110 protein-coding genes and 2 tRNA genes (1 of these 112 running past the window's edge) are annotated in these 111176 nt (G+C 74.7%); 47 read left to right on the top strand and 65 right to left on the bottom strand.

What is annotated here, in order from left to right:
- Both ASF47_RS19980 and ASF47_RS19975 read left to right on the top strand, forming a co-directional pair.
- Nucleotides 1-492: the 3' portion of a matrixin family metalloprotease gene (locus tag ASF47_RS19980; RefSeq protein ID WP_156698083.1), read on the top strand. The gene continues 411 nt to the left of window position 1, outside the view; 492 of the gene's 903 nt are visible here — the last part of the coding sequence; its start codon lies beyond the left edge, outside the window; the stop codon is at nt 490-492.
- A gap of 81 nt (nt 493-573) precedes the next feature.
- Nucleotides 574-1863: a phosphodiester glycosidase family protein gene (locus tag ASF47_RS19975; protein ID WP_056865788.1), complete on the top strand. Its 1290-nt coding sequence runs from the start codon at nt 574-576 to the stop codon at nt 1861-1863.
- A gap of 16 nt (nt 1864-1879) precedes the next feature.
- Here the strand turns inward: ASF47_RS19975 and ASF47_RS19970 are convergent, their stop codons facing one another.
- Nucleotides 1880-2332: a hypothetical protein gene (locus ASF47_RS19970; protein ID WP_056865787.1), complete on the bottom strand. Its 453-nt coding sequence runs from the start codon at nt 2330-2332 to the stop codon at nt 1880-1882.
- Between the two features lie 70 nt (nt 2333-2402).
- Here ASF47_RS19970 and ASF47_RS19965 point away from each other — a divergent pair, with 70 nt between their 5' ends.
- Nucleotides 2403-3011, top strand: a complete 609-nt coding sequence (locus tag ASF47_RS19965; RefSeq protein WP_056865786.1) for a mismatch-specific DNA-glycosylase — start codon at nt 2403-2405, stop codon at nt 3009-3011.
- Here the strand turns inward: ASF47_RS19965 and glgC are convergent.
- A complete protein-coding gene (gene glgC, locus ASF47_RS19960; RefSeq protein ID WP_056865785.1) occupies nt 3008-4252 on the bottom strand; it encodes a glucose-1-phosphate adenylyltransferase in 1245 nt (414 codons plus the stop codon). The genes ASF47_RS19965 and glgC overlap by 4 nt on opposite strands.
- A 38-nt stretch (nt 4253-4290) precedes the next feature.
- Nucleotides 4291-4662 carry a DUF427 domain-containing protein gene (locus ASF47_RS19955; protein ID WP_056865784.1) on the bottom strand — a complete coding sequence of 124 codons (372 nt, stop codon included), beginning with the start codon at nt 4660-4662 and terminating at the stop codon, nt 4291-4293.
- Between the two features lie 75 nt (nt 4663-4737).
- On the opposite strand from ASF47_RS19955, the gene glgA reads away from it, so the two are divergent.
- Complete coding sequence (gene glgA, locus ASF47_RS19950) at nt 4738-5940, top strand: glycogen synthase (protein ID WP_056865783.1); 1203 nt, start codon at nt 4738-4740, stop codon at nt 5938-5940.
- A 24-nt stretch (nt 5941-5964) separates the two neighbouring features.
- Here glgA and ASF47_RS19945 read toward each other — a convergent pair whose 3' ends face one another.
- Both ASF47_RS19945 and ASF47_RS21760 read right to left on the bottom strand, forming a co-directional pair.
- Nucleotides 5965-7047: an NADH:flavin oxidoreductase/NADH oxidase gene (locus ASF47_RS19945; RefSeq protein WP_056865782.1), complete on the bottom strand. Its 1083-nt coding sequence runs from the start codon at nt 7045-7047 to the stop codon at nt 5965-5967.
- Between the two features lie 82 nt (nt 7048-7129).
- Entirely contained in the window at nt 7130-7645 is a 516-nt protein-coding gene (locus tag ASF47_RS21760) for a DUF4234 domain-containing protein (RefSeq protein WP_082500555.1), read from the bottom strand.
- A 331-nt stretch (nt 7646-7976) separates the two neighbouring features.
- On the opposite strand from ASF47_RS21760, the gene ASF47_RS19935 reads away from it, so the two are divergent.
- The 7 genes from ASF47_RS19935 (at nt 7977) to ASF47_RS19905 (ending at nt 13750) form a co-directional block, all read left to right on the top strand.
- Nucleotides 7977-9452, top strand: a complete 1476-nt coding sequence (locus ASF47_RS19935; RefSeq protein ID WP_082500553.1) for a DUF1800 domain-containing protein — start codon at nt 7977-7979, stop codon at nt 9450-9452.
- Between the two features lie 11 nt (nt 9453-9463).
- Nucleotides 9464-10765, top strand: a complete 1302-nt coding sequence (locus ASF47_RS19930) for a DUF1501 domain-containing protein (protein WP_056865780.1) — start codon at nt 9464-9466, stop codon at nt 10763-10765.
- Nucleotides 10766-10833: 68 nt separating this feature from the next.
- Entirely contained in the window at nt 10834-11238 is a 405-nt protein-coding gene (locus tag ASF47_RS19925; RefSeq protein ID WP_056865779.1) for a DUF2237 family protein, read from the top strand.
- A 97-nt stretch (nt 11239-11335) separates the two neighbouring features.
- On the top strand, nt 11336-11707 hold the full coding sequence (locus ASF47_RS19920; protein WP_056865778.1) for a WXG100 family type VII secretion target: 372 nt from the start codon (nt 11336-11338) through the stop codon (nt 11705-11707).
- On the top strand, nt 11704-12000 hold the full coding sequence (locus ASF47_RS19915; protein ID WP_056865777.1) for a WXG100 family type VII secretion target: 297 nt from the start codon (nt 11704-11706) through the stop codon (nt 11998-12000). Before ASF47_RS19920 ends, ASF47_RS19915 begins: the two co-directional genes overlap by 4 nt.
- A complete protein-coding gene (locus tag ASF47_RS22165) occupies nt 11997-13424 on the top strand; it encodes an RNase A-like domain-containing protein (RefSeq protein WP_056865776.1) in 1428 nt (475 codons plus the stop codon). The genes ASF47_RS19915 and ASF47_RS22165 overlap by 4 nt, the downstream gene beginning before the upstream one ends.
- Before the next feature lie 11 nt (nt 13425-13435).
- Nucleotides 13436-13750 carry a contact-dependent growth inhibition system immunity protein gene (locus tag ASF47_RS19905; protein ID WP_056865775.1) on the top strand — a complete coding sequence of 105 codons (315 nt, stop codon included), beginning with the start codon at nt 13436-13438 and terminating at the stop codon, nt 13748-13750.
- A gap of 45 nt (nt 13751-13795) precedes the next feature.
- On the opposite strand, the gene ASF47_RS19900 is transcribed toward ASF47_RS19905, so the two are convergent.
- The 5 genes from ASF47_RS19900 to ASF47_RS19880 form a co-directional block, all read right to left on the bottom strand.
- Nucleotides 13796-14602 carry a PT domain-containing protein gene (locus ASF47_RS19900; protein ID WP_056865774.1) on the bottom strand — a complete coding sequence of 269 codons (807 nt, stop codon included), beginning with the start codon at nt 14600-14602 and terminating at the stop codon, nt 13796-13798.
- Nucleotides 14603-14708: 106 nt separating this feature from the next.
- A complete protein-coding gene (locus ASF47_RS19895) occupies nt 14709-15041 on the bottom strand; it encodes a TraR/DksA family transcriptional regulator (RefSeq protein WP_056865773.1) in 333 nt (110 codons plus the stop codon).
- The gene (locus tag ASF47_RS19890; protein ID WP_056865772.1) at nt 15038-15724 is read right to left on the bottom strand and encodes a DUF6629 family protein; all 687 of its coding nucleotides are present in this window, start codon (nt 15722-15724) and stop codon (nt 15038-15040) included. The genes ASF47_RS19895 and ASF47_RS19890 overlap by 4 nt, the downstream gene beginning before the upstream one ends.
- Before the next feature lie 85 nt (nt 15725-15809).
- Complete coding sequence (locus ASF47_RS19885) at nt 15810-16475, bottom strand: SprT-like domain-containing protein (protein ID WP_056865771.1); 666 nt, start codon at nt 16473-16475, stop codon at nt 15810-15812.
- Nucleotides 16476-16603: 128 nt separating this feature from the next.
- Nucleotides 16604-16798, bottom strand: a complete 195-nt coding sequence (locus ASF47_RS19880) for a hypothetical protein (RefSeq protein ID WP_056865770.1) — start codon at nt 16796-16798, stop codon at nt 16604-16606.
- 17 nt (nt 16799-16815) lie between these two features.
- Here ASF47_RS19880 and ASF47_RS19875 point away from each other — a divergent pair, with 17 nt between their 5' ends.
- Nucleotides 16816-17436 (top strand): hypothetical protein, encoded by a 621-nt coding sequence (locus tag ASF47_RS19875; RefSeq protein WP_056865769.1) that lies wholly within the window; start codon nt 16816-16818, stop codon nt 17434-17436.
- Between the two features lie 24 nt (nt 17437-17460).
- On the opposite strand, the gene ASF47_RS19870 is transcribed toward ASF47_RS19875, so the two are convergent.
- The 5 genes from ASF47_RS19870 to ASF47_RS19850 all read right to left on the bottom strand — a co-directional run bounded on the left by ASF47_RS19870 (nt 17461) and on the right by ASF47_RS19850 (nt 22013).
- Nucleotides 17461-17943 (bottom strand): winged helix-turn-helix domain-containing protein, encoded by a 483-nt coding sequence (locus ASF47_RS19870; protein ID WP_056865768.1) that lies wholly within the window; start codon nt 17941-17943, stop codon nt 17461-17463.
- 54 nt (nt 17944-17997) lie between these two features.
- A complete protein-coding gene (locus tag ASF47_RS19865; protein ID WP_056865767.1) occupies nt 17998-18993 on the bottom strand; it encodes an aldo/keto reductase in 996 nt (331 codons plus the stop codon).
- A 62-nt stretch (nt 18994-19055) separates the two neighbouring features.
- Nucleotides 19056-20180: a 23S rRNA (uracil(747)-C(5))-methyltransferase RlmC gene (gene rlmC, locus ASF47_RS19860; protein WP_056865766.1), complete on the bottom strand. Its 1125-nt coding sequence runs from the start codon at nt 20178-20180 to the stop codon at nt 19056-19058.
- 31 nt (nt 20181-20211) lie between these two features.
- Nucleotides 20212-21234, bottom strand: coding sequence for a hypothetical protein (locus ASF47_RS19855; protein WP_156698082.1), 1023 nt, complete (start codon nt 21232-21234; stop codon nt 20212-20214).
- 212 nt (nt 21235-21446) lie between these two features.
- Nucleotides 21447-22013 carry a C40 family peptidase gene (locus tag ASF47_RS19850; RefSeq protein ID WP_056865764.1) on the bottom strand — a complete coding sequence of 189 codons (567 nt, stop codon included), beginning with the start codon at nt 22011-22013 and terminating at the stop codon, nt 21447-21449.
- Between the two features lie 385 nt (nt 22014-22398).
- Between ASF47_RS19850 and ASF47_RS19845 the strand changes: the two genes are divergently transcribed.
- Complete coding sequence (locus ASF47_RS19845; RefSeq protein WP_056865763.1) at nt 22399-22806, top strand: VOC family protein; 408 nt, start codon at nt 22399-22401, stop codon at nt 22804-22806.
- A gap of 85 nt (nt 22807-22891) precedes the next feature.
- On the opposite strand, the gene ASF47_RS19840 is transcribed toward ASF47_RS19845, so the two are convergent.
- From ASF47_RS19840 to ASF47_RS19830, 3 genes are all read right to left on the bottom strand, one after another.
- The gene (locus ASF47_RS19840; RefSeq protein WP_056865762.1) at nt 22892-23524 is read right to left on the bottom strand and encodes a hypothetical protein; all 633 of its coding nucleotides are present in this window, start codon (nt 23522-23524) and stop codon (nt 22892-22894) included.
- A complete protein-coding gene (locus tag ASF47_RS19835; protein WP_056865761.1) occupies nt 23524-24351 on the bottom strand; it encodes a mechanosensitive ion channel in 828 nt (275 codons plus the stop codon). Before ASF47_RS19835 ends, ASF47_RS19840 begins: the two co-directional genes overlap by 1 nt.
- A 110-nt stretch (nt 24352-24461) precedes the next feature.
- On the bottom strand, nt 24462-26123 hold the full coding sequence (locus tag ASF47_RS19830; protein ID WP_082500552.1) for an alkaline phosphatase D family protein: 1662 nt from the start codon (nt 26121-26123) through the stop codon (nt 24462-24464).
- Nucleotides 26124-26328: 205 nt separating this feature from the next.
- Here ASF47_RS19830 and ASF47_RS19825 point away from each other — a divergent pair, with 205 nt between their 5' ends.
- Nucleotides 26329-26991, top strand: coding sequence for a hypothetical protein (locus ASF47_RS19825; RefSeq protein ID WP_200919257.1), 663 nt, complete (start codon nt 26329-26331; stop codon nt 26989-26991).
- A 55-nt stretch (nt 26992-27046) separates the two neighbouring features.
- On the opposite strand, the gene ASF47_RS19820 is transcribed toward ASF47_RS19825, so the two are convergent.
- The 3 genes from ASF47_RS19820 to ASF47_RS19810 form a co-directional block, all read right to left on the bottom strand.
- Nucleotides 27047-28201, bottom strand: a complete 1155-nt coding sequence (locus ASF47_RS19820) for a magnesium and cobalt transport protein CorA (RefSeq protein WP_056865760.1) — start codon at nt 28199-28201, stop codon at nt 27047-27049.
- A 304-nt stretch (nt 28202-28505) separates the two neighbouring features.
- Nucleotides 28506-29882, bottom strand: a complete 1377-nt coding sequence (locus tag ASF47_RS19815) for an NAD-dependent succinate-semialdehyde dehydrogenase (RefSeq protein ID WP_056865759.1) — start codon at nt 29880-29882, stop codon at nt 28506-28508.
- Between the two features lie 132 nt (nt 29883-30014).
- On the bottom strand, nt 30015-31313 hold the full coding sequence (locus tag ASF47_RS19810) for a T3SS (YopN, CesT) and YbjN peptide-binding chaperone 1 (protein ID WP_056865758.1): 1299 nt from the start codon (nt 31311-31313) through the stop codon (nt 30015-30017).
- Nucleotides 31314-31496: 183 nt separating this feature from the next.
- Here ASF47_RS19810 and ASF47_RS19805 point away from each other — a divergent pair, with 183 nt between their 5' ends.
- The gene (locus ASF47_RS19805) at nt 31497-32360 is read left to right on the top strand and encodes a tryptophan 2,3-dioxygenase (RefSeq protein WP_056865757.1); all 864 of its coding nucleotides are present in this window, start codon (nt 31497-31499) and stop codon (nt 32358-32360) included.
- Between the two features lie 200 nt (nt 32361-32560).
- On the opposite strand, the gene ASF47_RS19800 is transcribed toward ASF47_RS19805, so the two are convergent.
- Nucleotides 32561-35464 (bottom strand): vitamin B12-dependent ribonucleotide reductase, encoded by a 2904-nt coding sequence (locus ASF47_RS19800; RefSeq protein ID WP_056865756.1) that lies wholly within the window; start codon nt 35462-35464, stop codon nt 32561-32563.
- A 220-nt stretch (nt 35465-35684) separates the two neighbouring features.
- Nucleotides 35685-36185 carry a transcriptional regulator NrdR gene (nrdR, locus tag ASF47_RS19795; protein ID WP_056865755.1) on the bottom strand — a complete coding sequence of 167 codons (501 nt, stop codon included), beginning with the start codon at nt 36183-36185 and terminating at the stop codon, nt 35685-35687.
- Between the two features lie 436 nt (nt 36186-36621).
- On the opposite strand from nrdR, the gene ASF47_RS19790 reads away from it, so the two are divergent.
- On the top strand, nt 36622-37641 hold the full coding sequence (locus tag ASF47_RS19790; RefSeq protein ID WP_200919256.1) for an alcohol dehydrogenase catalytic domain-containing protein: 1020 nt from the start codon (nt 36622-36624) through the stop codon (nt 37639-37641).
- A gap of 4 nt (nt 37642-37645) precedes the next feature.
- Here the strand turns inward: ASF47_RS19790 and ASF47_RS19785 are convergent, their stop codons facing one another.
- Nucleotides 37646-38149 (bottom strand): mismatch-specific DNA-glycosylase, encoded by a 504-nt coding sequence (locus ASF47_RS19785; protein ID WP_056865753.1) that lies wholly within the window; start codon nt 38147-38149, stop codon nt 37646-37648.
- A 117-nt stretch (nt 38150-38266) separates the two neighbouring features.
- On the opposite strand from ASF47_RS19785, the gene ASF47_RS19780 reads away from it, so the two are divergent.
- On the top strand, nt 38267-38632 hold the full coding sequence (locus tag ASF47_RS19780; RefSeq protein WP_056865752.1) for a hypothetical protein: 366 nt from the start codon (nt 38267-38269) through the stop codon (nt 38630-38632).
- Between the two features lie 137 nt (nt 38633-38769).
- Here the strand turns inward: ASF47_RS19780 and ASF47_RS21520 are convergent, their stop codons facing one another.
- On the bottom strand, nt 38770-39099 hold the full coding sequence (locus ASF47_RS21520) for a LysM peptidoglycan-binding domain-containing protein (RefSeq protein WP_056865751.1): 330 nt from the start codon (nt 39097-39099) through the stop codon (nt 38770-38772).
- A gap of 370 nt (nt 39100-39469) precedes the next feature.
- Between ASF47_RS21520 and lexA the strand changes: the two genes are divergently transcribed.
- From lexA to ASF47_RS19755, 4 genes are all read left to right on the top strand, one after another.
- Nucleotides 39470-40246, top strand: a complete 777-nt coding sequence (gene lexA, locus ASF47_RS19770) for a transcriptional repressor LexA (protein WP_228941141.1) — start codon at nt 39470-39472, stop codon at nt 40244-40246.
- Nucleotides 40247-40332: 86 nt separating this feature from the next.
- Nucleotides 40333-42030, top strand: a complete 1698-nt coding sequence (locus ASF47_RS19765) for an MXAN_6640 family putative metalloprotease (RefSeq protein ID WP_156698079.1) — start codon at nt 40333-40335, stop codon at nt 42028-42030.
- Between the two features lie 83 nt (nt 42031-42113).
- Entirely contained in the window at nt 42114-43904 is a 1791-nt protein-coding gene (locus ASF47_RS19760) for an alkaline phosphatase D family protein (protein ID WP_235558819.1), read from the top strand.
- Nucleotides 43904-45229, top strand: coding sequence for an alkaline phosphatase family protein (locus ASF47_RS19755; RefSeq protein WP_082500549.1), 1326 nt, complete (start codon nt 43904-43906; stop codon nt 45227-45229). Before ASF47_RS19760 ends, ASF47_RS19755 begins: the two co-directional genes overlap by 1 nt.
- A 4-nt stretch (nt 45230-45233) precedes the next feature.
- Here ASF47_RS19755 and ASF47_RS19750 read toward each other — a convergent pair whose 3' ends face one another.
- Nucleotides 45234-47276 carry an ATP-dependent DNA helicase gene (locus ASF47_RS19750; RefSeq protein ID WP_442937594.1) on the bottom strand — a complete coding sequence of 681 codons (2043 nt, stop codon included), beginning with the start codon at nt 47274-47276 and terminating at the stop codon, nt 45234-45236.
- 108 nt (nt 47277-47384) lie between these two features.
- Here ASF47_RS19750 and ASF47_RS19745 point away from each other — a divergent pair, with 108 nt between their 5' ends.
- Nucleotides 47385-48284: an alpha/beta fold hydrolase gene (locus ASF47_RS19745; RefSeq protein WP_056865749.1), complete on the top strand. Its 900-nt coding sequence runs from the start codon at nt 47385-47387 to the stop codon at nt 48282-48284.
- Here the strand turns inward: ASF47_RS19745 and ASF47_RS19740 are convergent.
- Both ASF47_RS19740 and hflX read right to left on the bottom strand, forming a co-directional pair.
- Nucleotides 48259-48987, bottom strand: a complete 729-nt coding sequence (locus tag ASF47_RS19740) for an SGNH/GDSL hydrolase family protein (protein WP_162242301.1) — start codon at nt 48985-48987, stop codon at nt 48259-48261. The genes ASF47_RS19745 and ASF47_RS19740 overlap by 26 nt on opposite strands.
- Before the next feature lie 53 nt (nt 48988-49040).
- Nucleotides 49041-50597, bottom strand: coding sequence for a GTPase HflX (gene hflX, locus ASF47_RS19735; protein ID WP_082500548.1), 1557 nt, complete (start codon nt 50595-50597; stop codon nt 49041-49043).
- A 103-nt stretch (nt 50598-50700) separates the two neighbouring features.
- Between hflX and ASF47_RS19730 the strand changes: the two genes are divergently transcribed.
- Nucleotides 50701-51408 (top strand): nucleoside/nucleotide kinase family protein, encoded by a 708-nt coding sequence (locus ASF47_RS19730; protein ID WP_235558818.1) that lies wholly within the window; start codon nt 50701-50703, stop codon nt 51406-51408.
- 18 nt (nt 51409-51426) lie between these two features.
- On the opposite strand, the gene ASF47_RS19725 is transcribed toward ASF47_RS19730, so the two are convergent.
- The 6 genes from ASF47_RS19725 to miaA all read right to left on the bottom strand — a co-directional run bounded on the left by ASF47_RS19725 (nt 51427) and on the right by miaA (nt 57509).
- Complete coding sequence (locus ASF47_RS19725) at nt 51427-52119, bottom strand: alpha/beta hydrolase (RefSeq protein ID WP_056865747.1); 693 nt, start codon at nt 52117-52119, stop codon at nt 51427-51429.
- Between the two features lie 77 nt (nt 52120-52196).
- Entirely contained in the window at nt 52197-52973 is a 777-nt protein-coding gene (locus ASF47_RS19720) for an SDR family NAD(P)-dependent oxidoreductase (RefSeq protein ID WP_056865811.1), read from the bottom strand.
- An 85-nt stretch (nt 52974-53058) separates the two neighbouring features.
- On the bottom strand, nt 53059-53931 hold the full coding sequence (gene dapF / locus ASF47_RS19715) for a diaminopimelate epimerase (protein ID WP_056865746.1): 873 nt from the start codon (nt 53929-53931) through the stop codon (nt 53059-53061).
- Between the two features lie 16 nt (nt 53932-53947).
- Nucleotides 53948-55870, bottom strand: a complete 1923-nt coding sequence (gene ggt, locus ASF47_RS19710) for a gamma-glutamyltransferase (RefSeq protein WP_082500547.1) — start codon at nt 55868-55870, stop codon at nt 53948-53950.
- Nucleotides 55871-56001: 131 nt separating this feature from the next.
- Nucleotides 56002-56544 (bottom strand): dihydrofolate reductase family protein, encoded by a 543-nt coding sequence (locus ASF47_RS19705; RefSeq protein ID WP_056865745.1) that lies wholly within the window; start codon nt 56542-56544, stop codon nt 56002-56004.
- Nucleotides 56541-57509, bottom strand: a complete 969-nt coding sequence (gene miaA / locus ASF47_RS19700; protein WP_056865744.1) for a tRNA (adenosine(37)-N6)-dimethylallyltransferase MiaA — start codon at nt 57507-57509, stop codon at nt 56541-56543. The genes ASF47_RS19705 and miaA overlap by 4 nt, the downstream gene beginning before the upstream one ends.
- Nucleotides 57510-57600: 91 nt before the next feature.
- Between miaA and ASF47_RS19695 the strand changes: the two genes are divergently transcribed.
- From ASF47_RS19695 to ASF47_RS19685, 4 genes are all read left to right on the top strand, one after another.
- Nucleotides 57601-57879, top strand: coding sequence for an antitoxin (locus ASF47_RS19695; protein ID WP_056865743.1), 279 nt, complete (start codon nt 57601-57603; stop codon nt 57877-57879).
- Complete coding sequence (locus ASF47_RS21395; RefSeq protein WP_156698078.1) at nt 57876-58034, top strand: hypothetical protein; 159 nt, start codon at nt 57876-57878, stop codon at nt 58032-58034. The genes ASF47_RS19695 and ASF47_RS21395 overlap by 4 nt, the downstream gene beginning before the upstream one ends.
- The gene (locus ASF47_RS19690) at nt 58031-58558 is read left to right on the top strand and encodes an NUDIX hydrolase (protein ID WP_082500546.1); all 528 of its coding nucleotides are present in this window, start codon (nt 58031-58033) and stop codon (nt 58556-58558) included. Before ASF47_RS21395 ends, ASF47_RS19690 begins: the two co-directional genes overlap by 4 nt.
- Nucleotides 58559-58629: 71 nt before the next feature.
- Nucleotides 58630-58926, top strand: a complete 297-nt coding sequence (locus ASF47_RS19685) for a hypothetical protein (RefSeq protein ID WP_056865742.1) — start codon at nt 58630-58632, stop codon at nt 58924-58926.
- 196 nt (nt 58927-59122) lie between these two features.
- On the opposite strand, the gene miaB is transcribed toward ASF47_RS19685, so the two are convergent.
- From miaB to ASF47_RS19665, 4 genes are all read right to left on the bottom strand, one after another.
- A complete protein-coding gene (gene miaB, locus ASF47_RS19680; protein ID WP_056865741.1) occupies nt 59123-60685 on the bottom strand; it encodes a tRNA (N6-isopentenyl adenosine(37)-C2)-methylthiotransferase MiaB in 1563 nt (520 codons plus the stop codon).
- A 73-nt stretch (nt 60686-60758) separates the two neighbouring features.
- Nucleotides 60759-61262, bottom strand: coding sequence for a hotdog fold domain-containing protein (locus ASF47_RS19675; protein WP_056865740.1), 504 nt, complete (start codon nt 61260-61262; stop codon nt 60759-60761).
- A 311-nt stretch (nt 61263-61573) separates the two neighbouring features.
- Nucleotides 61574-61972, bottom strand: coding sequence for a VOC family protein (locus ASF47_RS19670; protein WP_056865739.1), 399 nt, complete (start codon nt 61970-61972; stop codon nt 61574-61576).
- Complete coding sequence (locus ASF47_RS19665) at nt 61969-62802, bottom strand: methyltransferase domain-containing protein (protein ID WP_235558817.1); 834 nt, start codon at nt 62800-62802, stop codon at nt 61969-61971. The genes ASF47_RS19670 and ASF47_RS19665 overlap by 4 nt, the downstream gene beginning before the upstream one ends.
- Nucleotides 62803-62878: 76 nt before the next feature.
- Between ASF47_RS19665 and ASF47_RS19660 the strand changes: the two genes are divergently transcribed.
- A complete protein-coding gene (locus ASF47_RS19660) occupies nt 62879-63364 on the top strand; it encodes a MarR family winged helix-turn-helix transcriptional regulator (protein WP_056865738.1) in 486 nt (161 codons plus the stop codon).
- A gap of 32 nt (nt 63365-63396) precedes the next feature.
- Here ASF47_RS19660 and ASF47_RS19655 read toward each other — a convergent pair whose 3' ends face one another.
- The 8 genes from ASF47_RS19655 to rsmI all read right to left on the bottom strand — a co-directional run bounded on the left by ASF47_RS19655 (nt 63397) and on the right by rsmI (nt 72377).
- On the bottom strand, nt 63397-64311 hold the full coding sequence (locus ASF47_RS19655; protein ID WP_056865737.1) for a patatin-like phospholipase family protein: 915 nt from the start codon (nt 64309-64311) through the stop codon (nt 63397-63399).
- A gap of 126 nt (nt 64312-64437) precedes the next feature.
- A complete protein-coding gene (locus ASF47_RS19650) occupies nt 64438-66267 on the bottom strand; it encodes an ABC-F family ATP-binding cassette domain-containing protein (protein ID WP_056865736.1) in 1830 nt (609 codons plus the stop codon).
- A gap of 1 nt (nt 66268) precedes the next feature.
- Nucleotides 66269-67177 (bottom strand): 4-(cytidine 5'-diphospho)-2-C-methyl-D-erythritol kinase, encoded by a 909-nt coding sequence (locus tag ASF47_RS19645; RefSeq protein ID WP_056865735.1) that lies wholly within the window; start codon nt 67175-67177, stop codon nt 66269-66271.
- Complete coding sequence (gene rsmA / locus ASF47_RS19640; protein WP_056865734.1) at nt 67174-68103, bottom strand: 16S rRNA (adenine(1518)-N(6)/adenine(1519)-N(6))-dimethyltransferase RsmA; 930 nt, start codon at nt 68101-68103, stop codon at nt 67174-67176. Before rsmA ends, ASF47_RS19645 begins: the two co-directional genes overlap by 4 nt.
- A 23-nt stretch (nt 68104-68126) precedes the next feature.
- Nucleotides 68127-69314: a resuscitation-promoting factor gene (locus tag ASF47_RS22200; protein ID WP_056865733.1), complete on the bottom strand. Its 1188-nt coding sequence runs from the start codon at nt 69312-69314 to the stop codon at nt 68127-68129.
- Nucleotides 69315-69643: 329 nt separating this feature from the next.
- Nucleotides 69644-70567 (bottom strand): TatD family hydrolase, encoded by a 924-nt coding sequence (locus ASF47_RS19630; RefSeq protein WP_082500544.1) that lies wholly within the window; start codon nt 70565-70567, stop codon nt 69644-69646.
- Nucleotides 70564-71445, bottom strand: coding sequence for an alpha/beta fold hydrolase (locus ASF47_RS19625; protein ID WP_056865732.1), 882 nt, complete (start codon nt 71443-71445; stop codon nt 70564-70566). The genes ASF47_RS19630 and ASF47_RS19625 overlap by 4 nt, the downstream gene beginning before the upstream one ends.
- Entirely contained in the window at nt 71442-72377 is a 936-nt protein-coding gene (gene rsmI, locus ASF47_RS19620; RefSeq protein WP_056865731.1) for a 16S rRNA (cytidine(1402)-2'-O)-methyltransferase, read from the bottom strand. Before rsmI ends, ASF47_RS19625 begins: the two co-directional genes overlap by 4 nt.
- A 94-nt stretch (nt 72378-72471) precedes the next feature.
- On the opposite strand from rsmI, the gene ASF47_RS19615 reads away from it, so the two are divergent.
- The 3 genes from ASF47_RS19615 to ASF47_RS19605 all read left to right on the top strand — a co-directional run bounded on the left by ASF47_RS19615 (nt 72472) and on the right by ASF47_RS19605 (nt 76951).
- The gene (locus ASF47_RS19615; RefSeq protein ID WP_056865730.1) at nt 72472-74190 is read left to right on the top strand and encodes a dolichyl-phosphate-mannose--protein mannosyltransferase; all 1719 of its coding nucleotides are present in this window, start codon (nt 72472-72474) and stop codon (nt 74188-74190) included.
- Between the two features lie 44 nt (nt 74191-74234).
- A complete protein-coding gene (locus ASF47_RS19610; protein WP_056865729.1) occupies nt 74235-74660 on the top strand; it encodes a pyridoxamine 5'-phosphate oxidase family protein in 426 nt (141 codons plus the stop codon).
- A gap of 71 nt (nt 74661-74731) precedes the next feature.
- Nucleotides 74732-76951 (top strand): acyltransferase family protein, encoded by a 2220-nt coding sequence (locus ASF47_RS19605; protein ID WP_056865728.1) that lies wholly within the window; start codon nt 74732-74734, stop codon nt 76949-76951.
- Here ASF47_RS19605 and ASF47_RS19600 read toward each other — a convergent pair.
- Nucleotides 76863-77681: an alpha/beta hydrolase family protein gene (locus ASF47_RS19600; protein ID WP_056865727.1), complete on the bottom strand. Its 819-nt coding sequence runs from the start codon at nt 77679-77681 to the stop codon at nt 76863-76865. The genes ASF47_RS19605 and ASF47_RS19600 overlap by 89 nt on opposite strands.
- A gap of 252 nt (nt 77682-77933) precedes the next feature.
- On the opposite strand from ASF47_RS19600, the gene ASF47_RS19595 reads away from it, so the two are divergent.
- Nucleotides 77934-78938 (top strand): hypothetical protein, encoded by a 1005-nt coding sequence (locus ASF47_RS19595; RefSeq protein WP_156698077.1) that lies wholly within the window; start codon nt 77934-77936, stop codon nt 78936-78938.
- A gap of 31 nt (nt 78939-78969) precedes the next feature.
- On the opposite strand, the gene ASF47_RS19590 is transcribed toward ASF47_RS19595, so the two are convergent.
- Nucleotides 78970-81093 (bottom strand): DEAD/DEAH box helicase, encoded by a 2124-nt coding sequence (locus ASF47_RS19590; RefSeq protein ID WP_056865725.1) that lies wholly within the window; start codon nt 81091-81093, stop codon nt 78970-78972.
- A 386-nt stretch (nt 81094-81479) separates the two neighbouring features.
- On the opposite strand from ASF47_RS19590, the gene ASF47_RS19585 reads away from it, so the two are divergent.
- A complete protein-coding gene (locus ASF47_RS19585) occupies nt 81480-81773 on the top strand; it encodes a YiaA/YiaB family inner membrane protein (protein WP_056865724.1) in 294 nt (97 codons plus the stop codon).
- Between the two features lie 46 nt (nt 81774-81819).
- Here the strand turns inward: ASF47_RS19585 and ASF47_RS19580 are convergent, their stop codons facing one another.
- Both ASF47_RS19580 and ASF47_RS19575 read right to left on the bottom strand, forming a co-directional pair.
- Nucleotides 81820-83196, bottom strand: a complete 1377-nt coding sequence (locus ASF47_RS19580) for an aldehyde dehydrogenase family protein (RefSeq protein WP_056865723.1) — start codon at nt 83194-83196, stop codon at nt 81820-81822.
- A complete protein-coding gene (locus tag ASF47_RS19575; protein ID WP_056865722.1) occupies nt 83196-84155 on the bottom strand; it encodes a TauD/TfdA dioxygenase family protein in 960 nt (319 codons plus the stop codon). Before ASF47_RS19575 ends, ASF47_RS19580 begins: the two co-directional genes overlap by 1 nt.
- A gap of 157 nt (nt 84156-84312) precedes the next feature.
- On the opposite strand from ASF47_RS19575, the gene ASF47_RS21390 reads away from it, so the two are divergent.
- The 3 genes from ASF47_RS21390 to ASF47_RS19565 all read left to right on the top strand — a co-directional run bounded on the left by ASF47_RS21390 (nt 84313) and on the right by ASF47_RS19565 (nt 86520).
- Complete coding sequence (locus ASF47_RS21390) at nt 84313-85254, top strand: universal stress protein (protein ID WP_056865721.1); 942 nt, start codon at nt 84313-84315, stop codon at nt 85252-85254.
- A gap of 260 nt (nt 85255-85514) precedes the next feature.
- On the top strand, nt 85515-85679 hold the full coding sequence (locus ASF47_RS21385; RefSeq protein WP_156698075.1) for a hypothetical protein: 165 nt from the start codon (nt 85515-85517) through the stop codon (nt 85677-85679).
- A gap of 4 nt (nt 85680-85683) precedes the next feature.
- Nucleotides 85684-86520 (top strand): acyl-CoA thioester hydrolase/BAAT C-terminal domain-containing protein, encoded by an 837-nt coding sequence (locus ASF47_RS19565; protein ID WP_082500541.1) that lies wholly within the window; start codon nt 85684-85686, stop codon nt 86518-86520.
- 25 nt (nt 86521-86545) lie between these two features.
- Here ASF47_RS19565 and ASF47_RS19560 read toward each other — a convergent pair.
- The 7 genes from ASF47_RS19560 to ASF47_RS19530 all read right to left on the bottom strand — a co-directional run bounded on the left by ASF47_RS19560 (nt 86546) and on the right by ASF47_RS19530 (nt 92045).
- Nucleotides 86546-86618: transfer RNA gene (locus tag ASF47_RS19560), tRNA-Ala, on the bottom strand.
- Nucleotides 86619-86701: 83 nt separating this feature from the next.
- Nucleotides 86702-87718, bottom strand: coding sequence for a divisome protein SepX/GlpR (gene sepX / locus ASF47_RS19555; RefSeq protein ID WP_056865719.1), 1017 nt, complete (start codon nt 87716-87718; stop codon nt 86702-86704).
- Between the two features lie 78 nt (nt 87719-87796).
- Nucleotides 87797-88402 carry a GNAT family N-acetyltransferase gene (locus ASF47_RS19550; protein WP_227489022.1) on the bottom strand — a complete coding sequence of 202 codons (606 nt, stop codon included), beginning with the start codon at nt 88400-88402 and terminating at the stop codon, nt 87797-87799.
- Entirely contained in the window at nt 88399-88926 is a 528-nt protein-coding gene (locus ASF47_RS19545; protein ID WP_082500540.1) for a MogA/MoaB family molybdenum cofactor biosynthesis protein, read from the bottom strand. Before ASF47_RS19545 ends, ASF47_RS19550 begins: the two co-directional genes overlap by 4 nt.
- Nucleotides 88923-89402, bottom strand: a complete 480-nt coding sequence (gene moaC / locus ASF47_RS19540; RefSeq protein ID WP_056865717.1) for a cyclic pyranopterin monophosphate synthase MoaC — start codon at nt 89400-89402, stop codon at nt 88923-88925. Before moaC ends, ASF47_RS19545 begins: the two co-directional genes overlap by 4 nt.
- Nucleotides 89402-90634, bottom strand: coding sequence for a molybdotransferase-like divisome protein Glp (glp, locus tag ASF47_RS19535; protein WP_056865806.1), 1233 nt, complete (start codon nt 90632-90634; stop codon nt 89402-89404). The genes moaC and glp overlap by 1 nt, the downstream gene beginning before the upstream one ends.
- Nucleotides 90627-92045, bottom strand: a complete 1419-nt coding sequence (locus ASF47_RS19530; RefSeq protein WP_056865716.1) for a UTP--glucose-1-phosphate uridylyltransferase — start codon at nt 92043-92045, stop codon at nt 90627-90629. Before ASF47_RS19530 ends, glp begins: the two co-directional genes overlap by 8 nt.
- A 23-nt stretch (nt 92046-92068) precedes the next feature.
- Here ASF47_RS19530 and ASF47_RS19525 point away from each other — a divergent pair, with 23 nt between their 5' ends.
- Nucleotides 92069-92665 carry a 5-formyltetrahydrofolate cyclo-ligase gene (locus ASF47_RS19525; RefSeq protein WP_056865715.1) on the top strand — a complete coding sequence of 199 codons (597 nt, stop codon included), beginning with the start codon at nt 92069-92071 and terminating at the stop codon, nt 92663-92665.
- 46 nt (nt 92666-92711) lie between these two features.
- Here the strand turns inward: ASF47_RS19525 and ASF47_RS19520 are convergent, their stop codons facing one another.
- Nucleotides 92712-95402: a penicillin acylase family protein gene (locus ASF47_RS19520; RefSeq protein ID WP_082500539.1), complete on the bottom strand. Its 2691-nt coding sequence runs from the start codon at nt 95400-95402 to the stop codon at nt 92712-92714.
- A gap of 96 nt (nt 95403-95498) precedes the next feature.
- Between ASF47_RS19520 and ASF47_RS20860 the strand changes: the two genes are divergently transcribed.
- From ASF47_RS20860 to ASF47_RS19505, 3 genes are all read left to right on the top strand, one after another.
- Entirely contained in the window at nt 95499-95858 is a 360-nt protein-coding gene (locus ASF47_RS20860; protein ID WP_056904911.1) for an FmdB family zinc ribbon protein, read from the top strand.
- A 77-nt stretch (nt 95859-95935) separates the two neighbouring features.
- Nucleotides 95936-96643, top strand: a complete 708-nt coding sequence (locus ASF47_RS19510; protein WP_082500538.1) for an SAF domain-containing protein — start codon at nt 95936-95938, stop codon at nt 96641-96643.
- Nucleotides 96644-96694: 51 nt separating this feature from the next.
- A complete protein-coding gene (locus ASF47_RS19505; RefSeq protein WP_056865712.1) occupies nt 96695-97066 on the top strand; it encodes an MscL family protein in 372 nt (123 codons plus the stop codon).
- Nucleotides 97067-97104: 38 nt separating this feature from the next.
- On the opposite strand, the gene ASF47_RS19500 is transcribed toward ASF47_RS19505, so the two are convergent.
- Together ASF47_RS19500 and ASF47_RS19495 are read right to left on the bottom strand one after the other, a co-directional pair.
- Nucleotides 97105-97299: a hypothetical protein gene (locus tag ASF47_RS19500; protein ID WP_056865804.1), complete on the bottom strand. Its 195-nt coding sequence runs from the start codon at nt 97297-97299 to the stop codon at nt 97105-97107.
- Nucleotides 97299-98528 (bottom strand): LCP family protein, encoded by a 1230-nt coding sequence (locus ASF47_RS19495; protein ID WP_235558816.1) that lies wholly within the window; start codon nt 98526-98528, stop codon nt 97299-97301. Before ASF47_RS19495 ends, ASF47_RS19500 begins: the two co-directional genes overlap by 1 nt.
- Nucleotides 98529-98706: 178 nt before the next feature.
- On the opposite strand from ASF47_RS19495, the gene ASF47_RS19490 reads away from it, so the two are divergent.
- A tRNA-Arg gene (locus tag ASF47_RS19490) sits at nt 98707-98779 on the top strand.
- An 85-nt stretch (nt 98780-98864) separates the two neighbouring features.
- A complete protein-coding gene (locus ASF47_RS19485) occupies nt 98865-99608 on the top strand; it encodes an SDR family NAD(P)-dependent oxidoreductase (RefSeq protein WP_056865711.1) in 744 nt (247 codons plus the stop codon).
- A 27-nt stretch (nt 99609-99635) separates the two neighbouring features.
- Here ASF47_RS19485 and ASF47_RS19480 read toward each other — a convergent pair whose 3' ends face one another.
- Nucleotides 99636-100808, bottom strand: coding sequence for a saccharopine dehydrogenase family protein (locus tag ASF47_RS19480; protein ID WP_056865710.1), 1173 nt, complete (start codon nt 100806-100808; stop codon nt 99636-99638).
- 163 nt (nt 100809-100971) lie between these two features.
- Here ASF47_RS19480 and ASF47_RS19475 point away from each other — a divergent pair, with 163 nt between their 5' ends.
- The 3 genes from ASF47_RS19475 to ASF47_RS19465 are packed head-to-tail and all read left to right on the top strand — an operon-like array spanning nt 100972 to nt 104140.
- Nucleotides 100972-102960, top strand: coding sequence for a beta-propeller domain-containing protein (locus ASF47_RS19475; RefSeq protein WP_162242300.1), 1989 nt, complete (start codon nt 100972-100974; stop codon nt 102958-102960).
- 20 nt (nt 102961-102980) lie between these two features.
- Nucleotides 102981-103250, top strand: a complete 270-nt coding sequence (locus ASF47_RS19470; protein ID WP_056865708.1) for a DUF2277 domain-containing protein — start codon at nt 102981-102983, stop codon at nt 103248-103250.
- Nucleotides 103247-104140 carry an NAD-dependent protein deacetylase gene (locus ASF47_RS19465; RefSeq protein ID WP_082500537.1) on the top strand — a complete coding sequence of 298 codons (894 nt, stop codon included), beginning with the start codon at nt 103247-103249 and terminating at the stop codon, nt 104138-104140. Before ASF47_RS19470 ends, ASF47_RS19465 begins: the two co-directional genes overlap by 4 nt.
- A 36-nt stretch (nt 104141-104176) precedes the next feature.
- Here the strand turns inward: ASF47_RS19465 and ASF47_RS19460 are convergent, their stop codons facing one another.
- A complete protein-coding gene (locus ASF47_RS19460) occupies nt 104177-104560 on the bottom strand; it encodes a hypothetical protein (protein ID WP_156698073.1) in 384 nt (127 codons plus the stop codon).
- 255 nt (nt 104561-104815) lie between these two features.
- Nucleotides 104816-105502 carry a metal-dependent transcriptional regulator gene (locus tag ASF47_RS19455; RefSeq protein WP_056865706.1) on the bottom strand — a complete coding sequence of 229 codons (687 nt, stop codon included), beginning with the start codon at nt 105500-105502 and terminating at the stop codon, nt 104816-104818.
- A 107-nt stretch (nt 105503-105609) separates the two neighbouring features.
- Between ASF47_RS19455 and ASF47_RS19450 the strand changes: the two genes are divergently transcribed.
- Both ASF47_RS19450 and ASF47_RS19445 read left to right on the top strand, forming a co-directional pair.
- Nucleotides 105610-106968 (top strand): cryptochrome/photolyase family protein, encoded by a 1359-nt coding sequence (locus ASF47_RS19450; RefSeq protein WP_235558815.1) that lies wholly within the window; start codon nt 105610-105612, stop codon nt 106966-106968.
- A gap of 68 nt (nt 106969-107036) precedes the next feature.
- Nucleotides 107037-108659, top strand: a complete 1623-nt coding sequence (locus tag ASF47_RS19445; RefSeq protein WP_056865704.1) for a glycoside hydrolase family 13 protein — start codon at nt 107037-107039, stop codon at nt 108657-108659.
- Between the two features lie 96 nt (nt 108660-108755).
- Here the strand turns inward: ASF47_RS19445 and ASF47_RS19440 are convergent, their stop codons facing one another.
- Nucleotides 108756-109208: a MarR family winged helix-turn-helix transcriptional regulator gene (locus ASF47_RS19440; RefSeq protein WP_235558814.1), complete on the bottom strand. Its 453-nt coding sequence runs from the start codon at nt 109206-109208 to the stop codon at nt 108756-108758.
- Nucleotides 109208-110827 (bottom strand): MDR family MFS transporter, encoded by a 1620-nt coding sequence (locus tag ASF47_RS19435; RefSeq protein ID WP_082500562.1) that lies wholly within the window; start codon nt 110825-110827, stop codon nt 109208-109210. Before ASF47_RS19435 ends, ASF47_RS19440 begins: the two co-directional genes overlap by 1 nt.
- Between the last annotated feature and the right edge of the window lie 349 nt (nt 110828-111176).

The raw sequence follows: 111176 nt of genomic DNA, 5'->3' as shown, positions 1-111176 counted from the left end.
GTCAACCCCGCCGGGGCGCCGCAGGACTGGGAGGTGCTGGTCTCGGAGTCGGTGGCCGAGATCGAGGGGGCCACGGGCTTCCGGTTCAGCGACGAGGGAGTGACCGACGACCGCGACTTCGAGCGGCGCGAGAGCCTGCTCGGCCGGCCCGCGCCGGTGCTCATCGGCTGGTCGGACGACGAGGAGGTGCCGCGCCTGGCCGGCGACGTCGCCGGGCTCGGCGGCAGCGCGACCAGCCAGGGCCTGGGCCGGCGCTACTACGTCACCGGCATGGTCGCCCTCGACACCGACGTCTACGACCGCCTCGCCGACGAGCCGGGCGGGCGCGAGCAGATGCGCGCCATCCTGGTGCACGAGCTCGGCCACGTCGTGGGCCTGGGCCACGTCGACGACCCGGAGGAGCTGATGAACGCCGACAACCTGGGGCGCACCACCCTGGGCGAGGGCGACCGCGAGGGTCTGGCCCGCCTGGGCTCGGTGCCCTGCTCCTGAGGCGGCCGGGCCGCGTGGTGCTGGAGGGAACTGTGGTGCATCTGCCCCGCAAGCACCGGTGAGAGGCTTAGCCTTCATGCCGTGCGCGTCTCCCGACCCCTGGCTGCCGCGGCGCTGAGCGGGCTGCTCGCCCTCGGTGCCCCGGCCCTGGCGACCCCCGACGACCCCGCTCCCGCCGGCTCCGCGAGTCCTGACCCGAGCCCTGCCGGGAGCTCGGCTCCGGCGACCCGACCCGGCACCGCCGCCGGCGAGGGCCGCGACCGGCAGACCTCCGACGGCCTGGCGGGTGCCCTCGCGGCGCCCGGCACCGCCGACGACCGTCGTCTCCTCACCCGCAGCGTCGTCTCGGTGCGCCGGGTCGCCCCCGGCGTCGAGCTGCGGGAGTGGAGCCAGACCGACGCCCGCGGCCCGGTCCGCGCGCACCTGCTGGTGGTCGACCCCTCGGTGAGGGGCGTGGGCCTCGACTACGCCAACCCCGGCCGGGTCGCCGCGACCGAGACCGTGCTCGACATGGCCCAGGACCGGCCCGCCGCGGTCGGCGCGGTTAACGGCGACTTCTACGACATCGGCCGCACGGGCGCCCCGCTCGGCGTCGGCCGCTCGAAGGCCGGGGGCGTCATGAACGCCCGCGCCTCGGGGTGGAACTCCGCCTTCTACCTCGGCGCCCACGGCGCGCCCCACATCGGCACGGTCCGCCTGAGGGCCTCGGTCGTCGACCGCCCCGGCATCGACGTCACCAACCTCAACTCGCACGTCGTGGCCCCCGGCGGGGTCGGGATCTACACGCCCCGGTGGGGTCGCTCGCCGGGCTACCAGGTCGTGGAGGGCCAGCAGGAGGACGTGCGACTCGTCGTCGTGCGCGACGGCCGGGTCGTCGCCAACCGCACCCGCCTCCAGCCCGGGGCCAGGATCGACGGCCGGCTGCTCGTCGGGCGCGGCGACGGGGCCCGCTCCCTGCGCGCGCTGCGGGTCGGGACGCCGGTGCGCACCACCTGGTCGCTCGAGGGCGCCCCGCGCATGGTCGTGACCGGCAACAAGTTCCTCGTCGACGACGGGGTGGTGCAGGTCGTCGACGACCGCGAGATGCACCCGCGCACGGCGGTGGGCATCGACTCCGACACCGGCGAGGTGCTCGTGCTCGTGGTCGACGGCCGCTCCGAGCAGAGCCGCGGCCACACCATGGTCGAGCTGGCCGACCTGATGATCGACCTCGGCGCCGACGAGGCGCTCAACCTCGACGGCGGCGGCTCCTCCACCCTCGTGGCCGAGCAGGGCGACGGCGGGCTGGCGGTCGAGAACGAGCCCTCCGACGACGTCCAGCGCTCGGTGGCCAACAGCCTCCTGGTCACCTACGTCGCCCCTCGGGGCTGATCCCGGCCCGGCCGGCTCAGCGGTCGGTCGGCTCCTCGACCAGCACCAGCGCCACCGTCGTCACCGGCGCGAGGCACTCCCGACCGGTCGCGGGGGCGGGGGCGGCGGTGAGCCGGAGCCCCTCACCGGCGCCCTCCACCGCGACGTCCTCGGCCGGCTCGCAGCCCACCGCCACGACGCCGCCGACCAGCTCGCGGCCCTGCGACACGTCGGCGCCCTCGACCGCACGGCGCACCTCGCCCACCAGCGGCCCCCGCAGGTCGGCGACCAGCGCGGCCACGTCGCCCGGCCCGCGCAGGTGGGTCGCCCCCGCACCCGGCCGGCCGCCCGCAGCCGTGGCGCTCAGCAGCGCGACGACCTCGGGCTCCGCGCCCGTGCGGACCGGGTCGGCGGCCGACCCCGAGGTCTGGCCGTCGGCGCAGCCCGACGCGAGCACGAGCACGGTCAGGGTCCCGAGGAGGAGGCGCATGGTGCTCCGACGGTAGCCCGCGGCGCGGGGTTCCCGCGGGCACCCGGCGCCGGCGTGGCAGGCTCGGCGCGTGAGCCCGCGGCAGACCTTCACCCGCGCCGAGCTGGAGGGCTTCCGCGACGCGGAGGTGCCCGACCTGCTCGGCGACGACGCACACCCGGTGCGGCTGCTCGTGGTCGGGATCAACCCCGGCCTGTGGACCGCGGCGACCGGCACGCACTTCGCCCACCCGGGCAACCGGTTCTGGCCCGCGATGCTCCGCGCCGGGGTGATCGAGCACCCCGTCGACCCGGCCGCGGGCCTCACCGACGCCGACCGCGACCGGCTGCGCGAGCGCGGGATCGGGCTGACCAACCTCGCACCCCGTGCGACCGCCAAGGCCTCCGAGCTCGGCGCCGCCGAGCTGCGCGCCGGCGCCGCGCGGCTCGCGGCGCTGGTCGAGCGGGTGCGCCCCCGCGTGGTCGCGGTCGCCGGCGTCACGGCCTACCGCACGGCCTTCGTGCTGCCCCGCGCGCAGCAGGGCCGCCAGCCCGAGCCCCTGGCCGGCGCGGAGCTGTGGATCGTGCCCAACCCCAGCGGGCTCAACGCCCACGAGACCACCGAGACCCTCGCCGTGGCCTACGCCGAGCCGGCGCGGGCCGCGGGGCTGCTCCCCACGACCCCGCCGCCCGCGACCTAGGCCGGGAAGGGCTGGTCCTTGCCGAGCACGGTGAGGCCGTCCTCGACCACGAAGCCCCGGGCCCGGTCGGCCTCGGGGTCGACGCCGACCTGCGCGCCCGGGGGCACCACGACGTTCTTGTCGAGGATGGCGTTGCGCACGACCGCGCCGGCGCCGACCTGCACGCCGTTGAGCAGCACCGAGCCGCTCACCTCGGCGCCGGACTCCACGCGCACCGCGGGCGAGAGCACCGAGCGGCTGACCGCGCCGCCGGTCACCACGGCCCCGGGCGAGAGCACGGCCTCGTCGACCTCGGCCTTGGTGCCGTCGCCGCCCTGCACGATCTTGACCGGGGGCTGCGGGCCGTAGGCGGTGTAGATCGGCCAGTCGAAGTTGTAGAGGTTGAAGACCGGCAGCGGGGAGACGACGTCCATGTGGGCGGCGTAGTAGGACCCGAGCGTGCCGACGTCGCGCCAGTAGCCGCGGTCGCGGTCGGTCGCGCCGGGCACGACGTTGTCGCGGTAGTCGTAGACGCCGGCCTGGGAGCGGCGCACGAAGGCCGGCACGATGTCGCCGCCCATGTCGTGCTTGGAGCCGGGCGTGGTGGCGTCACGGGTGACGGCCTCGACGAGCGCGTCGGCGTCGAAGACGTAGTTGCCCATCGAGGCCAGCACCTCGCCGGGGCTCGAGGGCAGCCCGACCGGGTCGGTGGGCTTCTCGAGGAAGTCGCGGATGCGGCTCGGCTCGTCGGGCACGACGTCGATCACGCCGAACTGGTCGGCCAGCGAGATCGGCTGCCGGATCGCCGCGACGGTGCAGGCCGCGCCGCTCTCGACGTGCTGGGCCACCATCTGGGAGAAGTCCATGCGGTAGACGTGATCGGCCCCGACCACGACCACGATGTCGGGCTTCTCGTCCTTGATCAGGTTGAGCGACTGGTAGATCGCGTCGGCGCTGCCGAGGTACCAGTGCTTGCCCACGCGCTGCTGGGCCGGCACCGGGGTGACGTAGTTGCCGAGCATGGTCGACATGCGCCACGTCTGGGTGACGTGGCGGTCGAGGCTGTGGCTCTTGTACTGCGTCAGCACCACGACCTGGAGGTAGCCGGAGTTGACCACGTTGGACAGGGCGAAGTCGATGAGGCGGTAGATGCCCGCGAAGGGCACCGCCGGCTTGGCCCGGTCGGCGGTGAGCGGCATCAGTCGCTTGCCCTCACCGCCGGCGAGCACGATGGCCAGGACCTTCTTGCGGGAGGCGCTCATGGCGTCACCGTAACGCCCCGGACCCCCGGCTGGGCAGGTCAGCCGACGCGCACGTCCACGACGTCGGGGTAGAAGGCGACGTGACCGGCGATCTCGGCGACCGCGGGGTAGGGCGCGTCGTAGGTCCACACCTTGTTCTCCAGCGTGCGGCCCCCGACCACGAGGCTGTAGTAGCCGGCCTCGCCCTTGTAGGGGCAGTAGGTGGCGTGCTCGGTGCGGGTCAGCACGAGCGGGTCGACGTCGCCGATCGGCACGTACTGCACGGGCGGGTAGCCCGCCTCGGCCAGGCTGAGCGCGGCGTCGGTGCGCGCGACCACGTGACCGTCGACGCTGACGGTAACGGGCTGGCCGGTGGCGGTGACCGAGATCGGGTGGCTGGCGTCGGGGACCTTCACGGGGCGGGTGCTCATGCCCGCCCCAACCCGGCGTCCACGGGCGCTGTTCCCGCGGGGCGTGTCGCCCCCGGGGCGAGTAGGTTCACCTGCGTGCGAGTCGACGTCCTGAGCAAGGAGTACCCCCCGGAGATCTACGGCGGGGCGGGGGTGCACGTCGCCGAGCTGGTGCGCGCGCTGCGCGCGATGCCCGACGGGCCCGACACCCGGGTGCACGCCTTCGGCGCCCCGCGCGAGGAGCCCGGCACCTCGTCGTACGCCGACCTGGGCGAGCTCGCCGGCGCCAACCCGGCCCTGCGCACCCTGGGCGTGGACCTCGCCATCGCGCAGGGGTGCGCCGGCAGCGACCTGGTGCACTCCCACACCTGGTACGCCAACATGGCCGGCCACCTCGCCTCGCTGCTCCACGGCGTGCCGCACGTCGTCTCGGCGCACTCCCTGGAGCCGCTGCGCCCCTGGAAGGCCGAGCAGCTCGGGGGCGGCTACGCCCTGTCGTCGTGGGTGGAGCGCACCTCCTACGAGGCGGCGGCCGCGGTGATCGCGGTGTCGGCCGCGATGCGCGAGGACGTGCTGCGCTCCTACCCCGCCGTCGACCCCGGCCGCGTGCACACCGTGCACAACGGCATCGACACCGACCTGTGGGCCCCCGTGCACGCGCCCGACCGGGTGCGCGCCCAGGGCGTCGACCCCGACCGGCCCTCCGTCGTCTTCGTCGGCCGGATCACCCGGCAGAAGGGGCTGCCGCTCTTCCTGCGCGCGGTGGCGCAGCTGCCGCCCGAGGTGCAGATCGTGCTGTGCGCCGGGGCCCCCGACACCCCGGAGATCCAGGCCGAGGTCGAGACGCTGGTGGCCGGCCTGGCCGCCGAGCGCGACGGCGTCGTGTGGATCCGCGAGATGCTGCCGCGCGCCGACGTGGTCGCCCTGCTCAGCGCCGCCACCGCCTTCGCGTGCCCCTCGATCTACGAGCCGCTGGGCATCGTCAACCTCGAGGCGATGGCCTGCGAGACCGCGGTGGTCGCCACCGCGACCGGTGGCATCCCCGAGGTCGTCGTCGACGGCGCCGGGGCCGGCGCCACCGGCCTGCTGGTGCCCATCGAGCAGGCCACCGACGGCACCGGCACGCCGCTCGACCCCGACCGCTACGTCGCCGACTTCGCCGCGGCGCTCGTCGAGGTCGTCTCCGACCCCGACCGCGCCGCCGCCCTGGGGCGCGCCGGCCGGCAGCGGGCCATCGAGTCCTTCAGCTGGGGCGCCATCGCGGCCCGCACCGTGGACGTCTACCGCTCGGTGCTCTGAGCGGCCGGGCCTCACCAGCCGGCCTCACCAGCCGGCGGACCCCGCGCGGTACTGCACCGGCCAGTCGACGCCCTCCCCCGGCTCGACGCCGAGCTCGTGGGCCGCGCGCAGCGGCCAGTGCGGGTCGCGCAGCAGCTCGCGGGCCAGCAGCACCACGTCGGCGGAGCCCTCGGCGATGACGTCGTTGGCCTGCTTGGGCTCGGTGATCAGGCCCACCGCACCCGAGGCGATGCCGGCCTCGGCGCGGATCCGGGCCGCGAACGGCACCTGGTAGCCCGGCTCCACCGGGATGTCGACGCGCAGGTTGCCGCCCGAGGAGGTGTCGACCAGGTCGACGCCCGCCTCGCGCAGCAGCCCCGCGAGCCGCACCGAGGAGTCGGCGTCCCAGCCGCCCTCGGCCCAGTCGGTCGCGGAGATGCGCACCAGCAGCGGCACCTCCTCGCCGACGGCCGCGCGGACCCGGCGTACGACGTCGAGCAGGAGGCGGGCGCGGTGCTCGAAGGGGCCGCCGTACTCGTCGTCGCGGTGGTTGGAGAGCGGGGAGAGGAACTCGTGGAGCAGGTAGCCGTGGGCGGCGTGGACCTCGACGACGTCGAAGCCGGCCTCGACGGCGCGCACCGCGGCGGCCCCGAAGGCCTCCACGACCTGCTCGATCTCGGCGACCGTCAGCGCGCGGGGGTCGCGCAGGCCCGGGAAGGCCTCGGCCGACGGGCCGACCGGCTCCCAGCCGCCCTCGGCGTCGGAGGCCACCTGGCCCTCGGCCCAGGGGCGGGCCGCGGAGGCCTTGCGCCCGGCGTGGGCGAGCTGGACCGCCGCCGTGGCCCCCTGGCCGTGCACGAAGTCGACGACACGGCGCCAGGCGTCGCGCTGGGCGTCGTCCCAGATGCCGGCGTCCTGCGGGGTGATGCGCCCCTCGGGCACCACGGCCGCGGCCTCGGTCATCACCAGGCCGGCGCCGCCGCGGGCGAAGGAGCCGAGGTGCACCAGGTGCCAGTCGTCGGGCAGGCCGTCGACGGAGGAGTACTGGCACATCGGCGCCACCCAGACCCGGTTGCGCACGGTGACGCCGCGCAGGGTGATCGGGGTGAACAGCTCGGAGGTGGGCACGGGGAGACGCTCCTGGGGTCGGTGACGGGGGTACGTCGGGCCAACCCCGGGAGCGTCCCGGGTGTTCCGTGCGTGGTGCGGGTCAGTCGCGGGTGGCGCCCAGCGACTCCCAGTAGCGGTTCAGGGCGCCGTTGGTCTTCACGAACCACACGATCGGGCCGACGAGGATGAACATGCCGGGGAAGTACCACAGGCCGGTGAGACCGCTGACCGGCGGCTCCTGGCCGCGGCGCTTGTAGAGCCCGCCGACCTCGCTGGCGGTGAGGTAGGGCATCACGAACCCGACGAAGAGGGCCAGGATCAGGGCCACGCCGCCGCCGACGCCCTGGCCGCTGTGCTGCTTCATCTCCTCGTGGGTCTTGAAGTACCAGTAGAGGGAGTAGATGCCGAAGGTCACGATGGCCAGCACGATGCAGACGCCGGTGCCGCGGACCTTGCCGAGGGGCGCGCCGCCCGGGGCGCCGTAGGTCGCGGGCGCGCCGTAGCCGCCGTACGGCGAGGGCGGCTGCGCGCCGTAGGAGGAGGGCGAGCCGGCCGGCGGCGGGGGGCGGTAGCCCTCGGGCGGCGGGGGCGGGGCTGACGGGGTGCTGTCGCTCATGGGGGGATCCTCGTGACCGGGGGCAGGCCCGTGGCGTGGCGCCGCGGGCTGGACGGTCGCAACGTACCCACGTCGCGACGCTCCATGCGCCGTTCGGCGACACCGGTGCCACGAACGGCTCGACCGCACCCCACCCACCTCCTGCGGGTGACCCGACCGGGCCACCCGGGCATGGCCCGTCCGGGCCATGCCGCCCGCCTGACGGCCCCTTCTGGGGCCGATCCCTCCGCCTCGGCGCGTCGCGGCCGAAGATCACCGTGTCGCCCCCCTCGACACCCCCCCTGCAGCACCCCCGCGCCATCACCCGCACCCCCGCCGCACCACCCCACGGATGAGGACCCCCCGCCTCGTGAGTGCCACCTACGCCCCCGGCCGCTACGCCCGCACGCCCGTCCTGGGCGCCGGCGCCCGCCACCTGGTCACCCGCTTCTCCTACGGCGTCACGCCCGAGCTCACCGCCGAGGTCAAGGCCGCCGGCGGCGGCATGGCGTGGTTCCGCGAGCAGCTCGCCACCGCCGACTCCGCCCGCGCCGAGGCCCTCGCCGACTGGTGGCCCGACCTCCACCGCGGACCCGCCGACCTCTGGCAGCGCCAGGTCACCGACGTCCGCGGCACGTGGGAGGTCATGTACGACTACGCGCGCCGGGTGATGGCGCGGCGCATCACCTCGCGCCAGCAGGTGCTCGAGGTGATGACGGAGTTCTGGGAGGGCCACCTCCACGTGCCGGCGATCGGCGACGCGCAGGCGGTGTGGCGCGCGCCGTACGGCGAGATCATGCGGCGCCACGCGCTCGGGCGCTTCGACGAGATGCTGGTCGAGGCGATCACCCACCCCTCGATGCTGATCTTCCTCGACGGCGCGACCTCCACCAAGGCCCACCCCAACGAGAACCTCGGCCGCGAGCTGCTCGAGCTGCACACCGTCGGGGTCGGCAACTACACCGAGGACGACGTCAAGGCCTCCGCGCGCATCCTCACCGGCTACCGCGTCGACCTGTGGCGCACCTGGGCCGCCACCTACCGCCCCGAGGACCACTGGACCGGGCCGGTGCAGGTGGCGGGCTTCAGCCACGACAACGCCGCCGCCGACGGGCGCGAGGTCGTGCGGGCCTACCTCGTGCACCTGGCCCACCACCCCGCCACGGCGCGGCGCATCGCGCGCAAGCTGGCGCTGCGCTTCGTCAGCGACACCCCCAGCGACGCGCTGGTGGAGAGGCTGGCCGCGACCTACCTGGCCAACGACACCGCCATCAAGCCGGTGCTGATGAAGCTGGTCAACAGCCGCGAGTTCCGCACCTCGCGGCGCACCAAGCTGCGCGACCCCGCCGAGGACGTCGTCGCGACCTACCGCGCCCTCGGCCTGCCCCTCGAGCCGCCCAGCGACGGCGAGGCCGCCGCCAACGCGATGATCTGGCAGTCGGAGACCATCGGGCTCAAGCCCTTCGCCTGGCCCCGCCCCGACGGACAGCCGCTCACCAACGCCGCCTGGGACTCCCCGGCCCGCGCCCTGGCCTCGATGGCCATGCACTGGTCGATGTCGGGCGGGTGGTGGCCCGAGCACGGCACGACCTACAAGAAGCCCACCGAGTGGGTGCCGGAGTTCCCGATCGTCTTCCGCGACCTGGTCGACCACATGGCCCGCCGCGTGCACGCCCGACCGTCCTCCGCCTCGCTGCTCCAGGGCGCGTGCACGGCCACCGGCATCGCCCCCGACGCCACCATCACCGCCGACCACGCGCTGATGAAGTGGCACTTCCCGCGCCTGCTCGCTGCTCTGCTCGACCACCCCGACCACTACCTCCGGTGAGCGTGACGACGATGACGACTGCTGCTGCCCGCACCGCCTCCCGCACCGGCGACCCGTGCGGGTGCCCCGACTACGCCGCCGCCACCGCGCTCTCGCGCCGCGGCTTCCTGCGCGGGCTGGGGCTCACGGGCGCGGCGTACGCCGTGGGCTCGGCGATGGTCACCTACGGCGCCGCGCCGGCCATGGCCGCCGGGGTCGCGCCGGCGCCGAACGGCTCGGTGCTGGTCGTGCTGTCGATGCGCGGTGCCGCCGACGGGCTCTCCCTCGTCGTGCCCCACGGCGACCCGGCCTACTACGCCGCGCGCCCCCGCATCGCCGTGCCCGCGGCCAAGCTGCTGGGCAAGGACGCCTTCTTCGGGCTGCACCCCAACCTCGCGCCCCTGCTCCCGATGTGGCAGTCGGGAGAGCTCGCCGCCGTGCACGCCACGGGCATGGCCGTGGCCAACCGGTCGCACTTCGCGGCCATGGAGCTGGTCGAGGACGCCAACCCGGGCTCGAGCGTGCGCAGCGGCTGGCTCAACCGCCTGCTCGGCGGCCTCGACGGCGACTCGCCGCTCCAGGGCGTCAGCATCGGCTCCTCCTCCCCACCGGCCTCGCTCTACGGCGAGCAGCCGATCATGTCGGTGCGCAACATCTCCGACGCCGTCGTCGCCGGCGACGACCAGTGGGACACCGACCAGGCCCGGTTGCGCTCGCTGTCGCAGATGTGGGGCTCCTCCACCGCCCCGATGGCCCGTGGCATGCGCTCGGCGATGGCGGCCGTGGCCGACCTCGGCCCCGTGCGCGCCGAGCCGGAGAACCGCGCGGCCTACCCCGACAGCGACCTGGGCCGGGCGCTGGCCGCCGTCGCCCGCACCATCCGCGGCGACGTCGGCGTCTCCCTGGTCACCGTCGACCAGGGCGAGTGGGACATGCACGCCGACCTCGGCACCCTCGACTGGGGCGCGATGAAGTACAACGCCAACGACCTGGCCACCGCGATCGCCGCCTTCTTCGCCGACCTCGGCTCGATGCGCGAGCGGGTCACCCTGCTGACCATCTCGGAGTTCGGCCGACGGGTCTCGGAGAACTCCAACTACGGCCTCGACCACGGCTGGGGCAACGTCATGTTCCTCGCCGGTGCCGGGGTCAAGGGCGGGCGCTACTACGGCCGCTGGCCCGGTCTGGAGGACTCCCTCGACGCCGACCTCACCGTCACCACCGACTTCCGCTCGGTGCTCTCCGAGGTCGTCCTGTCGCGCACCGACGCCTCCGCCGCCCAGGTCTTCCCCGGCTTCACCCCCGAGCCGGTCGGGGTGATGGTCGGGCGCTGACCGCGCTAGCGAGGGGCGGTCGCCGCGAACACTGTCCGCGGAGCCGCCGGACCTGCCACAGTGGCGCCATGCGACCCGAGGGCACACCGGAGCTCAACGTGCTCGGCGGCGAGCTCGAGCCGTGCGGCACCGAGCCCATGACCGGATTCCACCGCGACGGCACGTGCACCTGCGGCCCGGCCGACGTGGGCCTGCACGCGGTGTGCACGGTGATGACCGAGGAGTTCCTCGCCCACCAGCGCTCGGTCGGCAACGACCTGGCCACCCCGCGCCCCGAGTGGGGCTTCCCGGGGCTGCACCCCGGCGACCGCTGGTGCGTGGTGGCCGTGCGCTGGCTCCAGGCGCTCCACGACGGCGTCGCGGCCCCCGTCGTGCTCGCCGCGACCAGCGAGCGGGCCCTCGAGATCATCCCCCTCGACGCGCTGCGCTCGCAGTCGGTCGACGTGCCGGCCGACCCCGGCGACCTCGTCTGACCCCTCCCGCGGGGTTTTCCACAGATCGGCGACCGGGGCTGTCGCGGCGCTCCCCCTCGGGTCAGGGTGGTCCTACGACGACCTCTCGGGAGATCCGATGCCCCTCGACGCCCCCGCCGGCACCACCGGCCCCGCCGGCACGCTGGCCCTCGACCACGCGGCCACCGACGCCGCGGTCGCCGACCTGCGCGACACCGCCGCCGACCTCGCCCGCTCGCGGGCCCGCCTCGGCCGCGAGGTCGACGTCCTCCTCGACGCCGTGTGGCGCGGCCGGGCCGCCGACTCCTTCGCGGTCGCCTGGGCCGACTGGGCCGGGGCCGCCGACGCGGTCGTCGTGGCCCTCGACGAGACCGCCGACCGGATCGCGCGGCACCACCGCGACGTGACCGACCTCGACGTCGGTGTGGCCGACGGACTCGCAGCGCTGGCGGCCCGGCTCGACGGGAGCGGCGTCGGAGGCCCCCGATGAGCGGCTTCCGGGTCGACCTCGCGGAGCTCCAGCGGGTCGTCGACGCGGCCGGTGCGACCCAGCGCGAGCTCGACGCGGCGCTCGACCGCGTCGCGGCCCGGGTGGCGCGACTCGACGCCACGTGGACGGGCGCCGCCGCCGACGCGCACGACCAGGCGCATGCGCGCTGGGCCGCGGCGTACGAGGAGATGCGGGGGGCGCTCGCCGACCTGCGCACGGCCGCGGGCGTGGCCCACGACCGCTACGAGGCGGCGGTCGCCTCCAACCTCGCGGCCTGGGGGGCCGTGCGGTGAGGATCGACGTCGACGGCGCGGGCTTCCTCACCGCCGAGCACGCCCTGGCCACCGGCAACCGCCGCTGTGCGGAGCACCTCGACGACCTCACCGACGCCCTCGCCGGTCTCGGCGGCATGGCCGGCGACGACGCCACCTCCGCCGACTTCGCAGCGGCCTACGACACAGCATCCGCCGAGGTCGTCGCCGGGCTCGGCGACTGCGTGACGGCGCTGGCGTGCCTGGGTCGGCTCACCGCGACGTCACGCGCCGAGCACGAGCGGGCCGAGGCCGGGGCCGTGCTCCGCGGCGTGGTGGTGCCGGGCGCGGTCGTCGCGCCCGACGGCGAGGTCTCCCCCGCCGGCGGGCCGGGCGACCTGGGCTGGGTCGCGGCGATGCCCTCCCCGCCGCCCACCGCCCTCGGCGGTGACTGGTCGGCCGTCCCCACGGGGCTGGGCTGGGTGATCGACCTGATCCAGGGCTTCGCGTGGCCCAGCGCCGACGTCGGCGAGCTGCGCACCGCGGGCGCCACGTGGGTCGACTGCGCGCGCGCCGTCGCCGACCTGACCTCCGACTGCGGCGCGGCGGTCCGGGGCCTCGAGGGCGAGGTGTCCCCCGAGATCCCGCTCGCCGTCGACGCCTGCCAGGAGGTCTCCGACCAGCTCGCCGCGATCGCCGAGGAGGCCTACGGCCTGGGCCGAGCCTGCGAGCAGTACGCCGACCAGGTCGAGTCCCACCGGGCCGAGGTCGTCGCCCTCGTCGTGCAGCTGCTGGCCGAGACCGTCGTCATCCAGGGCGCCGGCATGCTCCTCAACTCCGTCACCGGCGGAGGCGGCACCGTCGGCGCCACCGCCCTCACCGGCACCCGCGTCGCCGCCATCACCCCCGACATCCTCGCCGTGGCGGCCCGGCTGCGGGCCGCCAACGAGGTGCTCGCCGCCTCCGTGCGCAACGCCTCCGTGCGCGTCACCATCGCCCGCGGCCGGCTGGAGAAGTTCCGCTACGCCCGCTCCGGTGGGCTCTCCGACGAGGCGGGGCAGATCCGGGTCATCGCCCCCAGGCCCTGGGACCGCGGCCCAGGCTGGCTGCGCACGCACGAGGTGCGCGGGTCGCACACGATCGAGCGGCACGTGGGCAAGACTGTCGAGGATCTGCTGGCACGCCTCCGGAGTCAGCCTGGGATCTCTTTTGCCAGTTCGTTCGCAGATGTCCCAGCGGCGGAGCGCGCCATCGCTCAAGCGCTGAGGATGCGGGGCGATGACGTGGCCGACTGGTTGTCCGCCGGCTCGGGCAAACTCACGCTGCACGCCACGCTGGACGACGTCACGGGCGTGACGGTCAGCAGAACTGCACACCACACGACGTCGAATGTCCGGGTGGTACTCGTCCGTGACCACAGGATGGACGACGGATGGCGCGTCCTGACCGCTTTCCCCGATGTCTAGAGGAGATTGCCATGCCACGTACACCCGCCTTCGAGCAGCTCGGTGGGGCCTACTTCCACCAGGACTGGCCCTACGACTTCGAGACGCCGCAGGACGTCGTCGAGGACTTCTTCCGCGACGAACCGGACGCGGGCCCCGAACTGCTGGACCAGGTCGAGCAGCTCCTCGCCGCCGGGCTGACCGACGATGAGCTGGGACAGGCCATGCAACGGGCAGGGTTCTGCCTGGACCCGACCGGTCTGGGGCTGACCAACCGCGTCTGGCTTGAGGACCTGGCCCGTCTGGCGCGAGAGCAGATCGGGCAGGAGCCGACATCTCGTGGCTGATCTCGGCCACCCGAGCACGACTGAGGGGCTCGGCCCCTCGATGACTCAGGAGGTCGGCGTCGGAGTGGGGACGGCGCTGGGGGTCGGGATGGTGGAGGGCACCGTGGTCGGCTCCTCGGTCGGCTCGTCGGTGGGCTCCTCCGTCGGCTCGTCGGTGGCCTCGTCGCTCGGCTCGGCGGTCGGGTCGTCGGTGGGCTCGGCCGTGGGGTCGGCGGTGGGGGTGGAGGCGTCGGACGGGTCGCTGCCCTGGCTGGGGTCCCGGGTGGGCTCGTCGTCGCCGGCGGACGAGCCGCCCGTGAGGCGGGAGATCGTGGTGCCGCCGTCGCGGTCGCTGCCGCCGGTGTAGCTGGAGACCGAGCGTCCCGAGACCACCTCGAAGAGCGACAGCGCCACCATGACGACCAGGAACATGCCGGCGGCCAGGATCGCGATCCGCTTCCACGGCAGGCCGGCGAGCCGGTCGCGCCAGCCGGTGCGCGACTCCAGCACGGCCTCGTCGAGGCCGGCCTTGGCCTCCGCGAGCTTTTCGTCGGCGTGGTCCAGGTGGGCCTCGACGGCCGCGGTGTCGGCGTCGCTGCGCCCGGCGCGGCGTACCTCCGCCTGCGCGATGCCGACCTTCGACAGGGCCGCCTCCTGGGCCTTCGCGGCCGCGGCACGGCTGCGGGCCAGACCCTCGGAGTAGAGGGCGGTGCCCACGGTCGCGGCCACGGAGCCGACCGCGGCGCCGATGAGGGTGCCGGCGGCACCCAGGGTCGAGAGCAGCACCGCGGAGGACACTGCGGCGAGCGCACCGGCGGCGGTCTTCAGCCAGTCGATGTCGAGCTTCTGGGGTGTGGGGGTCTCGTCAGCCATACGTCTCCCAGTATGGAGCCGACGTCGCGACTCCCAACCCCGTGCGCTGTGTCGATCGACACGGGGGCCCGGCGCAGCCCGGGCGCGTCGCGCCGGTGGACCGGGGTCAGGCGCAGGTCACGCAGGTCCGCGCCGTGGGCCGTACGTCGAGCCGCTCGGCCGGGATCTCGCTGCCGCAGCGCTCGCAGCGGCCGTAGTCGCCGGCGGACTCCCGGGCCAGGGCGGCGTCGACCTCGTCGAGGTGGTGGCGCGCCTGCCTGGCCAGCGCGTCGACCTGGGAGCGCTCGAAGGCGATCGTGGCGCCCTCGGGGTCGTGCTCGTCGTCGGCGTTGGTGTCGCGGGAGGCCTCGACCACGCCGCGGTGGTCGCCCTCGAGGTCGCGCAGCCGCGAGGCCACCCGCTCGCGCTCGGCCAGCAGCCGCTCGCGCGGGCCGCTCACCGGGCGGCGTCCGTGCGTGGCTGCAGGCTCTCCCCGTCACCGCGCGGGTCGGCCCCACGCTCGACCCGTGCGAGGTGCACCAGGATCAGCACCGAGGAGACCGCGGCCCAGACGCACCACAGCGAGGCGAAGGCGTCGGCGTAGGCGTAACCGACGACGAGCAGGCCGACGAGGTTGGCCAGGCCGAAGGCCGTGATCCAGCGGTGGCCGGCCAGGACGCAGGCGCCGACCACGGCCACGATGTAGAGGCCGGTGGAGATCTCGGGCTCGCCCAGGCCGACGTAGTAGACGATCGCGTGGTCGCGCACCGTGGTCCGCACCCCGCCCGTCCACAGGTGCCAGGCCATGTAGGCGCCGACGGCTCCCCCGAGCGCCACGAAGGGCGCGACGAGACCGCGCCGGTCGGGCCGGGCGACCAGGAGCACCGCCAGCGGGAGGTAGAGCGGCAGGAAGGGCAGGGCGAAGACGACGTAGGCCAGCGCGGCGCGGTGGGCGGTGGTGTCGGAGACCAGCCCGTCGGCACCGGCCCAGACCAGGGCCTCCACCAGCTGGTGGACCGCGAAGAGCACCGGCAGCGCGGGCAACGGCAGCTCGCGGGGCGCGCGCACCTCGCGCAGGGCCAGGGCGCCGAGGGGCAGGACGACGGCGCCGGCGACGAGGTCGGCCTGGAGGGAGAAGCACACGCGACCAGTGGAGCACCCGGGCCGCGCCGTGGTGCTCACCCGGGGGGAGACCGGCGCGGCGACCGGCGCGGCGAGCGCCGACGGGTCAGACCGACTCGACCCAGGCGAAGGGCACGCGCAGCACCGCCCGGCCGGCGCGCAGGTGGTAGCTCGTGCGGCCGACCTTCACCACGACGCCGACCCGGCCGTGGTGCTCCCCCGCGACCGTGACCCGCACCCGGGAGCCGACCGGCAGCCGGGTGGGTCGACCGCCCGTGCGCAGCAGGGCCAGCTCGGCCTCGTAGTTGGGGTGGTGCACCGCTGGGCGGCCGTGGTGGGTCCAGGTCAGCACGTGGGCGAGGTCGAAGCGGCGTGAGCAGCGCCCGCAGGTCATCACCCGCTCGGGGCGGCGGTGGCGCCCCGAGGTGTGTCCCGCCGCGCAGACGCCGAGCCAGGCCGGCTCGACGCCCGGGGCGTCGGCGGGCACGCAGCGACGCCCCGAGGAGCCCAGCGCGAGGGCGGTGCGGCGCCAGGTCTCGTCGTGACCGTGGCGCGGGCCCACCAGCGCGTGGGCGATCTCGTGGAGGATCGTGTCGCGGACCTCGGCCTCGGAGTGCAGCACCGTCAGCGGGGCGCTGAGCCCGATCACCCGCGGCCCGAAGCGGCACACCCCGGCCCGACGCTTGGCGGAGTCGAGCTCCACGCTCCACCCCGGCGGCCCGTGGCGCTCGAGCAGGTGCTCGGCGAGGGCGAAGGCGTCGCTCAGGTCCATGGCAGGACCGTACGTCGCGACGCCGACCGGCGGGCGGGGCGATCCACAGGACACCGGCGCCCCGGAGGGACCTGCCGGTGCCGGCCGGGCCGGACCACGCGCACCACGGTTTCGCTGGCGAAACAGGCTCAGTCGGCTCGTTCGGCCCCGTCGGCTCGCTCGGCCCCGTCGGCCTGGGCCAGCCGCTCGTGCAGCCGGGCGCGGACCTCGTCGGCGCCGAGGGTCGAGCGGCGCCGCTGGTCGCGCGCGACGACCACCCCGGTGGCCGCGACCCCGGCGAGCCCGGCGACGCCGAGCAGCCTCCACACCTTCGTCGACCTCATCGAGCAGACTCCTCCTCATGTCCTCGCCGTCCGCCCCGCTGTCCCTCGACGAGGCCGTGGACCTCACGCGCACCGGCGACCTGTGGCTCTTCCGCGGGCGCTCCACCGCCGACCACGCTATCCGGGTGCTGACCAACGCGCCGGTCAACCACGTCGGCATGGCGGTCGTGCTCGACGACCTGCCGCCGCTGATGTGGCACGCCGAGCTGGGCAAGGGCCTGCGCGACGTGTGGACCGGGCAGCACCAGCGCGGGGTGCAGCTGCACGACCTGCGCGAGGCGGTGCAGCAGTGGTGCGGGCGCTACGAGCAGCGCGCCTGGCTGCGCCAGCTCGACACCGCGGTGACCCGGGAGATGGAGGACGCCGTGCTGCGCACGGTCGCCCGCCTCGACGGCACGCCGTTCCCCTCGACGGTCGCCCTGGCCGGGCGCTGGGCGCGGGGCCGGATCCGGCGGGCCGCCCCGGCCGAGCTGACCTACTGCGCCGAGGTGGTCGCCGCCACCTACACCGCGATGGGGCTGCTCGACGACGACCGCCCCACGAACTTCTACGACCCCGGCATGTTCTGGTCGGGCGACGAGATGGGGCTGCTGCGCGGCGCGCGGCTCGGCGACGAGATCGCCGTCGCCGAGCCCTGAGCGGCGCCCGGCCGCGCGGCGGGGTCAGTCCAGGGCGTCGGCGGGCAGCTCGGCGCCGCGGTCGGTGAGCATCCACACGCCCGGGCGGGGGGCCACCAGGAAGCCGTCGTCGGCGAGCTCCTTGCGCGCCCACCGCACGGCGGTGCGCCAGCGCACCTCGCCGGTGGGGCCGACCTCGCGGTCGCCCTCGCGCAGCACCTCGGCCATGCGCTCCTCGAGCTCGAGCATCACCAGCTCGGCCTCGCGCTCCCCGCCGACCTCCTGGAGCACCCGGATGATGTAGGGCTTGAAGTCGTCCTGGTGGGTGCGGCGCCGCGGCTTGGCCGGTGCAGCAGTCGGCTTGGAGGAGCCCGGCACCCGCGCGGTGGACCCCGAGGGCGCCGCCGTGCTGCGGCGGCGCACCGGTGTCGCCTGGGGTGGCGCCACGGGCTCGGGGGGACGCTTCGGCATCCCGTGCACACAGGTGCTCAGCGGCAGGTCACACAGCTCGCAGTAGTCCTCGGCCACGCCCCGACCGTACGTCGTGCCCGCCGCTCCCGGCCACACGGGGCCGGGGAGGGATCACCAGCGGTGGTGCACCTGGGCGCGGAAGCGCGCGTCGTAGAGGTCGCGGACGCCCTCGAGCAGGGCGGGGGCCAGCGGCGGCAGCGCGCCGGCGGCGGCGTTGGCCCGGGCCTGCCCGGGGTTGCGGGCGCCGGGGATGACGGTGGTGACGCCGGGCTGCTGCCACACCCAGGCCAGGGCGACCTGGGCGGGCGTGGCGCCCTCGGGGCCGTGCTCGGCGACCAGGGCGGAGAACTCCTGGGCGGCCCGCACGCCGGTGGCGAAGTCGACCCCGGAGAAGGTCTCACCGACGTCGAAGGCGCTGCCGTCACGGTTGTAGGTGCGGTGGTCGTCGGCGGCGAAGGTGGTGGTCTCGTCGTAGGTCCCGCTGAGCAGGCCCGAGGCCAGCGGCACGCGCGCCAGGACACCGACGCCGGCCTCCTCCGCGGCGGGCAGCACGGCATCGAGCGGCTTGAGCCGGAAGGCGTTGAGGATGATCTGCACGCTGGCCACGTGGGGGCGCGCGATCGCGTCGAGGGCCTGGTCGGTGGTCTCGACGCTCAGGCCGTAGGCGGCGATCGCCCCGTCGGCGACGAGGGTGTCGAGGGCCTCGTAGGTGGCGTCGGCGGTCACGGTGGCCGACGGCGGGCAGTGCAGCTGCACCAGGTCGAGCCGGTCGACGCCGAGGTTGCGGCGCGAGCGGTCGACCCAGCCGCGGAAGCGCTCGAGGGTGTAGCTCTCCGGCACCTGCTCGGCGCGGCGGCCCATCTTGGTGGCCACGGTGAGCGCCGCGTCGGGGTGGTCGGCCACGAAGCGGCCGATGACCTGCTCGCTGCGGCCGTCGCCGTAGACGTCGGCGGTGTCGAACAGCGTCACCCCGGCCTCCAGGGAGGTCTCGAGCACGGCGCGGGCGTCGTGCTCGCTCACCTCGCCCCAGTCGGCGCCGAGCTGCCAGGTGCCGAGTCCGACGGTGGAGACGTCACGGCCGGTGCGGCCCAGGGTGCGGTGGTCCATGGCCGCGACTCTAGCCACGCCGGCCCACGCCCCCGACCCGTCAGCGACCCGTCGGTGACCCGTCAGCGGCGCTCAAGCAGCACCATCACCTCGTGGTGGGTGGTCTGGGGGAACATGTCGAACAACCGCGCCCGGCGCGGGGCGAAGGACGGCAGCGCGGCCAGGTCGCGGGCCAGCGAGACGGCGTTGCAGCTGGAGTAGACGACGTGGCCGACCCCGGAGCCCTCCAGCCACGCGCACAGCTCGGGCCCGACGCCGCGCCGTGGCGGGTTGAGCACCACCAGCTCGGGGCCGGCCTCCTGCGCCTGCGCCCACGTCGTGGCGTCGGAGGCCTCGAAGCGCAGGCCCGGCAGCCGGGCGTCCTCGGCGGTGGCGCGGGCGGCGGCGACCGCCTCCTCGCTGACCTCCACCCCGGTGACCAGGCGCCCGGGGGCCGCGACGTGCAGCGCGAAGCCGCCGACCCCGCAGTAGAGGTCCCACACCGAGGCCGGGGCGACCTCCTCGACCCAGTCGCGGCCCTGGCGGTAGAGCGCGGCCGCGACCTCGGTGTTGGTCTGGAAGAAGCCCTGGGGCCGCAGCCGCAGGGTGAGCCCGTTGACCCGCATCGCCAGCGTCTCGCGCGGGCTCAGCGCGATCTCGCGCTCGCCCTCCAGCACGGCCTTGTGCTCGGGCTGCACGTTGGCCGAGACCACCACCAGCTCGGGCAGCGCGGCGTGGAGGGCCGGGAGGTGCTTGCGGATCCGGGTGACCGGCTCGGTGGAACGCAGCACGAAGCGCACCATGAGCTCACCGTCGGGCGAGCGGGTCACGAGCAGGTGCTTGAGCTCGCCGCGCCGCGTCGCGAGGTCGTACGGCGCCACCGCGGCGCGGGTGACGAAGTCGGCCAGGGCGGGCAGGGCGGCGGCCAGGCCGGGCTCGTGCAGGCCGCAGTCGCGCAGGTCGACGCCGGCCCCCGACGGGTCGAGGATCCCCAGCGTCGGGGCCTCGAGCGTGCCGGCGACCACCATCTTGGCCTTGTTGCGGAAGCCCTCCTCGCGACTGCGGTGGGGCTCCAGCCACGTCAGGTCGGGCCACGCGGCCAGCAGCCCGCGGCAGTGACGCTGCTTGGCGGCGACCTGGTCGTCGTAGGCCTGACCCATCCAGGCGCACGAGCGGCAGCGACCCGCGTCGAAGTGGTGGCACTGCACGGGGCGAGGCTACGGGCCGGGCCCGCAGAGGTCAGCGCTGGGCGGGCTGCCGGGTGGGCTGCTGGGTGGGCTCCTGGGACGTCTCCTGGCCGGGAGCCACCGTGACCGTGGTCGGCTCGGAGACGCTGCCCTCGGCCAGCGGCCGGTCGGCGAAGCGCCAGCGGTAGGTCGTGGTCTGCTCCGGGGCGACGGTGACCGTGGCGTCGACGGCCTCGGCGGGGACGACCTGCACGGTCTCCCAGCCGCCGGCGACCTGGCGCTCGAGCACGAGCGTGCCGCGCACGACCTGCTCGCCGGAGCCGTCGCGCAGGACGCCGGTGAGCACCGTGCCCCTCGGGGCCGGGCGAGCGGCCATGACGGTCGTGGTCGTGAGGCCCTCGAGGTCGTAGGTGGTCGTGCCGGTGGCGTCGCCGACGCGCAGCGCGTCGAGGGCGAAGCGGTTGCCGTCGCAGCCGAAGCCGACCGTGCGGAAGCCGGGCCCGTCGCCGCGCTCGGCGATCATCGCCGCGAGCGTCGAGGGGGCGGCGGTGGCGCCGCCGACGGCGCGGCGGGTGGCCATGTCGTAGCGCGACCAGGTGTAGGTGAGGCCGGTGGTCTCCACGCTGGTCCACGCCCCGGCGGGCGCCGAGACGTCGGCGCGGCCGAACCAGTAGGTGGTGGTGCCGAAGTCGGCGGGCTCCTGGTAGCCCACCCACGCGACGCCCGCGGCGCCGCGCGGCGCCTGCACCGAGAGGCCGGAGGTCGTGGTCGAGGCCATCGAGCGGGCGTAGCTCAGCGAGCCCAGCGCCGTGCCGCCGGCGAGGTCGTAGCGCAGGCTCCGCTCGCCCGCGGGCGCCTGGTCGGGGCCCAGCCCGACGAACGGCTGCGGCACCTCGGCCGTGCGCTCGTAGAGCCGCGCGCACCCGACGTACGACAGCTCGATCGGGCCGCCCACGGGCAGGTCGGTGCCGCGCACCACGACGGTGGCGTCGCCCGCGGCGGAGGCCGGGGAGGAGAGCGAGGGCACCAGGAGCGCGCCCAGCACGCCGAGGACCATTCCGGACCTGACCAGCACCTGCCGCACCTGCTGCCTCCGCGCACACGAGACCGAGAGCCGGGTGGGGGTGCCCGGTCCTCGGAGTCTAGGGCGGTGCACCCCCCACGTCTGCGGGAGCCGGCGAACTGATGCCCACATCTGGGGAAACACCCCCCTCCGGGCGAGCGCCGGAGGGGGGTGCACCGCGGACGAGTGGCCCCGACGGGTGGGCCGGGACGGGCCTGCCGGGCTCAGCGCACCCGGCCGAAGAACCGCTGGTCGGTCCAGATCTTCGTGCGCTCGACGTCGGCCTCGGAGTTGGCGGCGTTCCACATGTAGCCGTCGCCGGCGTAGATGCCGACGTGGTAGACCCCGCCGCCGTCGTAGAAGAAGACCAGGTCGCCGGGGCGGGCCTCGGCGGGGGTGACGCGCTGGGTGCGGTCGACCTGGGCCGCCGAGGAGTGCGGCAGCGCCTCGCCGACGGCGTTGCGGAAGACGAACTGCGTGAAGCCCGAGCAGTCGAAGGCGTCGGGCCCGGCGGCGCCGTAGCGGTAGACGTCGTCGGCTTGGGCGCGGGCCACGCCCAGGATCCGCTCCGCACGGGTCGGGCCGTCGTCACGGCGGGCGTCGGCGGTCCGGGTGGTCCCGGTGGCCTCCGTGGCCTCAGTGGTCTGGGCGGCCTGGGTGGTCTGGCGCTCGGTCGGTGCCGCCTCCGCGGCGCGGGCGGTGTCGAGGGTGAGCCCGGTGCCGAGCACCGTGCTGGTGGCCATGGCGGCGACGAGGGTCGCCCCGAGGGTGCGCATGCGGGTGTGGGTCATCGGTGGTCCTCAGGCATCGCCTGCGGAAGGGGTCCTGTCGGGTTCGGGCGCCTGTGCCCGGCCGGCGCTGCCTCGCGGTCGCTCCGGCTCCACCCCGAGCCGCGGCCTGCGCCGCGGCGTCCTGCTCGGGTCTCCCGCGCCCGTCACTGCGTGCTGCTGGGGTCACCCCGGCGCCGTGACGGGCCTCGGCTCGGGCCGGGTGCCTCCGGTGTGCCGGAGGAGGCACCGAGGCTGCCACGGGCCCCCTGGTGCCGATCAAGCCAACACCCGGTGACCCTTCTCACCGCCGCCCGGCGTCACGCCGATGACTTCGCAGGACACCACCGGTCTGCACCTCGACACACCGGTCCCCGCGACCGCCCGACCACCGCCCTGAGGAGCCCCGATGCCGGTCCTGCTGAACCCCTACCTCCACCTCCACGGCACCGCCCGCGAGGCGATGACCTCCTACCAGTCGCTCTTCGGCGGCGAGCTCGACGTGATGACGTTCGCGCAGATGGGCGAGCAGGGCGAGCACGCCGACCTGGTCATGCACGCCATGCTGCGCGGCGAGCACGGCGTCACGCTGATGGCCGCCGACGTCCCGCCGGGCATGACCGTGACCCCCGGCGACACCGTGACCCTCAGCCTCAGCGGCGACGACGAGCCCCGGCTGCGCGGATGGTTCGAGGCACTGGCCGAGGGCGGCCAGGTGCACGTGCCACTGGAGCGGCAGGTGTGGGGCGACGTCTTCGGCCAGTGCGCCGACCGCTTCGGCATCACGTGGCTGGTCAACATCGCGGCCCCGGCCTGATCCGGCGCGGCACGACGTACGACGTCCCCGACCCGCCCCTCGCAGGGCGGACCGGGGACGTCGAGGTCGAAGGAGGCCTGCGGGCTCAGGCGGCGGCGCGGTCGACCCGCGCGTGGTAGTGCCGCCCCACCTTGCCGCCGAGCAGGGCGGCCAGCAGCGTGCCGACCACGACGGCGGCGGCGGTGATCACCGCGCCCCAGCCCAGGTCACCGCCGCCGAGCGGGATGCTGGGCAGGCTGACCCGGTCGAGGATGTTGTACTGCGAGCCGAATACCGCCCCGAGCACGATCGCGACGAGGGTGACGACGAGGCCGATGATCCACACCCCGAGGCCCTGCCTGGCCCCGTCGAAGCGGGACATGCGCCCGGCGACGTAGCCGCCGGCGTAGTAGCCCACCACCAGCACCACCAGCAGCACGACGGCGGCGACGATCCCGATCGTGCCGGCCGAGCGCTCGGCCTGGGTCTGGGTGATGTCGCGGCTGGTCCCGACGGCGCTGGCGACGGCGCCGACGATGCTGGTCAGCAGGATCGCGGTGGCGATGGCCACCAGCCAGCCGAAGAACGCCGCGCCCCAGTTGGTGCCGCCGAAGCGGTCACGGGCGTGGGCCTCCCCGACGGTGCGGGTGGGTCCGGAGCGGCGGCGTGCGGCGGCGGGCCCGTCGAGTTGCCCGTCGTACCGGTCCTCCTGGGCGGCGTGGTCCGTGCGCTTCGCCATCAGTAGCGCTCCGTCGGCGGCACCGGCGGGGTCTGCGCGGTCTGCGCGCCCTGGTCGTAGGCCGGGTCGAAGCCCTGGTCGTAGGCCCGGTCGTAGGTCGGCGAGTCGCTCGAGCCGGCGGCCTGCTGGGCGCGGTCGCGACCGGTGCGCAGGTCGCTCTTCGCCTGCTCCTTGGCCTCGCGGCTGCGCGAGTAGGCGTCCTCGAGCATGCGGCGGGCGACGTCCTGGCCGCCGAGACCGAAGGCGAGGGCGAGACCGAGGGCCAGGGCGCCCATGGTCGCGGCGAACGCGATGGAGACGATCTCCTCGGCGATGCGCAGCTGGTTGAGGATCATGAACATCGCGATGACCATGACGAGCGCCGGCACGATGGTGGCCACGATCTTGCCGGTCGGGGTGTCGCCCATGAGCTTGGCGACCCCGGCCGCGACGGCTCCGGCGACGAGGGCGGCGACCACGAAGATGACGATGGCGGCGATCACGTTGGGCAGGTAGGCCAGCACCTGGTTCATGAAGGTGGTGACGGCCGGCACCTGCAGCGCGCCGATGGCTGCGAAGAGGAAGAAGACGAAGATCAGCCAGAAGACGACCCGGGCGATGCCGTTGGACGGGCTGGCGCCGGGCAGCACCTTCTCGACGTACCGGTTGGCGTCGGACTCGTGCAGGTGCTTGTCGAGGCCGATCTTCTTCAGCACGGTCGCGACCACCTTGGCCACGACCTTGGCCACGATGAAGCCGACCAGGAGGAGCAGGAGGAAGCCGAGCAGGTTGGGCAGGAAGCCGATGATGCGGTCGAGCGCGTTCTCGAAGCTGTTGCCGATGTTCATCTGAGACTCGTTTCGTCGGTGGACCGAGCCCCCAACGTGACAGCGCGGGCGCGCGGCCACTCCCACCCCGCAGGGTGGAACACCCCCGCAGCAGTTTGTCAAGAGGTGTCTTAGTGGGTGGCCACCTGCGGCTCGAGGTCGCGGCTGAACAGCACCGCGCCGGACTGGTCGCGCAGGCTCATGGTCAGCAGCCCGGCGCGGTCGATCGCGGCGTGGCCGAAGAACTGGTTGCCCGCCCGCGGCGACTCCCCCGGCGTGCCCGCGACCTTGCTGAAGACCACCTCGGGCCCGAAGGTGCCGTCGAGGTCGTTGGGTCCGAAGGTGCCCGAGGCGATCGGCCCGGCCACGAACTCCCAGAAGGGGTCGAAGTCGGTGAAACCGGCCCGTGCCGGGTCGTAGTGGTGGGCCGCGCAGTAGTGCACGTCGGCGGTGATCCACACGGTGTTGCGCACGCCGTGGCGCTTGAAGGCGCTGAGCACCTCGGCGATCTCCTGCTCCTTGCCGAGCGGGGCGCCGGGATCGCGGTTGGCCAGGCCCTCCTGGGCGCTGCCGTCGGGCACGACGAGCCCGATCGGCAGGTCGGCGGAGATCACCTTCCAGGTCGCGGTCGAGCGGCGCACCTCCCGCACCAGCCAGTCGAGCTGCTCGCGGCCCAGGACGCTGGTGCGCTCCTGCTCGAGGCCGGGGGTGTTGGGGTCCTTGAAGGTGCGCATGTCGAGGCAGAAGACGTCGAGGTGGGCCCCGCGCGAGACCTTGCGGTAGATCCGGGCCTCGGCGAAGCCGCTGCCGCGTCCGTGGGCGCGGGGGTCGGCGATCGGCTGCCACTCCTGCCAGGCGCGCCGGGCGCGGGCGGCGAGCACGTCGACGCGACGCTCGGCGGTGTAGCGCTCGTCGGTGAGCACCTCGCCGGGCCACCAGTTGTTGGTGGTCTCGTGGTCGTCCCACTGCGCGACGACGGGGGTGTCGGCGTAGAAGGCGCGCACGTTGTCGTCCATCAGGTTGTAGCGGTGGCGCCCGCGGAACTCCGCGAGGGTCTCGGCGACCTTGGTCACCTCGGGGATGACCAGGTTGCGCCAGACCTGCCCGTCGGGCTCGACGACCTCCGCGGCGATCGGGCCGTCGGAGTAGACGGTGTCGCCGGCGTGGACGAAGAGGTCGGGACGCGTGGCGTGCATCGCGGCGTAGCCCCGCAGCCCGCCGAGGTCGGGGTTGATCCCCCAGCCCTGGCCACAGGTGTCGCCGGTCCACACGAAGCTGGTGGCCGCCGGGCGCAGCGACGGGGTCGTGAACCGCGCGACCCGGGCCTCGCCGCGCCGGCCCTGCTCGTCCTCGAAGGCCAGCTCCGCCTCCCACTCCCGGCCCGGGGCGAGCCCGTCGAGGGCGATCTTGGCGGTCAGGTCGGAGGCGTCGGTGGCCCAGGGACCGCGGACGACACGGCGTCGTCGACCGCTGCGCAGGTGGGCCACGAGCCGCCCGCGCCCGCTCGAGCGCGCCCACAGCACGGCGGTGCGCGGGGTGACGTCACCGCTCTGCACGCCCGAGGGCAGCGTCAGGCGTCGCGTCACCAGCCCGCCGGCCGACGCGGCCCGCCGCACCTGCGGCGAGGTGGCCGCCACCCCGCTCGTGGCACCCAGCGTGGTCAGCGCGCCGGCGGTGAGCGCGCCCGCGCGCAGCAGCGAACGGCGGCCCACCGGCGTGGAGGTGGCACTGCCGGCCGGGCTGCTGACGGGGCTGCTGGCGGGGCTGCTGGAGGGGCGTCCGAGATCGCTCATGCCCCGAGGCCACACCACCGAGATGGCGCGGGGTGGTCCTGCGGGTGAACCTCGCCGGTCGCCTCCGGAGGGGGCCCGGCACGCACGTGGGCCGACCGGCGCATTCGGTGCGACTGGCGTCCTCGCCGTACAGTCGAGGGTGAGGGAGCCGGGGCACGGCGCCGCGCGACCACGCCCGACACGTGCCAGCTCCAGTACGGACGTCATGAGCCTCGAGACGACGACCCCTGCCAGCCCGACCGACGTGGAGCCCGACGAGGCCCTCGAGGACGACCGCGACGAGACGGAGACCCCGGACCCGGAGGAGACCTCCGAGCCGGAGGCGCCCGCCGAGCCCGTGACCGCCGCCGAGGGCGAGGACGTCTGGGTCGCCGCCGCGCGCCCGGTGCTGACCGAGGTGGCCGGCACCTACCACGGCCTGATCACCCACACCGAGTTCGCCGGGCGGCTGCAGGCCGACACCGGCGTGCGCACCCGCAGCAACCCCAGCAACTGGATCGGGCGCGTGCTGGCCCGCGTCGCGGCCGAGGTCCACGCCGCCGGCGAGCCCCCGCTGACCGCCTTGGTGGTCCACGGCGTGCACGGCACCGTCGGCGAGGCCTACGACGAGGTGCTGCGCCTGCAGGACGCCGACCCGATCAGCGACCCGCTGGCCCGCGAGAAGCACGCCGCCCTGGCCCGCATGGAGTGCTACCGCTGGGCCGACGCCACCCTCCCGGCCGACGGTGGCAACGCCGCGCTCTCCCCGCGCTACGACATGGTCGTCACCCGCGAGCGGAAGAAGAACCGCGAGGAGGCGCAGCCCGACATCTGCCCCACCTGCTTCATGGCCATCCCGCCCACCGGCGAGTGCGACAACTGCGCCTGAGCACCACCCCGGCGTGGTCCGCCGGCGTCCGCGGGTCTGCTCAGATCCAGTCTGCTCAGATCCAGCGGCGCCGGCGGAAGACCACGTAGAGCACGACGCTGACCATGAACATCATGACTACGGCCATCGGGTAGCCGAAGCGCCAGTGCAGCTCGGGCATCGAGTCGAAGTTCATGCCGTAGACCGTGCCGACCAGGGTCGGCGCGAAGAGGATCGCGGCCCAGGCCGAGATCCGCTTGACCTCCTCGTTCTGGGAGATGCTGACCTCGCTGAGGTTCTTCATCTCCTCGTTCTGCTGCTGGGCCACGAGGGTGGCGTTGACGGTGAGGATGTCGCGCAGCAGCTGACGCAGGCCGTCGACCTTCTCGGTGACGGTCACGAGGTGGTCCTCGACGTCGCGCAGGTAGCGCTGGAGCTCCTCGTCGGTGCGGTACTTCGCGAAGCCTAGGGTCAGGCGCCGCACGACGGTGAGCAGCGGGCCGGTGGCCCGCTGGAACTCGATGACCTCGCGGGTCAGCTCGTAGATACGCCGCGAGACGCCCGGGTCGCCGGTGAAGACCTGCACCTCGATCTCGTCGATGTCGTTCTCCAGGCCCGCGACGACCGGGGCGTAGCCGTCGACGACCCGGTCGAGGATGGCGTAGAGGATCGCCTCCGGTCCCAGCCGCAGCAGGTCGGGGTTGCTCTCCAGGCGCCGGCGCACGGCGGCCAGGTCGGGGGCCTCGCTGTGGCGCACGTTGACCACGAAGTCGGGGCCGACGAAGACGTGCACCTCGCCGAACTCCACCTCCTCCGTGGCGTCGACGTACCTCGCGGCGCGCAGCACGACGAAGAGGGTGTCGTCGTAGCGCTCCAGCTTGGGCCGCTGGTGGGCGAGGATCGCGTCCTCCAGCGCCAGCTCGTGCAGGTCGAACTCCTCGGCCAGCGAGGCCAGGTCGTGCTGGTCGGGGCGGTAGAGACCGATCCAGGCGATGGCGCCGTCGTCGGGGGCCTCGTCGCCGCGCTCGCGCAGGCAGCGGTAGGTGTCGGCGAGGCTGCTCAGCGACTCGACGCGGTCGCCGTCGACGTAGACCGCGGCGTCGACGAGGGTCTCGTGGCCCACCCGCGCGCCGTCGGGCGCCGCCGGGGCCGCGGGCGCGGCCGGCGCGGGGTGGGGCGCACGACGACGGCCGGCGAGGTGGCGCAGGGGCAGGAACGGGCGCTCGGACATGACGGGAGACTCCTCCGCGGACGGGCTGCGCCGGGCGGTGGGCGCGGCGGGCGGGGCTGCCTCAGGCAGCGGGACGGGGACGACTGGGAGGTTCACCGCTCACGGCGACCACCTCCCCCGTCCGTCTGCGCCACGCCCGTGGCTCGTCTGTCTCAGCGTCCACGATAGGCCGCGGCGCGGCTGCGCGGAAACCGCCGCAGCCGCTCCCGCACGCCGCGCGGGGCCGGCCGGACGGTGTTCGTCCGACCGGCCCCGTGCGGTCGTGCGCCGTTCACCCGCGGGTCTGGGCGGCGGCCTCCCCGGGTCAGCCCTGGGGGGTGTAGATGAGCTTCTTGTTGACGAACTCGTCGATGCCGTAGGGGCCGAGCTCGCGGCCCACGCCGGAGCGCTTGGTGCCGCCGAAGGGCAGGTCGGCGGCCGTGCCCTGCGCGCTGTTGATCCACACCATGCCGGTGTCGAGCTGGTCGGCGACCTGCTGGGCCTTCACTACGTCGTCGCTCCACACCACGCCGCCGAGACCGAAGGAGGAGGCGTTGGCCAGCTCGACGGCCTCCGCGGCGTCGGCCACGCGGTAGACGACGGCGGCGGGTCCGAAGAGCTCCTCGCCGTAGGCCCGCATGTCGGGGGTGACGTCGGTGAGCACGGTGGCCTCGACGAAGGAGCCCGGGCGGTCGACGCGGTTGCCACCGGTGCGCACGGTGGCACCCTTGGCCTTGGCGTCCTCAAGCTGCTCGACCAGGGTCTGCGCGGCGCCCTCGGAGGACAGCGGACCGAAGCCGGTGCCGTCCTCGAAGGGGTCGCCCGGCTGCAGGGCCGACATCCTCTGCGTGAACTGCTCGACGAAGTCGTCGTAGAGGTCGTCGACCACGATCATCCGCTTGGCGGCGTTGCAGGCCTGGCCGGCGTTGCCCATGCGTCCGCGCACGGCGGTCTTGACCGCCGCACCCAGGTCGGAGGCGTCGAGCACGATGAAGGGGTCGGAGCCGCCGAGCTCGAGCACGACCTTCTTGAGGTTGCGGCCCGCGACCTCGGCCACCGCGGCGCCGGCGCGCTCGCTGCCGGTGACCGAGACACCCACGACGCGGGGGTCGGCGATGATGTCGGCGGCCTGGTCGTTGGTGGCGAAGAGGTTGATGTAGGCGTCGGCCGGCAGGCCGGCGTCGTGGAAGATCTGCTCGATCGCCAGCGCCGACTCCGGGCACTGGGGGGCGTGCTTGAGCAGGATGGTGTTGCCGATCATCAGGTTGGGCGCGGCGAACCGGGCCACCTGGTAGTACGGGAAGTTCCACGGCATGATCCCCAGCAGGGCCCCCACGGCCTCCTTGCGCACGACCGCGTTGCCGCCCATCGACGGGCTCAGCGGCTCGTCGGCCAGCAGGCCCGGGCCCTCGTCGGCGTAGTAGCGGAAGATCGAGGCCACCAGCTGCAGCTCGCCCTTGCCCTCGCGCAGCGGCTTGCCCATCTCGCGGGCGATGATCGCGGCGAGGTCGTCGATGCGCTCGTCGAAGAGATCGGCCACCTTGTGCAGCACCGCGGTGCGCTCGGCCTTGTCGGTGGTGCGCCACTGGCCGTACGCCGCGTGGGAGCGCGTCAGCGCGTCCTGCACCTCGGCATCGGTCGCCGTCGGGTACTCCTTCTCGACCTTGCCCGTCGACGGGTTGACCACCTGGTAGTCGCTCATCTCGCGTCCTCTCCGTGCCGCCGGCGATCACGCCGCACCCTCGTTGGTGCCGCGCTCACCGGCCTTCTCGACGGTAGTCCGCGCGGAGCACGGCGCAAGGGCCCGTCGGGGTGGTCGCAGCCACGCCTGTCCTCAGGCCCAGCGCGCCTCCTCCCCCGGGTCGAACAGCTCGAGCCCGGGCTCGTCGTCGGGCAGCAACGAGAGCTGGCGCTCGCGCCTCCGGGCCACCACGGGACGCGGCGGGGCGGGCTCCCGCTCGCGGGACTGACGCCACACCACCAAGCGCAGCGCAGCGCGCAGGCCGGCGAGCAGCTCCTCGACGTCCACGCCGGTCACGTCGAGGTGGCCGGCACGCACACCCACGAGGTGGGCCACGATGAGGCGCCGGTCGTGGTCGAACAGCTCGGCCACCAGCTCCGGGGCGAGCCGGGCGTCGGCCATGAGCTCGACCACGGCGGCCAGGGGCGTGGCCTCCGCGAGGTCGACGGCTCCGGGCCCGAGGCGGGCCAGGCGCTCGAAGGCCGCCGTGCGGGCTGCCGGCGCCGGCTCCGTCGGCGGCTGGAGGTAGCGCCGGCCACCGAGCCGCGCCACCGTGTCGCGCGCGGCCTCGTCGATCTCCTGCATGATCCGCGACAGCACGACCCGCAGCTGCATGGGCGCGAAGGGCAGGGCGTGCAGGTCGTGGCCGAACTCGATCTCGCCCTCCACCGCCCGCAGCTGGAGGAACGGCATGCGCGCCGCGAGCAGGGCGACCTCGCGCAGCGCTGCTGCGTGGTCGGGCAGGTCGACGGCCAGCCACCCGAAGAGGCGCACCACCGGCACGTCGTCGAGCACCCGCACGAACACCGTCGACAGGCCCACGCGCACCGGCACGTCGCCGTCCTCGTCGCGCTCGAGCTCGTCGCCCTCCGACATCTCCAGGAGCACCTCGTCGACCATCTCCTGCAGGTGCTCGACGCCCTCGGGCATCGTGGCCAGCGGGGCAGGTGACGTGCGTGGCGGCTCCTGCCCGCCCGCCGACCGGAGGCCCCGAAGGTCGAGATCGGTCACGAGGAACGCCGGGTCAGGACAGCCGAGAACCTCGGTGAGCGTGCACACGGCCAGCGCCGCCAGCTCGTCGGCTCGCGCTCGCGGGCGGTCGAGGAGGCCCCGGACCGCGGCGTCGACCTCCTCGCCCGGCTCCGCGGCGGGGTCGAGCCACCCGAGGTCGAGCAGACCCCGGCGGACGGCCGCGTCGGCGCCTGCACCCGCCACCACCTCCGCCTGCACCATGCCCGCGCCCCAGCCGGTCAGCCTGACGCCGGGCCTCTGACCCGTTTCCATGTCCACGACCTCGACCTCGAGGGACACCACCTCGCCGTCCCCCAGCTCGGCCAGCCGGTCACCCAGTCGCCGGCGGAACTCCCGCCACGATCCCGTCAGCTGCGTCACCGCACGCCCCGTCCCCGTCGCGCCGCGACCCAGTGCCGCTGCGATGCCCGTCACGCTAGGGGCGACCACCGACAGTCGGGGCCTGCACGGTCCGGCGGCGTGGCAGGCTCCTGGCACGGCCGCGTCGGTGTGACGTGGCGGCGGCCACCGACCCGGAGGCCGGCCCCGACCGGAGGAGACCCGATGGCCCTGGAGCACGGTGAGCGACCCCTCGAGGAGGGCATCCGCACCGACCTGCGCGAGGCGCTGGACTACGGCACCTACCTCGACCTCGACCGGCTGCTCTCCGCGCAGCACCCGGTCAGCGACCCGGTCCACCCCGACGAGCTGCTCTTCATCGTCCAGCACCAGACCACCGAGCTGTGGTTCAAGCTCGTCCTCCACGAGCTGCGCGGCGTGCGCGCCTACCTCGAGGCCGACGACGTCGACCGGGCCCGCAAGGCGCTGGCCCGGGTCAAGCACATCTTCCGCACCCTCACCGAGCAGTGGTCGGTGCTGGCCACGCTCACCCCCAGCGAGTACGGCGGGTTCCGCGACGCCCTCGGCCCCTCGTCGGGCTTCCAGTCCCACCAGTACCGCGGGGTGGAGTTCATCCTCGGCAACAAGAACACCCGCATGCTCCGCGTCTTCGACGCCAAGCCCACCGTGCGCGCCGATCTGCAGGACCTGCTCGACACCCCCACCGTCTACGACGCCCTGCTGGCCTTCCTGGCCCGTCACGGCCACGACGTGCCCGCCGACGTCCTGGGCCGCGACGTCCGCGAGGCCTGGGTCGAGCGGCCCGACCTCGTGCCGGTGCTCGCCGCCCTCTACGACGACCCGCGCACCCACTGGGAGGGCTACGCGATCTGCGAGGACCTCGTCGACCTCGAGGACGCCTTCCAGCTGTGGCGCTTCCGCCACCTGCGCACCGTGCAGCGCACCATCGGCTTCAAGACCGGCACCGGCGGCAGCTCCGGCGTCGGCTTCCTCCAGCGGGCGCTGGAGCTCACGTTCTTCCCCGAGCTCTACTCCGTACGCACGGGCATCGGCGGCGGCCCGTCGTGACGTCGCCGCGGCCGCTCCTCGCTGCGGCGTGGGTGGTCACCGGCAGCCTCGGCTGGCTACGACGGGAGCGACTCGGTCGCTGCCTGGACTGCGCGAGCCCGCCGTCACCGCACAGCAGCTGGGCTCCGTCGCGTCCGCAACGGCCACCGGCCCGGCCCCTCCGTGCAGGAGGGACCGGGCCGGTGACGATGCTGGAGGCGTCAGCTGCAGCCGGAGGTGCTGCCGCAGCCCTCGCAGACGTAGCAGGAGCCGGCGGGACGCATCTTCGTGCCGCAGGTGAAGCACAGCGGGGAGTCGATCGCGGTGCCGGTGATCTTCTCCATCAGCTCGGCGGAGGTGTGGGCCTCCTTGGCCGGCTGGGCCGGGACCTCGCGCTGCGAGGCGCCCTCGGTGTCGTGGGTGACGACACCCTCGACGGTCTCGGGCTCGGCGACCGACGCCGAGGCGACCGGCTCGTCGATGAGCTCCGCGGCGCCACCGGTCTCGACGACGGGCTCGTAGGAGCCGGTCTCGAGGTAGCGCTGACGCTCGTCGGCGGAGAAGATCCCCATGGCCTGGCGCTGCTCGAAGGGCAGGTAGTCCAGGGCCAGGCGGCGGAAGATGTAGTCCATGATCGACTGGCTCATCCGCACGTCGGGGTCGTCGGTGAGGCCGGCGGGCTCGAAGCGCAGGTTGGTGAACTTCGAGACGTAGGTCTCCAGCGGCACGCCGTACTGCAGGCCGATGCTGACCGCGATCGAGAACGCGTCCATGACGCCGGCCAGGGTCGAGCCCTGCTTGCCGAGCTTGAGGAAGATCTCGCCGAGCTCGCCGTCGGCGTGCGCACCCGAGGTCATGTAGCCCTCGGCGCCACCCACGGTGAAGGAGGTGGTGCGCGAGACGCGCGACTTGGGCAGACGCTTGCGGGTCGGGGCGTAGACGACCTTCTCGACGACCTTGGTCTCGACCGGGGCGGCGTCGGCGCTCTTGTTGGAGTCGGTGCCCTTGTTGTCGCCCTTGCCGCTCGACATGGGCTGGCCGACCTTGCAGTTGTCGCGGTAGACCGCGGTGGCCTTGAGGCCGAGCTTCCAGGACTGGAAGTAGACGTCCTCGATCTCCTCGACCGTGGCGGTCTCGGGGAGGTTGACGGTCTTGGAGATCGCGCCGGACAGGAACGGCTGGCAGGCCGCCATCATCCGCACGTGGCCCATCGGGGCCAGGGCGCGGGCGCCCATGGCGGTGTCGAAGACCTCGTAGTGCTCCTGGCGCAGGCCCGGGGCGTCGATGACGTGGCCCTCGGCGGCGATGTGGTCGACGATCGCCTCGACCTGCTCGGGCTGGTAGCCCATCTTGCGCAGGGCGCGCGGGATGGTCTGGTTGACGATCTGCATGGAGCCGCCGCCGACGAGCTTCTTGAACTTGACCAGCGAGAAGTCGGGCTCGATGCCGGTGGTGTCGCAGTCCATCATGAAGCCGATGGTGCCGGTGGGCGCGAGCACCGAGGCCTGCGCGTTGCGGAAGCCGTGCTTGGCGCCGAGCTCCTGCACCTGGGCCCACGCGGCCGTGGCCAGCTTGTGGACCTGCTCGTCGGCGATGTGGACCGGGCGCACCGTGTCGTTGGCGGCCTGGTGCTTGCGCATGACGCGCTTGTGGGCGTCGGCGTTGCGGGCGTAGCCGGTGTAGGGGCCCACGACGCCGGCGATCTCGGCCGAGCGCTTGTAGGAGGTGCCGGTCATCAGCGAGGTGATGGTGGCGGCCATGGCGCGGCCGCCGTCGGAGTCGTAGCCCAGGCCCATGGCCATGAGCAGCGCGCCGAGGTTGGCGTAGCCGATGCCGAGCTGGCGGTAGTCGCGGGTGGTCTGGCCGATCGACTCGGTCGGGAAGTCGGCGAAGCAGATGGAGATGTCCATCGCGGTGATGATGAACTCCACGGCCTTCGCGAACAGCGCGCCGTCGAAGGTGTCGTCGTCCTTGAGGAACTTCAGCAGGTTGAGGCTGGCGAGGTTGCACGAGGAGTTGTCGAGCGACATGTACTCCGAGCAGGGGTTGGACGCGGTGATGCGGCCGGTCTCGGGGTTGGTGTGCCAGTCGTTGATGGTGTCGTCGTACTGCATGCCCGGGTCGGCGCACTCCCACGCGGCGGTGGCGATCTTGCGCCACAGGTCGCGGGCGTCGACGGTCTCGATGACCGAGCCGTCCTTGCGCGAGCGCAGGCCGAAGTCGGTGCCGTTCTCGACCGCGCGCATGAACTCGTCGGAGACGCGCACAGAGTTGTTGGCGTTCTGGTACTGCACCGAGGTGATGTCGTCGCCGCCGAGGTCCATGTCGAAGCCGGCGTCGCGCAGGGCGCGGATCTTGTCCTCCTCGCGCGCCTTGGTCGCCACGAACTCCTCGATGTCGGGGTGGTCGACGTCGAGCACGACCATCTTCGCCGCGCGGCGCGTGGCGCCGCCGGACTTGATGGTGCCGGCGGAGGCGTCGGCGCCGCGCATGAAGGAGACGGGGCCCGAGGCGGTGCCGCCGGAGGAGAGCAGCTCCTTGGAGGAGCGGATGCGGGAGAGGTTGAGGCCGGCGCCGGAGCCGCCCTTGAAGATGAAGCCCTCCTCCTTGTACCAGTTCAGGATCGAGTCCATGGAGTCGTCGACCGAGAGGATGAAGCAGGCCGAGACCTGCTGCGGGGAGGGCGTGCCGACGTTGAACCACACCGGGGAGTTGAACGAGAAGTACTGGTGCACCAGCAGCCAGGTCAGCTCGTGCTCGAAGACCTCGGCGTCGGCCGGGGAAGCGAAGTAGCCGTTGTCCTCGCCGCCCTTGCGGTAGGTCTTCACGACCCGGTCGACGAGCTCGCGCAGGCTCTGCTCGCGGGTGTCGGAGCCGACGGCGCCGCGGAAGTACTTGGTGGTGACGATCGTGGAGGCGTTGACCGACCAGAAGTCGGGGAACTCCACGTTCTTCTGCTCGAAGACGGTGGCACCGGTCTTCCAGTTGGTCTGGACGACGTCGCGGCGCTCCCAGGTGATCTCGTCGTAGGGGTGCACGCCGGCGGTGCTGAACGTGCGCTCGAAGGTCAGGCCCTTGCCCGCCGCCGAGGCGCCGGTCTGGGCCCCACTCATCGTCTCCGTCATGTGCTGCTCTCCCTGTGTCGCGTGCTGGCTGTGTCGCGTATTGGCTGTGTCGCGTATTGGCTGTGTCGCGTGCTGGTCGTGTGGTGCGTGGTCGGGCTCGTGTCGATGGTCGCGCTGACCACCGACACTCGGGGGGCGGACCGGCGTGGGGGTCGGTCCGGTGGGGAGGAGGTGGTGCGCCCGGCAGGCAGCTTCCCCACTGCCTGCCGGGCGGTCTGGGTCAGCCCGTGGTGGGCTGGGGGTCGCGCCCCTCGACCAGCTCGGTGAGCTGCTCGGCGCGGTGGGTGCGCAGCTGGGCGATCTCCGCCTCGAAGTCCTCGGCGGACTCGAAGGCCTTGTAGACGCTGGCGAAGCGGAGGTAGGCCACCTCGTCGAGCTCCCGCAGCGGCGCGAGGATGGCCAGCCCAACCTCGTGGGCGGGCACCTCGGCCTGGCCGAGGCCGCGCAGGGCGTCCTCGACGGCCTGGCCGAGGCAGGCCAGGTCGTCCTCGGTGACCGGCCGGCCCTTGCAGGCCTTGCGGGCACCGGCGACGGCCTTCTCGCGGTGGAACGGCTCGGTCGCGCCGGAGCGCTTCACCACGGCGAGCGGCATGAGCTCGACGGTGGTGAACCGCTCCCTGCACGCCAGGCACTGCCGACGCCGGCGCACCGAGCCGCCGTCGTCGCCGACCCGCGAGTCGAGGACCTTGGTGTCGGCGTGGTGGCAGAACGGGCAGTGCACGACAGGTCTCCTCTCGGACGGGTCGAACGGACGGTGCGGGACGGCTGCGGGAGCGTGGCGGCGCGCCTGTGACACCCTCGTCGGGTGGCCAGGAGCTGTGGATAAAGCGGCCGGTCATGTGGAGAACACCGGGCCTGTTGTGAACCATCCACCCCGGCGCTGTGCACTAGATGTGGATAACTACATCCGTGTAAGTACTAGATGTAGGGGAACCGTACGCCCGTCGCGCACACCGCGCAACCTGTCCGGCGTGTCCCGCCGAGTCGCGTCGGGGGCTCCGCCAAACCCGCAGGTCAGCGGGGTGCGAGGGCGGCCGCACGGTGGTCCGTACCGACCGCGGTCCGGGCGTGTCGCGGCTCCACGGGCTCGACGGGGCTCCCCGTCCTGCCGCATGGGGTGAGCCGGTCGGTGCCCCGCTCGGCCTAGCGTCCGTGCCATGAGCGAGACGATGCGAGCCATGGTGGTCAAGGCCAAGAGCCAGGAGTTCACCCTTGAGGAGCGCCCGGTGCCGACCCCGGGACCCGGCGAGGCCGTGGTGAAGGTCGCCGCCTGCGGCGTCTGCCACAGCGACATGTTCGCCCGCGAGGGCGTCTACCCCGGCGTCAGCTTCCCCGTGGTGCCCGGCCACGAGGTCGCCGGCTCCGTGCACAGCCTGGGCGAGGGCGTGCAGGGCTGGAGCGAGGGCCAGCGCGTCGGCGTCGGCTGGTACGGCGGAGCCTGCGGCTGGTGCCGCCCCTGCCGGATGGGCGCACTGATCGCCTGCGAGAACACCCAGATCCCCGGTGTCCAGCGCGACGGCGGCTACGCCGACTACGTGCTGGTGCCCGCCGCGGCCATGGCCGCCATGCCCGAGGAGCTCGCCCCCGAGCTCGCCGCCCCCCTGATGTGCGCGGGCGTCACGACCTACAACGGCCTGCGCCGCACGGGTGCGCGCCCCGGCGACCTGGTCGCCGTGCTCGGCGTCGGCGGCCTGGGCCACCTCGGCGTGCAGTACGCCGCCAAGATGGGCTTCCGCGTCGCCGCCATCGCCCGCGGCACCGAGAAGGCCGACCTCGCCCTGGGCCTGGGCGCGCACACCTACATCGACTCCACCGCCACCGACCCCGGCGAGGAGCTGGCCAAGCTCGGCGGCGCCCGCGTCGTGCTCTCCACCGTCACCAACGGCGAGGCCGTCGCCTCCACCATCCCCGGTCTGGGCGTCGACGGCGAGCTGGTCGTGGTCGGCGCGGCCGAGCAGCCCATCCCCGTGCCGGCCGCCGCCCTCATCCCGATCAACGGCTCCGTGGCCGGTCACGCCTCGGGCACCGCGGCCGACAGCGAGGACACCCTGAACTTCAGCGCCCTCACCGGCGTCGAGGCGCAGATCGAGACCATGCCGCTGGAGCAGGCCAACGAGGCCTACGCCCGGATGATGGCCGGCGACGCGCGCTTCCGGATGGTGCTCACCGTCAACTGAGGACTCAGGCGCGACCGGCCAGCTGGGCCAGCTCGCGCCACCACGCGACGCGCGTGGGCCGACCGTCGTAGTCCCGACGATGGTTGGCCCCGCTCGTCCCGGGCAGCACGAAGACCTGCGCGGTCCCGACGTACCAATCGTGGGCGCCGAGTCGGGGGTGCGCGCGTCGACCCAGCGCACGCGCGGCCTCGTGGGCGACACCCTTGCTGGTGAAGGCCAGCCAGTCGGGCCGCCAGCGCCCCACCTTGGCGACGAGCTCGTCGATCTCGACCCACCGCGGGTCCCAGTGGCCGACCAGGTCGGTGAGGCCGAGACCGAGGGCGGCCACCTCACGGTCCTCCTCCGGCCGCAACCGACGCGGCGAGAGACCGGACAGGTGCACCGACTCCCAGAAGGAGTTGCCGGGCGAGTCGTAGTAGTGCTCCCGGGTGCGGGTCGAGTCGGCGCCGGCCAGGCCGCAGAACACGATCGCCGGCTCCGCGGCCACAATGTCGGGGAGGACCTCCATGCCCCCCACCGTGCCAGCCACCGGGTCAGGGCACCGGGTCAGGGCTCCGGGTCGACGGGCGCGACGCGATGGTGGTGTCGCGCTGCGAAGTCCCTGCCGATCGGACAGAATGAGCCCGTGGCGACAGCGGGCAAGCGAGCGGGCTCGCGCAAGGGCACCCGGGCGCCCCGCCAGCTGCGCCCGCGCCTGCTGGCGCTGGCCCTGGCCGTGACGGCGGCCGTCGTGGCCTGGGGCTACCTCGTCTACGCCGCGATCGACTTCGGCACCGCTGCCCGCGACGGCGACTCCGGCTCCTGGGCGTTCCTCGCCCTGGCCTCGGTCGGGGCCGTGGCGTGTCTCTTCGTCGGCCTCCTGCTGGTGGCACGCCTGCTCCGCGAGCTCGGCATCACCAGCACACCGACCAGCGCCGCCCCGGACGGCGACGGCGAGGACCTCGAGCCGACCGCACCGCGCCCGCCCGGCGGACGCCGCGCGGCGCGCTGACCGGCTGGCAGCACCCCTGGACGGCAGAGGAGGGCGGGCCCGGTGGGGCCCGCCCTCCTGCACCTTCCCCGCTGCTCACCGGCCGGGGTCGAAGCGACCGGTGATGTCGATGGGGGCGCCGACGACGGCGCCCGAGGTCACGCCAGCGGGATGCGCAGACGCTGGCCCGCGGCGACCATGCCGCCGTCGAGGTCGTTGAGCTGCTGGATCTCGGCGATCGTCGAGCGCACGTCACCGTCGTCGGCGACGTCGGCCGCGATGTCCCACAGCGTCTCGCCGGTGCCGACCACGATCACCTCGGTGGGCTGCGCCTGGGAGGTGGCCACCGACCCGGCGGCCAACCACACGCCGACGGCGAGGATGGCCAGGAGCGAGAGCGTGAACACCACGAGTCGCCCACGCCGGGTCAGCCGCACGTGGTGCGTGGCGACACGGGATGCGGCGGGGTGCTGGATCGTGGTGCTCATGGGGACCTCCTGGGGAAGGGGGCGGTCAGCCGTGGGGTGGAGCTCGAGGTGGACGAGGTGATGTCTAGTGGTGACCACCGACAGTCCTGGAGGACCGCCGTCGGGCACCGGATCGACCACACGTTCGATCGAACATGTGTACGACGTTAGATCACGCGTTCGAACAGCACAAGGGGTCGGACGAACATCTGTTCGACCGCCCGTCCGGCACGGAGGCCCGAACCCGCGGGCCTCGGGCGTCGCGAACGGTCCGACACGCCGTTCGAACAGGTGTTTGAAACCCTCGGGGCCTCCTGGCATGGTGAGCACGTCGCCCGACCGGGCGACCAGCGACACCGATCGGTGGCACCGACCAGCGGAGAGGCAGACGATGGCGACCAAGGACACCCGGGGGCGGACCGGGGGCGGTCCCACGGAGGGCCCGACCGACGGCACGGCGGACGGCACGGTGACCGAGCTGCCCGACGGTGCACCCGACGCCACCGGCCTCACCCCGCGGCAGCTGCGGGTGCTGGCCACCATCCGCGACGCGATCGAGAAGCGCGGCTACCCGCCGAGCATGCGCGAGATCGGCAACGCGGTCGGCCTCACCAGCACCTCGAGCGTCGCCCATCAGCTCAAGGTGCTCGAGGAGAAGGGCTTCCTCAAGCGCGACCCCAACCGGCCCCGGGCGCTGGAGGTCTTCCTGCCCGAGGTGATGGCCGCCCGCCGGTCGATCTCGGCGGCCGAGGAGAGCGGTTACGACGAGACCGGTGTCGGCGACTCCGTGCCGGCCGCCACCTACGTCCCGGTCGTCGGCCGGATCGCGGCCGGCGGCCCGATCCTGGCCGAGGAGCAGGTGCAGGACGTCTTCCCCCTGCCCAAGCAGCTCGTCGGCGAGGGGCAGCTCTTCCTGCTCGAGGTCGTGGGCGACTCGATGATCGACGCGGCGATCTGCAGCGGCGACTACGTCGTCATCCGCAAGGAGCAGACCGCCGACAACGGCACCATCGTCGCCGCCCTCATCGACGGCGAGGCGACGGTGAAGACCCTGCAGCGCAAGAACGGCCAGGTCTGGCTGCTGCCGCACAACGAGGCCTACGACCCGATCGACGGCACCCACGCCACGATCCTGGGCGTCGTCACCGCGGTCCTGCGCAGCGTCTAGCCCGCCGCCGCACCCACCCGGGGTGTCGGCGACCCGTGAGAGCCTGGAGCGAGAGCCGGAACCCTCGACCCACTGGAGTGCCCGACGTGCGCCTTCGTCCCCTGTCCGCCCTGCTCCTCGCGGGCGCCCTGTCCGTCTCGACCCTGACGGTCTCGGCCCTGCCCGGCACGGCCGTCGCCGCCCCCCGGGTCGACCTGCCCGAGGTCCCTGGGCTCCCTGGGCTCCCTGGGCTGCCCGGTGCGGACGGGACCGAGACGCCGGACGAGCACGCCCTCGCGGCCCTCGCAGTGGTCGAGACGCTGGTCGACCCGGCGACCAGCCCCGCGGAGGCCCAGCAGACCCTCACGCAGGCCGGCGAGGCCGACCTCACGGGGGCGCTGCGCGACCTCGCGCTGAGCATGGACGCCCTCTCCCCCGCCGACCGCGCGGAGGCCGCGGCCTACCTCGCCCGGCCGACCGACAGGCGCGGCGACGGCTACCTCGACTACGAGGGCGACACCGTGCAGCGCGTCTGCACCGACGACCTGTGCGTGCACTACGTCGTCGGCGGCGCCTCGGGCAACAACGTGCCGGCCAAGGACGCGAGCGGGGGCGCCGGTGGTGCGGGCAACGGCGTCCCGGACTACGTCGACTTCGCCCTCTCGACCCTCCAGGACGTGCACGACACCTACGCCGGCGCGGGCTACCGCACGCCGCTGCCCGACGGCGCCAAGGGCGGCGACGCCCGCACCGACGTCTACCTCGGCGACGTCGGCAGCATGAGCTTCTACGGCTACTGCACCTCCGACGACGACGTGCCCGACGACGCGCGCGCCGTGCCCGCCTACTGCGTGCTCGACAACGACTACCGCACCGGGCAGTTCCCCACGAACCTGCCGACCGAGAACCTCCAGGTGACCGCGGCGCACGAGTACTTCCACGCCGTCCAGTACGCCTACGACGCCGGCGAGGACGGCTGGCTCATCGAGGCCACCGCCACCTGGGCCGAGGACGAGCTCTTCGACTCGGTGAACGACAACGTGCAGTACCTCGCCGACAGCCCGCTCTCCCACCCGCGGCAGTCGATGGACCGCGACGAGGACCTCGCGGTCTACGGCGACTGGATCTTCTTCCGCCACCTCACCGAGCGCCACCCCGCCGCGGTCGGCGGACTGCCCGTGCTGGTGCGCAAGATCTGGGAGCGCGCCGGCGCCGCCGCCGGCGACCGTGACGAGTACTCCACCCAGGCCGTCGAGCAGGTGCTGCGCCGCCAGCACGACGTGTCCCTGAGCGAGTCCTTCGCCCGCTTCGCCGACGCCAACCTGCGCCCCGGCCGCGCCTACGCCGAGGGCAGGGCGCAGTCCTACCCCAAGGCCCCCCTGTGGAAGCGCACGACCCTGACGGGCTCGAAGCGCTCCGTGGGCGCCCAGCAGGTCTACCTCGACCACCTCAGCAGCGCCAGCCAGCGCTTCACCCCGGGTGCCGGCCTCGGGGGCGGCTGGCGGCTCCGGCTGTCCCTCGACCTGCCGTCTCCGACGCGGGGCTCCGCGGCGGTCGTCACCGTCGTGCCCACCTCCGGCACGCCCTCGACCCGGGTCCTGCGGCTGGACCGCGCCGGTGACGCCGCCACCCGGGTCGGCTTCTCCTCGGCCCGCACCTCCTACGTCGAGGTCACGCTGGTCAACGCCAGCACCCGCTACCGCAACTGCAGCAACGGCGGGACGAGCACGTGGCCCTGCGGTGGTCGCCCGGTCGACGACGGCCTCCGCTCCACCCTCACCGGGCGGGTCGTCCCTGCCGGGTGACGGGACCGCGCCCGGCAGGTGAACGATCGGTGCGGGTCGCGGCGAGGCCGTCACGGCGCCGCCGCCGCGTCGTTGAACGCGTCGTGACCACGAGCGACACCGCCCCGCAGCCCTCCCGCGACACCGGCCCGACCGGCCCGACCGGCCCGACCGCCCCGACCGCGACCGTTCCGGCTCCGCGCCGGCGTACGGTCCTGGCCGGGGGCGCGGTCGGCGTCGGCGCCCTCGGCCTGCGCGTCGGCGCCGACCGCGCCACCGCGGCCCCCTCGCGGCCCGCGGCCCGCCGCGCCCGCGTCTTCCGCCACGGGGTCGCCTCCGGCGACCCGCTGCCCGACGCCGTGGTGCTGTGGACCCGGGTCACCCCGACCCCGGGCAGCACCCCCGGCTCGGGCCGGGGCCCCTCCGTCGAGGTGGTCTGGGAGGTCGCCACCGACCCCCGCTTCCGCCGCGTGGTGCGCCGCGGCCGCGTGCGCACCGGGCCCAGCCGCGACCACACCGTCAAGGTCGACGCCACCGGCCTGCGCCCGTCGACCGAGTACTACTACCGCTTCCGCCTCGACGGCCAGGCCAGTCGCACCGGTCGCACCCGCACCGCTCCCGCGCCCCAGGCCTCCCCCGACCACCTCCGCTTCGGCGTGGTGTCGTGCGCCAACCTCCAGGCCGGCTTCTTCTCCGCCTACCGCGGGCTCGCCGCGCGCGAGGACCTGCACGCGATCATGCACCTCGGCGACTACCTCTACGAGTACGGTCCCGGCGAGTACGGCATGGGCGCCGACAACGTCGACGTGCGCCGCCACGTGCCCGACCACGAGATGGTCTCGCTGGCCGACTACCGCCAGCGCCACGCGCAGTACAAGCAGGACCCCGACCTCCAGGACGCCCACGCCCGCTACGCCTGGATCGTCACCTGGGACGACCACGAGGTCACCAACGACCAGTGGCGGGGCGGGGCGGAGAACCACACCCCCGGCACCGGCGAGGGCGGTGAGGGCGACTACCGGCGCCGGCGGGCCCGCGCGCACCGCGCCTACGACGAGTGGATGCCCGTGCGCATGGACGGCACGGCCGCGCTGGGCGACGGCGCCCGGCTCTTCCGGCGGCTGCGCTTCGGCACGCTGCTGGAGATCAGCATGCTCGACCTGCGCACCTACCGCGACCAGCAGGTGGCCACGCCGGCGGTCGACCCGGCCGTGAGCGACCCCGACCGCACGATCACGGGCGCGCGCCAGATGGCCTGGCTCAAGGACTCCCTGAGCCGCGACCACCGGCCGCAGTGGAAGGTCATCGGCAACCCGGTGATGATCGCGCCAGTGACCTTCGCCGACCTGCCCGACGCGCTGGTCCAGCCGGTCAACGACGTGACGGGGCTGCTGCCCGGCGACGGTGCGCCCTACAACGTCGACCAGTGGGACGGCTACACCGCCGACCGCCGTGAGGTGCTGACCCACCTCGACGACCACCAGGTGAAGGACACCGTGTTCCTCACCGGCGACATCCACTCCGCCTGGGCCTGCGAGCTGCCGCTCGACACCTCCACCTACCCGGTGGTCGGCGACTCCCTGGGTGTGGAGTTCGTGTGCACCTCGGTGACCTCCAACAACCTCAAGGACATCACCGGCACCCCGCCGGACACCACCTCCACCCTGGTCGAGCAGGTCATCCTGGCCAACAACCGCCACATCAAGTACCTCGACTTCGACGACCACGGCTTCTCGGTCCTCGACGTCACCCCCGCCCGCGCCCAGATGGACTGGTACGTCATCGGGGCCCGCGACGACCGCGACACCGCGATCACCTGGTCGGTCTCCTTCGCCACCGCCGCCGGCACCAGCCGGATCGAGCAGGTCGACGCCCCCGTCGGGGGTGACGCCTGATGTGCACAACCACCCCCCACGCCGACCACCACGACAGCCACGAGGAGCGCCCCTTCGCCCGCGGCCTCGGCGAGCTGCGCACCGGTCGGCGTACGGCGATCACGGCCGGCGCCGCCGGACTGCTCTTCTCCACCCTCGCCGGCACGCAGGTCGCCCGGGCCGCCGGCGGGGCCGACACCCGCAGGCGGGCCTACGTGATCGTCGTCGACGGCTGCCGGCCCGAGGAGATCGACAGCGGCCTGACCCCGAACCTCCACGCCCTCCGCGAGGGCGGACTGCGCTTCCCGCGCGCCTCCTCCATGCCGGTCATGGAGACCATCCCCAACCACGTGATGATGATGACCGGCCAGCGCCCCGACCGCACCGGCGTGCCGGCCAACGCGATCCTCGACCGCGAGCTCGGCGCGATCCGCGACATGGACCGCGCCAGCGACATCAAGGTGCCGACGGTGATCGAGCGGCTCAACCGCCGCGGCCTGCGCACGGGAACGGTGCTGTCGAAGGAGTACCTCTACGGCGTCTTCGGCGAGCGCGCCACCCACCGCTGGGAGCCGATGCCGATCGTCCCGGTGGCCGGCTACGCCCCCGACGTCTTCACCATGCAGGCCACGCTCGCGATGCTGGAGGAGTTCGACCCGCACCTGGTCTTCGTCAACCTCGGCGACATCGACCGCTTCGGCCACTCCGACCTCACCGGCACGACCCTCCAGCTCGCGCGCCGCACCGCACTGGCGGCCACCGACGCCCTGGTCGGTCGGTTCGTCGAGGAGCTCAAGAGCTCGGGGCGCTGGGAGCACTCGATGCTCGTCGTGCTCGCCGACCACTCGATGGACTGGTCGCTGCCCACCCAGGTCGTCTCGCTGCAGGCCCCGCTCGAGGCCGACCCCTTCCTCGCCGGCAAGGTCGTCATCGCCGACAACGGCGGCGCCGACCTCGTCTACTGGACCGGTCCGTCGAGCCAGCGCGCCGAGGCCGTACGCCGCATCCGCGCGATCGCGGAGGAGGCCGAGGGCGTGCTGAAGGCATGGGACCGCCGCGCCGGGTGGCTGCGCCTGGGCCCCGAGGCCGGCGACGTCGTGGTCTTCTGCCGGGCGGGGTGGCGCTTCAGCGACCCCGACCCGCTGACCTCGAACCCGATCCCCGGCAACCACGGCCACCCGGCCACCCGGGCCATCCCGTTCTTCCTCGCCGGCGGCCACCCGCGGGTGCCGCGGGGGAAGGCGTCCTCGGCCCACGCCCGCACCCTCGACGTGGCTCCCACCGTGGCGTCGTTCTTCGGGCTGCCGTCGGGCGCGGCGCTCTACGAGGGTCGCGCCCGGATCTGAGCCCTCAGCCGGCGGCGAGGCGCGCGAGGGCCTTGCGGACCACGGCCGGGTCGGTCGTGGTCCACATCGGCGGCAGGCTGGCCTTGAGGAAGCCGCCGTAGCGGGCGGTGGCCAGCCGGGGGTCGAGCACGGCCACGACGCCGCGGTCGCTGGTGGTGCGGATCAGCCGGCCGGCGCCCTGGGCCATGAGCAGGGCGGCGTGGGTGGCGGCGACCTGCATGAAGCCGTTGCCGCCGGCCTTGTCGGCGGCGCGCTGCCGGGCGCTCATCAGCGGGTCGTCGGGCCGCGGGAAGGGGATCCGGTCGATGAGCACGAGCTGGCAGGTCTCGCCGGGCACGTCGAGGCCCTGCCACAGCGTGAGCGTGCCGAAGAGGCAGGTGTGGGGGTCGGAGACGAACTGCTTGGCCAGCTCGGGCAGCTGGGCGTCGCCCTGCGCCAGCGTGGTCAGGTGCGGCAGCCGCTCGCGCACCGCCTCGGCCGCGGCCTCGGCGGCCCGGCGGCTGGAGAAGAGCCCGAGGGTGCGGCCGTCGGCGGCGTCGACGAGGTCGACGATCTCGTCGAGCTGGGCCTTAGCGAGCCCGTCGCGACCCGGGGGCGGCAGGTGGCGGGCGACGTAGAGGATCGCCTGCTGGCCGTAGTCGAAGGGGCTGCCGACGTCGATCCCGCGCCAGGGCAGCGCCCCCGAGCCGGTGACGTCGCTGCCGACGTCGACGCGCTCGGAGGGCTTGAGGCCCACGCCGGTCGCGACGTTGGCGAAGTCGCCGCCGAGCATGAGGGTGGCGCTGGTGAAGACCACCGTCTTCTCCGAGAGCAGCTTGTCGCGCATCGGGCCCCACACCTGCAGCGGCGCGACGTGGAGCCGCGGGGGGATGCGCGAGGCACCGGCCTGGCCGCCCTCGTTGAGCCAGAGCACGTCGTGCTCGGAGAGACCCGCCATCCGCTCGGCGGTGGTGAAGACCTCCTGCACCGAGCCGCGGGCCTGCGCGCGCCCGGCGTCGCCGCCCTCGCCGGCCTCCTTCTGCTCGCGGGGGTAGGCCGACAGGCAGGTGCGCGCGGCGTCGCGCACCAGCTCGAGGGCGTCGCCGAGCTGCTGCGGCAGCTGCTCGAAGCGCCCCGGGGTGGCGGCGTCCATGGCGTCGCGCAGCGCGCCGGCGGCGTCGGCGAGGTCGTCGGCCTCGCTGCCGTCGACCCAGCGCTGGGAGCGGCGCGCGGCGCGCTCGACGTCGCCGACGGCCAGCTCGTCGGTGGCGGCCTGGGTGACCCGGGCGGTGAGCTCGTGGGCCTCGTCGATGACCACCGCGTCGTAGTCGGGGATCATCGGCACGCCCTCGATGGCGTCGATGGCCAGCAGCGAGTGGTTGGTGACGATGAGGTGGGAGCGCTGGGCCTTCTCGCGCGCGAGCTCGACGAAGCACTCCTGGCCGAAGGGGCACTTGCTGGCGCCCAGGCAGTCACGGTGGCCCACGCTGACCTGGCGCCACTCGCGGTCGGTGTGGCGCGGCGCGGCGTCGCGCTCCCCCGACCCGCCCTGCTCGGCCTCCTCCTCGGCCCAGGCCCGCAGCTCGAGGACCTTCTGGCCCATCGAGCCCTCGGGCATCTGCACCAGCGCGCCCTGGTCGTCGGGCACCCCCTCGCGGATGCGGTGGAGGCAGGCGTAGTTGGAGCGGCCCTTGAGCACGGCGTAGGAGGTGTCGATGCCGGGCTGGTCCTTGACCGCCTCGACCAGGCGGGGCAGGTCGCGCTCCACGAGCTGGTGCTGGAGGGCCAGGGTGGCGGTGGCGACGACCACCCGGCCGTCGTGGACCAGGGACGGCACGAGGTAGCCCAGCGACTTGCCCGTGCCGGTGCCGGCCTGGACGAGCAGGTGCTCCTCCGACTCCAGCGCGCGCGAGACGGCCTCGGCCATCTGCACCTGGCCCGCCCGCTCCTGCCCGCCGAGCGCGGCCACGGCCGCCGACAGCACCCGGGTGACCGCGCGGGCGTCGCCGGGGCTCGCGGCGGGCGCCGCGGGGGCGGTCTGGCTGGGGGCGGGGGTCTGCGGCACCAGAGAACCCTAACCGCGCTCGCCGACAGCCCGACGGGCCCCGAGCGGCAGCGGTGGAGAACCCCCGTCGGGCCGGGGCCGCACCGGCGCCGCACCACCTAGGCTGCCGAGGTGGACACCCTCACCGACACCCTGACGCTGGCCGACGGCCGCACCCTGGAGCACCTCACCGGCGGCGACCCCGACGGCTTCCCGTGGCTCTACCACTCCGGCTCCCCCAGCGCGGCCGTCGCCTACGCCCCCGTCGACGAGGCCGCGCGCCGGGCGGGGCTGCGCCTGATCACCTTCTCCCGGGCCGGCTACGGCGGCTCGAGCCCCCGGCGCGCCGAGCAGGGCCCGCCGCGCATGGCCGACGACGTCGCCGACGCCGTCGAGCTGCTCGAGCACCTCGGCGTCGACGAGCTGGTGACCCTCGGCTGGTCGGGCGGCGGGCCGCGCGCCCTGGCCACCGCGGCGCTGCTGCCCGGGCGCTGCCGGGCCGCGGCCACCCTGGCCGGGGTGGCGCCGCACGACGGCGCAGGGCTCGACTGGTCGGCGGGCATGGCCCCGGAGAACGTCGCGGAGTACACCGCGGCCGCCGCGGGGCCCGAGGCCTACGCCGCCTACCTCGAGCGCGAGTTCCTGCCGGTGCTCCAGGCCTCCCCCGCCGACCTCACCGAGGCCATGGGCGGTCTGCTCACCCCCGTCGACCAGGCGGCCCTCGACGACACCTACGCCGAGTGGCTGGCCGAGACCTTCCGCCGCGCCGGCGCCCAGGGCGTGGTCGGGGTGCGCGACGACGGCCTGGCCTGCGTCGCGCCGTGGGGCTTCGACCTGGCCTCGATCACCGTGCCGGTGGCGGTCTGGCAGGGCCGCGAGGACGCGATGGTCCCCTACGCCCACGGCGCGTGGCTGGCCGAGCACGTGCCCGGCGCGCGGGCGCACCTCTTCGAGGACGAGGGCCACCTGTCGCTGGTGGCGCGCCTCGACGAGGTGCTGGTCGACCTCACCGGGCTGGCGGGCCTGCGCTGAGCGCCGCGGCGACGTGGTCGCCGAAGACCCGGTGGCCCTCGGGCGTGAGGTGCAGCCGGTCGGGCAGGTAGGTCAGGTCGAGGCCCGAGGTCGCGACGTACGCCGCTCCGTGCGCGCGGGCCAGCTCGCCCAGCAGCGCGTCGACGCGGGGCACCGCGGCGGCGCGCTCGGGCGCGAGCGGCGGGCCGACCACGACCACGCGGTGGCCCTCGAGACCGGCCAGCAGCCGCTCGAAGCCGGCCGCGATCTCGCCCGAGGGCTGGTCGACGTCGTTGAGGCCGCCCTCGAGCACCACGACGGCGTCGTCGGCGCCGGCGGGGTCGTCGGCGGCGAGGCGGGCCAGCGCCTCGGGGGCGCGGCGGTCGTAGGCGACCCGGGCGCCGCAGGAGGAGGCACCGGGGCTGAAGCCGGAGCCGGAGAAGCCCGCCACGTGCACCTCGCCGGGCAGCCGGGCGGGCCACGACGTGGTGAGGTCGTCGAGGCCGAGGCCGGCGGAGTAGGAGTCACCCACGACGAGCACCGGCGCGCCGCTGCCGGAGACGGCCGCGGCGCGGGCGGCCGACTGCGCGGCGAAGGTCTCGCAGCGCGAGGCGCCCTCACCGGTCGCGCCGGCCCCCAGCCACAGCGGCAGCGTCGCCACGACGGCGCCGAGCCCGGCCACGCCGGCGAGCAGGCGCCGACGGCGCGTCCCGAGGATCCCCACGCGACCAGGGTGCGGCACGACCCGGGGGCCGCGCAGCACATCGGGACCGGTCGTTACCCGATCGTGGCGGTGCCGACGCCCGCGTCGAGGAGGTAGGGCGCGAGCTCGCCGGCCAGCGCCTCGGTCGCGCGGCCGCGCACGAGGGACCCGTCGGCGGTGTGCTCGATGCTGTCGATCTCGCCCTCCTGGTGCAGCCGGTTGACCAGGTCGCCCCGGTCGTAGGGCAGCAGCGCCTCGAAGGCGACCTCCGGGTGGGGCAGCTCGGCCTCGATCACGGCCAGGGCCTCGGCGATGCCCTCGCCGGTGCGGGCGGAGACGACCACGGAGTGGGGCTCACGGGCCCGCAGCCGGGCGATGACCATGGGGTCGGCCGCGTCGGCCTTGTTGATGACCACCAGCTCGGGCACGTCGCCGGCGTCGATCTCGGCCAGCACCTCCCGCACGGCGGCCAGCTGGCCCTCGGGGTCGGGGTGGGAGCCGTCGACGACGTGGAGCAGCAGGTCGGCGTCGGCCACCTCCTCCAGCGTGGAGCGGAAGGACTCGACCAGCTGGTGGGGCAGGTGGCGCACGAAGCCGACGGTGTCGCTCATCGTGTAGACGCGACCGTCGGAGGTGGTGGTGCGGCGCGTGGTCGGGTCGAGGGTGGCGAAGAGGGAGTCCTCGACGAGCACGCCGGCGCTGGTGAGCCGGTTGAGCAGGGAGGACTTGCCGGCGTTGGTGTAGCCGGCGATCGCGACCGCGGGGATCTGGTGGCGCTTGCGGTCGGCCCGCTTGGTGTCGCGGGTGCCCTTCATCTCCTTGAGCTCGCGACGCAGCTTGGCGATCTTGGTGTTGATGCGGCGGCGGTCGGTCTCGATCTTGGTCTCACCCGGACCGCGACCACCGATGCCGGCACCGGCGGCGACCCGGCCACCGGCCTGGCGCGAGAGGTTGCCACCCCAGCCGCGCAGGCGCTGCTTCATGTAGTTGAGCTGGGCAAGCTCGGTCTGGGCCTGGCCCTCCTTGGACTTCGCGTGCTGGGCGAAGATGTCGAGGATCAGCGCCGTGCGGTCGACGACCTTGACCTTGAGCCGGTCCTCGAGGTTCCTCAGCTGGCTGGGGGCCAGCTCGCCGTCGCAGATGACGGTGTCGGCGCCGGTGGCCGCGACGATCTCCTTGAGGCCCTCCACCTTGCCGCGACCGACGTACGTCGCCGGGTCGGGCGACTGGCGACGCTGGTAGATCGCGTCGAGGACCTCCGAGCCCGCGGTCTCGGCCAGCAGCGCCAGCTCGGCCATGGAGTTCTCGGCGTCCTGGGTGGTGCCCTCGGTCCACACCCCGACCAGCACGACGCGCTCGAGGCGCAGCTGGCGGTACTCGACCTCGGTGATGTCCTCGAGCTCGGTGCGCAGGCTGGCCACGCGGCGCAGCTGGTGGCGCTCGGCGAGGTCCATGGCGCCCGTGGTGGGGTCGTCCTCCGGGTCGGGCCCGTCGGCGGCGTAGCCCGACTCGACGTCGGGGTCCTCCCAGTCGGCCGTCTCGGCCAGCGCGGAATCGAGCTCGGAGTCGAGCCCGGAGTCGAGGTCGGGCTCGAGGTCGGAGTCGAGGGTGAGGTCGTGTGCGTGGGTCATATGCCTCCAGGGTAGGTGTGGGGGAACAACACCGCGAGCGGGTTTACTCCCCCGGCCGCACCGGATCCGCCCACCGGCGCCCGCGCTGCGCGATCATCGGCGGGTGCCCCACCCGACCGCTGCCGGCCCCGGTGCCGCGAGCCGCCCCGGCGCCCCGGGCGCTCCCGGCGTCACCCGGCTGCCCTCCCACGGACCCGCCCTCGACACCGCCCTCGACGCGCTGCTGACGGGCCTGCGCGAGCGCGGGGCGCGGATGCTCGGCCTCACCGGCGCGCCCGGGGCCGGCAAGTCGACCTTCGCCGCGCTGCTGGCGGCGCGCTCGGGCGCGGCGGTCGTGCCGATGGACGGCTTCCATCTCGCCGACGTCGAGCTGCGGCGCCGCGGGCTCCTCGCACGCAAGGGCGCACCGGAGACCTTCGACCCCGAGGGCTGCGCGGCGCTGCTGACCCGGGTGCGCGGCCGGGAGTCGCTGGTGATGGCACCGGCCTTCGAGCGCGGCCTGGAGCAGCCGCTGGCCGGCGCGCTGCCGGTGCCCGGCGGCGTCGACCTCGTGGTCGTGGAGGGCAACTACCTGCTGCTCGACGGGGCCTGGGCCCGGGTGCACGACCAGCTCGACGCGGTGTGGCACCTGCGCGTCGCGGAGCCGCTGCGGCTCGCGCGCCTGGTGGCGCGTCACGAGGAGTTCGGCAAGTCGCCCGCCGAGGCGCGGGCCTGGGTCGAGCGGGTCGACGGGCCCAACGCCCGGCTCGTGGAGGCCGCCGCGCCCCGCGCCGAGCTCGTGCTCGACCTCAGCGACCTGCGGCTCGGCTGAGCGGCCGCACCGGGCCGGTCAGGCGGTGACCCACTCCTCGCCGGCGAGGACCTGGGCGACGGGCGGGTCGAGGCGCACGGCGTCGGCGCCGAGCAGGGAGGCGACGCTGAACTGCGCGGCGTAGCCGTCGAAGTCCCCGCCGTGGCGCAGCATCGCGTGCTTGCCCTCCGGCACCCGGATGAAGCCCACCTCGGTGGAGGCGGCGATGCGACGGGCGACGGCCTCGGCGTGCGAGGGCTGGGCGATGCGGTCCTGCTGGCCGTGCACCACCAGCACGCGGCGCCCCGGCAGCGGCACCCCGTCGGTCGGGTAGACCCACGGGTTGAGGGCCACCACGCTCACCACGCCGTCCTGCGCGCCGCCGAGGAGGGCGGCGCGCCCGCCGAGGGAGTGACCGACCAGGCCGACCGGCAGGTCGCCGTACTGCTCGCGCAGCCGGGCCATCGCCCAGCGCAGGTCGTCGAGCGGGGTGTGGTCGGCGGCCCAGCCCCGGTGGCTGTTGAGCAGGCGTACGACGGCCAGGCGTCGGCCGCCCGCGCGGGCCACCCGCCGCGCGGTCGGCACCATGCGCAGCACCGAGAGCTGCGTGGGGCTGACCCGCGGGTCGCCCTGCCGGTTGGCGCCGCCGTGCAGCACGACCACGACGCCCTCGGGGTCGCGGGGGGCGTGGGTCGCCACGAGGCGGGGGGCGGCTTCCAGGGGACCGGTCACCGCCCCAGTCTCCCGCGAGCGCTCGAGCCGCGCCCCACCCCGCCGGCCGAGAGACGGCCGCCGCAGCGGCCCGAGCGTCACTTCGGAGGCATCCGGATGCCGCCGTCGACGCGGATGACCTCGGCGTTCATGTAGGAGTTCGTGATCGTCTCGACCACCATGCTGGCCAGCTCCTCGGGGCGACCCAGGCGGTGCGGGAAGAGCACGCTCTGGCCCAGCTTGGCCTTGAACGCCTCGGCGTCCTCGCCCTCGCCGTAGATCGGGGTGTCGACCAGGCCCGGCGCGATGGTGTTGAGACGGATGCCGGACGCCGAGAGGTCGCGCGCCACGGGCAAGGTCATGCCGACCACGCCGCCCTTGGAGGAGGAGTAGGCCGCCTGGCCGATCTGGCCGTCGAAGGCCGCGACGCTGGTCAGGTTGGCGATGGCGCCGCGGCAGCCGTCGGCGTCGGGCTCGTTGCGGCTCATCGCCGTGGCGGCGATCCGGGTCATGTCGAAGGTCCCGATGAGGTTGATCGCGATGACGCGGGTGTAGGCCTCGAGGTCGTGGGCGGAGTCGAACTCCCCGTCGCGACCGATCGTGCGCTGCGCCCAGCCGATGCCGGCGGAGTTGACCACCGCGCGCAGCGGCGCGATCTGGGCCGCGGCGGTGACGGCGGCCTTGATCTGCTCGGTGTCGGTGACGTCGACCTGGGCGAAGACGCCCCCGATCTCGTGGGCCAGGGCCTCGCCCTTGTCGGCCTGGAGGTCGGCGACCACGACGACCGCTCCCTTGGCGGCGAGCTGGCGGGCGGCGGCCGCGCCGATGCCCGACGCCCCGCCCGTGACGATGGCACTGCATCCGTTGATGTCCATGGCCGCGAGCATAGTGGGAGCGGAGTACCCTCTCCCACCTCCTGGTACTCCCGCGACAGCGCCGCTGTCACGGTCGGCGCGGGTGCTACAGCGCGGTGGTGCCGCGGGCGACCACGACGGCCGGGCCGGTCATCAGCACGCGGTCCTGCGGGGTCCAGGCGATCGTGAGCGTGCCGCCCGGCAGGTCCACGCGGTACTCCGCGGCGTCGGCCGGCCCGAGCCCGTCGGCCTCGGCCGCCGCCACCATGACCGCGCAGGCCCCGGTGCCGCAGGAGCGGGTCTCGCCGGAGCCGCGCTCGTGCACCCGCATCGCGACGTGCCGCTCCCCCCGGCGTACGACGAACTCCACGTTGACGCCCGCGGGGTAGACCGCGGGGTCGTGCCCGGGGGCCTCGCGCAGCGCCCCGACGGGCCCGGCGGGGGCGAGGTCGTCGACGAAGGCCACCGCGTGGGGGTTGCCCATGTCGACGTGACGCGCCGGCCAGCGGGTCGTGCCGACCGTGACCTCCGTGTGGCCGAGCAGGGCCGGCGAGCCCATGTCGACGGTGACCAGGTCGCCGTCGAGCCGGATGGTCTTGACCCCGTCGCGCGTGGCCACCGGGAGCGGGCGCGCCGGGTCGGCGAGGCCCTCCTCGACCAGGTGGCGGGCGAAGACCCGGATGCCGTTGCCGCACATCTCCGAGACCGACCCGTCGGCGTTGCGGTAGTCCATGAACCACTCCGGGGAACCCTCCGGTGCGGGCGAGCCGGGGCCGACCACCCCGCCGTCGAGGGCCGCCGTGCGCACGACGCGCAGCACGCCGTCGCCCCCGATGCCCGCGCGGCGGTCGCACAGCGCCCGGACCCGGGCGGGGTCGAGGTCGCCGTGGACCGTGCCGTCGTGGTCGGGCAGGAGCACGAAGTCGTTCTCGGTGCCGTGCCCCTTGAGGAAGGGGTAGGGCGTGCGGTGCGCGGGCATGGGTCGATCCTCCCGCTCAGCCGGTCGGGTCGAGGACCCGGGCCGAGCCCCCGCCGCGACGCTCCGGCTCCGCGACGGCGGTGAGCCGGCTGCGGGGGCCGAACTCGATCGCGGTGAGGGCGCCGATCTCGGCCTGCGAGGTGAAGGCGTCGCCGGCGGGCTGGAGGTCGTGGCCGTAGGCCTCCAGGTCGGCGCCGTAGAGGTCGATGAACCCGGGCTCGGCGCTGACGGCGGGGGTGTTGCGCTGGGAGCCGCGCGGGTCGGCGACGACCTCGGTGATCGGCAGGCTGCGGTCGAGGTAGCCCACGATGCTCTGCAGCACCGTGGTGATGATCGTCGACCCGCCGGGCGAGCCGATCGCCAGGACCGGCACGGTGCGCTCCCCCGCGCCGTCGCCGACCTGCTCGGTGATGATCGTGGGCGCCATGGAGCTGCGCGGGCGCTTGCCGGGCTGGAGCCGGTTGGGGTCGGTGCGGTCGAACTCGAGGCTGAAGTCGGTGAGCTCGTTGTTGAGCAGGAAGCCGCGCCCGGGCACGACGATGCCCGACCCGCCGGTCTGCTCGATGGTGAGGGTGTAGGAGACGACGTCGCCCCAGCGGTCGGCGGTGGTGAGGTGGGTGGTCTCGACGTTCTCGTGGTCCTCCGCGACCGCCCCGGCGCGGGCGGTGGCGCAGTCGGCCCCGGTGGCGTCGAGGTCGCCCGCGGCCACGGGCTTCGTCGCGGCGCGGTCGGGGTCGATCAGGCAGGCCCGGGAGGCCGCGAACCCCTCCGAGAGCAGCCGCCGGCGGGGCACGTCGACGAAGGCGGGGTCGCCGACGTACTCCGCGCGGTCGGCGAAGGCCAGGGCGCTGGCCTCGAGGTAGTGGTGGAGCACGTCGACGTCGTCGAGCTCCGGCAGGGGGAATTGCTCGAGCACCTGGAGCGCCTCGCCGACGGTCGTGCCGCCGCTGGAGGACCCGGCCATGCCCCACACGTCGTAGCCGCGGTAGTCGACCCGGGTCGGGGCCCGGTCGACCGCGCGGTAGGCGGCGAGGTCGCGGCGCTGGAGGTGCCCGCGGGGCACCGGCAGGTCGGTCGAGGCCGTGACCGGTGGGCGCCGCGCGGCGCGCACGACGTCGCCGGCCAGGTCGCCGCGGTAGAACGCACGGGTGCCGCGCCGGCCGACGAGGTCGTAGGTGTCGGCCAGGTCGGGGTTGCGGAAGGTCGAGCCCACGGCGGGGACCTCGCCCCCGGGCAGGAAGAGCCGCTTGGTGGACCGGAAGGCCGAGAAGCGCTCGACGTTGTCCTCGGTCTGGTCGGCGAAGGTCTGGTCGACCTCGAAGCCGGTGCGGGCCAGCCGGGCGGCCGGCCTCAGCGCGCGGCGCAGCGGCACGCTGCCCCACCGCTCGAGGGCCCGCTCCCAGGTGGCGAGGGTGCCGGGCGTGCCGACCGAGACGCCGCTGGTCACCAGGTCGGGGGTGAACGGGTAGGGCTCACCGGTCCCGGGGTCGAGGAAGGCGTCGCGCGGGATCGACAGCGGGGCGGTCTCGCGCCCGTCGACGGTGGACACCTTCCCGGTGCGCCCGTCGAGGTGCACGAGGTAGCCCCCGCCGCCGATGCCGGCGCTGTAGGGCTCGGTCACGCCCAGCGCCGCCGCCGTGGCGACGGCGGCGTCGACGGCGTTGCCGCCGCGCTTGAGCACGGCCATGCCGACGCGGGTCGCGTAGGGGTCGACCGAGGTGACGGCGCCCCCGGTGCCGACCGCGGTGGCCTGCTTGGGCGGCACCCCGGCGCGGGCGGCGGGCGCGTCGACCGGTCCGCCCGCGCCGACGGGTCCGACGTCCGAGCCGGTGTCGGGGGCGTCGGGCGCGGCGAGGGCCGGCGCGGCCACCAGGGCGCAGGAGAGCGCCGCGACCGCGGCGGCCAGGCGGGAGGGACGGGGCGGGCGGGGGCGTCGCATCACGGGGCTCCGAGAGGTGGGGTGGTCGGCGGCGGCCCGGGGGCGGCCTGAGGGTGCCGCCCATCCTGCACCAGGTCGCCGACGGACGGCAGGCCTCACGGGCCCGCGGTGGCGACCCCCTCGGCGCGGTCTCAGCCGCGCGGGCCCACCACGTCGTAGGTCGCGCAGAGCAGGTCGCCGTTGCGGGCCAGGTCGACCAGCCTGAGGTCGAAGGGACGGGGGAAGAGCGGGCGCCCCGCCCCCAGCGTGACCGGCGCGATCGAGACCACCAGGCGGTCGAGGTGGCCGGCCAGCGCCCACTGCGCCGCCAGGTCGCCGCCGCCGACGACCCACACGTCGCGCCCGGCCGCTCCCGCCACGACCTCGGGCCAGACCTCCTCCACCCCGCCGCCGACGAACCGGACGTCGCCCTCGGCCTCGGGGAAGGTGCGGTGGGTGAAGACCCAGCACGGGATGTCGTAGCCCCACGGCTCGCCGGTGGCCGCGGCGTGGTCGAGCAGCCACTGGTAGGTGGTCGCACCCATCACCATCGCCCCGATGCCGGCGATGAAGCCGGTGTAGCCCATGGGCCCGTCGGCGTCGGTGTCCTGGGTGAAGAGCCAGTCCAGGGAGTCGTGCTCGTCGGCGAGGAAGCCGTCGAGCGTGGTCGCGGTGTAGTAGGTCACCCGGGTCACGGGGTCGATCCTGCCCCGTCCACGGCGCGGCGCACAGCCTCCAGCGCCCGCTCGAGCCGCTCCGGGTCGTCGTGGCGCACCCACACGACGCGGGGGTCCTTACGGAACCACCCGTCCTGGCGCCGCGCGAAGCGCCGCGTCGCGCTCACGGTGCGCTCGCGCGCCTCCTCGAGCCCCAGCTCCCCGGCGAGGTACGCCGCGACCTCGCGGTAGCCGATGGCCCGCACCGCCGTGCGCCCCTCGGCCAGGCCCTCCCCCAGCAGCCGCTCCACCTCGGCCACCAGGCCGCCGGCGAACATCGCGTCGACCCGCTGCTCGATGCGGGCGTCGAGGGTCGGCCGGTCGATGTCCACGCCCACCTGCACGGTCGCGGGCCCGACGTACTCCAGGCGGGGCAGGGAGGCGCTGTAGGGGCGACCGGTGAGCTCGACCACCTCGAGCGCGCGCACCGTGCGCCGACCGTTCTCGACCAGGATGCGGGAGGCGGCCTCCGGGTCGACGGCGGCGAGGCGGGCGTGCATCGCCGCCGGCCCGACCTCGGCCAGCTCCGCCTCCAGGCGCGAGCGCAGCGCCTCGTCGGTGCCCGGAAAGTCGAAGCGGTCGAGCACGGCGCGCGTGTAGAGCGCCGAGCCGCCCACCAGCACCGGCACGCGACGTCGCCCACGGAGGTCGTCGACCACGTCGCGGGCCCACCGCTGGAACTGCGCGACGCTGGCCGACCCGCGCACGTCGAGCACGTCGAGCAGGTGGTGCGGCACACCGCGGCGCTCCTCGACGGGGAGCTTGGCCGTGCCGACGTCCATGCCGCGGTAGACCTGCATGGCGTCGGTGTTGACCACCTCGCCGCCCAGCGCCTCGGCCAGGTCGAGCGACAGCGCGGTCTTGCCCGAGGCCGTCGCCCCGACGACCGCCACCACGGGCACGGGTCCGCACACCCCCTCGGGCGTCCCGTCGGCGCTGGTCATGTCGTTAGTGTGGCAAGCACGGGCCGCCCGCGCGGCGACCACCCGGCACGACGCGACATCCCAGCCATCCCGAGGCGACACAGGAGACGACATGGGCCTCTTCGACAAGGCCAGGCTCGACAAGGTCAAGCGCCAGGTCAGCGACGCCGTCGACAAGCACGGCGACAAGATCTCCGGTGGCATCGACAAGGCCGCCGCGGCCGCCGACAAGCGCACCGGCGGCAAGCACAGCGACAAGATCGCCAAGGGCGTGGCCAAGGCCAAGGACGGCCTCGACAAGCTCGACGGCAAGAACGACGACTTCCGCGACGGGCCCGCCGGCCCCGCGGGTCCGACCGGCCCCACCGGCCCTGCAGGAGGCCCCCGATGAGCCAGCCCGTACCCGAGGAGCGCAACGACGCCTACGACCTCACCGAGGAGCCGCCCGGGGAGCACTCCAGCGACCTGCCCGGCGACGGCGACCAGGCCGCCGAGGCCGCCCAGGAGGAGAACGCCGAGACCTCCCTGGACCAGCCGTCCCAGTGACCACCGCCTCCACCCCGGCCGCCCCGGACACCCGGACCACCGGCCGCACCCCCCAGGAGCTCGGTCGCTTCGTCGTCGTCCCGGCGGCCTACGTCTTCCTCACCCGCGACGGGGCCCACGGCACCGAGGTGCTGCTGCAGCTGCGCCGGGGCACCGGCTACATGGACGACCACTGGGCCGCGGCCGCCGCCGGCCACGTGGAGCAGGGCGAGACGGCCTACGCCGCCGCCCAGCGCGAGGCCACCGAGGAGCTCGGCGTGAGCGACCTCGACCTCATCTTCGTCACCGCGATGCACCGCACCCGTGGCGGCGAGCCGATCGACGAGCGCATCGACTTCTTCTTCACCGCGCGCGCCTGGACCGGGGAGCCGCGCGTCGTCGAGCCCGAGAAGTGCGCCGGCCTGCGCTGGGTGGGTCTCGCCGAGCTCGGCGAGCTGCCGCAGCCCGTGGTGCCGCACGAGCGGGCCGTGCTCTCGGCCATCGGCGCCGGCACGACCACGCCGTACTCGACCTTCGGCTTCTGACGCGCCCGGCGGGCCCCGCAGCCCTCCACCCGACCCCCGCACGCCCGACCCCCGACACCCAGGAGGCCCCGATGAGCGAGACCCCCCAGGACCAGACCGACGAGACCACCGCGCAGGACCAGGGCGACCTGGGCCCAATGCCGGAGCCCTCGATCGAGCCCGGCGAGCCCAACCCCGGCGGCGCCGACGCCCTCGACACCGGCGAGCAGGAGGTCATCGTGCCCGACCTCCCCCCGGAGTCGAACCCGGCCACCGAGGACTCCCCCGTGGCCACCCGCGAGCCCGAGGACACCAGCACCAAGGCCACCCGCGCCCCCGGCGGCGAGGACGAGGGTCCCGACGCCGACGACGAGGACGCCCCCGTCTGAGCCGCTCCCGCCCGAGGTCGCAGGAGCCCGACGGGCACCGCGACGCAGGAGCCGGATGGGCACCGTGCGGTCCGGCGCCGCACGCACGGTCGTCAACCCGCGACGTCGCGCGGGTCACGGACGGTGCGGCACCTCGGGCACAGGCACCGTGCCCGTTCGGCTACGGCGCCCACCGGCCCCGACCGCTCGGGGCGGGTCAGCCGCAGGCGTTGACGGGCGGCAGCGGGGCCGGCACGCCGACGCCCGGCATGCCGAGCCCCACGCCGGCGCTCGCGGCGGGGGCGGCGGTGCGGGCCTCCCACGCGTCGCCCGACCGGGTGCGTCGCGAGCCGAGCACGCGGTCGGCGACCAGGTGGTGCGGAGCGGCGTGGGTGATCTCGACCGTGACCCGGTCGCCGGGGCGCACGCGCTCCTCGGGGGCGGCGAAGTGCACAAGACGGTTGTCGGGCGCCCGGCCCGACAGGCGCAGCGTCGCGGCGTCCTTGCGGCCCTCGCCCTCGGCCACCATCAGCTCGACGGTGCGCCCCACGAGGGCCTTGTTCTCCTCCCAGGCGATCTCGTCGACCAGGGCGGCCAGGCGCTGGTAGCGCTCCTTGACCACCGCGGGCGGCACCTGGTCGGGCAGCGTCGCGGCGGGGGTGCCGGGGCGCTTGGAGTACTGGAAGGTGAAGGCGCTGGCGAAGCGCGACTCGCGGACCACGCGCAGCGTCTCGGCGAAGTCGTCCTCGGTCTCCCCGGGGAAGCCGACGATGATGTCGGTGGTGATCGCGGCGTCGGGGATCGCCGCACGCACCCGCTCGATGATCCCGAGGAACTTCGCCGAGCGGTAGGAACGGCGCATGTCCCTGAGCACCTTGTCGGAGCCCGACTGCAGCGGCATGTGCAGCGAGGGCATGACGTTGGGGGTCTCGGCCATCGCCTCGATGACGTCGTCGGTGAACTCCGCGGGGTGCGGCGAGGTGAAGCGGACCCGCTCCAGCCCCGCGATGCTCCCGCAGGCGCGCAGCAGCCGGGAGAAGGCCTGCCGGTCGCCGAACTCCACGCCGTAGGCGTTGACGTTCTGCCCCAGCAGGGTGACCTCGCTGACGCCCTCGGCCACCAGCGCCTCGATCTCGGCCAGGATCTCCCCGGGGCGGCGGTCCCGCTCCTTGCCGCGCAGCGCGGGCACGATGCAGAAGGTGCAGGTGTTGTTGCAGCCCACCGACACGCTCACCCAGGCGGCGTACGCCGACTCGCGCTTGGTCGGCAGCGTGGAGGGGAAGACGTCGAGCGACTCGAGGATCTCGACCTGCGCCTCCTCCTGCACCCGGGCCCGCTCCAGCAGCACCGGGAGCGAGCCGATGTTGTGGGTGCCGAAGACGACGTCGACGTAGGGCGCGCGCTCGGTGATCGTCGAGCGGTCCTTCTGCGCCAGGCAGCCGCCGACGGCGATCTGCATGCCGGGGTGGCGGGCCTTGACCGAGGCGAGGTGGCCCAGGTTGCCGTAGAGCTTGTTGTCGGCGTTCTCCCGCACGGCGCAGGTGTTGAACACCACCACGTCGGGCACGGCCTCCGCGGTGGTGCCGGCCTCGCCGGCGCCGGGGCGGGCGAAGGGGGCGTAGCCGGCGTCCTCCAGCAGGCCGGTGAGGCGCTCGGAGTCGTGGACGTTCATCTGGCACCCGTAGGTGCGGACCTCGTAGGTGCGGGTGGCCGCCGCGACGTCGGCCGTGGCCTCGGCGGACTCGACGGTGGCGGGGACGGTCTCGGGGGCAGCAGTCATGGCCGTCCCAGGGTACGGCGGCACCGTGGCGCCCACCCAACGCGCGCCGCGGCCCCCCGGGCCGGCCTCCGGGTCAGGAGGTGCGGGCGGGCTTGGGGGTGACCCAGAGCCGGATGACGCCCTCGATGACGACCGTGCCGTCGTCGCGCACACCGCGCACCCGCACGGGCACCTCGCCCCCGGCGGCGGGCAGCGTCTCGGAGGACCACTGCTCGGGGTCGGTCTCGGCGATGCAGGTGATGTCGCTGGTCGCCTTGGCGGTGTAGCGGACCTCCATGCCCTGGGGGATCCAGCGCTTGTCGGAGGGGATCGAGGCCTCGGCCAGGGCCCCCATGGCCGCCTCGAGGCCGTTGCACAGCGCGATGGCGTGCACGGTGCCGATGTGGTTGTGCACGGCGCGGCGCTTCGGGATCACGAGCTCGGCGCGGTGGGGCTCCAGCACGGTGAAGCGTGGGCGGATCGAGGCGAAGTAGGGCGCCTTCTGACCGAAGAGGACCGAGAACACCCGGGTGCCGACGCTCCGGCCGATCACGGGGAGGTTGCTGGTGGTGCGCCACAGCGAGAGGACCTGACTCATGACCCGCACATTACTCGACGGTAACTTTTGCCGCCAGCACCCGTCCCACCGGCCGCGCGGCACGTCCGGGACCGCCGCACCGCAGGTCTCGACCTGTCGGACCCGGAGGCCTCGCCGGTGCTACCGTCGACCGCACCGGCCGGGCCGCGCCCCCACCGCGCCCCGGCACCACGGCCGTCACGGCCGGCGCCGGCGGCGCCGCACGTGGACGGCCCCTCGGGACGGGCTCCCCCCGCCTGGCCCGAGGGGTCGCCCTCGGGCGGCGCTGCCGCCCGGCCCCGGACCCCGGTCCGACCCCCCGGCCCGATCCCTCAGTCCGGCCCCGGGGCGAGCAGCTCGACGCGGTTGCCCGCGGCGTCCCTGACGTGCAGGCGCAGGTGGCCGGGGAAGGTGCCGCGCTCGCTGCGGTCGACCTCCAGGCCCAGCGCGGCGACACGGTCGGCGGCGGCCTCGAGGGCCGCCTCGTCGTCGAGCAGCAGCGCCGGGTGGGCGCGGCGGGCGGGCACCATGTCGACCTCGGCGCCCACGTGCACCTCGGCGACGACCCGGCCCTGCTCGTCGTAGGAGCGGAACCACGCCCCGCCCCGCGCGCGCAGCGCCGGCGGCTTCTCGACCTCGACCAGACCCAGCGCCCCGACCCAGAGGCGGCGCGCGTCGTCCTCGCCCCCGGGCGGGCACGACACCTGCACGTGGTGGAGCCGGGCGCTCACCGCCGGGCCTCCGGCACCCGCGCGACGGCGAAGACCCGGCGGAAGGGCAGCAGCACCGACCCGTCGGCGCGACGGGGGTAGGCGCCGGCCAGGCGGCGACGCAGCTCGGCCTCGAAGTCGGGCCGCAGCGCGTCGGGCAGGGCCTGGAGGGTCGGTCGCGCGCCCGTGCCGGAGATCCAGGTGAACACGGGGTCCTCGCCGGTGAGCACGTGCACGTAGGTGGTCTCCCACGCGTCGACGTCGACGCAGCCGGCCGCGACCAGCGCGTCGAGGTAGGCGACGGCGTCGTGGCTGGCAGGCGAGGAAACCCCCGCGGTGTGGGCGGCGTACGGCGCCTCCGCGGCGAGCTCGCGGCGCAGCTCGTGGCTGGGCTCGTCGGTGTTGCCCGGCACCTGCATGGCGAACCAGCCGCCCGGGCGCACGCGGGCGACCAGGCGCGGCAGCAGCTCGAGGTGTCCCGGCAGCCACTGGAGCGTGGCGTTGGTCAGCAGCACGTCGACCTGCTCCTCGGCGCGCTCGGCCCAGTCGCGCAGGTCGCCGGTCTCGTAGTCGACCGGCCCGCCCCGCTCGCGGGCCGCGGCGACCATCTCGGCGCTGCTGTCGAGGCCGCGCACGGTGGCGTCGGGCCAGCGCCGGGCGAGCAGCTCGGTGAGGTTGCCCGGGCCGCAGCCCAGGTCGAGCACGGCGGCGGGGGCGAGGTCGGGGGTGGTGGCGCCGACGCGGGCGAGCAGCTCCACGAAGGGACGACCGCGCTGGTCGGCGTAGGTGAGGTAACGCTCGGGGTCCCAGGTCAGGTCGTGCACGTCGTCCTCGCTCCGTCGGGTGGTCACGCGTGAGAAGTGTCTTGACGTCAAGACACTAACACCTCTTGACGTCAAGATTCTCGATCTGGCCTAGGCTGGCCCCATGCGGGACGAGGTCGACGAGCTGATCGAGGCGTGGGCGCGCGAGCGCTCCGACCTCGACCTCGCCCCGGTGGCCGTCTTCAGCCGGATCTCCCGCCTCGCCCGTCACCTCGACCTGGCCCGCCGCGAGGCCTTCACCGCCGCCGACGTGGAGTCGTGGGAGTTCGACGTCCTGGCCGCGCTGCGTCGCGCCGGCGCCCCCTACGAGCTCTCCCCCGGACGGCTGCTGCGCGAGACCCTCGTGACCAGCGGCACCATGACGAACCGGGTCGACCGGCTCGCCGCCCGCGGCTTCGTGGAGCGCTCCCCCGACCCCGACGACCGGCGTGGGGTCATCGTGCGGCTCACCCCGCAGGGCAAGACGGCGGTCGACGAGGCCTTCGGCGCCCTCATCGCCGCCGAGCACGCGCTGCTGGTCGACCTCCCGGTACGCGAGCGCGAGCAGCTGGCCCGCCTGCTGCGCACCCTGCTCGTGCCCTTCTCCTGACCCGCGCCCGTCCCCGCGCGGACCGGCCCGCGTCAGGCGGCGACGGACGGCTCGGGCCGCTGAGGCGCGACCGGGGCCGCGGGCCCGGTCACCGGGGCCTCGACGGGGACAGCGACGGGCTCGACCTGGTCGGCCGGCCCGGCCAGGGCGGCGGCGACCGAGGCCCGGCCCAGCGTGATGTGCTCCTCGGTGCGGCGGAAGTCGTGCATCCTCACGCCCAGGTCGGGGGCGGTCAGGTGGTGCACCTCGATGTCGCCGAGGTCGACGGCGGGGCGCACCCGCAACGATTCCGCGAGGCCGGCCAGCAGGGCGTCGAGCGGAGAGCGCACCCGCTCGATGCGGGTCGGCACCGTGGCGTCGAGCACCCAGACCCGGGTGGGCGCCAGCGCGCGGGCGCCGGCGACGGGCACGAGGTCGGCGAGGCCGCCGTCGACGTGCGGCACCTGCCAGCCCGACGCCGGGTCGGCGAGGCGCACCGGGTCGAAGACGCCGGGCAGCGCGGTCGAGGCGAGCAGCACGTCGAGGAGGTCGCCGCGGTCGTGGTAGACCGCCACCCCGCTGTCGAGGCGCGTGGTGACCACGCGCACCGGCACCGGCAGGTCCTCCAGCCTCACGTACGGCGCCCAGCGCCGCACCAGCCGCGCCACCCCGTCGGCGGCGCAGAGCGGGGCCGGGTGTCGCGCGAGGTGTCCCCGACGGGTCCCGTGGCCGACCGCGAAGACCTCACGCGTGTCGATGCCGCGCCAGCGTCGCGCGAGCTGCTCGCCCGCGTCGGGTCCGTCGTGGCTGCCCAGGAAGGTCGCGTTGAGGGCGCCCACCGAGGTGCCGACGTAGGCGGCGGGGCGCACCCCCGACTCGAGCAGCGCCTGCACCATGCCGACCTGCACGGCGCCCCGCGAGGCACCACCGGAGAGCACGAGCACGTCGCGGTGACGGGTGGTCGTCATCGGGCCTCCTCGCGGTCGGGGATACACCGTCCTCATCGGCGTACCCCCATGAGACCTGAGTGACGCACCTCACGCCAGGAAAATCGGGCCCCGGTCACCCTCCCGGGGGAGAGGGCCCGCGGGTGGCTACTCCAGCACCTCGGCGGCCTCGAGCCACTCCAGCTCGAGCTCGTCGCGCTCGTCGGCCAGCACGGCGAGCTCGGCGCCCAGGTCGGCCAGGCGGGCGTAGTCCTGGGCGTGCTCGACCACCTGGGCGTTGAGGGCGGCCTCCTGCTCGGCGATGCGGGCCAGGCGCTTCTCGATCCGGGCCACCGCCTTGCGCGCTGCGCGCTCCTCGGCCGAGCCGGCCTTGGCGCGCGCCGACGACGCCGCCGGGGCGGTGCCCGCCGGGGTGGCCGCGACCGCTGCTGCGGCGGCGGCCGTCGCCGCGGCCTCGCTCGTGGTGGGGGTCGTGGAGACCGCGAGGGCCGCGGTGCGCCGCTCGAGGTACTCGTCGACGCCGCGCGGCAGCATCGCGATCTGGCCGTCGCCGAGCAGGGCCCACACCGAGTCGGTGACCCGCTCGAGGAAGTAGCGGTCGTGGGAGACCACGACGAGGGTGCCGGGCCAGCCGTCGAGGAAGTCCTCGAGCACGTTGAGGGTGTCGATGTCGAGGTCGTTGGTGGGCTCGTCGAGCAGCAGCACGTTGGGCTCGGTCAGCAGCAGCCGCAGCAGCTGGAAGCGACGGCGCTCCCCACCGGAGAGGTCGCCGATGCGGGTGGTGAGCTTGTCACCGGTGAAGCCGAAGCGCTCGAGCAGCGAGGTCGCGGTCAGCTCCACCCCGTCGAGGGTCTTGCTGACGCGCCGGATCGACTCCAGCGTGGGCAGCACGCGACCGTCGGGGTCGAGGTCGTCGAGCTGCTGGGTGAGGTGCTGCAGCGCGACCGTGCGGCCGTGCTTGACCTTGCCCGAGGCCGGGGCCAGAGCGCCGGAGAGCAGCGAGAGCACGGAGGTCTTGCCGGCGCCGTTGACGCCGACGATGCCGACGCGGTCCCCCGGGCCCAGGCGCCAGGTGGCGTGGTGGAGCAGACGTCGCTCGCCGCGCACGAGGTCGACGTCCTCGAGGTCGACGACGTCCTTGCCCAGGCGCTGGGTCGCGAAGCGCTGCAGCTCGAGCCGGTCGCGCGGCGGCGGCACGTCCTCGATGAGGGCGTTGGCGGCGTCGATGCGGAACTTGGGCTTCGAGGTGCGCGCCGGCGGGCCGCGGCGCAGCCAGGCCAGCTCCTTGCGGGCCAGGTTGGAGCGGCGGGTCTCGGCGGCGGCCGCCTGGCGGGAGCGCTCGGCCTTGGCCAGCACGAAGGAGGCGTAGCCGCCCTCGTAGGCGTCGACCTGGCCGTCGTGGACCTCCCAGGTCCACTGGCACACCTCGTCGAGGAACCAGCGGTCGTGGGTCACCACGACCATCGCCGAGCTGCGCTGCACCAGGTGGGCGGCCAGCCAGGCCACGGCCTCGACGTCGAGGTGGTTGGTGGGCTCGTCCAGCACGACCAGGTCGTGCTCGCCCAGCAGCAGGGCGGCCAGCGAGCAGCGGCGGCGCTCGCCACCGGACAGGCCCGCGACCGAGCGGTCGAGGGTGACGCCCGCCAGCAGCACCTCGACCACCTCGCGGGTGCGGGAGTCGGCGGCCCACTCGTGGTCGGAGCGCCCGCCCAGCACGGCCTCGCGCACGGTGTGGGTGTCGAGCAGCTCGTCTCCCTGGTGGAGGTAGCCCACCAGCAGCCCGCGCTGGCGCGAGACGCGACCGGTGTCGGGCTCCTCGAGGCCGGTCATGACCTCGAGCAGCGTGGTCTTGCCGTCGCCGTTGCGGCCCACGATGCCGATGCGCTCGCCGGCGCCGATGCCGAGCGAGACGTCGGTGAGCAGGGGCCGCACGCCGTAGGACTTCGAGACGCGCTCGAGGTTGAGGAGGTTGGGCATGTCAGGCGTATTCGACCACGTGGGCGCCGGCGACCGGACCGGGGGCCGCCAGCACGGCCTCGTGACCCAGCGCGGTGAGGCCGGCGGTGACCTCCTGGGCGTGGGGCATCCCGTCGCACAGCATGAGCACCGTGGGCCCGGAGCCGGAGAGCAGCGAGGCCAGCGCACCGACCGAGGCGCCTGCCTCGAAGACCGCGGCCAGGTCGGGTCGCAGGTCGAGCGCGGGCGCCTGCAGGTCGTTGGCGAGGGTCTGGGCCAGGCGGCCGGGGTCGCCCTGGCCGAGCGCGACCCGCAGCGCGCCGGGCACCTCGGGCGCCGGCAGGCGCAGACCGTCGAGCCGCTCGTCGAAGCGCCGGTAGACGTCGGGGGTGGAGAGACCGCGGTCGCTGAGCACCGCCACCCACCACCACGCACCGGCGTCGTCGACCGCGCTGACCTGCTCCCCGTGGCCCTCGCCGAGGGCCGTGCCGCCCAGGAGGGCGAAGGGCACGTCGCTGCCCAGCCGGCCGGCCACCTCCAGCAGGTCGTCGTCGGGGGTCTGCAGGTCCCAGAGCCGGTCGAGGGCCACCAGGGTGGCCGCAGCGTCGGCCGAGCCGCCGGCCATGCCCCCCGCCACCGGGATGCCCTTGTGGATCTCGATGCGCGCGGCCCGCTCGAGGCCGTGGTGGGCCAGCAGGGCGCGCCCGGCGCGCACCGCGAGGTTGTCGTCGTCGGCAGGCACGTCGAGCACGCGGACGTGGCGGTCGCCCCGCACCTCCACGGCCCACGAGGGAGCGTCGTGCACGGTGACGTCGTCGTAGAGGCCGATGGCCTGGTAGACCGTGGCGAGCGGGTGGAATCCGTCGGCGCCGAGCGAGCCGACGCCGAGGTGGAGGTTGATCTTCGCGGGGGCCCGCACCGTGACGCTCACGCCGGCGCCTCCCCCGGGCCCGAGCCGACGGAGCCGTCAGGGCCGGGCCCGGCGACGGCCCCGAGCGCCTCGGCGATCCGCACGAAGTCGGTGACGCGCAGCGACTCACCGCGAGCCATCGGGTCGACCCCCGCGGCCTCGAGCGCGGCGGTCGCGGCCCCCGCCGAGCCGGCGAGGCCCCTCAGGACCCCGCGCAGGGCCTTGCGGCGCTGGGCGAAGGCGGCGTCGACCACGGCGAAGACCTCGGCGCGGGTCGCGGTGGTGGCGGGCGGCTCGCGGCGGGTCCAGGCGACCAGCCCGGAGTCGACGTTGGGCGCGGGCCAGAACACGTTGCGGCCCACGGAGCCGGCGCGGCGCACGTCGGCGTACCACGCCGCCTTGACCGAGGGCACGCCGTAGACCTTCGAGCCGGGCTCGGCGGCGAGCCGGTCGGCGACCTCGGCCTGCACCATGACCAGGCCGCGCTCCAGGCTGGGCAGCAGCCCGAGCAGGTGCAGCAGCACCGGCACCGAGACGTTGTAGGGCAGGTTGGCCACCAGGGCGGTCGGCGGCGGCCCGGGGATCTCCGCGACGCGCATGGCGTCGGCCAGCACGACCTCGAAGCGGTCGGCCTGGGCGGGCGCGAACTCCTGGATCGTGGCGGGCAGGCGACCGGCCAGCAGGGGGTCGACCTCCACGGCCACGACCCGGCCCGCGGTCTCCAGCAGGGCCAGCGTGAGCGAGCCGAGGCCGGGGCCGACCTCGAGCACCGTGTCGGCGGCGGTGACCTCGGCCGCGCGCACGATGCGACGCACGGTGTTGGCGTCGATGACGAAGTTCTGGCCGCGCTGCTTGGTGGGGCGCAGGTCGAGCTCGGCCGCCAGCAGACGCACCTCCGCCGGCCCGAGCAGTCGTGGGACCGCGGGACCGGCGGAGGGGTGGGACATGCGCCTCAGCGTAGTGCCAGCGCTCAGGTCGGCAGGCCGAGGGACGCCGCGCAGCCCGGCCAGGCGCCGTAGCCGCCGGAGGCGTCGCGCACCTTGGTGGCGATGGCGATCTGGGTCTCGCGCGAGGCGCTGCTCGGCAGGCCGGTGCCGCCGTAGGCCTGCCAGGTGCCGAGGCTGAACTGGAGGCCGCCGTAGTAGCCGTTGCCGGTGTTGATGGCCCAGTTGCCGCCCGACTCGCACTGGGCGAGGCTGTCCCACACGGTGCCGCCGTCGCTGTAGACGGGGGCGGCGGGCTCGGGCTCCGGGGCGGGGCGCTCCTTGGTGCCGACCGCGACGACGCGGTCGACCGGCGCCGAGGTGAGGGTGCTGCGCACGAGCTTGCGGGCCACGACCTCGCCGTTGCGGATGGTCACGGCGTAGGTGGCGTTGCGGCTGCCGGCGCGGCCCTCGCGGACCACCGAGGTCTGGTCGTCGTAGAGCGAGGAGTCGGAGCGCTCGACGGTGCCGAAGGGCAGGCTCTCGCCCTTGACCGTGCGCTCGACGCGTCGGATGTCGGTGAAGACGAGCTTGTCGCCGTCCTCGAGCGCGGTGTCGAGGGAGGGACGGACCTTGTCGCTCCGGTCGACCTCGACGCCGAGCTCGTCGAGGGCGTCCTCGACGGTCAGCGCGGTGATCTCGCGCTCCACCGGCTTCTTGCCGGCCAGCGCCAGCGTGAGCCGCTTGGGCGTGACCACCTGGAGCGAGGCGCCGCTGCGGTCGATGAAGCCGCCACGGCTCAACGACAGGTCGGCGTCGGTGAACCCGCGGCCGATCTGGTCGAGGGCCCCGGCGACGTCGGTGGCGGTGACCCAGTAGGTCTCCTCCTCGCCGTCGACGCTCACCTCGAGCGGGCGGCCGAAACGCACGCTGATCGCGCTGCCGTCCTCGACGGACTCACCGAGATCGGGGGCGACCTCGTCGTGCTGGCGCACCTCGATGCCCTCGGCCTCGAGGACCTCGCCGACGGTGCCGGCGCGCGAGGTGATCTCGCGCTCCTGGCCGTCGAGCGAGACCGTCACCGACTTGCCGAGGGAGGCGTAGCCGAGGGTCGTGCCGGCCACGGCCAGCACCACCACGGCGGTGAGTCCGACGACCAAGGCGCGGCTGCGCCCTGCTGCGGCGATGAGGGCGCCCACACGGTGGGCGAGGCTGCTCGTCTGCTGGGAAGGCACACTGCTCCGAACGTCGTGCTCTCCGGTTCTCGGGAGGCCCGGCCTGCTCCCGCGCGCCACTCCCGCGCGGCGGCGGGAGGGGTGCGGGGGCGCTGCCCGCGCTCGCTGTGCGAGCGTCGGAGGCCCGGCCGGATCGGTCCCGATCCCGGCGGTCTGTGCTCCAGAGGACCAGCCGGTGCGGGGCTCACGCAAACCCGTCGGGCGGATCTTGCGGAAAACGTGAGCAGGCTCTCCCCGGGTCGGGGCCCGGGTAGGGACCGGTCTCAGCCCGCCTCACCAGGCAGAACGCCGTGACCCGCCCGGTCGGGCGGGGCGGAAGGTAAAAACACTCACCAGGAGCCACCGAAGGCGGCCTCGGTGGCCGCGTCGAGCGCCGCGCAGAGCTGCTCGAGATCGTCACCGCGCACCTCCGCCATCGTCCGCACGGTCAGCGGCACGAGGTAGGAGGCGTTGGGTCGACCCCGCCACGGCGTCGGGGTGAGGAAGGGCGCGTCGGTCTCCACCAGGAGGCGGTCGCGCGGCACCACGACGAGCGCCTCGCGCAGCGCGTCGGCGTTCTTGAACGTCACGGTGCCGGCGAAGCTCAGGTGGGCGCCGCGGTCGAGGCAGGCCCGGGCGAAGGCGGCGTCGCCGGAGAAGCAGTGCATCACCCAGCGCTCCGGCACCCCCTCGGAGTCGAGCACGTCGAGGACGGCCTGGTGGGCGTCGCGGTCGTGGATGACCAGGGTCTTGTCGAGCCGCTTGGCCAGGTCGACGTGACGGCGGAAGGACTCCTCCTGGGCCGCCCGGCCGTCCTCGCCGGTGCGGAAGAAGTCGAGGCCGGTCTCCCCCACCGCGCGGACCTTGTCGTGGGTCCGCGCCAGCTCCTCGATCTCGGCGAGGGCCTCCTCCAAGCGCCCCTCCGCGGCCAGGCGCGGGGCCTCGTTGGGGTGCAGCGCGACGCCGGCGACGAGCGCGTCGTGCGCGGCGGCGGCCTCCACCGCCCAGCGGGCACCGGGCAGGTCGCAGCCGATCTGCACGATGCGCGTCACGCCCACGGCCGCGGCCGCGGCCAGGGCGTCGGCGGTGGAGAGCCAGTCGTCGCCCTCGCCCGCGTCGGCGATGTCGAGGTGGCAGTGGTTGTCGACCACCGGGTGCGGCAGCGGGTCGGGGGCCGGCGGCCGCTCGCGGTTGCGCCGGCTGCCCCGCTCGTCGACCGCGGCCCGGGCACGGGTGGGGCCCGCCGGCCCCGCCGCGGGGTCGGGCCCGGTCACGAGGCCTCGGCGCGCGCCAGGATCGCGGCCGCGGCGGGCTCCGGGGCCTGCGTCGGGATCCAGTGGGTGACCCCCGGCATCACGACCAGGCGGTAGGGCGCGTCGACGTGGCGGCCGCAGCGCTCGACCGCACCGCGGTCGATGAAGGAGTCGCCGTCGCTCCACACCATCGTGGTCGGCACGGTGACCTGCTGCCGGGCGGCCTCGCGGTCGGTCCAGGGCAGCGCGCGGTACCACGCCAGGCCCCCGGCCAGCGCGCCGTCGTCGAGGATCTCGCGGCGGAAGCGGGCCACCTCGTCGGCGCTCATCCCCCCGCGGCGCAGCAGCCGCTCGAACGTGCCGCGTCCCGCCAGCCACTCCGCACCGCCCGGGAGCTGGAAGGCCCCGACGTACCAGCTGCGCAGGCCCTGGCGCGAGGAGACGAGCGAGGAGACGAAGGCGGCGGGGTGGGGCACGGAGAAGGCGGTGAGCGAGCGCACCAGGTCGGGGCGGGTCGTGGCGACGTGCCAGGCCACGATGGCGCCCCAGTCGTGGCCGACGACGTGGACCTTGCTCTCCTGGCCGCGCACGCCGCCGGGCCCGGGCTCGCCCACCAGCAGGTCGAGCAGGGCGGCGACGTCGGCGGAGAGCTCGGCGACGCGGTAGGCGCGGCGGCCGCGGGGACGGGCGCGCGGGGAGTAGCCGCGCTGGTCGAGGGCGAAGGTGCGCAGGCCCTGCGCGTGCAGCAGCGGAGCCACCGAGCGCCAGCAGGTGGCGCGCTCGGGGAAGCCGTGCAGCAGCACGACGGGGTCGCCGTCGAGGGGGCCCTCGTCGAGGACGTCGAGCACCAGCCCGTCGCGGTGGACCTCGGTGACGCGGTCGGGGTGGCGGGTGCTCACCGGACCCCACCCCCGGCGGGTCCGTGCTGCTCCCCGGTCTGCTGGGGGACCTGCTTGTGGACGAGGTCGTAGACCTCGCGCTTGGGCACTCCGGCCATGCGGGCCACCTCCACGATCGCCTCCTTGCGGCGGGTGCCGCCGGCCTCGAGGTCCGCCACGGCGGCCCGCAGGCTGGCGGGGTCGTTGTCGACGGCCATGGTGACAGCCGCCCCCGACACCACGATCGTCACCTCGCCCCGCACGCCCTCGGCGGCCCAGGTCACCAGCTCGCCGAGCGGCCCGCGCCGGACCTCCTCGTGGGTCTTCGTCAGCTCGCGGCACACCGCGCCGGCGCGGTCCTCGCCCCAGGCCTGCGCCATCGCGGCGAGCGCGGCCTCGGTGCGGTGGGGGGCCTCGAAGAACACCATCGTGCGCTCCTCGGCGGCCAGCGAGGCCAGGCGACGGGCCCGCTCGCCGGCCTTGCGCGGCAGGAAGCCCTCGAAGCAGAACCGGTCGACCGGCAGCCCGCTCACCGCGAGCGCGGTGAGCACGGCGCTCGGTCCCGGCACGGCGGTGACGAGGACCCCGGCCTCCACGGCGGCCGCCACGAGGCGGTAGCCCGGGTCGGAGACGCTCGGCATGCCCGCGTCGGTCACCAGCAGCACGCGGTCGCCGGCCAGCAGGCTCTCGAGCAGCGCGGGGGTGCGGGCGCTCTCGTTGCCCTCGAAGTACGACACGACGCGCCCGGTCACCGTCACCCCGAGGTCGGTGGTGAGGCGCCGCAGCCGGCGGGTGTCCTCCGCGGCGACGACGTCGGCGTCCCCCAGCTCCTGCGACAGCCGGGGCGGGGCGTCGGCGACGCGACCGATCGGGGTCGCGGCCAGCACGAGCACTCCCGGCTCCCCCGGCTCCCGGGGCGGCCCGGTGCGGGCGGGGTCGGGGGCGGCAGGCATGGGCCGATCATGCCCGATCCCGCACCGCGTCGCGGTCGCCCCTCGGCCCCGAAGCCCCGCGGCGCCGGGGTGGCGCCCCGTAGAGTCCACCCCCGTGACGACCACGCAGGCGCCGCACCCGGGAGCGGCACGCGGGCTCTCCGGGACCGCGGCGGGCGAGACCCTCCCGACCGCGTGGCAGCGGGCCAGGGGCCGGCTGGGCGTCGAGGACCCCTTCATCGGCTGGTCGGCCGCGCTGGGCCTCGCCCTGCTCGCGCTCGTGCTGCGGCTGTGGCGCCTGGGCGAGCCGAAGGTCTTCGAGTTCGACGAGACCTACTACGCCAAGGACGCGTGGTCGCTGGTCAACCACGGCTACGTCCGCGAGTACGTCGACGGTGCCGACGAGAAGATCCTCGCCGGCACGACCACGGGGGTGTGGAAGGGCGATCCGTCGATGATCGTGCACCCCGAGGTCGGCAAGTGGCTGATCGGGCTGGGCGAGAAGGTCTTCGGCATGGAGCCCTTCGGCTGGCGGGTCGCCTCGGCCGTCGTGGGCGCCCTCATGGTGCTCGTGATGTGCCGGCTGGCGCGACGGGTCACCGGGTCGACCGTGCTCGGCCTGGTCGCGGGGCTGCTGCTCATGCTCGACGGGCTGCAGTTCGTGCTGTCGCGCCTGGCGCTGCTCGACATCTTCCTGGCCTTCTTCACCCTCTGCGCGGTGGCGTGCCTGGTCAACGACCGCGACTGGCACCGCGCCCGCATGGCCCGCCTGCAGCCCGTGCCGCTCACCGGAGGGTGGGGACCCGTGCGCGGGCTGCTGCTGCGCCCGTGGCTGCTGCTGGGCGGGATCTGCTTCGGCCTGGCGATCGGCACCAAGTGGACCGCGCTCTACCCCCTCGCCGCACTCGGCGTCCTGGTGTGGCTGTGGAGCAGCGGGGCGCGGCGCTCCTTCGGCGTGCGCGCGGCCGTGCTCCGCTCGGCGGTGGTCGACGGCCTGCCGGCCTTCGTGCAGCTGGTCGGCGTCGCCGCGGTGGTCTACGTCGGCACGTGGGGCGGGTGGCTGGTGCACGCCGGGCAGTACGAGGAGGCGCTCTCCTCCACGCAGTACACGCAGTTCACCGGGCAGGGCCACTGCGACGGCGACTCCTTCGTCTCCGACGACCCCGACCCCGACGCGCGCTGGCCCACCGCCACCGAGCCCGACGCCTCCGGCCCGGCCGAGGTCGTGCAGTCGCTGCGCTCGCTCTGGTACTACCACCAGGACGTCTACACCTTCCACACCAACTTCCTCGACTGCTCCACCCACAGCTACGCCTCGAAGCCCGCGGGGTGGCTGCTGCTCAACCGCTCGGTCGGCGTGGCCGCCGACACCGGCATCCAGCCCGGCACGCGCGGCTGCACCGCCCCGGAGGGCAGCAACTGCCTGCGTCAGGTGCTCCTGCTGGGCACCCCGACGATCTGGTGGGCCGGCATCCTGGCGCTGGTGTTCTCGGCCGCGATGTGGATCGGGGCCCGCGACTGGCGCCACGGCCTCGCCGTGGTCGGCGTGGCCTCGACCTGGCTGCCGTGGCTGGCCTACGACGACCGGCCGATCTTCTCCTTCTACGCCATCGTCACCCTGCCCTTCGTCGTCCTGTCGTTGACGCTGGCCATCGGGGCGCTGGTCGGCCGGAGGCGCGGCCCCTCCACCCGCCGCACCGTCGGCGTCGTCGTCGCCGGGGCCTTCCTCGTGCTGACCCTGGTCAACTTCGCGTGGTTCTGGCCGATCTGGACCAACGGGCTGCTCACCAACGGCGAGTGGCTGGACCGGATGTGGTTCGCGCGCTGGATCTGAGGTCGGGCCGGCCACGGTGACCGGCGACGCCTAGGCTGCCCGTCATGAGCGCCTTCACCCCCGGCTGGGACAGCCTGCCCGAGCCGCTGCTGGCCTTCTGGACTGAGCGCCACCTGTGCACGCTGACCACCCTGCGGCCCGACGGGCGCCCGCACGTCGTGCCGGTGGGGGTCGCGCTCGACCCGGAGCGCGCCTGCGCGTGGGTGATCACCTCGGCGACCAGCCGCAAGGCGCTCAACCTCGCCGACCCGGCGGGCTCCCGGCTGGTGGCCGCCTGCCAGGTCGACGGCGCGCGGTGGTCGACCGTGGAGGGCACCGCCGAGGTGGTCGACGACCGGGAGCAGGTCGCCCGGGCCGAGCAGCGGTACGCCGCGCGCTACCGCCAGCCGCGGGAGAACCCCGCCCGCGTGGCCCTGCGGATCGAGGTCGCCCGCTTCGTCTTCGGCCCCGGACTGCTGCGCGCCGCCTGACCCGGGCGCCGCCGCGCCGAGGGTCCCCCACCCGGCTCGCCGAGCGCGCGCGGTGGTTAGCGTGGTGGCCAGTGAGCCCGTCCCCCGCGCGCGCAACGCACCTGCGCACCGACATCCAGGGACTGCGTGCCGTCGCGGTCGTCACCGTCGTCCTGGGCCACCTCGGCCTCGGCCCCCTCACCGGGGGGTTCGTCGGCGTCGACGTGTTCTTCGTCGTCTCGGGCTTCCTCATCACCCAGCTGATGCTGCGAGAGGTCGCCCGCACGGGCGGCCTCTCGCTCACCGACTTCTACGCCCGCCGCGCCCGACGGATCCTGCCGGCGGCCTCGCTGGTCCTGGTGGCCAGCGCGGTCGCCTCGGCGCTGTGGCTGGGCCCGCTGCGCGCCCCCGAGGCGTTCGTCGACGTCGTGTGGGCCGCGGCCTTCGCGGCCAACGTCCGCTTCGCCGAGCGCGGCACCGACTACTTCGCGCAGGACCTCTCCCCCTCGCCGGTCCAGCACTACTGGTCGCTGGCGGTCGAGGAGCAGTTCTACGTCGTGTGGCCGCTGCTGCTGCTCGCCGTCGTGCTCCTGGCCCGGAGCCGCCACCGGGCCCGGGCCGCCGGACCCGGCCAGCCCGCCCAGCCGGTGCCGCTGGGAGCGCTGGCCGGCGTGCTGGTGGTCGTGGCCGCCGTCAGCCTGGCCTGGTCGGCGCATCGCACGGGCGAGGCCCCGACGGCGGCGTACTTCTCCAGCCTGACCCGCGCCTGGGAGCTGGCGCTGGGGGCGCTCGGTGCGGTGGCCGTCGCAGCCTGGCCCGCGAGGCGCACCCTGCCCCGCGCGGTCGTCGAGCCGCTGGCGCTGGCCGGGCTGGCCGCCGTCGGCTGGGCCTGCCTGCGGCTGACGCCGGCCACGCCGTTCCCCGGCACCGCCGCGCTGGTGCCCGTGCTCGGCACCCTCGCGGTGCTCCTCGCCGGCGCGACGGCCACGCGCTCGGTGGTCGACCGGGCGCTGTCGCTGCGTGCGCTGCAGCTGCTCGGCGGCTGGTCGTACTCGATCTACCTGTGGCACTGGCCGCTCGTCGTCATCCCCTCGGTGCACGTCGGCCGGGCCCTCACCCTCGGCGAGAAGCTCGCCCTGGCCGGGCTGACCCTGCTGCTGGCCGCGCTGACCACACGCCTCGTCGAGGACCCCGTACGCCGCGCCCGCGGCCTCGCGCTGCCGTGGCGCGGGCTGGTGCTCTACCCCACCACGCTGGCCCTCGTCGTGTCCTCGGCGGTGGCCGCCGGCGCCTACGTGCAGCGCACGCAGGGCGAGGGCGGGCGCGGTGCGGCGATCACGCTGCCCGACGACTGGCGCCACGAGCTCGGCACCGACGACCCGGCCACCGCCCTGGTGCGCGCCTCGGCGCGGGCCAGCCGTGAGGGGCGCGCCGTGCCGCGTCGCCTCAGCCCCCCGCTGACCCGCCTGCTCGACTCCACCGCCGACCTCGCCGGCTGCGACTACCGCGACGACACGCTGCGCGAGCTGTGCCCCCGCGGCGACCAGGACGCCGAGCGCACCGTGGTGCTGCTGGGCGACTCCCACGCACGCCACTGGATCCCGGCGCTCGAGCCGGTCGCGGAGCAGGCGGGCTACCGCGCCTACTACCTGGCCAAGCCCCAGTGCGTGCCGTGGCTGGTGACCTCGCTGCGCGGCGGCACCGAGGAGCCCTTCACCGCCTGCGACGACTTCAAGCGCTGGGCGCTGGAGCAGGTCGAGCGGCTCCAGCCCGACCTCGTGGTCGTCTCGAGCTCACCGGGCACCAGCAGGGGCGTGCTCGTCGACGGCGAGGTGGTCGACGACCCCGAGGAGACCGCCCGTGCGGTGCGCCGCGGCACGACCGCCCTGCTGGAGCGTCTCGACGCCGCGGCGGGGCGGACGGTGCTGCTGGCCGACGTGCCGATCCTGGCCGACGACCCGGGGCCGTGCCTGTCCTCGCGCCCGCGGTCGCTGCGGGCCTGCCTGACCCACGAGCGGCCCGACCACCGGGCCGCGGCCGCCGCACAGGTGCGGGCGGCGGACGCCGTCGGTGTCGGCTCGGTGCGCACGCGGCAGTGGTTCTGCGCGGGCGACGACTGCCCCGCCGTGGTCGGCTCGACGGTGCCCTACCGCGACGGCGGGCACGTCACCACGCAGTACGCCGAGCAGCTGGCCCGCCCGCTGGGGGTGTCGCTGGGCCTGCTCAGGCGCAGGAGTTCGCGAAGCGCACCAGGTCGAAGGCGCTGTAGTGCGACGGGTCGTCGTGGGGGCCCTGCACCGGCCGCACCGTGACCTCGGCGCCGGCCTCGCGCAGCCGCCCCGCCATGACCTCGGTGTTGTCCTCGAAGGGCACGTAGGGGTCGACGGGCGAGGCGACGAAGCGGTAGCGCACGTCGGCGGGGAAGCGCGAGGCGTTGTCCACGGGGTTGCGGACGAAGGGCCACGGCTCGCCGTCGTAGGCGGCGCGGATGAAGCCGTCGGCGCCCGGCACGTTGCCCATCGTGCGCATGTCGACGGCGGCCTTCACGCCGTACCAGCACGGCGGCGACTCGATGCCGTGCACGACGGCGTTGAGCGAGGTGGTGGCGCCCATCGAGGTGCCGATGAAGAGCTTGACCTCCGCGCCGCCCTGCTCCTCGGCCCACGCGATGAGGCGCTCGGTGTCCTCGGTGGAGGCGGGGTTGCCCCAGGCCTCCCGGTGGAAGAGGGACGAGGCGACCACCCAGCCGTCGCGCCGCAGCGCGTCGAGCCACGGACCGTCCATCTTGTCGTTGACGTTGCCGCCCTGGCCGTGGAAGAAGACGGCCACGCCCTTGGGCTCGTCGGTCGGCGGAAGGTTGATGCGCACGGGCTGTCCCGCGAGCACCGAGGTGACCTGCTCGCCGGGGTGCTCGCCGCTGGCCCCGGTCGTGGCGAGCACGAGCCCGAGCGCGAGGACCCCGGCGAGCACGGCCTGGGCCACGCGCTTGGGCACCGACGAGCGACGCCGAGGGGCTCCGGGGATCGTCGACGGCGAGGTCATGGCGACGATTATCAACCGCGGCGGGCTGTTTCCCACATCGATCCGGCAGATCGGTGGCAGCGGTCCGGTCGACCCCGCCGGTCCGGCGCCGCGGATCGAGACCGGATCGTGATGGCCGCCCGCTGGGATCCGCGGGTCCGCGGGCGGGGCGCCGGGTAGGAAGGGAGGCGTCGACGCGGGAGCTGCTCGGAGCCCCCGCACGGGCCGAGGAACGGCGGTGGGCGGATGCTCTCGCGACGCACGCGCACCCGCGTGGCGGCCCTCCTGCTCGCGCTCTCCGCGGCGCTCGCCGGGTGCGCACCGGCGGGTGACGAGGGCGGGGCCGGCGACCTGACGGTGCCGGTCGGAGCCCCGACCTACGACGTCGCCGCGCCGGCGTGGGCCGTCGGGCGGTCGCTGCACGTGGGTGACGTCGTGCTCGACGTGCGCCCCGCGCCCGAGGCGTTCGTGGTGACGACCGCCGGCGTCTACTACCTGGCCCGCGGCACGCTGTGGTTCACCGACGGCGCCGACCCCGTGGCGGTCGCGGAGGTGGACACCGACCGCCTGGCCCTGTCCACCGACGGGCGGCACCTGGGCCTGCTCGACCGGGTGCACGGGCCCACGGACGAGGCCGGCGTCGCGGCGGCGGTCGCCGTCGTGCTCGACGTGACCACCGGCAAGGAGGTGCTGCGGACCCGTCCCGCTCGACCCACGGTCGACGTCGCCGCGCTCTACGCCGCGCAGCCCCCGGCGTTCGTCGGGTTCGACGAGGACGCCGCCTACGTCGCCGACCCCCTGGTCGACGGCGTCACCCGGCTGCCGCTCGACGGCGGGCCGGGCGGGCCGGCCCCCACCGACCTGCGGGTGGACCGCTCCCTGGGCTCCGAGGTCGACGTCGTGCGGACGACGGCGGGCCACCTGAGGCTGGCCCGCGACGGTGAGCGGCCCGACGCCCGCGCCCTGCTGTCGCCGGCCGGCGACCTGCTCCACCCCCTGGGCGCCGCGACCCCGCCCCGGGCCTACGACGCCGCCTCGGGGGTGCCGGTGCGCTTCGACCCGGGCGAGCGGTGGTTCCAGCTCGGCGGCTGGATCGACCAGGACACCTACTACGGCGCGGCCAGCGCCGACGGCTCCTCGGCCGGGCCCAGCGGGCGCACCGTCGTCGTCGCCTGCGACGTCAGGGCACCGCGGTGCCGGCCGGTCAGCGCGGAGTTCCAGCTGCCCACCGGCCCCGAGCTGGTCTTCGGCACCGGCAGCCCCGCGACCGCTCGCTGAGCCGCCCCGGGGCCGGGCCCCGGGACGGCTCTCAGCCGCGCGCCTGGAGCGCCTCGGTCAGCAGCGCGACCAGCGCCTCCAGCTGCACGTCGACCGAGCTGGACACCTCGTCGTCGGAGCCGTCGAGCGCCCGGGCTGCCAGGCCGGCCTTGCTGTCGATGAGCTCGGCGACCTTGGTGTCGATGGTCTGCGCCGCGATGATCCGCCACGCCGTCACCGGCTCGGCCTGGCCGATGCGGTGGATCCGGTCGATGGCCTGGGTCTGCTCCGCGTCGGTCCACGACAGCTCGGCGAGCACCAGGTTGGAGGCCACCTGCAGGTTGAGCCCCACGCCGGCCGCCATCAGCGAGCAGACGACGATCTGGACGTCGGGGTCCTCCACGAAGGCGTCGATGTTCTTCTGCCGCACGCGCGGGGTCTGGTCGCCGCGGATCGAGGCGTAGCTGATGCCCCGCTTGGCGAAGGTCTGCTCCGCGACGTCCATGACGTCGAGGTGCTTGGCGAAGAAGACGACCTTGCCGACGTTGCGCGCCAGCTGCGCGGCGTAGTCGGCCGCGAGGCCGGCCTTGGCCTGGCCGATGCGCCGCATCATCGAGAACACGTTCTCGTCGGTCTTCGTGGTCGTGGTGTCCTCGCGCTCCCACGTCGCGACCCGGCGCACCAGCTCGTGGTCGATGCCGGCCACGGTGCGGCCCGAGGTGCGGGTGGCCAGCGCGGTGTCGTAGCGCGCGACCATGCGGCGGGCCAGCTCGCGCTCGGCCTCGCGGATGGAGCGGCCGATCTCGTCGTCGAGCTCGACGGGCAGGTCGGCGACGCGTCGTGCGGGGATGTCGGAGGCCACGTCGACCTTGCGGCGCCGCACGATGCCCATGTCGACCACGGCCGCGCGGGCCGCGGGGTAGAACGCCGGGTCGGCCGGGGTCATCCCGGTCTCCTCCAGCTTCTCCATCAGCCGGGCGCGCGGGGTCTTGTCGTCGGTCCAGCCGAGGAACTGCCAGATGGCGCGGAAGTCCTCGATGTCGTTGATCAGGGGCGTGCCGGTGAGCGCCATCAGCAGCGGCCGGGCGATGCGGGCGCGGATCCGCTCGGAGAGCTGGAGCACGTGCTGGGAGCGCTGGGAGGTCTTGTTCTTGATGAAGTGGGCCTCGTCGACCACCATGCCGCGGAAGCCGAGGTCGCCCAGCCAGCCGACGTGGCGGTCGAGGATCTCGTAGTTGACCACCACGATGTCGGCGAAGCCGTCGACGGTGTCGCCGTTGCCGTGGACCACCGTGACCGCGCGGTGCGGCGTCCAGCGCTCGGCCTCGCGGGCCCAGTTGGTCTTCACCACGTTGGGCACCACGACGAGCAGCGGGTAGGCCCCCGCCGCCTGCGCGGCCAGCAGCGCCTGGGCGGTCTTGCCCAGGCCCGGCTCGTCGGCCAGCAGGAAGGTGCGGTGGCCGTCGGCGGCGGCCTGCACGACCTGCGCCTGGTGGTGCATCAGCTCCAGGCGGCCCGGCGCCGCGACGGACGCGGTGTCGGGCAGCGGCATGCACGCGGAGTGGCCGCCGGCGTACTCGAAGGAGCGCAGCAGGGGGCCGATGAGCTCCCAGCCGGCCAGGCGACGCGGGCGCGGCTCGGTGGGCTCGGCGTTGGCGAAGTCGGGCACCAGGAAGGGGTTGGCCAGCTTCCGGGCGATCACCGACTGCGGCACGATCCGCTTCTCGGCCAGTCCGGTCGCCGGGGTCTCCTCGCGGTCGGCCACGACGCGCTGCTCGATGCCGGCGGCCTCGAGCATCTCGCGCTTGAGCAGCGCGGCCGACTCCGAGAGCCGCGCGTCCTCGGCGAGCAGCTGCAGCAGGGAGGTGTCGCGCGCCGCGGTCTTGGCCAGGATGGTGGCCACGCCGTCGAGGCGCTTGAGCTGCTCGGCGCGCTGGGCCTCGGTGACCTCCTCGTCGGCCTTGACGCGGGCCCGCTCCTCGCGCACCAGGATCGCGACGACCTGGAACTTCGTGCGCAGCGAGGAGGCGACCGACCCGCGGGCCACGCCGTTCTCGACCTCGCGCACGGCACGCGCCAGCACCGGGATGATGCCCTCGTTGTCGATGTCGCGCACACGCCGTTGGCGCGTCGCGGTGCGGGACCCGCCTGAGCGGCGCTGGTCTCGTCGAGCCACGTACTCCTCCTCTGGAGCGCCCGGCGTGCACGACCCCGTCGCGGGGTGGCGGCCCGCGCCGGCGGCGCGGCGACCGTCTCGGACGCACGGGCCGGGCGGCCGCTGCGTCACGTGTCCATCGCGTGTCTCGGCCCCGACCCGACCACGGGGGTTCGGGACGCCGAGGGGCTGCTGCCGGTCTCGGCGTGGAGCCGCGGTCACCGGGTGGTGACCGCCTGGCGGCTGCGGGCCGCCCCTGGCGCCACGGGCGCCGGGGCACCCGGAGGCGCCGCGACCATGCTAGCCGCACCCGGGCCGGTTGAGCACTCGGGCTCAGGCGCGGCGCGGCGGACGCCGCCAGGCTGGTGGGCACACCGGCCACCCCGGCCCCGACCAGGAGGACCACCATGAGCTCGCCGAACCCCCGCAGCACCCAGAACACCACGGCCTTCTTCGCCCAGGCCGCGATCTCCTTCGGCGCCGCCCTGCTCGGCCTCGCGATCGCCGTGCTCTACCTGCCGGTCGACCCGTGGGTGCGGGCCTTCCTCGCGATGACCACGCTCTTCCTGGTCTCCTCCTCCTTCACCCTGGCCAAGGTCGTGCGCGACAACCAGGAGAACAGCGCGGTCACCACCCGTCTCGACCAGGCCCGCGTCGACAGGCTGCTCGCCGAGCACGACCCCTTCCGCGCCGTCTCCTGAGGCTCCCGACCCGGGGCGGCACCGGTCGGCGCGGCGCGCGCGTCGTTCAGCGCGGCACGCGCGTCATCACGTGCTTGAAGCGGGAGTAGTCGTCGATCGAGCGGGTCGACAGCTCCGCGCCGTAGCCCGACGCACCGAATCCGCCGAAGGGCATCTCCGAGACCGTCGTCAGGTGGTCGTTGACCCACACCGTGCCGAAGTCGAGGCCTCGGGTGAAGCGGTCGGCCCGGGCCAGGCTCGCGGTCCACACGCTGGCCGCGAGTCCCTGCTCGACGTCGTTGGCCAGGGCCAGCAGGGCCTCGTCGTCGGGGGCTCGCTGCACCGTCACCACCGGGCCGAAGACCTCGCGCTGCACCACCTCGTCGCGCTGCCCGACCCCGCTCAGCACGGTGGGCGCGTAGAACCAGCCGGGGCGCTCGAGCCGGCGCCCGCCCACCTCGACCCGGGCCCCGCCCGCGACCGCGCGGTCGACGAAGCCGGCCACGCGCTCGAGCTGGCGCCGGCTGACCAGGGGGCCCAGCCGGGTGTCCTCGTCGGCGGGGTCGCCGACGCGCAGGTCGCGCACGGCCTCGACGTACGCCGCCAGGAAGGCGTCGTGGACGGAGTCGGCCACCAGCACCCGGCACGCCGCGGTGCAGTCCTGGCCGGCGTTGAGGAAGCCGGCCGGCACCAGGGTGGCGACGGCGTCGTCGAGGTCGGCGTCGTCGCAGACCACGACGGGCGCCTTGCCGCCCAGCTCGAGGTGCACCCGGGTCAGCGACTCGGCCGCGGTCGCCGCGACCGCGCTGCCGGTGGCGCTGTCACCGGTCAGCGAGACCAGACGCACCCGCGGGTCGCGCACGAGGGCCTGGCCCACCTCTGCCCCGCCGAGCACCACCCCGAGCACCCCGGCGGGCAGCACGCGGGAGGCCAGCTCGACCAGTCGCAGCGTCGAGCGCGGGGTCAGCTCGGAGGGCTTGACCACCGCGGTGTTGCCGGCGGCCAGCGCCGGGGCGACCTTCCAGACGGCCTCGAGCAGCGGGTAGTTCCACGGCGTGACGAGGGCGACCACACCGAGCGGCTCGCGGCGCAGCGTGGAGGTGCGACCGGCGGCGTACTCCCCGGCGGAGCCGGCGCTCGGCACCCGGGACGCGCCGGCGAGGAAGCGCAGGTTGTCGACCACCCCGGGCAGCTCCTCGCGGGCGTGGTGGACCGGCTTGCCGACGTCCTCGGAGTCCAGCAGCGCCAGCTCCTCGGCGTGCTCCTCCACGAGGCCGGCGAGGGCGAGGAGCGCGTCGGCACGTGCCCCCGGCGTGCTGCGCGACCAGTCGGGGAAGGCCGCGGCGGCGGCGTCGACCGCGCGGGTCACCGCAGCGGTGTCGCTGGTCGCCAGGCTCGAGCGCACGCCGCCGGTCGCGGGGTCGACGAGGTCGAGCAGCGGCATCAGCTGATCAGCTCGTCGATGCGCGAGTAGGCCTGCGCGTCGCCGCGCAGCACCCGGCTGCGACGCCCGTCGATGCTCACCGGCACGTCGCCGGCCACGGTGATACGGCGCATCTCGCGGTAGGCCGTGCCGAAGTCGGCCACGGCGTAGTGCTGGGTGGCGCGGTTGTCCCACATGGCCACGTCACCGGGCTGCCAGGTCCAGCGGATCGTGTTCTCCAGCCGGGTGATCCTGTTCTGGAGCAGGGTGAAGACCGCCACGGACTCCGCGGAGCTCAGGCCGCTGAAGGCCTTGACGAAGTGGCCCAGCACCAGCGAGCGCTCCCCCGTCTCGGGGTGCACGCGCACCACGGGGTGCTCGGTCTCGAAGAGCTGGGAGGTGAAGTCGGCGCGGGTGTAGTGCGCGTCGGGCTCCTCGGAGTCCTCCTCGTGCTGGGCGTAGTCGTAGGAGTTGGTGTGGACGGCCCAGAGGTCGTCGACCAGGGCGCGCAGCGAGGCGGGCAGCGCGTCGTAGGCGGCCACCGTGTTGGCCCACACCGTGTTGCCCCCGAAGGGCGGGAGCTCCACGGCGCGCAGGACGCTGATCGCGGGCACCCGGTCGACGAAGGTGACGTCGGTGTGCCAGGCGTTGGCGGCCATGCCCTTGTCGGCGCTGACCCTGAAGACCCGGGCGCTGCCGGTGTTGACGGTCGGGTGGGCGGTGGTGAGGGGGCCCATGGTCTCGGCGAAGGCCTGGTGCGCGGCGTCGTCGAGGTGGTCCTGGCCGCGGAAGAAGACGACCTTGTGACGCAGGAGGGCCCCGCGCACGGCCGCGACCGTCGCCGCGTCGAGGTCGCCCCCGAGGCGCACGCCGTCGACGCGCGCCCCGATGCGGGCGCCGAGCTGGTGGACGTCGAGCCGGTGGACGTCGAGCCGGTCGCCGCCGAGGGCGGCCTCGGGGCGGTCGAGGGTGCTGGTCATGGCTGCTCCTGCGCGCGTCGGGTCGGGTGGCGTACCAAACCATAGTGACACACGTGAGTTACTCGGGTTCGACTCACGGCGGGGCCGGGACGCACGACCCCCGACGTCAGGACGTCCGCCCCTGCCCCGCGGCGCACGGTGCGTCGAGGCTGGGGGCATGGACCTCTCCCCTCGCCCCGACGACCAGACCCTGCCCGCCGCGAGCGCCGGCGAGACCGCCCACGTGCCGCCGGGCAGCATCGTCGTGGGCGTCGACGGGTCGGAGACCGCGGCCCAGGCGCTGGTGTGGGCCTGCGACCAGGCCGACCTCGAGCAGCGCCCGCTGACCCTGGTGCACGTGCTCGAGCCCGTGCAGGTGCCGGCGTCCGGCATGTACGCCACCACGGCGATCGACTACGGCCTGCTGCTCGACCAGGTGCGCGAGGGCGGGGCCGCGCTGCTGGCCGCCGCCGAGGCCACCGCCCACGAGCGGGCGCCCGGCGTGGTCGTGCACCGCGTGATGTCGAGCGCCGACCCGCGTGGCGTGCTGCTCGGGCTCTCGCGCCAGGCCGCGATGGTCGTCCTCGGCTCCCGCGGCCGCGGCCCGCTGCGCAGCCTGCTCCTCGGCTCGGTGAGCGTCTCGGTCTCCAAGCACTCCTCCTGCCCGGTGGTGGTGCGCCGACCCGACCACCCGCAGCGCCCGCGGACCGGCGTGCTGGTCGGTGTCGACGGCACCGCGCGCTCCCTCCCGGCCGTCGAGTTCGCCTTCCGGATGGCGTCCTTCCGCGGGCGCCCCCTGATCGTGCAGCACTCCTACTTCGACGCCACCGAGGCCCTGGCGATCCAGCGCGGGCTGCCCGCCCCCGAGCTCGCCGACGAGCAGGCCCTGGTGGCCGAGTCGCTGGCCGGGATGGCCGAGAAGTTCCCCGAGGTCGACGTGGAGGTCAGGCTGGGCCGGGGCTTCGCCGACCACAACCTCGTCGAGGCCTCCCGCGACGCCGACCTGGTGGTCGTCGGCCACCAGGTCGACGGACCGCTGGAGGACCTGCTCTACGGCTCGGTGGCCCCCATCGTGGTCGAGCACGCCCTCGGAGCCGTCGCCGTCGTGCCGGTGCCCTGATCCGGCCCCCTCGCGGTCAGGTGGTCGCGGTGCCGGGCGAGCCCGGCCAGCGGCGGACCGCCGGGGGCACCGAGGGCCGACGGTCCTGCCGCCGCGCCCTGGAGGTCACCTGCTCGACGGACCCGGCGGACCCCGGGCGAGGGCGGGCCGGGCGGTGCGCCGGGCGCGGGGCGGCACTCACGCGTCAGCCCTCCGTCACGGCAGCGTCACGCCGGTGGCGGCGGGCCGCGGCGGCACGGCGAGACGCGTACGGTCGCACGATGAAGCTCACCTGCACCTACCGACCGCGCAACGCGTGGGGTGAGGAGGTCGAGCGCCACGTGGAGGGCCCCGACCCCCGCTCCACCGCCGACTTCCTGGCCCTGCTCGACGCCGAGGCCCCTGACGGCCACGAGCTGGTCAGCGTGAGGATCGTGCGACGCTGAGGGCGTGAGGCCCGCCCCCGACGTCCACTGGTCCGCTCCCGTGCCCGCGGCCGACCGCGGCACCGGCGTGCTGGTGCTGGCCGGCTCCAGCGGCCGCCTCGACACCGGACGCGCCGACCTCCTCGCCGCCCACGGCGCCACCGCGGTGGCGCTGCGGTGGTTCGGCGGGCAGGGCCAGCCGGCCCAGCCGTGCGAGGTGCCGCTGGAGACCTTCGCCGGCGCCCTCGACCGGCTGGCCACCTCGTGCGAGCGGGTGGCCGTGCTCGGCATGTCGTACGGCGTGGAGGCCGCGCTGCTGCTGGCCTGCCACGACGAGCGCATCGACGCCGTGGTGGCGCTGGCGCCCACCGACGTGGTCTGGGAGGGCGCCCGGGAGAACGACGACGACCCGCCGCGCCCGAAGTGGACCCGCCACGGCGCCCCGGTGCCGTTCGTGGCGCTCGACCGCACCTGGACCCCGCCGCCCGACCCGGCCTTCCTGGAGGTCTACGAGCGCAGCCGCGCGCGGGCCGCCCCCGAGGCGGTCGCCGCGGCCACCCTCCCGGTGGAGCGGATCGGCGGCGACGTGGTGCTCGTGGCCGGCGGCGACGACCGGGTGTGGGACAGCGAGGGGCAGGCCCGGCGGATCGCCGCGCGCCGCGCCGCGGCCGGACTCGCGACCACGGTGGTGGTCGATCCCGCCGCCGGTCACCCCGTGGTGCTGCCCGGCGAGGACGCGCCCGACCTGCGCCGGCCCTACCAGGTGGGTGGCGACGCGGGCGCGCCGCAGCGGCTCGGGGCGCTGGCCTGGCCCGCGATCGCCGACGCCCTGCGCCTGGCACGACGAAGGCCCGCAGCCTGAGGGCTGCGGGCCTTGCGTCGATCGGTGGAGCTGAGGGGATTCGAACCCCTGGCCTTCTCATTGCGAACGAGACGCGCTACCAACTGCGCCACAGCCCCGGGTGCGTCACCGCCGACGAGCGGCGGGCGATGCGGTGGGAAACGTTAGCACCGTCGCGGCGCCGTCACGAATCCGATGCCCGTCAGGAGCCCGTGCGGCGGGAGGACCCCTCCTCGCGGGCGGCCTTGGCCGCGCGGGCCTGGTCGTCGGCCTCGCGGGCCAGCGCCGAGTCGGCCTCGGAGCGCCCGGAGGTCCACACGCCGGTGTCGTCGAGGTCGATGGTGCGCACCGTGCGACGGGCCGCGGCGGGCTTGGAGACGTAGGTGGGCAGCGTGACCGGCACGGGGTCCCACAGGGCGGCGTCCGGGGTGGGGTCGGCCTGCACGGCGCTGATCTCCTCGGTCACCTCGCCGGGCAGCTCGAACTCCTCGCGCGGCTCGGGCGCGGGCGCCTCGAGGGGCCCGGCGGCCAGGGCCACGTCGAGCACGACCTCGGAGACGAAGGTGACGGCGGCGTGGGGGGCGTCCTCGGTCGCGCCGGTCCCGCCCGTGCCGGCGGCTGCGGTGCCGGCCGGGGTGGCGGGCGCGCGGCGGGCGCGGCCCAGACCGCGCTCCTGGCGCACCATCAGCCGGCAGGCCACCAGCCAGGCCACCAGCAGGGCGCCGGGGGCGGTGAGCGACCACCAGGAGACCACCGCGGTGGCGGCGAGCACGCCGACCACGACGAGGGCCAGCAGCAGGACGGCCAGCACGTTGCGACGGCGGCGCGCGGCGCTGCGCGCGGCCGCGCGACGGGCCACCGGCGACGGCGTACGGGTCGGAGCACCGGCGGCGTCGACCGTCGCGTCGGTCGGGGGCGCGGGTGCCGGGGAGGAGACGGACACCGTGGACTCCAGGCGCACGGCCTCGCCGGCGGGGCCGGCCGCGGCACCGCCCTTGGTGGTCACCACGGGGCCCGAGGGGGCCCGGCCGGGCTGCACCACCAGGCGTGCGTCGCGCCGATCGACCGGCTCGCGCCGGGCCAGCACCCGCATGCTCTGGGAGAAGCGCTCCACCGAGCGGCTCCGCGTCACCTCGTCATGGTGGCGCAGGGCCTTCGGGACCAGGTAGACGGCCCACGCCACGGCGAGGGCGAGGAAGATGAATGCGCTCAGGTCCACCCCCGCAGCCTAGGTTCACTGCCTCAGGGGCTCTCGGATGTCAACCCGTGTGTCGCAGATCAGCTGCTGGGAGCGGGCTCAGACCACCCGGCGCAGCAGCCCGTCGGGGCAGTCCTCGGCGGTGACGGCGTAGAGCCGGTGGTCGCGCCAGGCGCCGTCGATGTGGAGGTAGCGCGGGGCGTAGCCGACCTCGGTGAGCCCCAGCTTCTCGACCACGCGCAGGGAGTTGGAGTTCTCCGGGCGGATCGCCACCTCGATGCGGTGCAGGCCCAGCCCGGTGAAGCAGTGGTCGATGACCATCGCCACCGCGCGCGGCATGATGCCGCGACCCGCGGCGTCGCGGTCGAGCCAGTAGCCCACCGAGGCGAAGAGCGCGGAGCCCCGCACCACGTTGTTGACGGTCACCTGGCCCACGAAGCGGCCGTCCACCTCGACGACGAAGGGGTACGTCGTGTCGTGGCGGGCCTGGCGGTGCAGCCGGCGCACCAGCGCCCGGAAGGTCGTGGGCCGGTCGTCGCCGCCCGGCGGCACCGTGGCGTCCCACGGCATCAGCCAGGCGGCGTTGCGACGCCTCGTCGCGCGCCAGGCGTCGGCGTCGCCGCGGCGCAGCGGACGCACGGTGACCTCCTCGTGGCGCAGGGCCACCGGCCAGGCCGACCGCGGGGGGCGCTGGTCACGGCTCAATGGTCGCTCCCCACGACCTGCTCGGCCGCGTGCACCAGCACGGGCGTCAGCACCGCCAGGCCGTCCTTGACGCCGCCGCGCGAGCCGGGGAGGTTGACGACCAGGGTGGTGCCGACGACGCCCGCGATCCCGCGCGACAGCATCGCCGTCGGCACGCCCTGGGCGACGCCGTGCGCACGGATGGCCTCGGCGATGCCCGGCACCTCGCGCTCGACCACGCTGCGGGTGGCCTCCGGGGTGCGGTCGGTGGGGGTGAGACCGGTGCCGCCGGTGGTGAGGACCACGCGGGCCCCCGCCTCGACCGCGGCGCGGATCGCCGCGGCGACCGGCTCCCCGTCGGGCACGACCGCCGGCTCGCCGACCTCGAAGCCCAGCCCGAGGAGGGCCTCGACGATGAGCGGTCCCGTGGTGTCGGCGTACACGCCGGCGGAGGCGCGGTTGGAGGCCACCACCACGGCGGCGGGCAGGGCGCGGCGGACCGTCGGGGCGGCCTGGTCGGTCTGGTCGGTCGGGTCGGGGGTCATCGCGCCCAGTCCCCCGACTTCCCGCCGGTCTTGGTCTCGACGCGCACGTCGGTGATCACCGCGCCCTTGTCGACCGCCTTGACCATGTCGACGACCGTGAGCGCGGCGACCGAGACCGCGGTGAGCGCCTCCATCTCCACGCCGGTGCGGTCGGTGGTGCGCACGGTCGCGAGGATCTCCACGGCGTCGTCGGCCACGGCGAGGTCGACGGTGACGCCGGAGACCGCGAGCGGGTGGCACAGGGGGATCAGGGCGGGGGTCTGCTTGGCGCCCATGATGCCGGCGATGCGGGCCACGGCCAGCGCGTCGCCCTTCGGCACGCCCTCCCCGCGCAGCAGGCGGACCACCTCGGGCGAGACGAGCACCCGCCCGGAGGCCGAGGCCGTGCGGGCGGTGACGGCCTTGGCCGAGACGTCGACCATGCGCGCGGCGCCGGTCTCGTCGACGTGGGTGAGCCCGCCCGGGCGCTCGCCCATCAGAACTCCTCGTCGAGCCGGATGACCTGCACCGGCTCGCCGGCGCCGATCGACAGCGTGTCCTCGGGCACCACGATGAGCGCGTCGGAGGCCGCGAGGTCGCCGACCAGGTGCGAGCCCGACCCGCCGACCGGGGTGACGGTGGCCTGCCCCGAGGCGGCGTCGTACTCCCCGCGCAGGAACTGGCGCCGACCCGGCGGCGAGGTGATGGCGTGGGTCAGCCGGGCCTGCACCAGGGGGCGGGAGTGGGGGGTGATGCCCATCATCTTGCGCAGCGCCGGCAGCACGAACATCTCGAAGGAGATGTAGGAGGACACCGGGTTGCCCGGCAGGCAGAAGATCGGCGTGGCGTCGTCGCCCACGGTGCCGAAGCCCTGAGGCTTGCCCGGCTGCATCGCCACGGGGCCGAACCACACCGTGCCCAGCGGCCGCAGCGCCTCCTTGACCACGTCGAAGTCGCCCATCGAGACCCCGCCCGAGGTCACCACGACGTCGGCGCGCACGAGCTGGTCGGCCAGCGCGTCGAGGAAGGCGCGCGGCTGGTCGGGCACGATCCCGACGCGGTAGGCCAGCGCCCCGGCGCGACGCGCGGCGGCGGCCAGGAGGTAGGAGTTGCCGTCGTAGATCGAGTCGTGGCCCAGCGGCTGCCCGGGCTCGCGCAGCTCGGTGCCGGTGGAGAGGATGACCACCCGCGGGCGGGGACGGGAGGCGACGCTGGCGCGACCCACCGAGGCGAGCAGCCCGAGGTGGCGCGGGCCCAGGACGGTGCCCTCCTCGATGAGCAGGTCGCCCACCGAGACGTCGTCGCCGGCCACCCGCACGTGCTGGCCCGGCGAGGGCGAGCGCTCGATGCGCACGCGCGCGACCCCGTGGTCGGTCCACTCGTAGGGCACGACGCAGTCGGCGCCGCTGGGCACCGGCGCGCCGGTCATGATCTTGGCCGCCGTGCCGGGGGGCAGCGTCAGCAGCTGGGCGTTGCCGGCACCGATCTCGCCGACCACGGGCAGCTCGACGGGCGACTCCTCGCCGGCGTCGGCGACGTCGGCGTGGCGCACGGCGTAGCCGTCCATGGCGGAGTTGTCGAAGGAGGGCAGCGCGATGCCGGCGGTGACCGACTCGGCGGCGGCGAGGCCGAGGGTCTCCATCAGCGGCTGCTGCACGTGGCCCAGCGGGGTGATCGCCTCGAGCACCCGCGCGAGGTGCTGCTCGACGGTGATCGGGGCGTCAGCCACGGGCACGACCGTCGGTGGCGCCGGCCGTAGAGCCCTCGCCGGTGAGGACCTCGCCGCCGGGCAGGCGCTGGGCCGAGCGCGCCGAGAGCGCGACGTCGCCGACGACCTGCACGCCCTTGCCGAAGGTGAAGTCGCCCTCGACGCGCAGCGAGGAGGCGGCCTTCATCGAGGGCGCGCCCTCGGGGAAGCGCTTGTCGAACTCGCCGACCAGCTTGTAGAAGTCGCCGTCGAGGTCGACGAAGGGCACCTCGTCGGCGGTCTGGTCGAGCACGAAGTCGCGCCCCAGGTCGTAGACGTCGGAGCGCAGCACCAGCAGGTCGTTGGTCGTCTTGACCGGCACGAAGCGGTCGCGCCCGACCTCGATGAGCGTGGAGCCCTCGAAGACCTCGATCGCGGCGCCCATCGCGGTCTCGATCTGCACGACCTCGGTGGTGGACCTGTCGCCGGGGTCGACGTTCTTGACGTTGCGGATCATGGGCAGGCCGAGGATGCCGTCGCGCTGGTCGAGGGCCGCCTTCATCGCGGCCAGGTCGAACCACAGGTTGTTGGTCGAGCAGAACCGGTGCCGGTCGAGGTCGGCCAGGGCGTCCTTGTCGGCGTCGAGGGTCTGCGCGGTCTCGCGCAGCACGATCCGGCCGTCGGAGCGACGGCGCGCGAAGTGGCCGCCCTTGCGGTCCGAGGGGGTGCGGCGCACGGCCTCGATGGCGAAGGGCGCGCCGCTCGCGGCGAACCAGCCGGCGACGCGGGCGTCGGGCACGGCGCCGAGGTTGTCGGAGTTGGAGACGAAGACACGCTCGTAGCCCGCCGCGATCAGCTCGTCGAGCAGGCCCGTGCCCCGCAGCGCGGTGTAGAGGTCACCGTGTCCGGGCGGACACCACTCCAGGTCGGGGTCCTTGGGGTACTCGACCGGGGCGAGGTCCTTGAGCCGCAGCTTGGGCTCCTTGTTCTGCAGGAACTCCAGCGGCAGACCGGCGACCGGCAGGTCGTCGTAGCGCGCGAGGGCGGCCATGGTGTCGCCCGAGGTGCGGAAGGAGTTCATGAAGATCAGCGGCAGGGTGGCGTCGTACTGCGTGCGCAGGTGCAGCACCTGGCGGGCGATGATGTCGAGGAAGGACAGCCCGCGGCGCACGCACAGCAGCGACTTGGCGCGGTCCATGCCCATCGAGGTGCCGAGGCCGCCGTTGAGCTTGATCACCGCGGTGGTGCGGATGGCCTGCGCGGCGACCTCGTCGGAGACCTCGACGTCGGCCAGCGACTCCATGTCGACCGGCTCGATGGTCGACTCCGGGATCATCCCGGTCTCGCCGTGCTCGAGGAGGCGGTAGTAGTGGGAGAACGTGTCGATCGCGACCTCGTCGACCCCCGCGGCGGCCATCTTGTCGCGCGCCATGTGCAAGCCAGGTGAACCCATGATGTCGATCGTAGGCTTCCGGGGTGGCCGCCTCGCAACCTCCCGCCCGATCCGCGGCCAAGACCGCCCTGCGCGACCGGCTCGTCACCGCCCGTCGTCGGCGCCCGCTGAGCGAGCGGGCGGAGGTCGCGGCGGCCGTGGCGGCCCACCTGCTGGCCGCGCCCGAGGTGCGCCGCGCGGCCACGGTCGCGGCCTACGTCGCGGTCGGCGACGAGCCCGGCACCGCTCCCCTGCTCGACGCCCTCGAGGCCTCGGGGCGCCGCGTGCTGCTGCCCGTGCTGCTCCCCGACGACGACCTCGACTGGGCGGCGTACGCCGGGCCGGGCTCGCTCGCCCGCGCCGGCCGGGGCCTGCTGGAGCCCGTGGGCCGGCGGCTGGGCCCCGAGGCCGTCGCGACCGCCGACGTGGTGCTCGTGCCGGGCCTGGCCGTCTCACCGCGCGGGGACCGGCTCGGCCGCGGGGGCGGCTCCTACGACCGGGCGCTCGCGCGGGTGCCGGTCGGCACCTTCACCTGCGTGCTGCTGCACGACGAGGAGGTCGGCCTCGACGTGCCCGTCGACGCCCACGACCTCCCCGTCACCGCCGCCGTCAGCCCCGCCGGCGTGGTGCGACTGCGCTGACCCGCGGCCTGGCACGCGGCCTGCTCCTCCGGTCTACTCCTCGGGTCTACTCCTCGGCGGGCGCCAGCGTCATCGTGTCGTCGGCGGCGGCGCGCACGGCGTCGGGGCTGAAGGCCCAGGCCAGGGTCTCGCCGCGCGCCCACAGGTCGGTCTGGTCGGTGTAGTGGGGGTGGAAGGGGTGGCCGCTGACGCCGGTGAGGTTGATCCACCGCGAGTCGTCGAGGTCGGCCAGCGACACCACCATCCGCATCGAGGGGGCCGCGGTCACGGTGTAGCCCTCGGCCGCGTCCCACGCCGTGGCGTCGACCGCGGAGCCGCCGCCGCCGGCCTTCCACCCGCCGCGGTTGACCAGCCACTCCACGGGCGCGATGCCGGAGTCGCCGAGGGTCTGCTCGCGCAGCTCGAGGCGGTGCAGGTGGCCCCACTCCCAGTCGTCGGCGTCGTGGGCGTCGAGGCGCGTCAGCTCGTCGCGGGCGTCGAGCATCGACTGGCGCAGCACGTCGTCGCGGGTCTCGACCACGTCCTCGGTGGTGACGTCGTCCCACCACGGGTCCCGGGGCTCGCGCAGCAGCCGCTCCATGACGGCCCACCAGCGCTGGCCGCCGTCGGGGCGCACCTCGGGTGAGAGCTCGTCGTCGAAGGTCTGCTGCAGCACCGTGCGCCACACGACGTTGAAGTAGGCCGCCGCCGCGCTCTGCGGACCCTCGGCGGGCTGGGTGAAGTCCCAGTCGCGCAGCTGGCGCTGCCCGCCGGTGTAGTAGCCGCCGGGCATCCGCTGCTGGAGCAGGTACGGCGTGAGCACCGGCCCCAGCGCGCTGGCGGTATCGAGCTGCAGGTCGGTCATGTCGCCCACCGACACCGTGCCGCCGTCGGCGAAGCGGTCCTCCAGCACGTCGCGGATGCGCTGGGAGCGGTAGCCGCGGTCCCAGTCGTCGGTGAAGAAGGAGGGGAAGTCCTGCGCGACCACGGCCTGGTTGGCGGTGACGACGAAGCCGTCCTCGGGGTCGAGCACGTGGGGCAGCGAGCTGAAGGGCAGGTAGTCACCGGTCCAGTCGTTCTCCGAGCGCCAGCCCGCGGCGGGCAGCCGCCCGTCGTTGCCCGACTTGCGGATCGGGATCCGCCCCGGCGCCTGGTAGCCGATGTGGCCCTCGCGGTCGGCGTAGACGAGGTTCTGCGCCGGCACGGCGAAGGAGGAGGCCGCGGCCCGGAAGGAGTCCCAGTCGGTGGCCAGGTTCAGCTGGAGGATCGCGTCGGCGGTCGGGGCCGGGCGCAGCGCGGTCCACTGCAGCGACACCGCGAGCTCCTCGCCCTCGCGCACCGCGCCCCCTGGCGGATCGGCCGCCTCGGCGTCGGCGACCCGGCCGATCGCCTCGGAGACGTCGGAGAGGATCGGCCCGTGGGCGGTGGCGCGCACCTCGAGGGTGACGTCGTCGCCGTCGCGCACCTCCACGGTCTCGGTGCGGGTGCGCAGCGGGCGGCGCTCGCCGTCCTGGATCCAGCTGTCGCCGTCGACGCGCTCGAGGTAGAGGTCGGTGACGTCGGGGCCGAGGTTGGTGAAGCCCCAGGCGATGTCGGCGTTGTGGCCGATCACCACCCCCGGCACCCCGGAGAAGGTGAAGCCGGCGACGTCGAGGGCGCAGGCGGGCGACACCGTGCGGCAGTGCAGGCCCATCTGCATCCAGACCCCGGGCAGCCCGACCCCGAGGTGGGGGTCGTTGGCCAGGATCGGCGCGCCGGTCGTGGAGTGCTCGCCGTCGACGACCCAGGAGTTGCTGCCGACGCCGTCGCCGCGCCCCAGCCACGCCGGCAGGTCCTCCAGACCGCGACCGACCGCGCGCAGGGCCGCGACCTGGTCGGCGCGCCACGGCGGGCGGACCGGGTTGCGGGAGCCGCCCCGCTCGGCGTCCTGCTCGAAGACGTCGTCCACCACCGCCCCCTGGTCGACGATCGGCGCGTGCTCGTCGTACGGGTAGGGCGGCCAGAGCTCGGCGGCGCGCTCCGGGCCGACGTCGGCGGCGGTGAGCACCCGGTCGATCTCGTCGGACATGTTGCCGCGCAGGTCCCACGCCATGGCCTTGAGCCAGGCCAGGGAGTCCACCGGCGTCCAGTCGGCGGGGCGGTAGTCGAGGCCGCTGAGGTCGAGCAGGGTGTACTCGATCGCGATCTCGGAGGGGTCGTGCTGGTCGAGGTAGGCGTTGACGCCCTCGCTGTAGGCCTCGAGCGCGGCGCGGGTCTCGGGCTCGAGCAGGCCGAGCTCCTCCTCGGCCACCCGGCGCCAGCCCATCGTGCGCACCACCAGGTCGCTCTCCAGGGCGGCCTCGCCAAAGAGCTCGGCCAGCCGGCCGGCGGTGGCGTGGCGGCGCACGTCCATCTCGTAGAAGCGCTCCTGGGCCTGCACGTAGCCCTGGGCGCGCACGAGGTCCTCCACCGAGTCGCCGTAGAGCTGGGGCACGCCGTGGTCGTCGCGCACGACCTCCACCTCGCCCTCCAGGCCCGGCAGGCTGGCCTCGCCCGTGGTCTGCGGGAAGGGCCGGCGCACCACGACCGTGGCCGTCACCAGGCCCGCGAGCAGCACCAGCACGAGACCCACCACGACGTACGTCGAGACGCGCAGCGAGCGGGGCAGGCCGCGGAAGACGACCCAGCCGGAGGCCCAGGCCCGGCGGGTGCGCCGCGGCCACGAGGCCGGGCCGACCTGGGTCGGATCGGGCGAGGACGGGGCGGCGGGGTCGGTCATGGTGGACCTCATTGTGCCTTGGCGTAGCATTGGCAGTCGCCGGGTCGGAGTGCCAATCCCTCCCCCGGAAGCCGTCGAGTCCGACCGGGGAGAACCGTGCCGACCTACCAGTACGCCTGCACCGAGTGCGGGCACGCCTTCGAGCAGTTCCAGAGCTTCTCCGACGCCTCGCTCACCGAGTGCCCCCAGTGCCACGGGCGCCTGCGCAAGGTGTTCAACGCCGTGGGCGTCGTCTTCAAGGGCTCCGGCTTCTACCGCAACGACAGCCGCTCCACCACGACCTCCTCCGACGCCGGGTCGTCCTCGACCACGCCCGCCGCGCCGGCCGCCTCGGGCGGGTCGGGCTCGTCGAAGGGGTCGGACTCCGGCTCGTCCTCGTCGGGCTCGTCCTCCACGCCGTCGACCTCCTCGTCGTCCTCGTCCTCCTCCGCGAAGCCGGCCACCAGCTCGAGCTGACCCGGACCGACCCGGCCGGGCACCGCGCCTGTGGAGAGGCCGCCGCACGGCCCGGCGATCCGGCCTAGCGTCGGGCCATGCGCTCCTTCCCCGCGTCCGTCGCCGACCGGCCACGCACGACGGCTGCCGACGGGCCCCACGCCCCGTCGCGTCGCCGGTGGCGGGAGCCGTTGCGCGCCGTCCGGCGCGCCGTGCTCGCCCGGCGCCGGGTGCTCGCCGCACTGCTGACCGCGATCGCGGTGGTCGCCGGCCTCCGGGCCGCGACCGCCCCGGCGGCGCCGACCCGCCCGCTGCTCGTGGCGGCGCACGACCTGCCGGCCGGCACCGAGCTCACCGCCGCCGACCTGGTGCGCGTCGAGCAGGTGCCGGGCACGCAGCCGGCCGGCCTGGCGCCCGACCCGGTGGGGCGGGTCCTCGCGGCGCCGCTGCGCCGCGGCGAGGCCGTGACCGACGTGCGCCTGGTCGGGCCCGCCCTCGCCCCCGAGGGCCTCACCGCGGTGCCGGTGCGGCTGCCCGACGCCGAGATGGCCGGCCTGCTGCGCGTGGGCGACCGGATCGACCTCATCGCCACCGACCCGCAGGGCGCCGAGCCCCGGGTGGTGGCGCCGGGCGTGCAGGTGGTCGCGCTGCCGGGTGACGCGGCGTCGACCGGCACCGGCGGCCAGGGAGGCGCGGGGCTGGGGACGACCGGTCGCGTGGTGGTGGTCGCCGCACCCGACGTGCTGGTCGCGGGCCTGGCCGATGCGGCCGTGCGCACCTTCCTCACCTGGGCGTGGGCCCGCTAGCGTGCCGCCCGGGGCGGGACCGGCTCGTCCCGCGCACCCGAGGGAGAGCCCATGCTCGGTGGATTCAAGAACTTCCTGCTCCGCGGCAACCTGGTCGAGCTGGCCACGGCCTTCATCATGGCCGCCGCCTTCGCCTCCGTGGTCACCGCGACCGTCACGGTCATCATGGACCTGATCGGCAAGATCGGGGGCACGCCGAACTTCTCCGAGTACAACCCCGGCGGGGTCTCCGTCGGCGCGTGGCTGACCGCGCTCATCTCGTTCGTGATCATGGCCGCAGTCGTCTACTTCTTCATCGTCACGCCCTTCACCAAGGCCAAGGAGCGCTACTTCCCGAGCGCCCCTCCCGGCACGCCCGAGGACACGATGCTGCTGCGCGAGATCCGCGACGCGCTCAAGGGCCAGCAGACCCCCGGCGCCTGACCCGGGCCCGGCCCGCCCGGCGGGCCGGGACCCGTCGGTCAGGACCCGTGGTGCGGCGGCACCTGCTCGCGCAGCCAGGTGTCGCCGTCGCGACGCTCGCGCTCCCCCGAGGCGTCCCGCTCGTCGCGGGTGGTCTCGGGGAGCGCGTCGCCGAAGATCTCGGCCAGGCGCTTGCGGCGCTGCCACGCCGTCTCGGCCGGGAGGTCGCCCGGCGTGTCGCCCGCGGTCGCCATCAGGCGCACAGACCGGCGGCGCGCAGCTCCTCGGCCTTCGCCTCGGCGCCGGCCCCGCCGCCGCTGCCCCCGGAGCCGCCGGCCCCGGTCGTGCCGGGCACGTTGCCGGCGCTGATGGCGCTGCTGGTGAGCTCCTTGGTGAGGGGCTCGTCCTTGCGCAGCGCGTTCCAGACGTTGTTGGCCTGGTCGGTCCACACCAGCCGGTTGGGGTCGGTGGGGTCGACGGTGTTGGGGATGGTGAGGAACTGGATCTTGTCCAGCCCGATGTCGCGGAACTCGTAACCCAGCTTGGCGATCTTGGCCAGGCTGCCCATGTCGTCGTCGAGGGTGAGCGACTCGGTGGCGGCCTCGAGGAAGCCGAGCAGCCGCGCGGGGTTGGCCAGGGTGTTGGCCGAGACCACGGTGTGGGCCATGGACGCGATGAAGGCCTGCTGGCGCTTCATGCGACCGATGTCGCTGCCGCCGGAGACGGCGTAGCGCTCGCGCACGTAGTTGAGCGCCTCGCGGCCCTCGAGCTCGCGAGTGCCGGCCTCGAGGTAGATCCCGTGGGCCCGGTCGTCGATGGTCTCGGGGATGCACATCTCGACGCCGCCCACGGCGTCGACCATGTCCTCGAAGCCCTCGAAGTCGACGACGACGAAGTGGTCGAGGCGGATGTCGGTGAGGTGCTCGAACTGCTGCACCGTGCAGGCGGGCCCGGCGAGCTCGAAGGCGGTGTTCCACATCTGGTAGGACGCCGCCGGGATGGTCTCGCCGTCGCCGGTCTTGCAGCTGGCGCGGTCGACCATCGAGTCGCGCGGGATGCTCACGCCGTAGGCGCGCTCGCGGTCTGCCGAGAGGTGCAGGAAGATCGTGGTGTCGGAGCGCTCGCCCCCGCCGGTGAGCCCGTCGATGTTGTTGCCCTCCCCGTCGCGGCTGTCGGAGCCCATGACGAGGATGTTGAGCGGCTCCTGGGGTCCGGCCACCTCGACCTTGTCGGGACGCTCGCCCACGATCTGGTCGTCGATGTCGAGCACCGTGAGGTTGCCGCTGAGGTGGCGGTAGAGGTAGGTCACCGACAGCCCCGACACCATGCCGAGCACGAGCACCGTGGTGAGCACGACCTTGAGGACCGTGTGGGAGCGGCGTCGTCGAGCGCGTCGCTTCCCGGTGCGGGTCACGGCGGTGTCGGGAGTCGCCACGTCGGGCTGGCCGGTCGAGCCGTGCTCGGTCTGGTCGGGCACTGTCACCTCGGGAGTCGGGGATGCGGACCCACGGTAGACGGGTCGACCTAGTGTGCGGCGACAGCCGCGTTACACCCAAATCACCTCGCGCGCCCAACCGCCGCGCCGGACGTGCCGCACATCGCGGTCTGCGCGTGGAGGGAGGTCGGTGACGTGGCAGGATGTCGGCGCGCACGACGCACCCGCCCCAGTAGCTCAGTGGATAGAGCAGCCGCCTCCTAAGCGAAAGGTCGCAAGTTCGACTCTTGCCTGGGGCACCCACGGCTGGCGCGGTCGGCGGTCCACGCGACCGGCCGTCCGGCCACGGCGCCGCGCTGGCAGCGGCGACCTAGGCTCGGGCGCATGGACCTGGGACTCTCGGGCGCCCGCGCGCTCGTCACCGGCGGCAACCGCGGCATCGGCCTGGCGACGGCGCGTCGCCTCAGCGCGGAGGGGGCGCGGGTGGCGCTGCTGGCCCGCGACGGCGAGGCTCTGGAGCGGGCCGCGGCCTCGATCGAGGGGGCGGTGACGGTGCAGGCCGACACCACCGACGACACCGCCGTGCGGGCCGCGGTGGAGCGCGCCGCGGGCGAGCTCGGCGGCCTCGACGTGGTCGTCAACGCCGCCGCTCCGCGGGCCAGCGGCGGGCGCACCCCGGGGCTGGCCGGCCTCGACGACGCGGAGTTCCTGGTGGAGATGGACACCAAGGCGCTGGGCTACGCCCGCGTCGTGCGCGCGGCCTCGGCGTACCTGCTCGACGGGGGCGGGCGGATCGTCAACGTCTCCGGCATGAACGCCCGCAAGACCGGCTCGATCACCGGCTCCGTGCGCAACATCGCGGTCGTGGCGCTCACCAAGAACCTCGCCGACGAGCTCGGGCCGCAGGGCGTCAGCGCCGTGTGCGTGCACCCCGGCCTCACCGTCACCGAGCGCAACGCCGACGACGGCGACTACCTGGTCAAGGCCGCCGACAACGCCCTGGGGCGTGCGATCACCGCCGACGAGGTGGCGACGGCGGTGACGTTCCTCTGCTCGCCCCACGCCGCGATCGTCAACGGCGGCGTGGTCACCCTCGACGGGGGCCGACCCGGGTCGCTGTGGGCCTAGGCGCCGACCCACCCGCCGAGGCGGGACTCAGGCCACGACCTCGAAGGTGAGGCCGGCGGCGACCAGCCGCGCGATGAGCGCGTCACCCATCGCCTGGGCCGTGGTGACGCAGCCGGCGGTGGCGGGCAGCTCGTCGAGCACCAGGCACAGCGCCGACTCGGCGAGCATCTTCGCGGTCTCGGAGTAGCCCGGGTCGCCGCCGGACACGCGGGTGTGGATCGAGCGTCCCTCGCTCTCGGCGACGAAGTCGACGGTGAACCACGACCGCGCACGGCGGCTCTCGTCGGGGCCCTCGCCCTGCTTGATCCGGCCGAGGAGCGCGTTGCGCAGCGGGCGCACCTGGGCGGCCAGGCCGATCGCGGAGACGCCGAGCGCCCCGCCGGCGGCGTAGCGCAGTGTCTTGGTGCCGGCGAAGTGGGAGTAGCGGAACTCCGGCCCGTAGGCCTCCAGCGCCGCCCCGCTGCGCGCGACGACCTGGGGGTCGATGGTGGGCATCGGCAGCAGCCACAGACCGAGGGCCTTGTCGCGGTGGGGCTTGCCTGCGACCGCGCGCGAGGAGCGGCCCTCGGGTCGCGGCTCGGCACGGCGGCGGGCCTTGAGGGCCTCGCTCATCTGCTTGGCCCGGGCGAAGGCGCCGATGGCGGAGTGGAAGGTGCCGCCCGAGACCATGCCGCTGGCGCGGACCACGCCCCGCATGGCCACCGCGCCGCTGGCCCGCAGCTGCTGCACCGTGTAGAGCGCACCGAGGTCGTGCGGGATCGAGTCGAAGCCGCAGGCGTGCACGATCCGGGCGCCGGTGCGGGCAGCCGTGGCGTGGTGGGCGACGTACATGCGGTCGACGAACTCCGGCTCGCCGGTCAGGTCGACGTAGTCGGTGCCGGCCTCGGCGCAGGCGCGCACCAGCGGCTCGCCGTGCTGGAGGTAGGGCCCGACGGTGGTGACGACCACCTTCGTGCGTGCCGCCAGGTCGGCCAGGCCCGCGGCGTCGGTGGCGTCGGCCTCGAGGAGCGGCAGGTCGGCGAGGGCGGGGTCGACTCTGACCAGGCGGGCGCGCACGCGCTCGAGCTTGTCGCGGCTGCGACCCACCAGGGCCCAGCGCAGCCCGGTGGGCGCGGTGCGGGCGAGGTACTCGGCGGTGAGGCCCCCGGTGAAGCCGGTGGCGCCGAAGAGGACGAGGTCGAGCTCGCGGGAGTCGGGCATGCCCGTCATCCTCGCACCGCGCCGTCGCCGGGAACCAGCGCGGGCCACCCGCCGTCACAGCCCCGTGCCCGCCACCCCCACGCCCCGCCTCCTCCGCCCCGTCGTCGCGTCCCGTCGGGCCCGCGCCGGGCGGCCCGGCCCCCCGGTCGCGACGCTGCTCGCCGTGCTGCTCACCGGCGCGCTCGCGGCCGGGTGCGGCGCAGCGCCGGCCGGCGACGGGCCCGCCGCCGGCCCGGCCGGCCCCGACCTCGGGACCGCCGGCCTCCGAACCACCGGCGACGGGACCGCACGGGCCACCTGGCTCGGCGGCGACCTGGTGCCCGCCGACTCGTGCGCCGACCTCGCAGCGGCGTACGCCGACCTGGGCGAGGACCTCGTCGGCCCCCACGGCTGGGAGGACCCGTACTTCTTCCTCGACTCCCCCTTCTTCGCGGCGCGGGGCGGCGCGCCGGAGCTCACCGCGTCGGACCGGGCGGCGAGCGGCCCCACCGCGGGCATGACCCGGGCCGACCCCAGCGCCACCGGCACCACGGTGCAGGAGGCCGGCGTCGACGAACCCGACACCGTCAAGACCGAGGGCTCCCTGCTGGTGCGCGTCGCCGGCGGCACGCTGAGCACCCACGACGTGGGCGGCGCGCAGGTCGTCGGGCTCGGCTCGCTCGACCTGACCGCGACGTCGCTGGTCGACCCCGAGCTGCTGCTGGTGGGCGACACCGTCGTGGTCGTGGGCCGCGACCGGGCCGCGGCGACCACCCCGCGGATCGCCGGCACGCCGGCGTCGACCTCGACCGCGCCCTCGACCAGGGTCCTGACCGTCGACGTCTCCGACCCGACCGACCCGCGGGTGACCGCGTCGACGGCGTACGACGCGGGGCTCGTGCGGGCGGTGCAGCACGGCACGGTGGTGCGGCTCGTGCTGTCCTCCGGCCTGCCCGACCTGCCCTTCACCACGCCGCGCCGCGCGGGCGGGAGCACCGCGGCCACCCTGGCCAACCGCGAGGTCGTGCGCGCCGCCACCGCGGCCGACTGGTTGCCCGGGGCCACCGTGGACGACCTGACTGCCGACGGCGCGTCGACCACCGCGCCCGCCGTGACCTGCGACGACGTCGCCGTGCCGTCGCAGGAGGCCGGTCTCGGCACGCTGGCGGTGCTCGGCCTCGACGCGGCCACCCCGGAGTCGGCGGCGCGGAGCCTGGTCGACCCGAGCGGCTCCGGCCTGCGGGTCGACACCGACCTCGCCTACGCCTCCGACGAGCGGCTCTACGTCGCCACCGCCCCCGCCTGGGCGGGCTGGGACCCCACCGGCGCGACCGGCACCGGGCTCACCACGGTGCACGAGCTCGACCTCGAGGGCGTCTCCACCTCCTACGTCGCCTCCGGTGAGGTGCTCGGCACGCTCGCCGACCGGTGGGCCATGGACGAGGCCGACGGGGTGCTCCGCCTGGCCCTCGGCCCCGGTGCCGGCACCGGGCCGGCCAACGCCGTGGCCACCCTGCGCCGCGACGGCGACCGGCTCGTCGAGGCGGGCCGGGTCGACGGGCTGGGCCGCTTCGAGAGCATCGAGTCGGTGAGGTGGTTCGACGACCTCGCGATCATGGTGACCTTCCGCCGGGTCGACCCGCTCCACACCGTCGACCTCTCCGACCCCGACCGGCCGCGGCTGCTCGGGACCCTGACGGTGCCCGGGTTCTCCGCCCACCTCCACCCGCTCGGGCCCCGCCGGCTGCTGGGGATCGGCGAGGGTCCCGACCGCGGCGCGTGGGGTGCGCAGGTCGGTCTCTTCGACCTGGGCGACCTCGCGGACCCCCGCCCCCTGGGCGTCCACCACTTCGCCGCCGGCACCACGCTGGGCGCGTCGGTCGACCCGCGGCAGCTGACCTGGCTGCCCGGCGCCCGGACCGCGCTGAGCGTGGTCCACGGACCGGGTCGCACCCGACCGCACCTGGCCGTGGTGTCGCTCACCGACGGTCGCGTCTCGGCCCGCACCCTGCCCCTGCCGCGTGGCACCGAGGCCCGCGGCGTGCGCACGGTGCTGCTGGCCGACCGCCGGGTCGTGCTGCTCACCGACCGGTCCACGACCCTGCTCGACGCGGCCCGGCTCGCCCCCGTGCCCGATCCGGCGCCGGGCTCCGAGCAGCCGCCGGCCCGCTGAGGGCGGCGTAGGCTCGTCGCATGTGCCGCAACATCCGCCAGCTCCACAACTTCGAGCCGCCGGCCACGCGAGACGAGGTCACGGCGGCGGCGCTGCAGTACGTGCGCAAGGTCAGCGGCAGCTCCAAGCCCTCGCAGGCCAACCAGGAGGCCTTCGACCGCGCCGTGCGCGAGATCGCCCACCTGACCCAGCACCTCCTCGACGACCTCGTGACCGCCGCGCCGCCCAAGGACCGCGAGGTCGAGGCGGCCAAGGCGCGTGCGCGGGCCGAGGTGAGGTACGCCCGGTGAGCCTGCTGCCCACCCGCTCCCCCGCCGCGACCTCCCCGTCGCAGCAGCGCGACCCCGACGCGACCGCCCACGACCCGGCCACCCGTGCCGCCGCCCTCGACCTGCTCGCCGACCGCGACCTCGTCGTGCTGACCGGCGCCGGGCTCTCCACCGACTCCGGGATCCCCGACTACCGCGGGCCGCAGGCGCCGACCCGCACCCCGATGACCTACCAGGAGTTCGTGGCCACCCCCGAGGCCCGCCGCCGCTACTGGGCCCGCAGCCACCTGGGCTGGGGCCGGATGCGTCATGCCGACCCCAACACCGGGCACCGCGCGCTCGTCGAGGTCGACCCCGACCTGCTGATCACCCAGAACGTCGACGGACTGCACGAGCGCGCGGGCAGCCCGCGCCTGGTGGCCCTGCACGGACGGATCGCCGACGTGGTCTGCCTGGGCTGCCGCCGCACGACCTCGCGCGCGGCGCTGCACGAGCGGCTCAGCGCCCTCAACCCCGACTTCGGCGCAGGGCACGACGACGCCGAGACCCGGCCCGACGGCGACGTCGAGCTCGAGGCGTCGCTCACGGAGTCCTTCGTGGTGCCCGACTGCGACTGCGGCGGCACCCTGAAGCCCGACGTGGTGTTCTTCGGCGAGAACGTGCCGGCCCCGCGGGTGCAGCGCTGCTACGACGCCGTCGACGCACTGGGCGCGGGAGGTGCGCTGCTGGTCGTCGGGTCGAGCCTGACGGTGATGAGCGGCTTCCGGTTCGTGCGCCGGGCGGCGCGCGCCGGCACCCCGGTGGTCGTGGTCAACCGTGGCGCCACGCGCGGCGACGCGCTCGCGACGTACGCCGTGGAGGCCGGGTGCTCGGGCTTCCTGGCCGACCTCGCCGCGCGGCGCGTCGGCTGAGCCCGGACCCGGACCCGGGTCGGGCCCTGCGCCCGGTCAGTCGCGCCGGTCGCGGTCGCGCAGGTCGCCCAGCAGGTCGAGCAGGGACTGCACCGACTCGCCCGACCCGGCGGCGGGGCCGCGCGGCGCGAGGCCGTCGCCCTGCTCGAGGCGCTCCCAGGCCAGCTCGGGAGGCATCCGCACGCCGCGGCGCAGGACGTAGCGGGTGTCGGCCAGGTCGAACTCCAGGTCGACCACGCGGGCGCTGAGGAACTCGCCGTCGGCGGTGAGCACGACGACCTCCTCGTCGATCTCCAGGCCGCGCGTGAGGCGCGTGCCGACGTGGCTGACCACGATGTCTCCCTCGAGCACACCGAGCTCGAGCGCCGTCGCCGGCACCTCCACGAGCTCCATCTCGAGCACTCCCCTCGCCATGCTCATGGCGACCTCCCTCAGGTCCAGGTACGTGCGTGTGCAGGGACAACGAGGGGGGACGCCGGCGGTCACGGCGCACCGCACCGGTCTGGACCAGTGCTCCGAGAGTCGTGCGTCGAGCACCATCATGCCCGCCCGCCCCTGAGAGCGCCGCGATTTCGGTCACCCGACACCGCACGTGGTGCGCGTTCCGCAGCACGGGGGTAAAGCAACGGGCCATCCCCGCAGTGCGGGGACGGCCCGGTCGGCGACGGCCGAGGCTCAGAGGCGCTTGACGAAGATGTGGTCGGCGGCGTCGAGGACGATCTCGGCGGTCTCGCCACCGGACCCGACCAGCACGCCCTCGCCGGTCTGCACCACCGTGACGGTCTTGTCGGGCAGGGCGCCGACCCGGCGCAGGGCGCTCATCAGCGCCTCGTCCTTCTGCATCTCCTCCGAGATGCGCCGCACGAGCACCCGGCCCTCCTCGGCCGAGGCGACGTCGGCCAGCGACTCGACCCCGGCCATGAACTCCTCCCCGACCCGGCTCTGGCCCAGCTCCTCCAGGCCCGGGATGGGGTTGCCGTAGGGCGACTCGGTCGGGTGGTCGAGCAGCTCCAGCAGCCGGCGCTCCACGGTCTCCGACATGACGTGCTCCCAGCGGCAGGCCTCCTCGTGCACCAGCTCCCAGTCGAGGCCGATCACGTCGATGAGCAGCCGCTCGGCGAGGCGGTGCTTGCGCATGACGCGGGTGGCGAGCCGGTCACCCTCCTCGGTCAGCTCGAGGTGCCGGTCGCCCTGCACCGTCAGCAGGCCGTCGCGCTCCATGCGCGCCACCGTCTGCGAGACCGTGGGGCCGCTCTGGTGCAGCCGCTCGGCGATCCGCGCGCGCAGCGGGACGATGCCCTCCTCGACGAGCTCGTAGATCGTGCGCAGGTACATCTCGGTGGTGTCGATGAGGTCGCTCACACCCCCATTGTCCCCCATCGCGCGCCTCGTCCCGACCGGCGCCCGGCGTGGCGGAACGGGACCGGAGGGGGGAGGCCGCGGCGACGCGGTGGTGGCAGGGTCGCCGGGTGGCTGACTCGACGACCTCCGTGATGTGGTTCCGCCGCGACCTGCGCCTGGGCGACAACCCCGCGCTGCTCGAGGCCGCCTCCGACGGGGCGGTGCTGCCGCTCTTCGTGCTCGACCCCCACCTGTGGGACCCGGCCGGGCCGAGCCGCCGCGCCTACCTCGGCGCCTCGCTGCGCGCCCTCGACGCGCAGCTGCGGCAGCGGCACACGCGGCTGTCGGTGGTGCGTGGCGACCCGGTGCGCCGGGTGGTGCTGGCCGCGAAGGCGGTCGGCGCACGGCGCGTGCACGTCGCGGCCGACTTCGGGCCCTACGGCCGCGAGCGCGACGAGCGGGTGGAGGAGGCGCTCGGCGAGGCCGGGATCGAGCTGGTGCGCACGGGCTCGCCGTACGCCGTGGCGCCGGGTCGGGTCGTCAACGGCTCCGGCAAGGCCTACCAGGTGTTCACCCCCTTCTCCCGCGCCTGGAACGACCACGGCTGGCGGGCGCCGGTCGACGCGCCGTCGGGCGGGAGCTGGGTCGAGCTCGAGGACGGCACCACCGACGTGCCCGACCCCGACCTCCCCGCCGGGCTCGAGCTGCCCGAGGCCGGCGAGAGGGCCGCGCGCGCCCGCTGGGAGGAGTTCCTGGACCGCGTCGACGACTACGACGACGACCGCGACCGCCCCGGGGTGGAGGGCACCAGCCGGATGTCGGTGCACCTCAAGTACGGCGAGGTCCACCCGCGCACCCTGCTGGCCGACCTGGCGCAGCGCCGCTCGCGGGGCGCGGCGACCTACCGCACCGAGCTGGCGTGGCGCGAGTTCTACGCCGACGTGCTGGCGCGGCGCCCCGAGACGGCGCGCGACTACCTCAAGCCGGAGTACGCCCGGATGGCCTACGACTCCCCCGGCGAGCAGCTCGCCGCCTGGCAGGAGGGCCGCACGGGCTTCCCGATCGTCGACGCCGGCATGCGCCAGCTGCGGGCGACCGGCTGGATGCACAACCGGGTGCGGATGATCACCGCGAGCTTCCTGGTCAAGGACCTGCACCTGGAGTGGCAGCTGGGCGCCGGCCACTTCCTGCACTGGCTGGTCGACGGCGACCTGGCCAGCAACAACCACGGCTGGCAGTGGACCGCCGGCAGCGGCACCGACGCCTCGCCCTTCTTCCGGGTCTTCAACCCCACGACCCAGGGCCGCAAGTTCGACCCCGGGGCCGCCTACGTGCGTCGCTGGGTGCCGGAGCTGGCGGAGGCCGCCGACCCGCACGAGCCGTCCTCGCAGGACCGGGAGGCGGCCGGCTACCCCGAGCCGATCGTCGACCACAAGGCGGAGCGGCTGGAGGCGCTGGACCGCTACGCGGCGATCAAGGACCGCTGACACGAGGCCGTCCGGCCCGGCCCGCGAGGGCTGGGCAGGGGGCAGGATCGTGTGATGGACTTGTGGGCATGACTTTGAACGATCCAAAGAGCCCCGAGGCCCCGGAGTGGTGGCGTCACGCCGTCATCTACCAGGTCTACCCCCGCTCGTTCGCCGACAGCGACGGCGACGGCATCGGCGACCTCCCGGGCATCACCTCGCGCCTGCCCTACCTGCGCGACCTCGGCGTCGACGCGCTGTGGATCTCGCCCTTCTACACCTCGCCGCAGAAGGACCACGGCTACGACGTGGCCGACTACCGCGACATCGACCCCCTCTTCGGGACCCTCGAGGACGCCGACCGTCTCGTCGCCACCGCGCACGAGCTCGGCCTCAAGCTGATCGTCGACCTCGTGCCCAACCACACCTCCGACGCCCACGCGTGGTTCCAGGCCGCCCTGGCCGCCGGGCCGGGCAGCGCGGAGCGCGCCCGCTACCTCTTCCGGGAGGGCAGGGGCGAGGACGGCTCGCAGCCGCCGAACAACTGGAGCTCGGTCTTCGGCGGGCCCGCCTGGACGCGGGTCGAGGACGGACAGTGGTACCTCCACCTCTTCGACTCCACCCAGCCCGACCTCGACTGGCGCAACCCCGAGGTCGGCGACATGTTCGAGGACGTCCTGCGCTTCTGGCTCGACCGCGGCGTCGACGGCTTCCGGGTCGACGTGGCCCACGGCCTGGTCAAGGAGGAGTCGCTGCGCGACCAGGTCGTCGACGAGGGCGACACCCCGGCCAGCGGCGAGATCAACCCCGAGGCGGTCTCCAGCATGGTCGAGCGGACCATGCGCGACGAGCCGATGTGGGACCAGCCCGAGGTGCACGAGGTCTACCGCCGCTGGCGCACGGTCCTCGACTCCTACGAGGGCGACCGGATGATGGTCGCCGAGGCCTGGACGCAGTCGGCCGAGTCGATGGCCCGCTTCGTGCGCCCCGACGAGATGCACCAGTCCTTCAACTTCTCCTGGCTGCTCGCCCCCTGGTCGGCCGAGGAGTTCGCCTCGGTCGTCACCGGCACCCTCGAGGCGCTCTCCGGCGTGGGCGCGAGCCCGACCTGGGTGCTGAGCAACCACGACGTCGTGCGCCACGTGACCCGCTACGGGGGCGGAGCGGTCGGCCTGGCGCGGGCGCGCGCCGCGACCCTCGCGATGCTGGCGCTGCCGGGCTCGTCGTACCTCTACGAGGGCGAGGAGCTGGGCCTGGAGCAGGTCGACGTCGAGCCCGAGCACCGCCAGGACCCGTCGTGGTTCCGCACCGGCGAGGTCGGCCGCGACGGCTGCCGCGTGCCGGTGCCGTGGAGCGGCGACGCCGCCCCCTACGGCTTCGGCCCCGGCGACGCCCAGCCGTGGCTGCCGCAGCCCGACGACTGGGCCCCGCTGACGGTGGCCGCCCAGCAGGCCGACCCCGACTCGACGCTGGCGTTCTACCAGAAGGCGCTCGCGGCACGCCGCGCCTTCGCGGAGACGGCGGGCGACGAGGTCGAGCTGCTCGACCTCGGCCGCGACGTGCTGGCCTTCCGCCGCGGCCCGCTCACCGTCGTGGTCAACTGCGGCGAGACGCCGGTGACCCGCCCCGCCGGCGACGTCGTGGCCAGCAGCGGCCCGGTCTCCGACCTGCTGCCGGTCGACACCGCGGTCTGGCTCACCACCGGCGACTGAGCACCCGCCCGCCGCACGACACCGACCGGCCGCCGGTCCCGGGAGTCCCGGGCCGGCGGCCGGTCGGCGGTTCGTCGGCAGACGGTCAGCGGCCGGTCAGCGGTCGGTCGGCTGGTTGAGCGCGCTGTTGTAGCGGTGGAGGACGTCGGCGAAGGCCGCCAGCTCGCTCTCGTCCCAGTCGCCGAGCCGCTCGTCGAGGAACTTGCGGCGGTGCTCCTGCACGTCGATGAGACGGCGCACCGCCTCGTCGGTCGCGGCGACCAGGGAGGCCCGGCCGTCCTCGGGGTCGCGGGTGCGCTCCACCAGCCCCAGGTCGGCGAGGTGCTGCACCTGGCGGCTGATGGCGCCCTTGTCGATGTGGAAGGCCTCCGCCATCGACGAGGAGCGCATCGCGCCGTGGTCGGCGAGGTAGCTGAGCATGAGGTAGGAGGCCGGCTGCAGCTCCTCGTGGACGGCGAGCGCGCGCTCGCCGATCACGCGGCGGACCCGGCGGATCAGCACGCCGACCTCCTGCTCGAGCTTCATCAGGTGCTCCGTGCGCGCGGTCATCAGGACCGCAGCGTAGTGGGGTGCTCGGCGTCGGCGCGGTGGCGCCCGCCGTCGGTGAGCGCGTCCTCGAGGCCGTCGAGCGGGTCGGAGGCCCCGTCGGACCCGTCGGCCGCCTCGTCGGGCACCAGGTCGTTGGTGGTGCGCAGCGGCACCTCCTCGATGAAGAGCACGCAGACCAGGGCGAGCACCGCGAAGGGCGTGGCCACGAGGAACAGGTGGCCGAAGGACTCGCCGAAGGCCGACTGGAAGATCTCGCGCACCGGGCCGGGCAGGGTGTCCAGGTCGGGAATGGAGTGGCTCTCGGTCTCGCTGCCCCCGCTCACGCCGATGGCCGCGAGGCCGCTGGCGACCTTGTCGGCCACCTGCACGCTCAGCAGCGCACCGAGGGCCGAGACGCCGGCCGAGCCGCCGAGGGAGCGGAAGAAGGCGACGACGGAGCTGGCGGCGCCCATGTCCTTGAGCGCCACGTTGTTCTGCACCGCGAGCACGAGGTTCTGCATCGTGGCGCCCAGGCCGACGCCCAGGACGGCCATGAAGAGGCCGATGACGACCAGGCTGGTGGTGTCGTCGATGGTGCCGAGCAGGCCCAGGGCGACCACGACCAGCACCATGCCGCCGACGAGGTAGCGCTTCCACAGGCCCGTCTCGGAGATGATCCGGCCCGTGACGATGCTGGAGACGAGCAGACCGCCGACCATGGCGATCGACATCAGGCCGGCCTCGGTCGGGGTCATGCCCCGGGCGACCTGGAAGTACTGGCTGAGGTAGACGGTGGAGCCGAACATCGCCACGCCGATGAGCGTGGAGGCGACGGTCGCGAGCGCGATGGTGCGGTCCTTGAACAGGTGCAGCGGGATGATCGGCTCCGCCGCGACCCGGCCCTCGACGTAGAGGGCGGCGGCGATGACCAGGAGACCGCCCACGACCATGGCGGCGGTGGTGGCCGAGGCCCAGGCGAACTGGTTGCCGGCGAGGCTGACCCAGACCAGCAGGATGCTGACGCCGGTCATGATGAGGGTGGCGCCGAGGTAGTCGATGGAGACCTGGCGCCGCACCACGGGCAGGTGCAGGGTCTTCTGGAGCAGCACGAAGGCGAGCGCGGCGACGGGCAGACCCACGAAGAAGCAGCCGCGCCAGCCCAGGGGCGAGTCGACGATGAGGCCACCGATGAGGGGCCCGCTGACCGTGGCGAGCGCGAACGTGGCGCCGATGTAGCCGGAGTAGCGACCGCGCTCGCGCGGCGAGACCATGCTGGCGATGACGACCTGCACCAGTGCGGTGAGGCCGCCGACGCCGAGGCCCTGGATGACACGGGAGCCGATCAGCACCTCCATCGACGGCGCGAAGGCGGCGATGAGCGAGCCGATCGAGTAGATCACCAGCGCGAGCTGCACCAGCAGCTTCTTGCTGAACAGGTCGGCCAGCTTGCCCCAGATCGGGGTGGTGGCGGTCATGGCCAGCAGCGTGGCGACGACGACCCAGGTGTAACCGGTCTGGCTGCCGTCGAGGTCGGCGACGATGGTCGGCAGGGCGTTGGTGACCACCGTGCTCGACAGCATCGCCACGAACATCGCCAGCAGCAGGCCACTCATGGCCTCCAGGATCTGGCGGTGCGTCATCGGCGCGTCCGCCACGGGCGGGTCCGCCGGAGGGGCCGGGGTGGACGGGGACGTCTGGGTCACGGGGTCTGCTCGCTTCACGACGGGTAGAAGGTTGTCGAGGGCAACGGTATTCCCGACCGTTGCCCCCGACAACCATTCTCCCTGTGGGTCGGGTCACGCCGACCCCGGTGACGCCTCCCCCTCAGACCTGGAAGCGGGCCACGAGGGCTTTGAGCTCGGTGGCCATGGTGGCCAGGGCGGTGGCGGACTCGAGGGTGTTGTGGGCGCCGTGGCGGGTGTCGTCGGCGGCGGAGGCGACTTGGGCGATGTCGTCGGCGATGCCGTTGGCGCCGCCGGCGGCTTCGGT

Origin of the sequence: Nocardioides sp. Leaf285 (genome assembly GCF_001422955.1) — a bacterium.
Taxonomy (GTDB): Bacteria; Actinomycetota; Actinomycetes; order Propionibacteriales; family Nocardioidaceae; genus Nocardioides; species Nocardioides kribbensis.
This window is presented reverse-complemented; position numbering and strand designations above follow the sequence as displayed.

Coding starts and splice junctions, on each gene's coding strand:
- ASF47_RS19790 (WP_200919256.1), top strand. CDS start 36,622: ATGAGCGAGACGATGCGAGCCATGGTGGTCAAGGCCAAGAGCCAGGAG.
- ASF47_RS21395 (WP_156698078.1), top strand. CDS start 57,876: ATGAGCCAGCCCGTACCCGAGGAGCGCAACGACGCCTACGACCTCACC.
- ASF47_RS19530 (WP_056865716.1), bottom strand. CDS start 92,045: ATGGGTTCACCTGGCTTGCACATGGCGCGCGACAAGATGGCCGCCGCG.
- ASF47_RS19480 (WP_056865710.1), bottom strand. CDS start 100,808: ATGCCCGACTCCCGCGAGCTCGACCTCGTCCTCTTCGGCGCCACCGGC.
- ASF47_RS19520 (WP_082500539.1), bottom strand. CDS start 95,402: ATGACCGACCCCGCCGCCCCGTCCTCGCCCGATCCGACCCAGGTCGGC.
- ASF47_RS19850 (WP_056865764.1), bottom strand. CDS start 22,013: ATGACCCACACCCGCATGCGCACCCTCGGGGCGACCCTCGTCGCCGCC.
- ASF47_RS19970 (WP_056865787.1), bottom strand. CDS start 2,332: ATGCGCCTCCTCCTCGGGACCCTGACCGTGCTCGTGCTCGCGTCGGGC.
- ASF47_RS19865 (WP_056865767.1), bottom strand. CDS start 18,993: ATGGACCACCGCACCCTGGGCCGCACCGGCCGTGACGTCTCCACCGTC.
- ASF47_RS19610 (WP_056865729.1), top strand. CDS start 74,235: ATGAGCGCCTTCACCCCCGGCTGGGACAGCCTGCCCGAGCCGCTGCTG.
- ASF47_RS19830 (WP_082500552.1), bottom strand. CDS start 26,123: ATGAGCGATCTCGGACGCCCCTCCAGCAGCCCCGCCAGCAGCCCCGTC.
- lexA (WP_228941141.1), top strand. CDS start 39,470: ATGGCGACCAAGGACACCCGGGGGCGGACCGGGGGCGGTCCCACGGAG.
- ASF47_RS19650 (WP_056865736.1), bottom strand. CDS start 66,267: ATGCCCAACCTCCTCAACCTCGAGCGCGTCTCGAAGTCCTACGGCGTG.
- ASF47_RS19585 (WP_056865724.1), top strand. CDS start 81,480: ATGAGCTCGCCGAACCCCCGCAGCACCCAGAACACCACGGCCTTCTTC.
- ASF47_RS19875 (WP_056865769.1), top strand. CDS start 16,816: ATGTCCTCGCCGTCCGCCCCGCTGTCCCTCGACGAGGCCGTGGACCTC.
- ASF47_RS19785 (WP_056865753.1), bottom strand. CDS start 38,149: ATGGAGGTCCTCCCCGACATTGTGGCCGCGGAGCCGGCGATCGTGTTC.
- ASF47_RS19695 (WP_056865743.1), top strand. CDS start 57,601: ATGGGCCTCTTCGACAAGGCCAGGCTCGACAAGGTCAAGCGCCAGGTC.
- ASF47_RS19460 (WP_156698073.1), bottom strand. CDS start 104,560: ATGAGCATGGCGAGGGGAGTGCTCGAGATGGAGCTCGTGGAGGTGCCG.
- ASF47_RS19755 (WP_082500549.1), top strand. CDS start 43,904: ATGTGCACAACCACCCCCCACGCCGACCACCACGACAGCCACGAGGAG.
- ASF47_RS19510 (WP_082500538.1), top strand. CDS start 95,936: ATGCGCTCCTTCCCCGCGTCCGTCGCCGACCGGCCACGCACGACGGCT.
- ASF47_RS19580 (WP_056865723.1), bottom strand. CDS start 83,196: ATGCCGCTGCTCGACCTCGTCGACCCCGCGACCGGCGGCGTGCGCTCG.
- ASF47_RS19835 (WP_056865761.1), bottom strand. CDS start 24,351: ATGAACATCGGCAACAGCTTCGAGAACGCGCTCGACCGCATCATCGGC.
- ASF47_RS19485 (WP_056865711.1), top strand. CDS start 98,865: ATGGACCTGGGACTCTCGGGCGCCCGCGCGCTCGTCACCGGCGGCAAC.
- ASF47_RS19935 (WP_082500553.1), top strand. CDS start 7,977: ATGAGGACCCCCCGCCTCGTGAGTGCCACCTACGCCCCCGGCCGCTAC.
- hflX (WP_082500548.1), bottom strand. CDS start 50,597: ATGACCCACGCACACGACCTCACCCTCGACTCCGACCTCGAGCCCGAC.
- ASF47_RS19720 (WP_056865811.1), bottom strand. CDS start 52,973: ATGGACATCAACGGATGCAGTGCCATCGTCACGGGCGGGGCGTCGGGC.
- ASF47_RS19440 (WP_235558814.1), bottom strand. CDS start 109,208: ATGACCGCGCGCACGGAGCACCTGATGAAGCTCGAGCAGGAGGTCGGC.
- ASF47_RS19955 (WP_056865784.1), bottom strand. CDS start 4,662: ATGAGCACCCGCCCCGTGAAGGTCCCCGACGCCAGCCACCCGATCTCG.
- rsmA (WP_056865734.1), bottom strand. CDS start 68,103: ATGTCCCACCCCTCCGCCGGTCCCGCGGTCCCACGACTGCTCGGGCCG.
- ASF47_RS19655 (WP_056865737.1), bottom strand. CDS start 64,311: ATGACGACCACCCGTCACCGCGACGTGCTCGTGCTCTCCGGTGGTGCC.
- ASF47_RS21390 (WP_056865721.1), top strand. CDS start 84,313: ATGGACCTCTCCCCTCGCCCCGACGACCAGACCCTGCCCGCCGCGAGC.
- ASF47_RS19500 (WP_056865804.1), bottom strand. CDS start 97,299: ATGGCGACCGCGGGCGACACGCCGGGCGACCTCCCGGCCGAGACGGCG.
- ASF47_RS19505 (WP_056865712.1), top strand. CDS start 96,695: ATGCTCGGTGGATTCAAGAACTTCCTGCTCCGCGGCAACCTGGTCGAG.
- ASF47_RS19435 (WP_082500562.1), bottom strand. CDS start 110,827: ATGACGCACCGCCAGATCCTGGAGGCCATGAGTGGCCTGCTGCTGGCG.
- miaB (WP_056865741.1), bottom strand. CDS start 60,685: ATGACTGCTGCCCCCGAGACCGTCCCCGCCACCGTCGAGTCCGCCGAG.
- ASF47_RS19840 (WP_056865762.1), bottom strand. CDS start 23,524: ATGGCGAAGCGCACGGACCACGCCGCCCAGGAGGACCGGTACGACGGG.
- ASF47_RS19800 (WP_056865756.1), bottom strand. CDS start 35,464: ATGACGGAGACGATGAGTGGGGCCCAGACCGGCGCCTCGGCGGCGGGC.
- ASF47_RS19600 (WP_056865727.1), bottom strand. CDS start 77,681: ATGACCTCGCCGTCGACGATCCCCGGAGCCCCTCGGCGTCGCTCGTCG.
- ASF47_RS19920 (WP_056865778.1), top strand. CDS start 11,336: ATGCCCCTCGACGCCCCCGCCGGCACCACCGGCCCCGCCGGCACGCTG.
- ASF47_RS19925 (WP_056865779.1), top strand. CDS start 10,834: ATGCGACCCGAGGGCACACCGGAGCTCAACGTGCTCGGCGGCGAGCTC.
- ASF47_RS19825 (WP_200919257.1), top strand. CDS start 26,329: ATGAGCCTCGAGACGACGACCCCTGCCAGCCCGACCGACGTGGAGCCC.
- ASF47_RS19675 (WP_056865740.1), bottom strand. CDS start 61,262: ATGAGTCAGGTCCTCTCGCTGTGGCGCACCACCAGCAACCTCCCCGTG.
- ASF47_RS19900 (WP_056865774.1), bottom strand. CDS start 14,602: ATGGCTGACGAGACCCCCACACCCCAGAAGCTCGACATCGACTGGCTG.
- ASF47_RS19915 (WP_056865777.1), top strand. CDS start 11,704: ATGAGCGGCTTCCGGGTCGACCTCGCGGAGCTCCAGCGGGTCGTCGAC.
- ASF47_RS21760 (WP_082500555.1), bottom strand. CDS start 7,645: ATGAGCGACAGCACCCCGTCAGCCCCGCCCCCGCCGCCCGAGGGCTAC.
- glgC (WP_056865785.1), bottom strand. CDS start 4,252: ATGAGCGCCTCCCGCAAGAAGGTCCTGGCCATCGTGCTCGCCGGCGGT.
- ASF47_RS19545 (WP_082500540.1), bottom strand. CDS start 88,926: ATGACCCCCGACCCGACCGACCAGACCGACCAGGCCGCCCCGACGGTC.
- ASF47_RS19845 (WP_056865763.1), top strand. CDS start 22,399: ATGCCGGTCCTGCTGAACCCCTACCTCCACCTCCACGGCACCGCCCGC.
- ggt (WP_082500547.1), bottom strand. CDS start 55,870: ATGCGACGCCCCCGCCCGCCCCGTCCCTCCCGCCTGGCCGCCGCGGTC.
- ASF47_RS19470 (WP_056865708.1), top strand. CDS start 102,981: ATGTGCCGCAACATCCGCCAGCTCCACAACTTCGAGCCGCCGGCCACG.
- ASF47_RS19805 (WP_056865757.1), top strand. CDS start 31,497: ATGGCCCTGGAGCACGGTGAGCGACCCCTCGAGGAGGGCATCCGCACC.
- ASF47_RS19575 (WP_056865722.1), bottom strand. CDS start 84,155: ATGACCAGCACCCTCGACCGCCCCGAGGCCGCCCTCGGCGGCGACCGG.
- moaC (WP_056865717.1), bottom strand. CDS start 89,402: ATGGGCGAGCGCCCGGGCGGGCTCACCCACGTCGACGAGACCGGCGCC.
- miaA (WP_056865744.1), bottom strand. CDS start 57,509: ATGACCAGCGCCGACGGGACGCCCGAGGGGGTGTGCGGACCCGTGCCC.
- ASF47_RS21385 (WP_156698075.1), top strand. CDS start 85,515: ATGAAGCTCACCTGCACCTACCGACCGCGCAACGCGTGGGGTGAGGAG.
- ASF47_RS19445 (WP_056865704.1), top strand. CDS start 107,037: ATGACTTTGAACGATCCAAAGAGCCCCGAGGCCCCGGAGTGGTGGCGT.
- ASF47_RS19815 (WP_056865759.1), bottom strand. CDS start 29,882: ATGAGCGACTACCAGGTGGTCAACCCGTCGACGGGCAAGGTCGAGAAG.
- rsmI (WP_056865731.1), bottom strand. CDS start 72,377: ATGCCTGCCGCCCCCGACCCCGCCCGCACCGGGCCGCCCCGGGAGCCG.
- ASF47_RS19905 (WP_056865775.1), top strand. CDS start 13,436: ATGCCACGTACACCCGCCTTCGAGCAGCTCGGTGGGGCCTACTTCCAC.
- ASF47_RS19820 (WP_056865760.1), bottom strand. CDS start 28,201: ATGTCCGAGCGCCCGTTCCTGCCCCTGCGCCACCTCGCCGGCCGTCGT.
- ASF47_RS19930 (WP_056865780.1), top strand. CDS start 9,464: ATGACGACTGCTGCTGCCCGCACCGCCTCCCGCACCGGCGACCCGTGC.
- ASF47_RS19660 (WP_056865738.1), top strand. CDS start 62,879: ATGCGGGACGAGGTCGACGAGCTGATCGAGGCGTGGGCGCGCGAGCGC.
- ASF47_RS19880 (WP_056865770.1), bottom strand. CDS start 16,798: ATGAGGTCGACGAAGGTGTGGAGGCTGCTCGGCGTCGCCGGGCTCGCC.
- ASF47_RS19685 (WP_056865742.1), top strand. CDS start 58,630: ATGAGCGAGACCCCCCAGGACCAGACCGACGAGACCACCGCGCAGGAC.
- ASF47_RS21520 (WP_056865751.1), bottom strand. CDS start 39,099: ATGAGCACCACGATCCAGCACCCCGCCGCATCCCGTGTCGCCACGCAC.
- dapF (WP_056865746.1), bottom strand. CDS start 53,931: ATGCCCGCGCACCGCACGCCCTACCCCTTCCTCAAGGGGCACGGCACC.
- ASF47_RS19885 (WP_056865771.1), bottom strand. CDS start 16,475: ATGGACCTGAGCGACGCCTTCGCCCTCGCCGAGCACCTGCTCGAGCGC.